The organism is Leclercia sp. M-A074-M, from assembly GCF_965195605.1.
Taxonomy (GTDB): Bacteria; Pseudomonadota; Gammaproteobacteria; order Enterobacterales; family Enterobacteriaceae; genus Enterobacter.
Map to the genome: position 1 here is coordinate 57672 of NZ_CBDAHM010000008.1, position 114190 is coordinate 171861.

The following is a 114190-nucleotide window of genomic DNA, read 5'->3' on the forward strand; positions in this document are numbered from 1 at the left end:
CATCTGCTTCACAAATCCTTTAAACAGCTGATGGGTGTCATTGAGATCTTCGCGGAATTTCTGTCGCCCCTCTTCGGTGTTTTCACCCAACAGGGTCAGCGTGCGCTTGTACTGGCCCGCCGTGTGAAGCTCAACATCGATGTCTTTATTTTTCAGGAAACGATTGAAGTTAGGGATCTGCGCCACCACGCCAATCGAACCAATAATAGAGAAAGGCGCCGCGACAATTTTATCGGCCACGCAAGCCATCATATAACCGCCGCTGGCAGCGACTTTATCCACCGCCACCGTCAGCGGGATATGTTTGTCACGCAGACGTTGTAGCTGTGAAGAGGCCAGCCCGTAACCATGTACCACCCCACCCGGGCTTTCGAGACGCAGCACCACCTGATCTTCAGCTCTTGCCACCGCCAGCACAGCAGTGATCTCCTCGCGCAGGGAGGAGACTTCATGGGCGTCCATGCTGCCTTTAAAGTCCAGCACATAGACCCGTGGCTTTGCCACCTCCGGATGGAGTTCCTGCTTTGCTTTCTGCTTTGCCGCTTTCGCTTCAAGTTTGTGCTTTTTCTTCTGCGCTTTGTGCCACTGTTTTTGCTGATGCGCATCGAGCAGCGCCACTGACATCTCTTCCTTCATCTCAGTGTACTGCTCGCTTAAGCGGGTAATGCGCAACTCGCCGCGCTGACGTTTGCGCTGCGTCAGGTTAACAATCAGAACGGCGATCACCGCAATGGCAATCACCACCGTCGCAATTTTGGCCAGAAATAAACCGTACTCAGAAAGTAATTCCACGCGTCCACCTTGGTTTAACCACTTGTTTTCCCACCCAGTGTACAACAGCCTTCACCAGGCGTCTCTTACCTGACGATACCCTTGCGAGCCCTCTTCAGAAATGTTTATTTATGAATGAAATATTTGCAAATTGTTAATTTTACAGCGAACTCTCCGGTAGACTGATTGTAATCAACCGCGCTTTCGGGCATAAAGCCGAAAAGAGACCGCACAGCATGGGCCGCGCCAACGCGCGCCAGAGGAGTGACCTTGCACTATCAACCGAAAAAAGATCTACTGCAAAAACGTATTATTTTGGTCACGGGGGCCAGCGACGGTATTGGTCGCGAAGCGGCGCTGACTTACGCCCGCCACGGTGCGCGCCTGATTCTGCTGGGACGTAATGAAGATAAATTGCGTGACGTCGCTCAGGCGATCGCCAGTGAAGGTGGCGCGCCGACCCGCGAATATGTTCTCGACCTGTTAACCTGTACCCCCCAGAGCTGCAGGGAACTTGCTGAGCGTATTGCCGCTGAGTATCCCCGTCTGGACGGGGTACTACATAATGCGGGCTTCCTTGGCGAAGTGCGGCCCATGGAAGAGCAAACGCCGGAGATCTGGCAGCAGGTGATGCAGGTCAACGTTAACGGTACCTTCTTCCTTACCCAGGCATTGCTTCCTTTATTACTGAAGTCTGATTCCGGCTCGCTGGTGTTTACCTCATCCAGCGTTGGGCGTCAGGGTCGGGCTAACTGGGGCGCCTATGCCGCCTCGAAATTTGCCACCGAAGGGATGATGCAGGTCCTGGCCGAGGAGTATCAGAACCGCCATCTGCGCGTAAACTGCATCAACCCCGGCGGGACCCGCACCAGCATGCGCGCCAGCGCGTTCCCGAGCGAAGATCCGCTTAAACTGAAAACCCCTGCCGATATCATGCCGCTTTATCTGTGGCTGATGGGCGATGACAGCCGCCGGAAAACCGGCATGACCTTTGATGCCCAACCCGGCCGTAAACCAGGAATATCGCAATGAGTGATGAACGTCATCAGCAGCGCCAGCAGCGCCTGAAAGAGCAGGTCGATGCCCGCGTTGCCGCAGCTCAGGATGAGCGCGGAATTATTATCGTCTTCACCGGCAACGGCAAAGGCAAAACCACTGCCGCTTTTGGGACCGCCACGCGCGCCGTCGGTCATGGACAAAAGGTGGGTGTGATCCAGTTCATCAAAGGCGAGTGGCCTAACGGCGAGCGTAATCTGCTGGAGCCGCAGGGTGTAGAGTTTCAGGTTATGGCGACCGGCTTTACCTGGGACACGCAAAACCGCGACACTGACACCGCGGCCTGCCTGGCGGTCTGGGAGCATGCAAAGCGCATGCTGGCGGATACCACGTTGAATATGGTTCTGCTCGATGAGATCACCTATATGGTGGCCTACGACTATTTACCGTTACAGGAAGTGGTTGATGCGCTGAACAACCGACCGGCGCACCAGACGGTGATTATTACCGGGCGCGGCTGTCATCGGGATCTTATGGAGATGGCGGATACGGTCAGCGAGTTACGCCCGGTGAAACACGCCTTTGATGCAGGCGTTAAAGCGCAAATCGGCATCGACTATTAACAAAAAACCCGGCCAGGCCGGGTTTTTTATTTTTTAGCCGTTGTTGTTACGGCTGCCAGAGCGGCGATTGCCGCTGACCTGGCTATGGCGTTTAACCGCACGACGGATCTGGTTCGCCTTCATGCGGCGACGATCTTTTTCTACCGCCACTTTCGAGGAGGTTTCCGGCGCCAGCTGCACCAGCTCACGCAGATAGTTGGTCTGGGTTAAATCCAGCTCGGTATAGCCGCCACGTGGCAGCCCCTTCGGCAGAAGAATGTCACCGTAGCGAACGCGGATCAGGCGGCTAACCTGCACGCCAACGGCTTCCCACAGGCGACGCACCTCGCGGTTACGGCCTTCGGTCAGGGTGACGTTGTACCACTGGTTAATACCTTCACCACCGGTAAACTTGATGGTTTTAAACGCAGCCGGGCCATCTTCAAGCTGCACGCCGCGGGAGAGCTCACGGATCTTATTGTCGTCAACTTCACCGAACACGCGGACCGCATATTCACGCTCCACTTCACGGCTTGGGTGCATCAGACGGTTTGCCAGTTCACCATCGGTAGTGAAGAGCAGCAGGCCACAGGTGTTAACATCCAGACGACCTACAGCGATCCAGCGCGCGCCGCGCAGTTTTGGCAGGCGGTCGAATACGGTTGGGCGACCTTCCGGATCGTTGCGGGTGCAGAGCTCGCCTTCCGGCTTATAGTAAGCCAGTACGCGGCAGATTTGCTCGGCGGACTCTTTCACCGAGATCAGGTGGCCATCGATACGGATTTTCAGGCCTGGTACGATTTCCACACGGTCGCCCAGCGTGGCGATTTTACCGTCCACACTGACACGACCTGCTTCGATAATGGTTTCGATTTCACGGCGTGAACCGTGGCCGGCGCGGGCCAGCACTTTCTGTAATTTCTCGCTCATTGAGCTTCCTTCAGGTGTCGCCTTCACAGGCGTCTGGTATACATTCGAAAACAAGGAGTTAAGCGCGATTCAACCTTAACTCAATGATCTGTAACTTTTTCACAGCACACATAATGGCAGACAATACGTCTCGCCCAGTGATTCATGGCCGCACATACTACATGAATTTTAGACTAAATGATTCAACAAGTTTTGCGCCGCGGCGAGCGGGTGCTGGTAACCTGAAGCAAACCCAACGATTTGGGCAGGCAGATTTCTCAGGCCGTAGGCCGCTCATTCCAGGCATCGGTGAACTGAATGTTGCCATCCACGATACGCCAGGTGATTTTTTCATACTGAATACTGACGCTTTCTACATGATTCATTTTATCGTTGCCCGATAATTTTACGTTAGGTACAGCGCAGTTAACGCCAGTGATCTTCACGTTTTCCATCAACACCGTGTAATAGCAGACTTGCTGTCCTGCGTCGTTAATGTGATAAAACCTGATCTCGGCACTTTTCAACGTCTGGCCTGTCGCGGCTGCTTTATAGAGGTAGGGCGTGGAGCTATCGACTTCCTTTTCAATCATCATGGATGAGTGTTGGCGTGTACCGGTAATTTTACCGTTGGCACTGTCAACAGGCAGGTTGATGCCATGACTCAGACCGATAATTTCGACGCTGCCTTCACGGTCCTGCACGTCTACAGAACCTTTAATATCGGCGCCACCATCGTCTTTGAGCCACATATACGGAGGAATTGGCATTTTATTTGCTCCTTAATTTTTTGATTAACTTCATTGTTATAAAATATATTGGCATTGCTATTGATATCATTATAGATAGATCTATATCGGTATAAGCGTCATACATGGATTCCGCGTCTTCACCCCCATAGAAAAACAACGCCCATTTTGTTGCAAAATCCTCATCAATATATAATTCGGCATATGGGAAAGTGTGACCAACACAATATAACAATAAAATAAAATAAATAAATTTAATGATTTTATGCGCAATTTTTTTTAGTATTGCCGCCATCAACCACCTCCACCCATCCCCGCATTGCGGATCATCGAAAAATCTGAATTATTGGCGATAGTTATACAACCTTTGGAAACTGTACCGGGATGCAACCGGAAGTTGCCGCGCTTGACATTTTCTATCCAGGTATCATCGTCGATATTCCAGTCATCGCGCCATAACGCAAACCAGTCCGACTTGCCAAAGGCACGTCGGCCAAAAAATCTATTAGCCTCATCGTGTATTTCCGTTAGCTTCTGAGAAAAGTAGTTGCCTTCTTTGCGATCTACAATCCAATATTTTCCGGGTGGGATAGGCCCTAATTTTGCAACAGCAGCACAGTTAATATTGTTCCGGTATGCCCCTAACCCCGAATGCGCCATAAATACACCCACGCCGTACAGATTAAAAGGCGCATAGTCTGCCCCGTTGAGGATTAACTTCCCTTGCAACGCCATAGATATCCTTTTTTCAATAAGCATATGTTCGCTTATCGTACATCAACATATTCAGGCAGGGGCGAGATTATTCCAGCAACGAACTATTTTCAGAAAATCACAAGATATTTACTACAGGAAGGAATAAGAAGACAGGCGGAGTGATAATATCAGGGTCATTATAGCGAGAATATCATGCTAAACAGATGACCCTGTACCCTATGAAATTACAGGAAAGGCTTCACGTCCCCCACCCCTTCACGCAGCACAACCGGGGCATCTTCCGTTAAATCGATCACCGTGGTCGGCTGTTGGCCGAGATAGCCGCCGTGAATCACCAGCTCAACCTGTTTCTCCAGACGGTCTTTGATCTCATCGGGATCGGATTCCGTAAAGTCGCTGCCCGGTAACATCAGCGAGGTGGAGAGCATCGGCTCGCCCAGCGTCTCGAGAAGCGCCTGAGCAATCGGGTTTGACGGCACGCGCATCCCGATGGTTTTGCGTTTTTCCTGCAGCAGGCGGCGCGGCACCTCTTTCGTCCCCTTGAGGATAAAGGTGTAATTACCCGGCGTGTTATTTTTGATCAACCGAAACGCCACGTTATCCACGTAGGAGTAGGTCGATAACTCAGAGAGATCGCGGCACATCAGGGTAAAGTTATGCCCGTTAGGCAGGTTGCGGATCCGGCAGATACGCTCCATCGCGTTTTTGTCTTCGATCTTACAGCCCAGCGCATAGCCTGAGTCAGTTGGATAGACAATAACGCCACCCTTACGCACGATCTCCACGGCCTGATTAATCAAACGCGGCTGCGGATTGTCAGGATGGATATAAAAAAATTGGCTCATACTACCCTCTCTTCAATTGGCGTTGGCTGCTCCCAGAGGTGCCACACCGGCTCGACACCGGCGGGTAACCAGAGCTTGCGTCCCAGCTCTATCCAGGGACAAGGCTGATGAAAATCAGAGCCCTGGGAGGCAAAGAGTCCATACTGGCGGGCATATTCAGCCAGCTGACTGCGCTCGTTGGGTGCCTGCTGACACTGAGCGACTTCCATCGCCTCTCCGCCGTGTTCGGCAAAGTATGCCAGCAGACGTTTCAGCCATTTGGCGGAAAGGTTATACCGCCCCGGATGGGCCAGTACCGCCTTACCACCAGAATGATGAATGACATCAATAGCTTGTTCTATTGTACACCACTGGGGAGGAACGTATCCGGTTTTCCCGCGGGCGAGATATTTTTTAAACACATCCGCAATGTTATTTGCTTTCCCGGCTTCAATCAGAAAACGGGCAAAGTGGGCGCGGGTCACCGCCCCGCCATTCGCCAGACGCAGGGCCCCTTCCCACGCGCCGGGAATATGCGCTTTCTCCAGACGTTCGGCGATCATCTCTGCCCGCTGTACGCGCCGCATCTTTTGTTCATCCAGGAACGCACAGAGGGTCGGGTTCTCAATATCGATGTTTAACCCGACGATATGGATCTCGTGATTTTCCCAGACGGTGGAAATCTCCACGCCGCTGATTAAGGTCAGGGGCAATCCGCTGCGGGCAATTTCCGCCCGCGCGGCCGCAATGGCCTCGGTGGTGTCGTGATCGGTAATGGCCAGCGTACCCACGCGCATCTCATGGGCACGATGGACAAGCTCTTCAGGCGTAAGCAGGCCATCGGAGGCCTGGGTATGGCTGTGTAAATCATAAATCACTGCGTAATTCGTGTCGCTCAAAGCGGCTCCCGTCACTGCTCGTCAATATCTGCGCCGCCATCATAACGGCATGTGGTGAAATTCTGAAATCGGGGGTTGACAATAAGCCATCGAACTAGTTAACTAGTACGCAAGTTCACTCAACGAGGTATCTGGAAATGACCGCACATTTTTCTCTGCATAGCTGGTGGCGCACCTCCTGAATTGTCGGGCAGTGTCGTACGTCTGCGTCATGCATACAGATACCTGGCCCGCCACTGAGCGGGCTTTTTTATGAACAGAATAAAGAGAACAACATAATGCAAACAGCCAAACCGAACCTTGAACTGCTGACCCGTGAGGCGGCCTATCGCCACAATCCCACAGCTCTGTTCCATCAGGTGTGTGGCGCCCGTCCTGCCACGCTGCTGCTGGAGTCGGCGGATATCGACAGTAAAGACGATCTGAAAAGCCTGCTGCTGGTCGACAGCGCCCTGCGCATCACCGCCCTGGGCAACACCGTCACCCTGAAGGCGCTTTCTGAAAACGGTGCGGCCCTGCTGTCGCTGCTGGACGATGTCCTGCCCGCGGGCATTGAGAACGAACATCGCCCGGACCAGCGGATCCTGCACTTCCCGCCGGTGAGCCAGCTGCTGGATGAAGATGCCCGCCTCTGTTCTCTGTCGGTGTTTGATGCCTTCCGCCTGCTGCAAAATCTGGTAAACGTCCCGGAAAGCGAGCGCGAAGCGATGTTCTTTGGCGGACTGTTTGCCTACGATCTGGTGGCCGGTTTTGAAGATCTCCCCGAGCTGGAGCAGGGAAACCGCTGTCCGGACTACTGCTTCTATCTGGCGGAAACCTTACTGGTGATCGACCATCAGAAAAAGTACACCCGCATTCAGGCCAGCCTGTTTACTCCGTTACTGGCGGAGAAGCAGCGCCTGGAGCAACGCATTGCCCAACTGCAGGCGCAAATGGACGAAGCCCCGCCGGCACTGCCGGTGCAGCGCGTGGAGCAGATGCGTTGCGACGTCAGCCAGACGGACGACGAATATGGCGTGGTGGTGCGCCAGATGCAGAAAGCCATTCGCGCAGGCGAGATCTTCCAGGTGGTGCCGTCCCGTCGTTTCTCCCTGCCCTGCCCGTCTCCTCTGGCGGCCTACGACGTGCTGAAGAAAAGCAACCCCAGCCCCTACATGTTCTTTATGCAGGATAACGATTTTACGCTGTTCGGCGCCTCGCCGGAGAGCTCCCTGAAGTACGACGCCACCAGCCGCCAGATTGAAATCTATCCCATTGCCGGAACCCGCCCGCGCGGTCGTCGCGCCGACGGCTCACTGGACCGCGATCTGGACAGCCGCATTGAGCTGGAGATGCGCACAGACCAGAAAGAGATGTCCGAACACCTGATGCTGGTGGACCTGGCCCGTAACGACCTGGCGCGCATCTGCACCCCGGGCAGCCGTTATGTCGCCGACTTAACCAAAGTGGACCGTTACTCCTTCGTGATGCATCTGGTCTCCCGCGTGGTGGGCGAGCTGCGTCAGGATCTGGACGTGCTACACGCCTACCGCGCCTGCATGAACATGGGCACCCTGAGCGGCGCGCCAAAAGTCCGTGCCATGCAGCTGATTGCCCAGGCCGAAGGCCGTCGTCGCGGCAGCTACGGCGGCGCGGTGGGTTACTTCACCGCCCACGGCGATCTGGATACCTGCATCGTGATCCGCTCCGCCTACGTTGAAGAAGGCATTGCCACCGTCCAGGCGGGTGCCGGCATCGTTCTCGACTCCGTTCCGCAGTCTGAAGCTGACGAAACCCGTAACAAGGCCCGCGCGGTACTGCGCGCCATTGCGACTGCCCATCACGCACAGGAGATTTTCTGATGGCTGACATTCTGCTGCTCGATAATATCGACTCCTTTACCTATAACCTGGCGGATCAGCTGCGTGCTAACGGTCACAACGTGGTGATTTACCGTAACCATGTCCCGGCTCAGACCTTAATCGACCGTCTGGCCACCATGCAAAACCCGGTGCTGATGCTCTCCCCGGGGCCTGGCGCGCCGAGCGAAGCAGGCTGTATGCCGGAGCTGCTGACCCGCCTGCGCGGCAAGCTGCCAATCATCGGCATCTGCCTGGGCCATCAGGCGATTGTTGAGGCTTACGGCGGCTACGTCGGCCAGGCCGGTGAGATCCTGCACGGGAAAGCCTCCAGCATTGAACACGACGGCCAGGCGATGTTTGCCGGGCTGATGAATCCCCTGCCGGTGGCGCGTTACCACTCGCTGGTGGGCAGCAACATCCCGGCGGGCCTGACGATCAACGCCCATTACAACGGGATGGTAATGGCGGTACGTCACGACGCGGACCGGGTTTGCGGGATGCAGTTCCACCCGGAATCCATTCTGACCTCCCAGGGCGCGCGCCTGCTGGAGCAGACCCTGAACTGGGCGCTGCAGAAACTGGAGCAGACCAACACTCTGCAGCCGATTCTGGAAAAACTCTACCAGGCGCAGACCCTGAGCCAGCAGGAGAGCCACCAGCTCTTCTCCGCCGTGGTACGCGGTGAGCTGAAGCCTGAGCAGCTGGCTGCCGCGCTGGTGAGCATGAAAGTGCGCGGTGAACAGCCGCAGGAGATTGCCGGTGCCGCCACCGCATTGCTGGAAAACGCCGCCCCGTTCCCGCGCCCGGACTACCTCTTCGCGGATATCGTCGGTACCGGCGGTGACGGCAGTAACAGCATCAACATCTCCACCGCCAGCGCCTTTGTCGCTGCCGCCTGTGGGCTGAAGGTGGCGAAGCACGGCAACCGCAGCGTCTCCAGCCGTTCCGGCTCGTCGGATCTGCTGGCCGCCTTCGGGATTAATCTGGACATGAATGCGGAGAAATCCCGCGATGCGCTGGACGAACTGGGCGTCTGCTTCCTGTTCGCGCCGAAGTATCACACTGGCTTCCGCCATGCCATGCCGGTGCGTCAGCAGCTGAAGACCCGCACCCTGTTTAATGTGCTTGGGCCGCTGATCAACCCGGCGCACCCGCCGCTGGCGCTGATTGGTGTCTACAGCCCTGAACTGGTGCTGCCGATCGCCGAAACCCTGCGGGTGCTCGGTTATCAGCGAGCGGCGGTGGTTCACAGCGGCGGAATGGACGAAGTCTCGCTCCATGCGCCGACGCTGGTGGCCGAACTGCACAACGGTGAAATCAAAAACTATCAGCTTGACGCAGCAGACTTTGGTTTAACCCCGTATCACCAGGAACAACTTGCGGGCGGCACCCCGGAAGAAAACCGTGACATTCTGACCCGCCTGTTACAAGGTAAAGGTGAACCAGCGCATGAGGCCGCTGTCGCCGCTAACGTCGCCATGCTGATGCGTCTGCACGGCGAAGAGGATTTACAGGTCAACGCGCAAAAAGTGATTGATGTGCTGCGCTCCGGCGCAGCCTACGACCGAGTGACCGCACTTGCGGCAAGAGGGTAAACAATGCAGACCGTATTAGCGAAAATCGTTGCCGATAAGGCCATCTGGGTTGAAGCGCGGAAACAGCAGCAGCCGCTCGCCAGTTTCCAGAATGACGTGGTACCGAGCAGCCGTCGTTTTTATGATGCCCTGCGGGGCGCGCGCACCGCATTTATCCTGGAGTGCAAAAAGGCCTCCCCGTCGAAAGGGGTGATCCGCGACGATTTCGACCCGGCGAAGATCGCCGCCATCTATAAGCACCACGCTTCGGCTATTTCGGTGCTGACCGATGAGAAATATTTTCAGGGAAGTTTTGATTTTCTGCCCATCGTCAGCGGCATCGCGCCGCAGCCGATTTTGTGCAAAGACTTTATCATCGACCCGTATCAAATCTGGCTGGCGCGTTTTTATCAGGCCGACGCCTGCCTGCTGATGCTCTCGGTCCTGGACGATGAACAGTACCGCCAGCTTGCTGCGGTCGCGCACAGCCTGAACATGGGTGTGCTGACAGAAGTGAGCAACGAAGAGGAGCTGGAGCGCGCTATCGCCCTCGAGGCCAAAGTGGTCGGGATCAATAACCGCGACCTGCGCGATCTCTCCATCGACCTGAACCGCACCCGCCAGCTGGCGCCGCGTCTGGGCGCAGGCGTAACGGTGATTAGCGAGTCCGGGATCAACAGTTATGCCCAGGTTCGCGAGCTGAGCCACTTCGCCAACGGCTTCCTGATTGGGTCGGCGATGATGGAGCAGGACGATCTCAGCGCCGCGGTACGTCGCGTGCTGCTGGGGGAGAACAAGGTCTGCGGCCTGACGCGTCCACAGGATGCCGCCGCGGCTTATGAAGCGGGCGCCATTTACGGCGGGCTGATCTTCGTTGATGCCTCCCCGCGCAACGTGACCGAGGCGCAGGCGCACGAGGTGATCGCCGCCGCCCCGTTACAGTATGTGGGCGTCTTCCGTAATGGTGCCATCGAACAGGTGGCTGCCACGGCAGAGTCGCTTTCCCTGACCGCCGTCCAGCTGCACGGCAGCGAAGATCAGGCGTATATCGATGCCCTGCGTGAAAGGCTAAAACCGCAGGTGCAAATCTGGAAAGCGCTGAGCGTGGCCGACACCCTGCCGCCGCGCACGCTGCAGCATGTTGATAAGTATGTGCTGGATAATGGCCAGGGCGGAACCGGGCAGCGTTTTGACTGGTCGCTGCTCCAGGGCGAGAAGCTGGATAACGTCCTGCTCGCCGGGGGCTTAAGCCCCGATAACTGCGTTGAGGCCGCCAAAGCGGGCTGCGCAGGTCTCGATTTTAATTCAGGCGTTGAGTCGCAGCCGGGCATAAAAGATGCCAGCAAACTGGCTTCGGTGTTCAAAACGCTGCGTGCATATTAAGGAAGAGAAGATGACCACATTATTAAATCCCTATTTTGGTGAGTTTGGCGGCATGTATGTGCCGCAAATCCTGATGCCCGCCCTGCGCCAGCTTGAAGAGGCGTTCGTGAGTGCGCAAAAAGATCCGCTCTTCCAGGCTGAGTTCACCGACCTGCTGAAAAACTACGCCGGACGCCCTACGGCCCTGACCAAATGCCGCAACCTGACAGAGGGGACGAATACCACCCTGTATCTGAAGCGTGAAGATCTGCTCCACGGCGGCGCACATAAAACCAACCAGGTGCTGGGGCAGGCGCTGCTGGCAAAACGGATGGGTAAAACCGAAATCATTGCCGAAACCGGGGCCGGTCAGCACGGCGTGGCGTCGGCGCTGGCCAGCGCCCTGCTCGGCCTGAAATGCCGTATCTACATGGGGGCAAAAGACGTTGAGCGTCAGTCGCCGAACGTCTTCCGTATGCGTCTGATGGGCGCGGAAGTGATCCCGGTGCACAGTGGCTCGGCCACCCTGAAAGATGCCTGTAACGAGGCGCTGCGCGACTGGTCCGGTAACTATGAAAACGCCCACTATATGCTCGGTACCGCCGCGGGCCCGCACCCGTTCCCGACCATCGTGCGTGAATTCCAGCGCATGATCGGCGAAGAGACCAAAGCGCAGATCCTCGAAAAAGAGGGGCGCCTGCCGGATGCGGTGATCGCCTGCGTGGGCGGCGGCTCTAACGCCATCGGCATGTTTGCTGACTTCATCGACGATACCCGTGTGGGGCTGATCGGCGTTGAACCTGCTGGTCACGGAATTGAAACCGGCGAGCACGGTGCGCCACTGAAGCATGGCCGCGTGGGCATCTACTTCGGCATGAAAGCGCCGATGATGCAGACCGACGAGGGCCAGATTGAAGAGTCGTACTCCATCTCTGCCGGGCTGGACTTCCCGTCCGTGGGGCCGCAGCACGCGCACCTGAACAGCATCGGTCGCGCCGAGTACGTCTCAATTACCGATGACGAAGCGCTGGAAGCGTTCAAGACCCTGTGCCGTAAGGAGGGGATTATCCCGGCGCTGGAATCTTCCCACGCCCTGGCCCATGCCCTGAAAATGATCAAAGAGAACCCGGAAAAAGAGCAACTGCTGGTGGTGAACCTGTCCGGTCGCGGTGATAAAGATATCTTCACCGTTCACGATATTCTGAAAGCACGAGGGGAAATCTGATGGAACGTTACGATAACGTGTTTGCTGAACTTAAGGCCCGCAAGGAAGGCGCGTTTGTTCCCTTCGTCACGCTGGGCGATCCCTCTCCGGAGCAGTCGCTGAAAATCATCGACGCCCTGGTTGAAGCGGGCGCCGACGCGCTGGAGCTGGGCATCCCCTTCTCCGATCCGTTGGCCGATGGCCCGACCATTCAGAGTGCCACCCTGCGCGCCTTTGCCGCAGGCGTGACCCCGACCCAGTGCTTCGAGATGCTGGCAACCATCCGTCAGAAATACCCGGCGATGCCCATCGGCCTGCTGATGTACGCTAACCTGGTCTTTAACCGCGGCATTGACGAGTTCTACGCCGAGTGCGCGCGCGTGGGCGTGGATTCGGTGCTGGTCGCCGATGTCCCGGTCGAGGAGTCTGCCCCGTTCCGCCAGGCGGCGATGCGTCACAACGTTGCGCCGATCTTTATCTGCCCACCGAATGCCGATGATAGCCTGCTGCGCCAGATCGCCTCCCACGGTCGCGGCTATACCTACCTGCTGTCCCGCGCCGGCGTTACCGGTGCGGAGAACAAAGCCGCCCTGCCGCTGCACCATCTGGTGGAAAAACTGACGGAGTACAATGCCGCACCGCCGCTGCAGGGCTTTGGTATTTCAGCGCCTGAGCAGGTGACCGCGGCGCTGGGCGCCGGGGCGGCCGGGGCGATTTCCGGCTCGGCGATCGTCAAAATTATCGAGAACAATGTCGATAAGCCTGAACAGATGTTGAGCGAACTGAAGGCCTTTGTCAGCGCCATGAAAGCCGCAACCCGTCCGCAGTAAAAGAGTCGCCGTCTGGTTTTTTACCAGGCGGCTTTACGCATAAATTGATCCCTTCGATCTTTAACGCAGTTAATCCTTTTCAAACGCGATTCCCGGCGTATCATCCTCACGTTTTATAACACTTCCTCCTTAAACCTTCTGAGTTCAGAGGCTTAACTATGTCATGGCAATACTTTAAGCAGACTTATTTAATTAAGTTCTGGTCACCTGTTCCTGCCGTTATCGCTGCCGGGATCCTCTCCACCTACTATTTTGGTATCACCGGCACCTTCTGGGCGGTTACGGGTGAATTTACCCGTTGGGGCGGGCAGTTGCTGCAACTGGCGGGCGTTCACACCGAAGCGTGGGGTTACTTCAAACTCATTCACCTTGATGGCTCCCCACTCACACGCATCGACGGCATGATGATCATCGGTATGTTCGGCGGCTGTTTTGCTGCCGCACTCTGGGCAAACAACGTCAAGCTGCGCATGCCGCACAGCCGGATCCGCATCGCCCAGGCGGTGGTTGGCGGTATCATCGCCGGGTTTGGTGCGCGCCTGGCGATGGGCTGTAACCTTGCGGCTTTCTTCACCGGGATCCCGCAGTTCTCCCTCCACGCCTGGTTTTTTGCTCTCGCCACCGCCGTCGGCTCGTACTTTGGCGCGCGCTTTACCCTGCTGCCCCTGTTCCGTATTCCGGTCAAAATGCAAAAAGTGAGCGCCGCCTCGCCGTTAACGCAGAAGCCGGATCAGGCCCGTCGTCGCTTTCGTCTCGGTATGCTGGTCTTCTTCGGCATGCTGGCCTGGGCGCTCTGTACCGCGCTGAACCAGCCGAAGCTCGGGCTGGCGATGCTGTTCGGTGTCGGATTTGGTCTGCTGATTGAACGGGCGCAGATCTGCTTTACCTCCGCGTTTCGCGATATGTGGATCACCGGACGCACCATGATGGCGAAGGCGATTATCGCCGGGATGGCGGTGAGCGCCATCGGGATCTTCAGCTACGTCCAGCTGGGTGTCGCGCCTAAAATCATGTGGGCCGGGCCAAACGCCGTGATCGGCGGGCTACTGTTTGGCTTTGGAATTGTGCTGGCGGGCGGCTGCGAGACCGGGTGGATGTACCGCGCGGTGGAAGGCCAGGTGCACTACTGGTGGGTTGGTCTGGGTAATGTGATTGGCTCGACCCTGCTGGCTTACTGGTGGGATGATTTATCCCCCGCGCTGGCGACCAACTGGGACAAGGTTAATCTTCTCAACACCTTTGGCCCGCTGGGTGGATTACTGGTGACCTACATTTTGCTGCTGGTCGCATTTTTGCTGGTGCTGGCGCAGGAGAAACGCTTCTTCCGCCGCGCTGCCATGAAAACTGACATTCGTGAGGAAGCCGCATGAAAGCGATCGTTCCCGACTACCGCCTCGATATGCTGGGTGAACCTTGCCCATACCCGGCGGTTGCCACGCTTGAGGCGATGCCGCAACTGAAAAAGGGCGAGATCCTGGAGGTGGTGAGCGACTGCCCTCAATCCATCAACAATATTCCCCTGGACGCCAGAAACCACGGCTATACGGTACTGGATATTCAACAGGATGGGCCGACCATCCGCTATCTCATCCAGAAATAATAAGAGGGTGGCGCCAGGCCACCCTTTCTTAAGTATTAATCCCATTTTCTCCAGGATATCCCTGTTGAGTCTATGCTTAACATTGACTACAAAAGGAGAACGTTATGTCAGACCAAAATCTTGATAATGATGCACAATATGCAGGTGAAAAAGCGAAGAACAAACTGGATGAATTCGCCGGCGCTGCGCAGCAGCAGTTTGGCGAGGCCGTTGATTCGCCAAAACATCAGCTGAAGGGTGCCGGGCGCAAATATGCTGCACAGGCAAGCGACGTTGTTACTGATGTTACCGACGCAGTAAAAAATAACCCTCTTACCGGCCTGATCGCCGCGGGTGCGGTGGGTATTGTTCTTGGCCTGCTGTTAGGGCGTAAATAAAAAAAGGCCCCTCGGGGCCTTCTTATTTTCAGAAGCGGTATCCCGCCGAGAACATAAACACCCACGGATCCAGACGGGTATTGATATTTTGCTGCTGATCCCCCGCCTTAAAGCGCACCTCGGTGTCGATATCCATGTACCAGACCGACATATTAATCAGCCAGTCGCGGTTGATGAGGTAATCCAGCCCCACCTGCCCCGCCATACCCCATGAATCTTTCAGGCTCAGATCGGAAAGGCCAGCCGCTTTACCGGTGTCGTTAAACTTCTCATCAAAGAAGGTGGTGTAGTTAACCCCGGCGCCAACGTAGGGGCGAACCTTGCTGCCTGCATCACCGAAATACCACTGGGCCATCAGGGTCGGCGGCAGATGGTGAACCGTGGCGATATCCCCGGTTGGGCCCGTACCGACTTTATGGCGAAACGGCGTGGCCGCCAGCAGTTCAACGCCGACGTTGTCGGTCGCCATCCAGGTAAAGGTCATCCCCGCCTGGGTATTGTTACTGACGTTAAAACCGCCCAGACCCAGAACATTGTCCGAGCCTTCCGTTGGACGTACCGTCGCCGTCCCGAGACGGAAAAAGAACTCACCTGCTTCGTGGGCCATTGCGCCGCCGGAAAGCGTACTCAGAATCAGTGCTGCCACTGCTGCTTTTTTCATATCCATCCCCTCGTTATGGTTTTATTCAGGAACGGAATATACCCACAAATGATTAATAAGTGATCTTGCATTGATCACACTAAATTCAGTGATTTAACATTCATTGATCTAAATTAATTTTTTTCACAACTGGCAAAAATTGGTAGGCAGGGTCTGGATCAATTTTGCCATTTCGGACACAAAACGCCCCGCTTGCCCACAACCGCGCAAAATGGCAGCGACGCATTACGGGCGCTTTACAAAGATATGCTTTTCCATACAAGGCTTGATACTGCCACCGTACACTTATCCAGGGTACAATTGCCCGCTAATTAACACCTGCAATACTCAAGGAGAGTGCATGTCTATCACGGCGAAGTCTGTCTACCGTGACACGGGGAATTTTTTCCGCAATCAGTTCGTTACCTTTTTACTGATCGCCTTGTTGTGCGCATTTATCACGGTGGTACTTGGTCATGCTTTTTCGCCGAGTGAGGAGCAAATTGCCAGCCTGAGCGAAGGCGATCAAATCGCCAGCAGCGTTGGTCTGTTTGAGATGGTGCAGAACATGACTCCGGAACAGCAGCAGATCCTGTTGCGGGCTTCTGCGGCCTCGACCTTTTCCGGTCTTATCGGCAATGCCATTCTGGCAGGCGGCGTGCTGCTGATGATCCAGCTGGTCTCTGCCGGGCAGCGCGTCAGCGCGCTGCGGGCGATAGGTGCCAGCGCGCCGCTGCTGCCCAGGCTGTTCATTCTGATCTTTTTAACCACCATGCTGGTGCAATTAGGGATTATGCTGGTTGTGGTGCCGGGCGTGCTGTTGGCGATTGTGCTCGCCTTCGCCCCCGTGATGCTGGTACAGGACCGCATGGGCATTTTTGTCGCCATGCGTAGCAGTATCCGGCTGGCATGGTCTAATATGCGTCTGGTCGCGCCAGCGGTAATGAGCTGGCTGCTGGCGAAAACCCTGCTGCTGCTGTTTGCACCCAATCTTGCCGTTCTGACGCCTAACGTTGGTGCTGTTGTGGCGAATACCCTGAGCAACCTCATCTCCGCTGTCTTGCTCGTTTATTTGTTCCGCCTGTACACGTTAATTCGCCAGTAATTTTTCTGATGGCCTGTTCAGAACGTACAGGCCGTCGCTGATAGATGGAATCGAAGAATGAAGCAGTTTCTTGATTTTTTACCCCTGGTTGTCTTTTTTGCTTTCTATAAGCTGTATGACATTTACGCCGCGACCACTGCCCTGATTGTCGCCACCGCAGTCGTGCTGATTTACAGCTGGGTGCGCTACCGCAAGGTTGAAAAAATGGCCCTGATCACCTTTGTGCTGGTGGCCGTCTTTGGCGGGCTGACCGTCTTTTTCCACAACGATGAGTTCATCAAGTGGAAAGTGACCGTCATTTATGTGCTGTTTGCCGGCGCCCTGCTGTTCAGCCAGTGGGTGATGAAAAAGCCGCTTATCCAGCGCATGCTGGGTAAAGAGCTGGCGCTGCCGCAGGCGGTCTGGTCGCGCCTGAATATCGCCTGGGCGGTATTCTTTATTCTCTGTGGTCTGGCGAATATCTATATCGCTTTCTGGCTGCCGCAGAATATCTGGGTCAACTTTAAAGTCTTTGGTCTGACCGCCCTAACGCTGATTTTCACCCTCCTGAGCGGCATCTACATCTATCGCCACATGCCACAGGATGACAAGCAGTAATCCTTCCGCCAGGCTTGATAAGCCTGGCGTTTTTCTTCTGTTCTCTCCGGCAGCAAATCATAGTAGCATCCCGCCTGAAGTCCTCCGTAATAAGTAGAGTTCATAATGACAACAACGAACGCCCCGCAGGGCGAACTGGTTTTACGCACACTTGCAATGCCCGCCGACACCAATGCGAACGGCGATATTTTTGGCGGCTGGTTAATGTCGCAGATGGATATGGGCGGGGCGATCCTCGCTAAAGAGATTGCCCATGGCCGCGTGGTGACGGTCCGGGTTGATGGTATGACCTTTCTGCGGCCTGTCGCGGTGGGTGATGTGGTCTGCTGTTACGCCCGTTGCGTGAAGCGGGGAAATACCTCGGTGTCGATCAATATTGAAGTATGGGTGAAGAAGGTCTCTTCGGAACCGATCGGCCAGCGCTATAAGGCCACCGAAGCGCTCTTTATTTACGTGGCGGTGGATAGCGAAGGTAAACCGCGTGCATTACCGCAGGCATAAAAAAAGCCTCCCGATTGGGAGGCTTTTTTCATTATTCCATCTGAGCCCCGCCGTTGAGGCGGAAAACAATATTGACGATGAGTCCACTGCCTGGCTTACCGGCTTCGTAGCGCCATTTACGCATCGCGTTTTTCACATCACGCTCGAACATGTTTGACGGCTGCGCGGAGAGGATCTGGACATTATCCACACGTCCGTCGGCGGTGACGTCAAATTTCACCCGCACACGCCCTTCAATACGCAGAGCCTGCGCGCGCGACGGATATTGCGGCTGGTTACGGCTCAACGCACGTGGACCCGGCGGCGCCGCCGGAACCGGCTTAGCGGTAACTGGCGCGGAGTTCATGACCGGGCGAGCCGGGGCTGCGCGCTCAACGGGCTGCGTGGTACGTGGCTCAACCGGGCGCTCTTGACGCTTCGGACGCTCTTCCACCTTTTTCACCGGCTTCGGTTTCGGCTTCGGTTTTGGCTTGGGCTCCGGTTTGTGGATCACCACAGGCGCTTCTTTTGGCGGCTCAGGAACAACTTCAGGTTCTGGTTCCGGCTCGGGTTCGGGCTCTGCAACAGGCTCCGGTGGAGGCGCGACCTGTACGGGCTCCAGCTCCGCAGGCGTTACCATGGTCACCGAAATCGGCTGCGCGGGCGCTGGCATTTCAATAACCTGATGTACCGATGTGTAAAGCAGACCCGCCACCACGGCTCCGTGAATTCCGACGGACAACAGCGTCGGCCAGGGAAAGCGGCGAGGTAAATCGAGGGTCATTGTATTTGAGCTATTCGGCGAGGTAGCATAAGCCATAGTTTTTCAAGGTTCTTTGCTAATTGATAATCATTTACGTCGAGTCTATCACTATGCGTCAAGTAATTACATACCTTCGTTTCAGCAGTAAGCCACAAGAACGTGGTGACTCAATACGCCGCCAGAAAGGTCTGTTTGAGAGATGGCTGAAAGATAACCCTGATGCAAAAGTTGTCGATGAATTCTCAGATGAAGGTGCATCGGCATATCACGGTCACCATCTGAAAGGCGATTTTGGACGAATGCTTCAAAACATACAGGATGGTAAGTACCTGTCAGGGCAAACTGTCTTACTTGTCGAATCAGAAACCCGTCTTAACCGACAGAAAGCACGTAATACCGAAAACCTTGTAGACCTCATTACGGGTAAAGGTGTTGATGTGATTTGTCTCGAATCAGGCAAAATCTACACCAGCACCAATATTGATGACCTTGATACATCTATTCAGTTGAAGATAGCCGCACACATCGCACATCAGCAATCAAAAGAGAAATCAATCAAGGTAAGTGCTGCATGGGAGCATAGAGCACAGCTTGCATTAGAAGGCAAACAGCAACTGACTAAAAATGTCCCAGGCTGGATAGACCCTGATACTCGTAAACTTAACGAGCACTCATCAACCGTTGTGACAATTTTCGATTTGCTCCTTTCTGGTGAATCTCTTCACAACATTGCTCGTTACCTTCAGGCAAACAACATTAAGTCATTCTCTCGACGTGAAAAAGCGAATGGCTTTAGTGTTCACTCTGTCCGTACTATCTTACGCTCTGAGTCAACCGTTGGAACACTGGCAGCATCCAAGCGTAATGACCGCCCCGCTATCCCCAACTACTATGAACCAGCGATTGATGTTGCCACCTTTAATAAGGCTCAGGAGATTCTGTCAAAAAATCGTGTTGGCAGAGCGCCAGCCAGTGACAATCCAATTACTATCAACCTATTTAAGGGAATCATTCGCTGTCAATGCGGTGCCTCAGTACATCCCACAGGTGTCAAGGCAACCTATCAAGGTGTTTACCGTTGTAACAATGTCCCTGATGGACGTTGCAATGTTCCTACCATTAAACGTAAACCCTTTGATAAATGGATGCTTGATAACATCGTTGGCTTCCTTGAGAGGGATGATGGTAACAACACTGACAAACGAAAAGCTGAGATTGAGTATCAAATTTCGTTGGTAACCAGCAAGTTAAAAAAGGCAACCACCCTGCTTCTCGAACTGGATGATGTTACAGAGCTTAAAGAACAGGTCAAAGAACTGAACATTCAACGCAGTAACTTGCAAAGTGAATTAGACGAACTCAATCAGCGTGAAACATTGAGTGATAAGCCGTTGCATCACCTGTCGGAGATTGACTTGACGACCAAAGCAGGAAGAGTAGAAGCACAACTCATACTGTCAAAATTCGTACAATCCATCGAGCTGCAACGTGAAATGATAATAATCACGCTTCGAAACGGTACTGTAATTGGAAAATCAAGAGACTTATCTCCTGTGTTATCACAGGATTTAATGAAGCAAGTTGTATCATCCCCGTCACCTACAGACATCGACATGTTCAGCGTCATTACATCTGATGAAGAGTTCAGGAAGTCTGGTAAGCAGGTTACAAAACGTTCTTAGCAAGAGATTTTACGCTATGACCTGACGGCTTTACGTTTTCATTTTTGAAATGTGCATAAATAAACGCCAAAACCCTGACAATACTGCGAAAAATGCATAAGCAATCACTTTATTAACAGGGTTTATCAGTGTATCAAGACATCTGAATTTTCACCATCAGCCCAGTGATACCAACGGTTGAGGGCGTTTTACTGTTTCACCACGGGGTACAGAGGGAATCAGACTATCTAACCCCTGATAAATAGCAGCTCATATGATGCATCATTGAACGTTGCTGAAAGCATGGCTAAAATCAAGAAAATTCTTATAAGTGGAATGGGGTTAATGGTTAAGAAAATCACATTACTGGGCTTGTCTGCTCTTTTTGTTTCACACGTTGCTTTTGCTGATAATTCGAGCAACTGGATTTCCGTTGCATCTAATGACACCACTGAATATTCAGCTAAAAAAGGTACTTTCAAAAACATCAAAGGCGAGTCATCTATCCTTATGATGTTCGATAACAAAAGCGATAAGACAATCAAATACTACAAAGTCAGCATCAAAAATGCGGATTGTGACAATGGCTTCGGAAAGCTGAGTTTCTTCGGTATGGATGGGAGATTAGATTTTCAGGGCGACTACGTAGCCGATGGAAACAGTGTTGGCGCTGGTATGGGTGATTTTATTTGTGCTGTGAGGGTTGCAGCAGCTAACGCACAAAAAGGCTAACTCATCGGGGGCGTTGATTTTCATCGCCTCTCTGTTAACCCCTTCTCTGACTTCCCATCATGGTCTGGTTCACTTTAGGTATACCTCAAGAGGCACTGATTTACTGAACCAGTTCACCCCAAAAATGATTTATTGAACCATGCAAAACAGACTGATATAATTGAACCATCTTAAACAGACTGCTACGGTTCACTATCATGACTTCACGTGTCTATGCTTACCTCAGAGCTTCCACCACTCAGCAAGACGCAACACGCGCCAAAGGTCAGTTGGATGAGTTCGCTACAGCCAACGGTATGACCATTTCAAGCTACTTCACAGAGAATGAATCAGGTGCATCGCTACAGCGTCCTGAGTTGTTCAGACTGCTTGAGATTGCGCAGAAGGGAGATGTTCTCTTAGTGGAGCAGGTAGACCGCCTGTCACGTTTGAGCGGCGAAGACTGGAACAAGTTACGGTCACTGATTAATGAGAAAGGTGTGAGAGTGGTTGCCTTAGACCTGCCAACAAGCCACCAGCTTATTCAGTCAGGTGATGAGTTCACCAGCAGAATGCTTGAGGCGCTAAACGGGATGATGCTGGACATGTTAGCGGCCATTGCCAGAAAAGATTACACAGACCGTAAGAGAAGACAGGCTCAGGGCATTGTAAAGGCCAAATCAGACGGTAAGTACAAAGGCCGTCCAGAGGACACACAGCGTAATGAGAGAATAGCCAAGCTGTTACAGGCTGGTATGTCCTACACTGACGTAATGGAAACGGTGAATTGCTCAAGGGCAACGGTGGCAAAGGTCAGTAAGAGTCTCAAAGAGATGGCTTAATTTGACTTGTGAATAGTCACGCCCTGCTTATGCGGGGCTTTCTGATTGATTTCATTGCAGATATGTTGAGGAATTGCTTGTTAAACGCTACTTTCTCAGGTTCGCCCTCTAAGCAGGTATTCATCTGCTCATCAAATCTTCCAGACCTTCACTGATATGTTCCAGTAATCAATGAAGGCCGAAAATAACGAGTGATGCCCTGATTTTACGGAAAAATTTTCATCAGTAATTTTCTGGCCTCATCCCTTAAATCATCGTTAACACGATTAGACGCAATAATTAGCCTTAGTGCTTCTTCACTTGCCCCTGCGGAAATGATTGCTCTCGCTTTACTGGTGCGGCTCCCACAGCTTTTTTCTGTGTATCCTTCCTGAGTATGCAGCAGTTCAATGAGGTCAGCACGTGAAATGGTGGTGTTGGCAAACTTGCTGTAATACGTCACAAAGCACCCCATACCAATAGCTTTAAGGTAGGTGTGTAATTTTTCGTCATCCATTGAGAGGCCCTTAAGAGAATATCTGAGGGAATTGTAACCCCCTGAAAGTCATCTTAACCAGTGGGTAAACTGAGATGAAAGGTTTGATGTCTGGATCCGGCTTATGCTTACCGTTATCCCTGTACCATTGTTTCTGGCATTCAACACAAGCCATGCAGCTTGAGTAATGTTCACTAGCACCATGTCTCTTGCAGATGTGAACAAAGAAACGCTGACCGCGTGCTCTGGCAATCTTTGCAGCAGCAGTTTTTCGGATGGTGAAGTCTTCGTTTCCGGTAAGAAACAAAAATCGGTTTGATGTCTGTACAGTAGGTTTCATTCTTCCAGTCTCCGGTGTGGAAAATCATTCAGCCCACCAGCGATTAACGCTTGATGGGAAGGAACCCTTTTCACCGTGATGGATTGTCTATGGCTTAACAGATGGGAAGGTCTGAAAAGTTGCAATTCACAATATTGCTGTAGGTGAGGTGACTCAACAATTTGGGGGTGTTTAGTCTTCGCTCTTATTGTGAATGTCTGCCATTTGATAAATCTCTTTAGATATGGCCGGACTAGTTGAACTCTCAAGCTACCCCGACTCAACGGGGGCTTAAGCAACGACACCAGATATTCCCACAACTCAAAGAGAACTCATCTCTAACAGGTTGATTATTATATCAAACGCAATGGTTTGATGCAATTGTAACCTGAGCTATTTTAGCGCTTTCTGAGGGCTTATGATGGGCCTTGAGGGAAGAATGTAGGTTGATATTAGGAACGCTTCAGAATGGCATACAGGGGTTCTGATAGGCTATCTGAATAGATTACAAGGCGAAAGCAAGAGCATGACAACGCGAAGCCATGCGAATGTTGAAAGGATAATTCCTTGATTGGTGATTCCACATCTTAACAGTAATCTTTAAAGGTATTGATTAAGTATCTTTGAAGAGATAATAAGATTTTAATGGCTTTTGGCGTAAGCCATTTTCTTATTGTAGTATTCAATTAGTAATAATCAGAAAACTTTAAAGATAATCTGTAAAGGTCTTAATGCATTATATCAATCGTAAAAAATCCGTCAATAGCAAAAAGTGCTAAATATGCTTTTCCGCCATACCACCCACCCCACCAATAATAACCATCCATCAATTTCAGTAATAACAAAATGCCACTGGACAAAAACACAGTTACGTATAATAATAATACAGTAATCCTCATTTATCAAAATCGGTCAACAGGGTCTTAGATAGATGAGAATAGCTAGAAGGTCACTTTCTCAGGTTTTATTATGGGGGGTGACCTTTCCTGTTTCAGGAGTATTAACATGAATGAAGAAAAGAAAGAAATACTTTACTATCGTAGCGGAAAAGACACGTCAATTCTACATGCAGTATAAGAGCCTTTCCGAATTAACAGGGATTACACCTCCCTCTGGTTATACCCCACCCCGTATGATGACAAAAACCAGAAGATACGAAGTTATCAAGGCTATCTGTCAGAAACTGAAACCCTTTGACAGAATTTAACAACATGTTAACATTTGTATATTGGATTGATTTCCTGACAAATTAATGGCTTTCCTGTGGCATCCCTTCCTCGGGACAGGTCAGCCAACCCCCTTACACATTCCAGATGACACTACACGGGTTACGTAAAAGACGGCCTGTGTGGTGTATTTTTGCATCTGAATTTCACGAGAGCGTTAATAATGAATAGTCCTACACAGAAACGAATTGAAATCGAATCACATTTCATCCCCAAAATTAAAGCTGCACTGGAAAATATCGAAGATGCAAAGGATATTTACAACGCAGACAGCCTGAATAAAGATACTCTTATTGCTATCAAGACTAAGCAACTAATGTCTCAGCCAGTCGAAGATTATGGATTCAGAATCCGACAGGTTACACACCCAGCGATGGTACAGACCATTATTCAGAACATGATGAATGAGAATTATATTGTGTATGAAATGGGCGCTGGATTTATCAAGTTTGTACTATTACAGCAGTCACCAAAACATAACCCGCTTGCTGAGATTGAAAAGGCATGTAAGAAAGCCGCTGAGAAATTTGTTGATGCAGGAATCACTGAGAAAGCGAATAAGGTAAATAATGCCATCCATGCTCACAATGTATTGGTGAAACAGGCTGAAGAGGCGTTATCGGGAATTAAACCGCTTGAATCGTATCTATCTGTGATTGTCGCTGGTGAGGTGGGTAATGACTAACAAAGTCACTGAAGCCGCTTACAAGGCTCAGATTGCCACTTTACAGGCTCAGTTAATGCAACGTCATACAGTGACTGCCATCGACGCTGTACAGCCTTTCTGTGAAGCTATAGGTATCAATCCCGCTGATTACGTTAAGGCCACCAGCGCCATGAGCAACCAGCATAAAGCGTTCTGTGACGGGATTCTGAAAGCAGCTTCTTCAAAGGTCACCCGCTTGCAGCGTGATGCAACTGTACGAATTCTCGAAGCACAGACAAAACGAAACAAAGCCATAACAGCAGCCTCAGAAGCGGCTGAAGTTGCTCAGTCGATGGGAGGGCTGTAAATGAATCAACTCTTTAATGAATATGGTCAGAAAGTAAGTTGTAATCTTTTGATGACGCTGCATCCATCGCTTATCACAAAGCTGGAAAAGCTTTCTGAACAGATTGGTCAAGGTGTGGTATCAGAAGACCAACGTTTAACACTGGCAATCGGGGAGATGCTCAGGAGGTTTGAATGACGCTTTATCCGTGTAATCCTCTGAAGTCTCAAGGGGATGCAATTCCGTTAACTCAAAATCTCGCCCTGAATATTCCTGTCCCAATGCTACAGAAGCTGGACAGAGTAGGTTATGAACTTGCGGGACGTTACAAATTGGGCGGATTATCAGAGCAGCGCGTGAGATTGCTGGCATTGGCTCACCTGATAGAGCGGGCTTAGTGCTTGTAATGTGAATGAAAACCAGATACTTTCAAAACCCGAATAGCCTATATTCAAGGGTCATTGAAGTCATAATCGTTTCAGTTAAAAAGCCAGGCCCTGATTTTAAATGCAAATAGCAATCATATTCAATAAGCCAGTTAAACTTCGCCCGATTTTACCGTCCAGCTGGCGAAAAAAAGGCACATCAGGCGCAAGGTTTTAACAATGTTGCCATCTTTACATTGCAGTCACCTGCACTTTCACATAACGTAATTCCCACTTTTATCGGTTAAGGAGCTCCGCTGTGCTTTACGTGATTTTTGCTGCAGATGTCGCTGATTCTCTGGAAAAACGTCTCTCCGTACGCCCTGCCCACCTTGCGCGCTTACAGCTGCTGCATGACGAAGGCAGATTATTGACCGCAGGCCCGATGCCTGCCGTCGACAGCAACGATCCGGGCGCGGCTGGCTTTACCGGCTCGACGGTGATTGCCGAATTTGAATCGCTCGAAGCGGCACAGGCCTGGGCGCAGGACGACCCGTATGTGGCGGCAGGCGTGTATGATAACGTCGTGGTGAAGCCGTTTAAAAAAGTTTTCTAGGATAAAAAAAGGCTCCGTACCAGGAGCCTTTTCTTATTAGTTCAGCGATGCCAGCCGCGCCGCAAAGCCAACAAACAGTAATCCAATTAAACCATTTCCCAGCTTCGCCAGTTTCTTTTTGGTTTTCAGGTAGCGCGTAACAAACGCGCCGGAGAAGATCAGGAAGCTCATATAGATAAAACTGATGATTTCCAGCGTGACCGCGAGGATCATAAAAGCGACGCCGGTGTGCTTCGCGCGAACGTCAATAAACTGCACAAAGAATGAGACATAAAACAAAATCGCCTTCGGGTTGGTCATACTCAGCACCAGCGAGCGTTTCATTATGGTTTTAGCCGGTTCGAGACCGCCAGCATCGCCCTGCTGTGTATGCCTTATTACCGACCAGAGCATTTTGCCGCCCAGCCATAACAGATAGAACGCCCCGAGATAGCGCACAATATTAAACAGCATTGGCGTGGTCTGGATCAGCGCCGCGACCCCCGCCCATGCCAGAAACATCAGTACCGCATCGCCAATAAATACGCCACTGGCGGCAAGATAGCCCTTTTTCACACCGTGACCAATACCGGTCTTTAAAACGAATAAGGTATTAGGCCCAGGCACCAGAACAATAAAAATAGCCCCGACAACATAGGTCCAGAAATTCAGTACACCCAAATCCGCAAACACCTCATCCTCCTTTTTGACGTAGCGAATAAAAAACATCGGGCACCTCTGTGGGTGCCCTTGTGTCATTCAGTAATCCTGAACGGCGAACAGCAACGCATTGCGATGACGGTTCATACTGCATTTTCTGATGGCGTGGATACGCATATTACGGCGGGATTGTGCTTCCAGCCAACGCGCTTTGCGACGACTTGTCTGTCGCAACATGCGCCAGCGCCCTACTTCTGTTCTACTGCGCTTCATGTTACCAACTCTTCACAAAACAGAGCGTTCATTATAGTCCCTTGCCTGCGGCAGACCAGCGCTTTTATCTGGCGTTTTTATTTGCCAGAAAAATCCTGACGCGTAAACTCTTAACAATACGCTTTCAAAAGGATTTTTTATTATGACAACCTTCTACACCGTGGTGAGTTGGCTGCTCATTCTGGGATACTGGCTGTTAATCGCAGGGGTGACATTACGCATCCTGATGAAGCGCCGAGCCGTTCCCTCTGCCATGGCATGGCTGTTGATTATTTATATCCTGCCGCTGGTCGGCATCATTGCGTATTTATCCTTTGGCGAGCTTCACCTCGGTAAACGCCGGGCCGAGCGTGCCCGGGCGATGTGGCCCTCCACGGCGAAATGGCTGAACGATCTGAAATCCTGCAAACATATTTTTGCCGAAGAGAACAGTGACGTCGCCGCGTCGTTATTTAAGCTCTGTGAGCGCCGCCAGGGGATTGCCGGGGTGAAAGGCAATCAGCTGCAATTGATGACCACCTCTGATGACGTGATGAACGCCCTGATCCGCGATATTCAGCTGGCGCGGCATAATATCGAGATGGTGTTTTATATCTGGCAGCCCGGTGGCATGGCCGATCAGGTAGCTGAATCCCTGATGGCCGCGGCACGCCGGGGGATCCACTGCCGTCTGATGCTCGACTCCGCCGGTAGCGTGAATTTTTTCCGCAGCAACTGGGCATCCATGATGCGCAATGCCGGTGTGGAAGTGGTCGAAGCGTTAAAGGTTAACCTGATGCGTGTGTTTCTGCGCAGGATGGATCTGCGCCAGCACCGCAAAATGGTGCTCATCGACAACTACATCGCCTATACCGGCAGCATGAACATGGTCGACCCGCGCTTCTTTAAACAGGATGCCGGTGTGGGTCAGTGGATCGATCTGATGGCGCGCATGGAGGGCCCGGTCGCCACCGCGATGGGGATCGTCTACTCCTGTGACTGGGAGATTGAAACTGGCAAACGCATTCTGCCCCCACCGCCGGATGCCAATATCATGCCGTTTGAACAGGCCAGTGGGCACACTATTCACACTATCGCCTCCGGACCGGGCTTCCCGGAAGATCTGATCCATCAGGCGTTATTGACCGCCGCCTATTCCGCCCGCGAATACCTGATCATGACCACCCCCTATTTCGTGCCGAGTGACGATCTGCTCCACGCTATCTGCACCGCCGCCCAGCGCGGGGTCGACGTCAGTATCATCCTGCCGCGCAAGAACGATTCGGTGCTGGTGGGCTGGGCCAGCCGGGCCTTTTTCAGCGAACTGCTGGCAGCCGGGGTGAAGATTTACCAGTTTGAAGGTGGGCTGTTGCATACCAAGAGCGTGCTGGTGGACGGTGAGCTCAGCCTGGTGGGAACAGTGAACCTCGATATGCGTAGTCTGTGGCTCAATTTTGAGATCACGCTGGTGATCGACGATACCGGTTTTGGGGGCGATCTGGCGGCCGTGCAGGATGATTATATCTCGCGCTCCCGCCTGCTGGATGCCCGTCTGTGGATGAAAAGGCCGCTATGGCAGCGAATTGCCGAACGACTGTTTTACTTCTTTAGTCCGTTGCTGTAAAACGTGCCCAACGATGTTAAACAGGTAGTCATCATGGAAATGGATCTGAACAATCGCCTGACCGAAGACGAAACGCTCGAGCAGGCCTACGATATCTTTCTGGAACTGGCCGTCGATAATCTCGACCCGGCTGACGTGATTCTCTTTAATTTACAGTTTGAAGAGCGTGGCGGCGCCGAGCTGTTCGATCCGTCTGAAGACTGGGCTGAACATGTCGATTACGACCTGAACCCGGACTTCTTCGCCGAGGTGGTAATTGGCCTGGCGGAGACCGACGGGGGCGAGATCAATGATATTTTTGCCCGCGTTCTGCTGTGTCGTGAGAAAGACCACAAGCTCTGCCACATACTCTGGCGCGAATAAAAAAAGGCTGCGATTGCAGCCTTTTTTATTGCCTTTTACCCGGTCAGAGCGGGTCAACCTTCAGGCAGGAGACCGCATGGCGGAAGCTGCCCTCCAGTACCGGACGCGTTTTCGCGCACTCCGGCCCGGCAATCGGGCAGCGGGTACGGAACACGCAGCCAGACGGCGGGTTGATGGGCGACGGCAGTTCCCCTTCCAGCAGCTGAATGGTCTTATTCTGCTCCAGGTCAGGATCCGGCACCGGCACGGCAGACATCAGCGCTCTGGTGTAAGGGTGTAACGGATTATGATACACCTCATCATAGGTGCCCAGCTCCACCGCATGGCCCAGATACATCACCAGTACGCGATCGGAGATGTGCTTCACCACCGCCAGGTCGTGGGCGATAAAGATTAGTGACAGCCCCATCTCACGCTGCAGTTTTTGCAGCAGGTTAACTACCTGCGCCTGAATCGACACGTCCAGCGCGGAGACCGGTTCGTCACAGATAATCAGCTTCGGCTCAAGGATCAGCGCGCGGGCAATGCCGATACGCTGGCACTGGCCGCCCGAGAACTCGTGCGGATAGCGGTTGATAAGGTTCGGCAGCAGACCGACCTTCATCATCATCGCCTTGACGCGGTCGCGCACTTCGGTACGCGGCATCTTCGGATGGTAGGTGCGCAGCGGCTCAGCGATGATCTCGCCAATGGTCATACGCGGGTTCAGTGACGCCAGCGGGTCCTGGAAAATCATCTGAATGTCGCTTCGGACCTCGCGCCACTCTTCCGGCTTCATCCCCAGCAGATCTTTACCCAGCCAGGCGACCTTGCCGCCAGTGGCTTTGACCAGGCCGATGATCGCGCGGGCAAAGGTGGATTTGCCGCAGCCCGACTCCCCCACCACGCCAAGGGTCTCCCCCTCGTAGAGACGCAGGGTGACGCCGTCAACCGCTTTCAGGGTTTTCGCCGGCTGCCAGAACCACTGCTTGCCGTCTTTGATGTCGAAGTGCACTTTCAGATCGGCGATTTCAAGCAGAACATTTCTTTTTTCGTCAATGGCTGTCATACCAGCTCCTCGTACGGCTTAAAGCAGGCACGCAGACGGCCTGGTGCAAACTCTTCCAGCGGCGGCGCGCTGTTGCAGATTTCCATCGCGTGCGGACAGCGCGGCTGGAACGGGCAGCCTTTCGGCAGACGCAGCAGGTTGGGCGGGTTGCCAGGAATGGTCAGCAGCGACTCCCCTTCCGCATCAAGACGCGGTACCGCATTCAGCAGGCCAATGGAGTACGGGTGCGCCGGATGATAGAAGACATCTCGCGCTTTACCGTACTCCATGGTACGCCCGGCATACATCACCAGCACTTTATCGCAGATCCCGGCCACGACGCCCAGATCGTGGGTAATCATGATGATCGCAGTATTAAACTCGCGCTTCAGCTCGTTCAGCAGGGTCATGATCTGCGCCTGAACGGTCACGTCCAGGGCGGTGGTCGGTTCATCGGCAATGAGCAGTTTTGGCCGGCACAGCAGCGCCATCGCGATCATCACGCGCTGGCGCATCCCGCCGGAGAACTCGTGCGGGAACATGCGCATACGCTTACGCGCTTCCGGCATTTTTACCGCATCCAGCATCTTAACCGACTCTTCAAACGCTTCGGCTTTGCCCATCCCCTTGTGCAGCATCAGCACTTCCATCAGCTGCTCGCCCACACGCATGTACGGGTTCAGGGAGGTCATCGGATCCTGGAAAATCATGGATATTTGCTCGGCACGCAGCTTGTTAAGCTCGTTCTCCGGCAGGTTAAGGATCTGCTTACCGTTAAAGGTGGCAGAGCCGCCGATAACGCCATTCTGTGCCAGCAGCCCCATCAGCGCGAACGCCGTCTGGGATTTACCGGAACCGGATTCACCCACGATACCCAGCGTTTCGCCAGCACGCAGGCTGAAGTTAAGATCGTTTACCGCAGTCACATCGCCATCAGGCGTTTTAAAGGTGACGCGCAGATCTTTCACATCCAGCAGAAGGTTACCCTGCTGATGCGCTTGTGGGGCAGATGCCGTTTCAATAATAGTCATGGCGGCACTCCTTAACGGTCTTTCGGATCGAGGGCATCACGCAGGCCATCGCCGATAAAGTTGAAACAAAACAGTGTTACCACCAGGAAACCCGCCGGGAACAGCAGCAGCCACGGTGAAACTTCCATAGAGTTGGCGCCATCGCTCAGCAGCGCACCCCAGCTGCTCAGTGGCTCCTGGGTACCCAGGCCGAGGAAGCTCAGGAAAGATTCAAACAGGATCATGCTAGGTACCAGCAGCGAGGCATACACCACCACCACACCCAGCACGTTTGGCACGATATGACGGACCACGATATTACCGGTCGAAACCCCGCCCACCTGCGCCGCTTCGATAAACTCTTTGCGCTTCAGGCTCAGGGTCTGGCCGCGCACGATACGCGCCATATCGAGCCAGGAGACCATGCCGATAGCCACAAAGATCAGCAAAATGTTCTGGCCAAAGAAGGTCACCAGCAGAATGACGAAGAACATAAACGGGAAGGAGTTGAGGATCTCCAGAATACGCATCATCACCGAATCGACCTTGCCGCCGAGATAGCCGGAGAGCGATCCGTATAACGTACCCAGAATCACCGCAACAAAAGCTGCTGCGATCCCTACCATCAACGAAATGCGTCCACCGATGGCCACACGGACCAGCAGGTCACGTCCGGACGAGTCGGTACCAAAGTAGTGGCCCGATTCGGTATCCGGCGCGCTGGACATCATGCCCCAGTCGGTATCGAAGTAGGTGAACTGCGACAGCATCGGCGCGAGCGTCACAAACAGGGCGATAAGGACCAGGACAATCAGGCTGGCAACCGCAGCACGGTTATGCATGAAGCGACGGCGTGCATCCTGCCAGAGGCTACGCCCCTCCACTTCCAGTTTTTCACTGAAGTTTTCCAGCGCCTCGCTGTTTTTCTTACTTAACATCATGGCGAGCTCCAGTGTCAGTAGCGGATTTTCGGATCGATAACGGCATAGAGCACGTCGACGATCGCGTTAAAGAAGATGGTGAGCGCGCCAACGAGAATGGTCAGACTCAGTACCAGTGAATAGTCGCGGTTAAGGGCGCCGTTAACGAACAGCTGACCAATACCCGGCAGACCATAGATGGTTTCGATAACCATTGACCCGGTGATAATCCCGACGAACGCAGGGCCCAGATAAGAGAGCACCGGCAGCAGCGCAGGTTTTAACGCATGACGGAAGATGATGCGGCGCATCGGCAGCCCTTTGGCCCGGGCAGTACGGATGAAGTTCGAGTGCAGCACTTCAATCATTGAACCACGGGTGATACGCGAAATACTGGCGATATAGGCGAGAGACAACGCGACCATCGGCAGGATCATAAATTTCAGCGCCCCGCCATTCCAGCCGCCGCCGGGCAGCCATTTCAGGGTGATGGCAAATATCATGACCAGCAAAGGGGCCACGACAAAACTCGGTATGACGACACCGGTCATTGCCACCCCCATAACGGTGTAATCCCATTTCGTGTTCTGGTTAAGCGCGGCAATAACGCCCGCCGTGACGCCAAGAATAACGGCCAGTAAAAACGCCGCGGCGCCTAATTTCGCCGAAACGGGGAAGCTGGACGCCACCAGATCGTTTACGGAATAATCTTTATATTTAAACGACGGACCAAAATCACCGTGGGCCAGCTGTTTCAGATAGTTGAAATACTGGGTGGAGATAGGATCGTTTAAATGATATTTCGCTTCGATATTCGCCATAACTTCTGGCGGCAGCGTACGTTCACCGGTGAATGGACTTCCCGGCGCGAGACGCATCATAAAGAAGGAGATCGTGATAAGAATGAATAGCGTTGGGATCGCTTCAAGACAGCGACGTAGGATAAATTTCAACATTGCCCGTACCTTCTGGCGTGTGCCTATATAATATTACGATGAGTAGACACCGTGGGGCAGACAGCGCCCGCCCCACTCATTGCCATTAATGCTTGATAATATACAAGTTTTTAACGTAGATATTATCCATCGGGTCTTTCCCGGTATATCCACCTACCCACGGTTTCACCAGACGGGCGTTCACGTAGTAGTAAACCGGTACGATCGCAGAATCTTTGTCGAGCTGCTGTTCCGCTTTCGCGTAGAGCTCGGCGCGCTGCGCTTCGTCAGTCACTTTCAGGGTATCGCCGATCAGCTTATCGAACTCTGCGCTCTTATAGTGCGCGGTGTTGTTCGAGCTGTCGCTCAGCATGGTGTTCAGGAAAGAGGTCGGCTCGTTGTAGTCCGCACACCAGCCGGCACGCGCCACATCAAAGGTGCCCTGATGGCGGCTATCCAGGAAGGTTTTCCACTCCTGGTTTTCCAGCTTCACGTTCACACCCAGGTTTTTCTTCCAGATGGAAGAGACTGCGATAGCCAGTTTCTTATGCAGATCGGAGGTGTTATACAGCAGGCTGAAGGTCAGCGGCTTGTCTGCGGTATAACCCGCTTCGGCCAGCAGTTTCTTCGCTTCTGCATTACGCTGTTCCTGGGTCATTTTGAACCATTCTGGCTCGGTCAGCTTCGCACCATCGGTGTACGGTGGCGTGTAGCTGTACGCTGGCAGGTCGCCCTGGTTTTTCACTTTGTTGACGATGATATCGCGATCCAGCGCCAGCTTCAGGGCGGTACGAACGCGAACGTCAGTGAATGGCGCTTTCTGGTTGTTGATTTCGTAATAATAGGTGCAGAGGTACGGGTCAACGTGTACTTCAGCAGGGATCTCTTTCTTCAGCTTCTGGAACAGTTCAATCGGCATGTTGTTATAGGTCATGTCGATTTCGCCGCTGCGGTAGCGGTTAACGTCAGTCACTTCAGAAGAGATTGGCAGATAGGTGACCTGATTAATGACAGTTTTCGCGTTATCCCAGTAGTTGGTATTACGCTCCAGGTCGATACGTTCGTTAACGACCCAGGCTTTCAGCTTGTAGGCGCCGTTAGTCACGATATTGGCGGGCTGAGTCCACTTATCGCCAAATTTTTCAACCGCGGCTTTTGGAACCGGGGAGACGGACGGGTGAACCAGCAGCTTATAGAAATAAGGGACCGGCTCGCTCAGGGTAACTTCGAACGTATTGTCATCGATCGCTTTTACGCCGAGATCGGTAATCGGTTTTTTACCGGTGATGATGTCATCAATATTGGCGATGTGGCCATACTGCAGATAGCTCGCATACGGTGAGGCAGTATTAGGATCTGCCAGACGCTGCCAGCTATAAACGAAATCGTGGGCGGTAACCGGGGAACCATCGGACCATTTCGCGTCTTTACGCAGGTGGAAGGTCCAGACTTTAAAGTCTTTGTTTTCCCATTTTTCAGCTACACCCGCAACCGGGTGGCCGTTTACGTCAGTGACCAGCAGACCTTCGAACAGATCGCGGTTAACGTTAGACTCCGGTACACCTTCAATCTTGTGCGGATCCAGAGACTGAACCTCAGCACCGTTGTTACGCACCAGCGTTTGCTTCTCCGCCAGTTGAACTCCAGCAGGGACGTCAGCAGCCATTGCAACGTTGCCTGCGATTAGCGCAGTTAAAATCCCCGCAGCTACCAGACTTTTTTTTGTGATGATGGACATTGTGTTGATACTCCACTCTTTATAATTACTGGTTTTTACCAGCCTGTTTAATTCCCCTTTTTAGGGGTTCCCTGACAACGTAGGAGTTTATGCTGCCGTCAGGCGTTTTTTACTTCTCGCTATCACCGACTTTACTATTACTGGCGGCTCGTCTGGCCGCCTTGCGTCGATTTGTGACATGCCTCCCCTGCCGAGGCATGTATTAATTCTTATAGGTCAAAATCGTTAATGAAAAAGATTCTCAACTAGAAGAATTACGCTGAAATGGAATGGCCGGAAAGTACCAAATGAGTTACTTAGGTGCCAATACATTTTGCAAATTTGTTAACCAATTCTCTTTTACGGAAGGGACCGTCATGCCGTGGCCTGCTATGTCCCGCACCGAAAAAGAAAAAAGTGACCAATATTCAATGAGATGAAGAAAATGTTATGGATGAGCGCACCGCGATGCCAGAAGCGTTCTCTTTTTTGTACAAAAAATTAACAACTGTCTATTATTTAGCACATTCATCTAAATCATTCAGCAAATTACTAATATCATCTCAGTAATCTTGCAGCAAGCCCCAGAGTATTGTGTGAGTAAAATAACAGACGTATTGCGCAGTTTATGAGCAGGTGAGCGGCATGGGAACAGGCAAGTGATTGAAAATCAACAAAACAAAATTATTAATAAAATTAATTATAGTTAAAGCGATTTTCAACTTTCATTATATGATTTGCTGATAATGACAAAAAAAGCGGAGCCCAGGGCTCCGCTTTTTCATTTGAAGGATTAACCTAATAACCCCGGAAAGATTGATTTCAGACCGGTTACAATAAATTCAATCCCTAGCGCCATCAGCAGCAGACCCATTATACGGGTGATAACGTTAATACCCGTCTGTCCCAACAGGCGTACCAGCCATGGCGCAATACGGAATACCCCCCAGCAACAGAAGGCAAACAGAGCAATGGCGATCGAAAAGCCAATCAGATGCATCAGGTTATGGTAACGCGTTCCCCATACGATGGTAGAACTGATAGCCCCTGGCCCTGCCATCAAGGGCAACGCCAGCGGCACCACGCCAATGCTCTCGCGGATGGCGGTTTCTGATTTCTCCTGCTTGTTCTGTTTGTCCTCACCCAGCTTGCCGCTGATCATTGACATGGCAATGGTGACGACGAGGATCCCACCGGCAATTCTGAACGAATCGATTGAGATGCCAAAAATCTGCAATATTGAGTCCCCAAGATAGAGCGACGTCAGCAGGATGATGGCCACAGACAAATTTGCCGTCAGGTTGGTTTTATTCCTGGCAAGGGCGGTTTGATAGCTGGTCATACTGATGAAGACGGGAATAATACCCACCGGGTTCACCAGCGCGAACAGACCGATAAAAAACTTAAAATAGGTTGGGAAATCAAAGAGCGATAGGCTCACTGTTAGCTCCGCTGATTAGCAAGTCTCAATATAAAATGTGGCATCCACAGTAACCGCGCAGACGATACGCCTTTTATGCCGCCAGTTCACCACAATAATGCTAAATATGGTGATGTAACGCTGTAAAATATTTGTGTACTTTATACGTTGTTATGGTTCAATTAGTTTTGCAATTATTTAACAACTGACGAAATGCCCTAAAATACCCCTGCTGAAAGGTATCAGCTTATGGATAAATTGATACAGATCATGTTTTCGGTACTCAGAAGTGAGTAATCTTGATTACGCCACCAGGGAGACTCAGAGTCTGAACGTAGGCTACTGATGGGAGGCTCTTTTAGTAAATCAGGGGAACGATAAAAACATTAACACCTTGTTTTTACGTAAGTTAAGCAAGTGGCAATGACGCTGACTATACTGTTTTCGTGTCGAGCAGCTGATTTACTAAAAGAGTTTAACATTATCAGGAGAGCATTATGGCTGTTACTAATGTCGCTGAACTTAACGCACTTGTAGAGCGCGTAAAAAAAGCCCAGCGTGAATATGCCAATTTCACCCAAGAACAGGTTGATAAAATCTTCCGCGCCGCCGCTCTGGCTGCTGCAGATGCTCGAATCCCTCTCGCTAAAATGGCCGTTGCCGAATCTGGTATGGGTATCGTCGAAGATAAAGTGATCAAAAACCACTTTGCTTCCGAGTATATCTACAACGCCTATAAAGACGAGAAGACTTGTGGCGTTCTGTCTGAAGATAACACGTTCGGTACCATCACCATTGCTGAGCCAATCGGCATCATCTGCGGTATCGTTCCAACCACCAACCCAACGTCTACTGCTATCTTCAAATCGCTCATCAGCCTGAAGACGCGTAACGCGATCATTTTCTCTCCACACCCACGTGCTAAAGATGCCACCAACAAAGCTGCAGATATCGTTCTGCAAGCGGCGATCGCTGCGGGTGCACCAAAAGACCTGATCGGCTGGATCGATCAGCCTTCCGTGGAGCTGTCTAACGCTCTGATGCACCACCCAGACATTAACCTGATTCTGGCAACTGGTGGCCCAGGCATGGTTAAAGCGGCCTATAGCTCCGGTAAACCGGCTATCGGCGTAGGTGCGGGTAATACCCCTGTTGTTATCGACGAAACCGCCGATATCAAACGTGCTGTTGCCTCTGTACTGATGTCTAAAACCTTCGATAACGGCGTAATCTGTGCTTCCGAGCAGTCCGTTGTGGTTGTTGACTCCGTATACGATGCCGTTCGCGAACGTTTCGCCAGCCACGGCGGCTACCTGCTGCAGGGTAAAGAGCTGAAAGCGGTTCAGGACATCATCCTGAAAAATGGTGCACTGAACGCCGCCATCGTAGGTCAGCCAGCGTATAAAATTGCTGAACTGGCAGGTTTCACCGTTCCAGCCAGCACGAAGATCCTGATTGGCGAAGTGAATATCGTTGACGAAAGCGAGCCGTTTGCGCACGAAAAACTCTCTCCGACGCTGGCAATGTACCGCGCGAAAGATTTTGAAGAAGCGGTTGTTAAAGCGGAGAAACTGGTAGCTATGGGCGGTATCGGTCATACCTCCTGCCTGTATACCGACCAGGACAACCAGCCAGATCGTGTTGCTCACTTCGGTCAGATGATGAAAACAGCACGTATTCTGATTAACACCCCTGCTTCTCAGGGTGGTATCGGTGACCTGTATAACTTCAAACTCGCGCCTTCCCTGACTCTGGGTTGTGGTTCATGGGGTGGTAACTCCATCTCTGAGAACGTTGGTCCTAAGCACTTGATCAACAAGAAAACCGTTGCTAAGCGAGCTGAAAACATGTTGTGGCATAAACTTCCGAAATCTATCTACTTCCGCCGTGGCTCCCTGCCAATCGCGCTGGATGAAGTGATTACTGATGGCCACAAACGTGCGCTCATCGTGACTGACCGTTTCCTGTTCAACAACGGCTACGCAGACCAGATCACCTCTGTTCTGAAAGCGGCTGGCGTGGAAACTGAAGTCTTCTTCGAAGTTGAAGCTGACCCAACCCTGTCCGTTGTTCGCAAAGGCGCAGAGCTGGCAAACTCCTTCAAACCAGACGTGATCATCGCGCTGGGTGGCGGCTCCCCAATGGACGCAGCCAAAATTATGTGGGTAATGTACGAGCACCCAGAAACGCACTTCGAAGAGCTGGCGCTGCGCTTTATGGATATCCGTAAACGTATCTACAAGTTCCCGAAAATGGGCGTGAAAGCGAAAATGATCGCCGTCACCACCACTTCCGGTACCGGTTCTGAAGTGACGCCATTTGCTGTTGTTACCGACGATGCAACAGGTCAGAAATACCCACTGGCAGACTACGCTCTGACCCCGGACATGGCGATTGTTGACGCCAACCTGGTCATGGACATGCCGAAATCACTCTGTGCATTCGGTGGTCTGGATGCGGTAACTCACGCCCTGGAAGCTTATGTTTCTGTACTGGCGTCTGAGTTCTCTGACGGTCAGGCTCTGCAGGCACTGAAACTGCTGAAAGAGAACCTGCCAGCCTCTTATAACGAAGGCTCTAAAAACCCGGTTGCCCGTGAGCGTGTGCACAGTGCTGCCACCATCGCCGGTATCGCGTTTGCTAACGCCTTCCTGGGTGTGTGTCACTCCATGGCGCACAAGCTGGGCTCTCAGTTCCACATTCCTCACGGTCTGGCGAACGCCCTGCTGATTTCTAACGTTATCCGTTACAACGCTAACGATAACCCGACCAAGCAGACGGCATTCAGCCAGTACGACCGTCCGCAGGCTCGTCGTCGCTACGCAGAAATTGCTGACCACCTGGGCCTGAGCGCTCCTGGCGATCGTACTGCTGCGAAGATCGAGAAACTGCTGGCATGGCTGGAAAGCCTGAAAGCGGAACTGGGTATTCCTAAGTCTATCCGTGAAGCTGGCGTTCAGGAAGCTGACTTCCTGGCACACGTAGACAAGCTGTCTGAAGATGCCTTTGATGACCAGTGTACCGGTGCGAACCCGCGCTACCCACTGATCGCAGAGCTGAAACAGATCCTGCTGGATACCTTCTATGGCCGCGAATACACTGAAGGTGTGGTTGCTGCACCGGCAGCTGTAGAAACGCTGGTAAAAGCGGATAAGAAAGCGAAGAAAAGCGCTTAATTAATCGCTCAATAAAAAACCCGCTCCGGCGGGTTTTTTTATGTCTCTTTTCCAGCGCAAATAGCGACAGACGAACTGGACCGTTAACGACGACTGGCTTCCTGAATCGCCGTCAGAGAGCCTGTTACCAGCGCCTCTTTATAATGCTTACGACATACGGATACATAGCGCTCATTACCGCCAATCACCACCTGTTCGCCTTCCGCATAGGGTTTTCCTGCCTGATCAAGACGCAGCACCATACTCGCTTTACGCCCGCAGAAGCAGATGGTTTTTAATTCCACCAGCTTATCTGACCATGCCAGCAAATACTGGCTGCCGACAAACAGTTCGCCGCGAAAATCCGTTCGCAGCCCATAGCAAAGTACTGGAATATCCAGTTCATCAACGACTTCAGAAAGCTCATGAACCTGCTGACGCGTTAAAAACTGGCTCTCATCCACCAGCACGCAATGGACTGCCTGGTCAGCCGCCTGTGCACGAATTTCGTCCAGCAGATTAGTTTGTGGGTTAAATAACCTGGCTGGAGAAGAGAGGCCAATTCGCGAACTCACTTTTCCGGCACCAAAACGGTCATCGATTTCGGCGGTGTAAACCACCGTACGCATCCCACGCTCCTGGTAATTGTAGGAGGATTGCAGTAACGCGGTCGACTTACCTGCGTTCATTGCTGAATAGTAGAAATACAGTTGTGCCATTGGCCGTTAAACCCTAATCAATGTGTATTATTACCGATAGGCGATTGTACCATATTTTGTCGGGTCTTCCGTGCTGCAGCGCGGAAGACCCGCGTTACGAGAGATTTTATCCACCACCGGGATATAGGACACATCATGAAGGAGCATACGAAAAGAACATAAAAACCCATGGTTTTATAAACGCTAAGTTCCGGAAAAACCTGTTATTTTAATGTCGCCACCAGGCTGAAAATGATTCAGGCGTAATTAACGGTTTCATCGGGTAACCGTGTTTTCAGTACTAATACGAAAGGTTGATATTTATCCGGAGAAACAATAATCCCCATGAAAATTGCCTGTAAAAAAAGAGTTCACCGTCAGGTTTACAACGCATCTTTTGATAACGTCGCCCCCCTTTCTCCCCGCCAAATTTAAGTTCCGGTAATTAATAATAGTGCCGAATATTAGGTATTTTTGAATTCCTTACATTCTGGCCTATTGCACATATCAATTTATGCCTCTATTATTACCTCAACAAACCCCCACATTATAAGTTTGAGATTACTACAATGAGCGAAGCACTTAAAATTCTGAACAACATCCGCACTCTCCGTGCCCAGGCGAGAGAATGTACTCTGGAAACGCTTGAAGAAATGCTGGAGAAATTAGAAGTCGTTGTTAATGAGCGTCGTGAAGAAGAAAACGCCGCTGCTGCTGAAATCGAAGAACGTACACGTAAACTGCAGCAATATCGTGAAATGCTGATCGCTGATGGTATTGATCCTAACGAATTGCTGAACAGCATGGCTGCCGCTAAAACCGGTACTAAAGCTAAACGTGCTGCGCGTCCGGCTAAATATAGCTACATCGATGAGAACGGCGAATCTAAAACCTGGACCGGCCAGGGCCGTACTCCAGCTGTTATCAAAAAAGCAATGGATGAGCAAGGTAAACAACTGGACGACTTCCTGATCCAGGAATAAGCCAGTAAATATCCGAAAAATCCCGCTTAATGCGGGATTTTTTATGCCTTTATTTTATCTCGTGTGACATTCTGTTACACGTGCACATATAACGATTACATCACACTATTACCCTGCCCTACATGAGCGACACCCTAAAAAGGTTATAAAAAAACCGGCGTAGCATAGCTATCACCGGTTTTGCTTAGGGCGTTAACGCCGTATTAGTTTTTAATGTCCAGCGTCTCTTTCAGCCAGCCCTTAAATTCTTCGCCCAGGGACTGGTGACGAACACCATATTCAACGAAGGCCTGCATGTAACCGAGTTTATTACCGCAGTCATGGCTCTTACCTTTCATATGGTAAGCCTCGACGGTCTCTTTTTCGATCAGCATGTCGATGGCATCGGTCAGCTGGATCTCATCGCCGGCGCCTGGAGGCGTTTTCGCCAGCAGCGGCCAAATCTCTGCGCTCAGTACATAACGCCCTACTACAGCGAGGTTAGATGGCGCTACGTCGGCTTTTGGCTTCTCAACCACGCCAACCATTGGCACGCTGTCGCCTGGCTTCATATCGACGCCTTTGCAGTCCACAACGCCATAAGCGGTAACGTCTTCAACTGGCTCAACCATGATCTGGCTGCTGCCCGTTTCGTCGAAGCGTTTAATCATTTCAGCCAGGTTATCCTGGGAAAGATCGGATTCAAACTCGTCCAGAATAACGTCGGGTAAAATAACCGCTACCGGCTCGTTACCGACTACCGGGTGGGCACACAACACGGCGTGACCCAGACCTTTTGCCAGCCCCTGACGGACCTGCATAATAGTGACATGCGGCGGGCAAATAGACTGCACTTCCTGAAGAAGCTGACGCTTCACGCGTTTTTCCAGCATGGCTTCAAGTTCAAAACTGGTATCGAAATGGTTTTCGATAGAGTTTTTGGATGAATGTGTTACCAGCACAATTTCAGTGATGCCTGCAGCAATACATTCGTTGACCACATACTGGATTAATGGCTTATCAACGAGTGGCAGCATCTCTTTTGGAATTGCCTTCGTTGCTGGCAGCATCCTGGTTCCCAACCCGGCAACCGGGATAACGGCCTTTCTCACTTTCGAATTTACGGCAGCCATTGAAACTCTCCTGAACTGTTCATGTTTTGAACTTTAGTCTGCATTAATAACGCGTTCAGTATATCAGCCTGTGGATGGTGTCCGGGTCTGAAAAGGACGCGCTACCGCTTAATTAGGATAAATACGAATAAAAACAGGCACCGATAGTAGCATTGCCCGTAAAACGACGGTAAAGCTATCTACCGTTTAAATTCCAACTGACTATTCTGTGGACAACATTAAGCGCAACCGCCCCCCCGTCCCCCAAATTTGGCATTGCCATGAGGTACAGCGGTGGCTTATTTGATTCAGGTAAGTATTTCCTAAGGTTCCTAACGGGACGCCGTTACTGACCTGAATATGATGCTCCCCGGTATTTAGCGTGGCATTAAGTCCGGCAGAGACCAAAATCAAATTTTTCAGGCCGCTATGGTAATAACCGACCAGTAATGGGAATTGTCCTGGTAAACTGGCCTGGCGCAACAGCTGGTTGACCTGTTTCAACAGGCTGCCTAACTCAGGCAGACGCTGACCCTGATGAGAAAGTTGTTCCTGAAGCAATCCATTAAATAATGCCCGCAATAATAATGCCGCCAGCACACCATTATCGCCCGCCCGGGTAACATCCAGACAATAAAACGCCAGATCGTTTTCAGATAATGGTGCGATATCCAGCACCAGACCCGGTTGATCGGCAGCCATCAGCTGGCGGTAATTAACTTTGCACCCGGAAAATGTCTGCTGAACCGGCGGCTGAAGCTCCTGTAACAGTTTTGCCGCCGCAGAGGGGTTATTCACCAGCGCATCCCAGTCCTGAAAAAGCCGCTCTTCCTCTTCAACACGCGAATTAAACATATTGGGATAGAGGCAGGCGAGAACGGTTTCACGCAAGCGATTCAGATCTTTAACTGGCTTAAGCAATACGTCCTGGACACCCAGGCGTAACGCTTTTGCGATATCGGCCATATTTTCGGTCGCAGAGATGACCAGAATGGGGATCTGGTCGCCGGCATTACGTAAATGCTCCACCAGCTTCAGGCCATTCATCCGCGGCATGGCGATGTCGCAAATCATCAAATCGGGCTTAATGCCCACCATTTTTTCCAGGGCGTCGATCCCATCACCTGCAAGTGCAGTCGTCGCCCCCAGCGATGATAGCCATGAATCCAGTAAGGAGCGGAAAACAGGCTCGTCTTCAACTATCAGAATTTGTTTCCCGGCTAATGGCTGTGTCATGGTCTCTCCCGGCGCTGACAATAGATAAATAGTGGCATGCTATCGGCACTATCGCCTGTCAGATTTTGCTGAAGTAATCAAAAAAAGGGTGCTCAGGCTGTTGCCCGCACTAAAGGTAATAATTCGTCCATTTTCTTTTCGACTGCCTGCGCGCCTGCGGTAATGGCCGCTTCAGCACGATGGAAATCGAGCGTTGAAATTTGTGGACAAAAAGGTTGAATCAATATATCCGGCGGATCACCCGCCATTCGGTTGCGCTTCAGGCGATTTTCCAGCACCTGAATCGATGTCGTCATGATTTCCATGGCGGTTGGCGCAGCAACCAGTTTACGGGTGGTTCGCGTGAAGCGTCCTCGCAGGCGTTTATGCCATGCGAGATCGTCCAGAGCGGACTCATCCGACTGGGTGTTAACCGGCATCAGATCCTGTTGCATCAGGTGAGCATCGTGCTGGAGATCGACGGCAATTACGATATCAGCCCCCATCGCACGGGTCAGTGAAATAGGGACAGGATTAACAACGCCACCGTCAACCAGCCAGTAACCATTGTGCGGAACCGGTGCCATCAGGCCCGGCATACTGCAGGAGGCGCGGACGGCAAGATGAATATCGCCTTCGGTAAACCAGATCTCCCTGCCGGTGCTGAGGTTGGTCGCAACCGCACCGAAAGGCATCTGACAGCTGGAGAATTCGGTCAGGGGCATCACCTGGCGAAAACGGTTAAAGACGCGCTCTCCGCGTAATAACCCGCCACGTTGCCAGGAGAGATCCATCAGGCGCAGGACGTCCCAGTAGCTAAACGATCGTACCCAGGTTTCCAGCTCGGGAAGCTTGCCACACGAATAGGCGGCCCCCACCAGTGAACCTATTGAACAGCCTGCAACAATATCAATTTCGATACCCAAACGTTGTAAGGCGTTGATCACACCAATATGCGACCAGCCCCGGGCTGCACCTGAGCCCAATGCCAGTCCAATTTTTACTTTTCTCATTAGCCCTGTTTAGCGTCCCCTGGATTCCTGCATAGCGTCATTGCAACCGCTCAGTTAACATAGTGCCACCCTGGCGTTATACGTCATTCATTTTTTAATTTCAGGAAGAGAATCGTGTCTCAACTCTGTCCCTGCGGTAGCGCACTCGAGTATAGCCTATGTTGCCAACGATATCTTACCGGTGAGCAGGTTGCACCGGACCCGGCATCACTTATGCGCTCCCGATATGCCGCTTTTGTGACGCGGGACGCAGACTACCTGATTAAGACCTGGCATCCATCCTGCCATGCTACTGATTTTCGTCAGGAGATCGAGGCCGGATTTGCAAATACGCAGTGGCTCGGCCTCACTCAGTACGAAACGGCAGCAGGCCGGGATGAAAACGAGGGGTTCGTCAGTTTTGTTGCGCGCTTTACCGAGCAAGGAAGAGCGGGCGCGATCATCGAACGCTCGCGTTTCTTAAAGGAGGGCGGAGAGTGGTACTATATTGACGGCACGCGTCCACAGTTTGGTCGTAATGACCCCTGCCCTTGTGGTTCAGGCAAAAAATTTAAAAAGTGTTGCGGGCAATAAGGCCTGACAACACGGTTCAAGCAAACACGTAAGGATTTTCCGGCAATGCAATCAACACAACGTAAAGTGCTGCGCACCATTTGTCCCGACCAGAAAGGGCTGATCGCCCGTATCACCAATATTTGCTACAAACATGAACTGAATATCGTGCAGAACAACGAGTTTGTTGATCACCGTACCGGCCGCTTCTTTATGCGTACCGAGCTGGAAGGGATCTTCAATGACGCGACGTTGCTGGCCGATCTGGACGGCGCGCTCCCGGAAGGTTCCGTGCGTGAACTGAACCCCGCCGGTCGCCGCCGGGTGGTGATCCTGGTTACCAAAGAGGCACACTGCCTTGGCGACCTGCTGATGAAAGCCAACTATGGCGGGTTGGATGTTGAGATCGCCGCGGTCATTGGTAACCACGAGACGCTGCGTACGCTGGTTGAGCGTTTTGATATTCCGTTTGAGCTGGTCAGCCATGAAGGCCATACCCGCGAAGAGCATGACAATTTAATGGCGCAGGCCATCGAAGCGCATAACCCGGATTACGTGGTGCTGGCGAAATATATGCGCGTCCTGACGCCGTCATTCGTTGCCCGCTTCCCGAATAAAATTATCAACATTCACCACTCGTTCCTGCCGGCCTTTATCGGCGCGCGTCCTTATCACCAGGCGTACGAACGCGGCGTGAAAATCATCGGCGCAACGGCACACTACGTGAATGACAATCTGGATGAAGGTCCAATCATCATGCAGGACGTGATTCATGTCGATCACACCTACACGGCGGAAGATATGATGCGTGCCGGCCGCGACGTTGAAAAAAATGTCTTAAGCCGCGCGCTCTATCAGGTGCTGGCGCAGCGCGTCTTTGTCTACGGTAACCGAACGATTATTCTTTAATCCTTTATAAAATGAATTGATTAGCTTTGCGTCTTTATGCGTAAAAATCAGGCAAACGATTCATTTATGCAAAGGAAGTCTTTACAGGGGCGCGTCATTTGATATGATGCGCCCCGCTTCCCACAAGGAAGCAGGCCAGTAAAAGCATTACCCCGTGGTGGGGTTCCCGAGCGGCCAAAGGGAGCAGACTGTAAATCTGCCGTCATCGACTTCGAAGGTTCGAATCCTTCCCCCACCACCATTATTCACCACAGCGATGTGGTAATACCGATGAGATATAGCGATGTTTGCACTTGTCGGGAAGGGTGAGAACCTTCGATAAAGGTTCGAGTCGAGCGAAAGCGAGACAACGTTGCCAAAGGCAACGGCCCGAAGGGTGAGGAGCGAAGCGACGAATAATCCTTCCCCCACCACCATCTTCAAGTTTCACCTCAAAATCTGAATTACCCCTGGTGGGGTTCCCGAGCGGCCAAAGGGAGCAGACTGTAAATCTGCCGTCACAGACTTCGAAGGTTCGAATCCTTCCCCCACCACCATCACTTCTAAATCGCTTTAAACTTCTCAGTTAAAAAATAAATAGTCTTGCTGTTCCGCGCACCTTTTCCCCGGTGGCGCTGCGCTTACCGGGGCTACAAAACCGTACCATACCCGTAGGCCGGGTAAGGCGCAGCCGCCACCCGGCAAGATACCCGCACTACACCCGTAGGCCGGGTAAGGCGCAGCGCCACCCGGCGAAATCCCTTACAACGGGGGCAACCGACGGGTCACCGGTGAACTTTTCACAATCGAGGTGTTGCACTGCGCATGTTCTGCCAGTCCATCCAGCAACGTATCCAGTTGTTCAATGGAGCGCACCACCAGCCGGATAACGAAACAGTCCTCGCCGGTCACTTTGTCGCTTTCAATACACTCCGGCATCTGCTGGATGTATTTATCCACTTTATGCAATAACCCCGGTAACGGTCGCACGCGCACCAGCGCCTGCAGCGTGTAACCCAGCGCGGCCAGGTTTACCCGCGCGCCATACCCCTGAATGATGCCCCGCTCTTCCAGCCTTTTTAAACGCTCTGCCGTACTGGGTGATGTGAGCCCAACCCGGGCGCTTAACACCTTCAGCGATATACGTGCATCCTCTACCAGACAACGCAGAATATGGCGGTCGATCTCATCGATAAGGTAATCCATAACATTCACCTAATTTATAAAAGCAAACCTCTCCTTTTACCTTAATTCAGCGCTGTTAAATCGGACACCGTTTTTTAACAATAGAGGCAATAATCAGGAGGTGTACGATGCGCGACATTCAACAAGGCGTCTGGCAGATGAGCCTGGCGATGCTGATATCCGGCTCTATCGGGGCTTTTGTGCTGCTTTCCGGCTTGCCGGTCACTGACGTAGTGTTCTGGCGCTGTCTGATCGGCGCCATGGCGCTGTTTCTTTTTATTCGTTTCAGTAAACGCCCTTTTAGCCCGTTAACCAAAGTAACCCTGGGTCTGGCCATTCTTGGCGGCATTGCGCTGGTCGTTAACTGGCTGCTGCTGTTTGCCGCGTTCGAACGTATCTCCATCGGACTTTCGACGGTGGTCTATAACACCCAGCCCTTTATGCTGGTGTTAATGGGTATGCTGATGGGCGAGCGGGTGAGTCTGGTGAAATGGGGCTGGCTGTTCCTCGCCTTTGGCGGGGTGGTGATTTTGCTCTCCAGCGAGCTGACCGGCGGACACAGCGCACAATGGCTTTCGGGGATCGGCCTCGCGCTGGGTGCCGCTTTCTTTTACGCCCTCACTGCCATTATCACGCGCAAATTACAGACCATTACACCGCAGCACATCGCCTTTATCCAGGTGTTAACCGGTGTGGTGATGCTGCTGCCGCTGGCGCATATGCCGACCTTCTCCAGCGATTTCCCGTGGGCGATTCTGCTGACGCTGGGCATCGTGCACACGGGGGTGATGTATCAACTGTTATACAGCGCCATTCAGAAGCTCCCTACTCCCATCATCGGCTCGCTGTCATTTATCTATCCGGTCGTCGCGCTCGTTGTCGATAACCTGCTGTTTGGGCATGCGCTCAGCCTCACCCAACTGGCTGGCGGAGCGCTGATCCTGTTTGCCGCTGCGGGTAACAACCTCGGCTGGGGCGAAAAAAAACCCCGCCAGAGCGGGGTTGAGATGAAAACGGCGGATTAGCGACGGGCGCGCACAATCTGGTATTTGCGCGTCATGTACTCCACCGGCGCGCTCCAGATATGCACCAGACGGGAGAACGGGAACAGCAGGAACAGCGTCATGCCCAGCACCAGGTGCACGCGGAAGATAAACGCCACGCCGTCCAGATGCTCAGACGCACCGCCATGGAAGGTCACCACCGACTGTGCCCAACCCACCAGCTTCAGCATTTCGCTGCCGTCCATGTGCTGAGCCGAGAACGGAATGGTCAGCAGACCCAGCGCGCACTGCACCATCAGCAAGGTGAGGATCAGGATATCCGCCCCGGTGGTGGTGGCGCGAACGCGCGGGCTGAACAGACGACGCTTCAGCAGCATCAGGCCGCCCACCAGGGTCATCAGGCCGCAGGCGCCGCCGGCAATCATCGCCATCTTCTGCTTCACGTCCATCGGCAGGAAGGATTCATACATCCAGTGCGGGGTGAGCATTCCGAGGAAGTGACCGGCAAAAATCCCCAGAATCCCGAAGTGGAACAGGTTGGATGCCATGTTCATCCCTTTGCGATCCAGCATCTGGCTGGAGGCGGCGCGCCAGGTGTACTGGCCGTAGTCGTAACGCAGCCAGCTACCAATCAGAAATACCGAACCCGCAATGTACGGATAGATATCGAAGAAGAACATATTCAGGAAGTGCATTATTGCTGTCCTCCGTTAGAGATATTCAAATATTGCGGGGCAACGGCACCGGCAAAACGACGCTGGTGAGCAGAGATTTCCGATTCACCGCAGCTCTGGTCAGCAAAGAACTTCACCTGCTCCTCTTCCCAGACCGCATCCAGCGCCTGTGGGGTGTCGTCGCGGGCTTCATCGGCGATTTTCTCCGCCACTTTTTCACTGTCGACCGAGGCGTTAGCCAGCTTCACCAGCAGTTCGAACAGCACCGCATAGCGGCTTTCACGCTGTTGCAGACGCGCGCTCAGTAACGCCAGGATCGGGGCGATATCCTGCAGGCCGCCCAGCGCCTCTTCTTTTGGCAGCTGTGCCAGATACTCCAGGTAGAGCGGCAGATGATCCGGCAGCTCGCGGCTGTCGAGATGCAGGCCGTGCTGCTCATACTGGGCCATTAAATCCACCATCGCCTGACCGCGATCGCGGGACTCGCCGTGAACATGTTCAAACAGGAGCAGCGAGGTGGCGCGGCCCCGGTCGAACAGCTGGCTGTAGTCAGACTGCGCATCCAGCAGATCGCGCGCTAACAGATCGCGGAGGAAAACGCCCAGTTTCTGGGCATCCTCTTTATCCAGGTTTTCCGATGACGCGAGTGCATCGAAGAGTTCCTGTTGATGCTGCGCCAGCGCAGCATCCGGGTACTCGAGCAGACGCGAAACAATGACGAGTTCAATCATTGGTGCGGCTCCGTTTTGCTGGTCACATCCATCGCGTCGATGCGGCGGCTGTTGAACAGGTTGAATTTGTTGTCTGAACCGTGGCAACCGTCGCCGAAGGTAAAGCCACACCCGCTTTTCTCCGGGAAGGCTTCACGGGCCAGCTCACGGTGGCTGCTCGGCACCACGAAACGGTCTTCGTAGTTGGCAATCGCCAGGTAGCGGTACATCTCCTGGGCCTGGGCTTCGCTTAAGCCCACCTCTTCCAGGGCGCGGGTATCGATGACGCCGTCAACGGTTTCCGCGCGTTTGAAGTGGCGCATCGCCAGCATACGTTTCAGGGCCAGCAGCACCGGCTGGGTATCCCCTGCGGTGAGCAGGTTCGCCAGGTACTGAACCGGGATACGCAGGCTTTCGACGTCCGGCAGGATTCCGTTGCTGCCGAGCTCACCGGCATCCGCCGCAGACTGGATTGGCGACAGAGGCGGCACGTACCAGACCATCGGCAATGTGCGGTATTCCGGATGCAGCGGCAGGGCCAGCTTCCAGTCCATCGCCATTTTGTAGACCGGCGACTGCTGCGCGGCGTCGATCACGCTCTGCGGAATACCGTCCTTCAGCGCCTGGGCGATCACCTTCGGATCGTTCGGATCGAGGAACACATCCAGCTGACGCTGATAGAGATCTTTCTCGTTCTCGGTGCTCGCCGCGTTCTCAATCGCGTCAGCGTCATAGAGCAGTACGCCGAGGTAGCGAATACGGCCTACACAGCTCTCGGAGCAGACGGTTGGCATCCCGGCTTCGATACGCGGGTAGCAGAAGATGCACTTCTCAGACTTACCGCTCTTCCAGTTAAAGTAGATCTTTTTGTACGGGCAGCCGGTGATGCACATACGCCAGCCGCGGCACTTGTCCTGGTCGATCAGCACGATGCCATCTTCTTCACGCTTGTAGATGGCGCCGCTCGGACAGGTGGCGACACACGCCGGGTTGAGGCAGTGTTCGCACAGGCGCGGCAGGTACATCATGAAGGTGTTTTCGAACTGGCCGTACATCGCCTTCTGCATGTTCTCGAAGTTCTGGTCTTTGGCGCGTTTTTCGAACTCGCCGCCCAGAATCTCTTCCCAGTTTGGCCCGCTGGTGATCTTGTCCATTCGCTGACCGGTGATCAGCGAGCGTGGACGGGCGATCGGCTGGTGTTTACTCTCCGGCGCGTTGTGCAGGTTCTGGTAGTCAAAATCAAACGGCTCGTAGTAATCATCGATGCCCGGCAGATGCGGGTTAGCAAAGATTTTACCCAGCAGCAGCGCGCGGTTACCCATGCGCGGCTGCAGCTTGCCGTTGATTTTACGGATCCAGCCGCCCTTCCACTTATCCTGGTTTTCCCAGTCGGTCGGGAAGCCGGTGCCCGGCTTGCTTTCCACGTTGTTGAACCAGGCGTACTCCATCCCTTCCCGGCTGGTCCAGACATTTTTACAGGTGACTGAGCAGGTGTGACAGCCGATGCATTTATCCAGATTCAGCACCATGCCGACTTGTGAACGAATTTTCATTTTACGCTCTCCTGTACCTGGTCATTACCTTCGCCGTCTAACCAGTTAATGTTCTTCATCTTACGTACCACCACGAACTCATCGCGGTTCGATCCTACGGTGCCGTAGTAGTTAAAGCCGTAGGCCAGCTGGGCATAACCGCCGATCATATGGGTTGGTTTCGGCGTAATACGGGTCACAGAGTTGTGGATCCCGCCGCGCTGCTCGGTGATCTCTGAACCCGGCAGGTTCACGATGCGTTCCTGCGCGTGGTACATCATGGTCATCCCGGCCGGTACGCGCTGGCTCACCACCGCACGCGCCGTCAGGGCGCCGTTACTGTTGAAGACTTCGATCCAGTCGTTATCTTCGATCCCCAGATCTTTGGCGTCCGCTTCACTCATCCAGACAATCGGACCACCACGGGACAGGGTCAGCATCAGCAGGTTGTCGCTGTAGGTGGAGTGGATACCCCACTTCTGGTGCGGCGTCAGGAAGTTCAGTGCCTTCTCCGGGTTGCCGTTCGATTTCGCGCCCATCACCGCTTTCACCGAGCGGGTGTCGATTGGCGGACGGTACACCAGCAGGCTTTCACCGAAGTCACGCATCCACTGGTGATCCTGATACAGGGACTGACGCCCGGAGAGGGTACGCCATGGGATCAGCTCGTGAACGTTGGTGTAACCCGCGTTGTAAGAGACATGTTCATCTTCCAGGCCAGACCAGGTCGGGCTGGAGATAATTTTGCGCGGCTGGGCCTGAATATCACGGAAGCGGATCTTCTCGTCTTCTTTGTTCAGCGCCAGATGGGTATGGTCGCGACCGGTAAACTCGCTCAGCGCCGCCCAGGCTTTCACCGACACCTGACCGTTGGTTTCCGGTGCCAGGGTGAGGATCATCTCTGCCGCATCAATCGCCGTATTCAGCATTGGCTGGCCTTTCGCCGGGCCGTCTGCCTTGGTGTAATTGAGCTTACGCAGCAGATCCATCTCGCTCTGGGTATTCCAGGCGATCCCCTTCCCGCCGTTACCGATTTTCTCCATCAGCGGGCCGATAGAGGTAAAGCGTTCGTAAGTGGCCGGGTAGTCACGTTCAACCGGAATAATGTGCGGTGCAGTTACGCCCGGGATCAGGTCGCATTCGCCTTTTTTCCAGTCCTTCACGTCCAGCGGCTGCGCCAGTTCGGCGGCGGAGTCGTGCTGGATGGGCAGCGTCACCACGTCAGTCTCTTTGCCAAGGTGCCCTACGCAGACTTCAGAGAATTTCTTCGCGATCTCTTTGTAGATATCCCAGTCGCTTTTTGATTCCCACGCCGGGTCAACGGCCGCAGAGAGCGGATGAATAAACGGATGCATATCCGAGGTATTCATGTCGTCTTTTTCGTACCAGGTAGCGGTTGGCAGCACGATATCGGAGTAGAGACAGGTACTGGAGAGACGGAAGTCGAGGGTCACCACCAGATCCAGCTTGCCGTCGAGACCGTTGTCTTTCCACTCCACCTCTTCCGGCTTCACGCCGCCCTGCTTGCCGAGATCTTTGCCCTGGATGCCGTTTTCGGTACCGAGCAGGTATTTCAGCATGTACTCGTGCCCTTTACCGGACGAGCCCAGCAGGTTGGAGCGCCAGATGAACAGGTTACGCGGATGGTTTTTACCGTTTTCCGGCTGTTCTGCCGCGAAACGGATGGAGCCCTCTTTCAGGGATTTGACGGTGTAATCCACCGGGGTCATGCCCGCTTTCTTCGCCGCTTCCGCAATGCGCAGCGGGTTGGTGCCCAGCTGTGGCGCAGAGGGCAGCCAGCCCATGCGTTCAGCGCGGACGTTGAAGTCGATAAGGTGACCGCTGTAGCGGGATTTATCCGCCATCGGCGACAGCAGCTCCTGCGCGGTAACCGTCTCGTAGCGCCACTGGCTGGAGTGGTTATAGAAATAAGAGGTGCTGTTCATGTGACGCGCCGGACGCTGCCAGTCAAGGGCAAACGCCAGCGGCTGCCAGCCGGTCTGCGGACGCAGTTTTTCCTGGCCCACGTAGTGTGCCCAGCCGCCGCCGCTCTGACCCACGCAGCCGCAGAAGATCAGCATGTTGATCAAACCGCGATAGTTCATATCGAGGTGATACCAGTGGTTCAGACCGGCACCGACGATGATCATTGAACGACCGTGGGTCTTATCGGCGTTATCGGCAAACTCACGTGCGGTACGGATAATCTGCGCCCGTGGAACGCCGGTGATCTGCTCCGCCCAGGCCGGGGTGTACGCTTTTACGTCGTCATAGCTGGTGGCGCAGTTTTCATCACCGAGACCGCGCTCCAGGCCGTAGTTGGCCAGCGTCAGGTCGTAAACGGTGGTCACCAGTGCGGTTGAGCCGTCGGCGAGCTGCAGGCGTTTCACCGGCAGTTTGTGCATCAGGACGTTCTGCAGCTCCACCTTGTTGAAGTGCTCGGAGCCTTCGCCGCCGAAATACGGGAAGCCAACATCGGCGATCTCGTCCTGGCTGCCCAGCATGCTGAGTCGCAGTTCGGTCTCTTCACCCGTCGTGCCGTTACGCTGCTCAAGGTTCCATTTACCTTTCTCGCCCCAGCGGAAACCAATTGAACCGTTCGGTGCAACCAGCTCGCCATTGCTGTTACAGGCAACGGTTTTCCACTCCGGATTGTTTTCCTGGCCCAGCGCATCCACCAGATCGGCGGCACGCAGCATGCGGCCTGCGGCGTAGTAGCCGTCACGCTCTTCGAGCATGACCAGCATAGGCATGTCGGTGTAACGACGCACGTAGTCGGTGAAGTACTGGCTTGGCTTGTCGAGGTGGAACTCACGCAGCATGACGTGGCCCATCGCCAGCGCCATGGCCGCATCGGTACCCTGCTTCGGTGCCAGCCACAGGTCGCACAGCTTGGCGATTTCGGCGTAGTCCGGGGTCACGGCTACGGTTTTGGTGCCTTTGTAACGCACTTCGGTAAAGAAGTGGGCATCCGGGGTACGTGTCTGCGGAACGTTAGAACCCCAGGCGATGATGTAGCTGGAGTTGTACCAGTCGGCGGATTCCGGAACGTCGGTCTGCTCACCCCAGGTCTGCGGAGAGGCAGGCGGCAGGTCGCAGTACCAGTCGTAGAAGCTCAGGCAGGTGCCGCCGATCAGCGACAGATAACGCGCGCCAGAGGCATAGGAGACCATCGACATCGCCGGGATTGGCGAGAAGCCTGCCACGCGGTCCGGGCCGTAGGTTTTCACGGTATAGACGTTGGAAGCGGCAATCAGCTCATTCACTTCCTGCCAGGAGGAGCGTACAAAGCCGCCGCGACCGCGAGCCTGTTTGAAGCTCTTCGCTTTGTCGGCATCTTCGATAATAGAGGCCCAGGCCAGAACCGGATCGCTGTGCTGCGCTTTCGCTTCACGCCACATTTTCATCAGGCGTTTACGCATCAGCGGGTATTTCAGGCGGTTAGCGCTGTAGAGATACCAGGAGTAGCTGGCACCACGCGGACAGCCGCGCGGTTCGTGGTTTGGCATATCCGGGCGGGTGCGCGGGTAGTCGGTCTGCTGCATTTCCCAGGTCACCAGACCATTTTTGACGAAAATCTTCCAGCTACAGGAGCCGGTGCAGTTTACGCCGTGGGTCGAACGTACGACTTTGTCATGTTGCCAGCGCTGACGGTAACCGTCTTCCCAGTCCCGGTTAGTCTCCAGAACCTGGCCGTGCCCATCGGCAAATGTTTCGCCCTTCTGTTTGAAGTAGCGAAACCGGTCCAAAAATTTGCTCATCGGGTATCTCCTGTATGGAGCCTGTGGCTCTCTAAATCGACATTGCTGATTTGCAGCGAAGGTAACGCTCTGAAAGAGGAGGAGAATTGATAACGATCAAGGGGAGTTGGGGATGTTCAGAAGGGTAAATTTTCGACTACCACCAAAGCGGTACAGAATACAATAATGTAACTTACTGTTTTATATGGTCATTATTTATTTATCCTACAAAAGCGCGCGTAACATTTAACCCCAGCGGTATTAAGGGGTAGGTAAGCCTGTTTAGCGATGGCGATCACAGTGGCCGCATGCTAACGGCGGCTCACCCTTCAAGTATGTTGTAACTAATTGCAGGCTAAAAAAAGCGCGGCACTAGGCCGCGCAAACGGATAATCAAACTTACTTTTTATTAGAATTCCGTCCGTATACCAGCCAGGTGACAAACACGCAGACGATATAGAAAATCAGGAACACCTTCATCGCACCCGCCGGCGAGCCGGTCAGATCCAGCGAGATACCAAAAGCTTTCGGAATAAAGAACCCGCCAATCGCGCCGATCGCTGAGATAAAGCCCAGTGCGGCTGCGGTGTCAGTAGCCGCCTCACGCATCGCCTGCTGCTCAGTGCCGCCCTGCGCTTTAACGCGATCCATCGTCAGTTTACGGAAGATCACCGAAATCATCTGGAAGGTGGAAGCACTCCCCAGCCCGGCGGTCAGGAACAGCACCATAAAGACCGCGAAGAAGGCGCCGAAGTTGCCGCCCACGCCGTTTACCGGCAGGGTCATAAACAGCAGGGCACAGAAGATAGCCATCACCACAAAGTTCACCAGCGTGACGCGGGTGCCGCCCAGACGGTCAGAGATCATCCCGCCGGTAGAGCGTGCCAGGGCACCAATAAACGGCCCGAAGAAGGCGTAGTGCAGGATCTGCACATCCGGGAACTGGGTTTTGGACAGCATCGCAAACCCGGCAGAGAAGCCGATAAAGGAGCCGAACGTTGCCAGATAGAGCAGCGCCATGATCCACAGGTGGGCGCGCTTCAGCACCGGCAGCTGTTCGCTGAGCGACGCTTTCGATGCCGCCAGGTCGTTCATGCCAAACCATGCGGCCAGGGTAAAGACCACCAGGAACGGTACCCAGATCCACGCCGCATTCTGCAGGAACAGGTACGAGCCATCAGCCTGCTCCACGCCTGCGCCACCAAAGGCCGCAAAGATAGAGACCGAGATCGCCAGCGGCGCAATCAGCTGCATTACGCTGACGCCCATGTTGCCCAGGCCGCCGTTGATCCCCAGCGCCCCGCCCTGCTTCTGTTTCGGGAAGAAGAAGCTGATGTTCGCCATGCTGGAGGCAAAGTTTGCCCCTGCAAAGCCGCACAGCAGAGAGATGATCACGAAGGTGCTAAACGGTGTAGAGGTATCCTGTACCGCAAAGCCGAGCCAGACGCACGGAATGATCATGATGCCGGTACTGAACGCGGTCCAGCGGCGTCCGCCGAACACCGGTACCATAAAGGCATAAGGGACACGCAGCAGTGCGCCGGAGAGCGCAGGCAGCGCGGTTAACATAAACAGCTGATCGGTGGTAAACGTGAAGCCCACTTTCGGCAGGTTAACGGCGACGGCGCTGAACAGCATCCAGACGCAGAACGCCAGCAGCAGACAGGGAACGGAAATCCACAGATTACGACTTGCTACACGTTTGCCGCGCTGTTGCCAGAACGCCGGATCTTCCGGACGCCACTCGGTAATGACTGCGCCAGAATCCCTTTCGGGGGTAGTAGAGTGACTCATAGACACCTCTGATTCTTAAAAGTTGCCACAAAGATCAGGGTTTTAAGCCGACAGGAAGTTGATATAAATCAATGGGAAGGTGGGCAATTTTATGGCCTGAAAATCGCTATCCTCCAAAGTGAGTAGCGCTTTTCAGTGAAAAAGGTGTGGTTTTTCACGGTACTGCTCCCCCCGCTTACCCCTCTCCTCCCATTCACCCCTCCAATGGCAATTAGTAGGTAATCCTTTTGGGGTATGGGTATACTCCAGGGGTTGCCTGAGAATAGAGTTCTTGCCGAGTCCAGGCATTGTCAGGAGCCAGACTGCCCTATGTTTAAACGCTGTTTTTCACCACTCACGCTGGTTAACCAACTGGTGCTGATTGTCATGCTGTCTACCGGGATCGGGGTGACAGGGATGGCGATCTCCGGCTGGCTGGTTCAGGGCGTTCAGGGCAGCGCGCACGCCATTAATAAGGCCGGTTCACTGCGCATGCAGAGTTATCGCCTGCTGGCGGCCATCCCACTGGAAGCCAAAGACCAGGCGTTACTCGACGAAATGGAAGCAACGGCGTTCAGCCCCGAACTGGAAATCGCCGCCCGCCGCGATCGTCAGCAGGCGCAGTTGAAGGCCCTGCAGACTTACTGGCATACCCAGTTAATGCCCGGGCTGCGACAGGCGCGTAATCCGGATGCGGTAGCCCAGGATGTCTCCGGCTTTGTCAGCCGTCTGGATACTCTGGTTTCGGCGTTCGATCACAGCACCGAGCTGCGTATCGGCCGGGTAGTATTGTTGCAGCAACTGATAGCGGTCTTCATGGGGTTGCTGCTGGTCTTCACCATCCTCTGGCTGCGCGCCCGGCTGTTGCACCCCTGGCGCCAGCTGCTGGCGATGGCCCGCGCCGTGACCCAGCGTGATTTTACCCAGCGCGCCCACATCAACGGACGCAATGAGATGGCGATGCTCGGCGAGGCGCTGAACACCATGTCCGGCGAGCTGGCCGAGAGTTATGCGGTGCTGGAGCAGCGCGTGCGTGAAAAAACCGCCGGGCTGGAGCAGAAAAACGAGATCCTCTCCTTCCTCTGGCAGGCCAACCGCCGCCTGCACTCCCAGGTGCCGCTGTGCGAGCGCCTCTCGCCGGTGCTTAACGGCCTGCAGAATCTGACCCAGCTGCACGACATCGAACTGCGCGTATACGACCTGGAAGATGAAGAGAATCATCAGGAATTTACCTGTCAGTCGGATGCCAGCTGCGATGAAATTGGCTGCCACCTCTGCCCGCGCGGCCTGCCGCCGCTGACCACCAGCGGGATAACCCTGAAGTGGCGCCTGGCAGATAACCTGACGCAATATGGCATCTTACTGGCAACGCTGCCCGCCGGACGTCATCTCAGCCACGATCAGCAGCAGCTGGTCGATACGCTGGTGGAGCAGCTGACCGCGACGTTAGCCCTCGACCGTCATCAGGAAAAACAGCAGCAGTTGATTGTGATGGAAGAGCGCGCCACCATTGCCCGCGAACTGCATGACTCTATCGCCCAGTCCCTCTCCTGCATGAAGATGCAGGTCAGCTGTCTACAGATGCAGGACACGGATCTGCCGGAGAGCAGCAAGCAGCTTCTGAGCCAGATCCGCAACGAGCTGAACACCTCCTGGATACAATTGCGTGAACTGCTGACCACCTTCCGCCTGCAATTGACGGAGCCCGGCCTGCGGCCTGCCCTGGAGGCCAGCTGTCAGGAGTTTAGCGCCCGGCTCGGCTTCACCGTCTCGCTGGACTATCAGCTACCACCCCGTTTCGTGCCCTCTCATCAGGCTATTCATCTGCTGCAGATCGCCCGGGAGGCGTTAAGCAACGCCCTGAAACACGCCGGGGCGACGGCGGTCTCGCTCACCGTGAGCCAGCACGAAAACCAGGTCAGGCTGGTGGTGCGTGACAACGGCTGCGGGATCCCGGAAAACGCCGAACGCAGTAACCACTATGGTCTGATTATTATGCGAGACCGCGCGCAAAGCCTGCGCGGAGATTGTCAGGTCCGCCGGAGCGAATCGGGCGGAACGGACGTTATCGTCACCTTTATTCCCGAAAAGCCTCTTTTCACTGCTCAAGGAGAACATCATGTCTAATCAGGAGCCCGCTACAATCCTGTTGATCGACGACCATCCGATGCTGCGCACCGGTGTTAAACAACTTATCAGCATGGCGTCGGATATCACCGTCGTGGGCGAAGCCAGCAACGGGGAACAGGGCATTGAACTGGCCGAGGCCCTCGATCCTGACTTGATCCTGCTCGACCTGAATATGCCCGGCATGAACGGCCTCGAAACCCTGGATAAGCTGCGCGAAAAATCGCTCTCCGGGCGCGTGGTGGTCTTCAGCGTCTCCAACCATGAAGAGGATGTGGTCACCGCCCTGAAACGTGGCGCCGACGGCTACCTGCTGAAAGACATGGAACCGGAAGATCTGCTGAAATCGCTGCAACAGGCGGCGGCTGGCGACATGGTGCTGAGCGAAGCGTTGACCCCGGTACTGGCGGCCAGCCTGCGCGCCAACCGTGCCACCTCCGATCGCGACGTCAGCCAGTTGACCCCGCGCGAGCGCGATATCCTCAAGCTCATTGCCCAGGGATTGCCAAACAAGATGATCGCCCGCCGTCTGGACATCACCGAAAGCACGGTCAAAGTCCATGTGAAGCATATGCTGAAGAAGATGAAGCTGAAGTCACGGGTGGAAGCGGCGGTCTGGGTACACCAGGAGCGCATTTTCTGAGTTTACTCCTCCGGCAGCAGCGTCCAGCGCGGATCCTCCTCTGGCAGCGCCAGTAGCGGCTCCGTCAGGGCAAGCGTGATCTCATTGGAAGAGACACGCTGCCCCGCTTCATCTTGCACCACCACCGACAGCCGCCAGCGGTTGCTCGCCCCCTCACTGCTGTCCCACGCCGGCAGGATAATACTCCAGCCTTCGCTGTCACTGGCCTTCGCCGGTGAGGTCAGGCTCAGCGCCTGCGTATCGCCCTGCCAGTGCAGGGAACGCACCCCGTGTCGGCTGCGAATATCCAGCTTCAGCATGACCGTTTCGCCAGGCTTAAGATCCCACGGCGGCGTCGCCAGCCACACCGAGAGCGTTTTACGCTGGCGGAACTCCAGCACCGGCAGGTTCTGACGCTCAGGCGGATCGTAGCGGCTACCCCGCAGGGAGCGGCTTTCAGCCACTTCGCTGGCGGAGAGTTGTTTTTTCAGCGGCACCCCGAAGCGGTAGTTGAGCTTCAGGCCAAGGTTGTTCTGGCTCACCCCACTCTCCCCCTGCTTATGCCCGGCGGAAAGGGTCACCAGCGGCACCGGGGTGTAGTTCAACCCGAGGTTGACCGCCAGCGGATTGTGATACCCGTTGCCGGTGTGAAACAGATCCACGCTGTCGCCAAAATATTGTTCAAAGCTGATGCTGGTGTTGAGGTGATGATAAAAGGGCAGCCTGGCGTTGGCGCTGATATCGTACCCGCGCGCCATGCGCTGCTCCTGCACCTCCGAGCTGTCACGCCAGCTGGCAAACGGCTGATAGTAGTTGGCCGACAGGCGCAGGTATTCGCCCCAGGCTTCGGCGCCGAGCCCGGCGCGCTGGAGGTTTTCATCGAGCAGATTGTCATAAAAGGTGTTGTAACCCAGCAGCCATTTGCCCGCCACCCAGCGCTGGCCGATGCCTGCATTGCTCACCAGGCCGTCCTCCTGCTGGGTCAGGCCGAGCTGACTCCAGGTGAGGTAGTGGTTGTTATCCTGCCAGGGTATAAACCAGCTCCCCTTGCTGCCGGTGAAGCGCCCCTCGTCATTGACCAGCAGATCGACGCTGGCATTGCCCCACGGCGAAAGCCAGGACTCAATGTGCTGGTTCACCTCCTGGCTGACGGCGTCCCGCACCTGGCCCAGGGCAAACTGCCGGGCCTGCTCCTCGGTGGTCAGGCCGTTGTCGGTCATGCTGGCTTCGCCGAACGCTTTCGCCATCTCCGCCAGATGCTTTTCGCTTTCCCCCGTCGGGGTCGCCATGCCTAAGTCCGGCAGGCTGTCGCCATTATTATCGAACGGATTTTGCGCCTGATGGATAAACGAATTCGGGGCAGCGTGAACGGCTCCGGCATAACAGAGGAGAAGAAACAGCGAACGAATACGGGGGGAAACAACCATCACCGTCGTGTAAGGGTGCCTGTGTTGAGAGAAAACGGAGTTAACACCTTAGCGTGCCTGAGAAAAAATTTCAGCCCTAAGGGAAATTTCAGGAATATCCTGAAGCCTGATTGCCGGGTGGCGCTGCGCTTACCCGGCCTACGCATCCTTTGGGCCTGATAAGCGCAGCGCCACCCGGCGTTTACACCCTCACAGAAAGCATCGCTTTCAGCTCCGGCACACAGGAGCCGCAGTTGGTGCCGCAGCGCAATTTTGCCCCCAGCGCCGCCGCAGAGTCGCATCCCCCCGCAATGGCCTCGCGGATAGCGTTTTCGCCAACGCTAAAGCAGCTACAGATGATGCGCCCCGGATCGCTGCGCTCGCCAGGATCCTGCCCGTCAAGCAGGGCGTGACGCTCCGCCAGCGCGACCGGCGCGACGTGAAACGCGGCTTCGATAAAAGTATGCGCCAGCCCTGGCAAAGCGGTGTCTTGCCAGAAGCCGAGCATTAATGCTCCCTGATGCCAGGCCAGCAGGCTGCTGCGCTCGCCCGTCTGCGCGATTTGCAGCTGCCAGCCCTGGCCGGCGCAGTGTGCCAGCAGCCACTCCAACAGCGGCTTGTCCCCCGCCAGGGTCAGGCGCGACACCCCCTTTGCCGCCTTGCGCCACCAGTGGACGTGTGTCGGCAGGGTCAGTTCCTCCCGGCTGTAAAGCTCCCCCTGCCAGGCAGGCTGCCACGGCATGAGTCGCACCGCAGTCTGTTTGCTCTCCGGCTGGCCGGAGTGGGGATCGCAGCGCCCTTCTACCAGGGCATTCACTTTGCCCTGGCGTGAAAAACAGCTGTTCCAGTGCATCGGGACAAACAGCTCCCCGGGGCGCTGCCCGTCATTGATCCGCGCCCGGACCACCATCAGCCCGCGCTGGGCGCTGATGCGTGCCAGTTGTCCATCCTGCATCCCCAGCCGGGCGGCATCCTGCGGCGAGATCTCCACGGTCGGTTCATCGCGGTGCTGCATCAGGCGCGGCACGTAGCCGGTGCGGGTCATGGTGTGCCACTGATCGCGCATGCGTCCGCTGTTGAGGGTAAAGGGATAGAGCAGATTCGGCGTAGCGCCATGCGTCTGCGGGTTGACCGGCACCCGGTGCGCACGGGTGAATACTTCCCGGTTGACGGGCCACTGCCAGGGCGTCAGCCCATCCCACTGCGCGCGGGTCAACTGCGTCAAGGCCGCGAGGTTAAGCTGCCGTTCGCCATGGTTCTCAAAGGCGGTCAGGGCGGCGTGTTCGGTAAAGATGGCGTGAGGATGATCCCAGGAGAAGGCCGCGCCATGGCCCAGCCTCTGCGCGATACGGGCGATGATCCACCAGTCGGGTTTCGCCTCGCCGGGCGCGGGCAAAAAGGCGCGCTGACGGGAGATGCGCCGTTCGGAGTTGGTCACCGTCCCCTCTTTCTCTCCCCAGCCGAGCGCCGGAAAACGGATGTGGGCGAAGCGGCTGGTATCGGTGTCGCGCATCACTTCGGAGACCATCACCAGCGGACAGGCCGCCAGCGCCTGGCAGACTGCATGGCTGTCCGGAAGGGATACTGCCGGGTTAGTACCCATGATCCACACCGCCTTCACTTCACCGCGGGCGATGGCCTCAAACAGCTCCACCGCCATCAGTCCCGGCGTCTGCGCCAGCCGCTCCGTCCCCCAGAAGCGGGCCACGCGGCTTAAATCGTCCGGCGTGAAATTCATGTGCGCCGCCAGCTGATTCGCCAGCCCGCCCACCTCGCGCCCGCCCATCGCATTGGGCTGACCGGTCAGCGAAAAGGGTCCGCAGCCTTCGCGCCCAATTTTTCCGCTCGCCAGATGGACGTTGATTATGGCATTGCACTTGTCGCTGCCGCTGGTGGACTGGTTGATCCCCATGGTATAGAGCGTCACTGCGCGCGGTGCGGCGGTAAACCAGGCGTAAAAGGCGGCGACATCGTCGGGCGGCAGGCCGCAAAATTCGGCCACCCGCTCAGCCGGCCAGTCGCTGGCCTGGCCGGGGTCGACCGCGTTGAGCAGCCCCACGAACAGCCCGGCGTCGCTGCCAGGCGTCAGGGCCAGATGCAGATCGGCAATGTCACAGGTCGCGGTGCGCCGCGGGTCGATCACCACCACCTTCAGCGCCGGATTGTCGATTTTCGCCTGCGCCAGGCGCTGATAGAGCACCGGATGGGTCCAGGCGGCGTTCGAGCCCACCAGCACCACCAGATCGGTCTTTTCAATATCCTCGTAGCTGCACGGCACCACATCTTCGCCAAAGGCGCGCTTGTAGCCCACCACCGCCGAGGACATGCAGAGCCGGGAGTTGGTGTCGATATTGGCCGCGCCGATAAAGCCCTTCATCAGCTTGTTGGCGGCGTAGTAATCCTCCGTCAGCAGCTGGCCGGAGGCATAAAAGGCCACCGCCTGCGGCCCATGTTTTTCAATAATCTCCCGCAGCCGCGTACCCGCGATATCCAGCGCCTGTGCCCAGCTCACCGGCTGGTCGTCCACCTCCGGGTGCAGCAGGCGGCCCGCTAAGCCGGTGGTCTCCCCCAACGCCGAGCCTTTAACGCACAGCCGTCCGAAGTTGGCCGGATGGCTGTCGTCCCCGCGCACGCTGACCTCGCCGTTTTCGACGCGGGCGATCACCCCACAGCCCACGCCGCAGTAAGGACAGGTCGTTTGGGTTTCCGTCATGAGGCCTCCGCGCGCATCACCAGCTCTTCACTGCCCACCTGCACCCGGTCGCCATCGACTCTGACCGGCCAGGCGCGCACCGCCACTTCGCCGGTTTCAACATGGCGCCCGTCGCGCAGGCGGATCCGCGTTTTATACAGGGGCGAGATCACCACCGGCTCGCCCCCGGCATCGCCGAGAATGCCGCGCGACAATACGCTGGCGCTGCCGCCCGGCTCGCGATCCTCCAGGGCATAAATCGCCTTACCAAAGCGGAACAGTGCAATGGGCTGTGTACCCAGACGCGCGCCAATGCCCGCCTGTTCCGGGATCTCGTCCAGGGTACAGATATCCTGCCAGCGTTTTGCGGATGCTGGCGCGACGTCGAGAGTGCGGAACTGCGCCAGACGGCCCGGGTCCTGCAAAGTGGTCTGCCATTCGCACTGATAGGTATCCACCACCCGCTGCATCTCCTGCTCCAGCTCGGCGGCAATGCCGAGGCTGTCGTCGATGATCACCTCGCGCAGGTACGCCAGCCCGCCCTCGAGGTTATCCCGCCAGGTGCTGGTGCGCTGCAGGCGGTCGGCGGTGCGAATATAGAACATCAGGAAGCGGTCGACGTAGCGCAGGAGCGTGGCGTCGTCGAGATCGCTGGCGAACAGATCCGCATGGCGGGGCTTCATCCCGCCGTTGCCGCAGAGATAGAGGTTCCACCCCTTGTCAGTAGCGATCACCCCCACGTCCTTGCTCTGGGCTTCGGCACACTCGCGGGTGCAGCCGGAAACGGCCATCTTGATCTTGTGCGGGGCGCGCAGCCCCTTGTAACGGTTCTCCAGCGTCACCGCCAGCCCGGTGGAGTCCTGCACCCCATAGCGGCACCAGGTGGAGCCAACGCAGGATTTTACCGTGCGCAGGGATTTGCCGTAGGCGTGGCCGGTTTCAAACCCGGCGTCGATCAGCTGCTGCCAGATCTCCGGGAGCTGCTCCAGCCGGGCGCCAAACAGGTCGATACGCTGCCCGCCGGTAATTTTGCTGTAGAGCTGATAGCGTTTGGCGATCTGGCCGATGGCGATCAGCCCGTCGGCGGTGACCTCCCCGGCGGCCATGCGCGGCACAATGGAGTAGGTGCCATCTTTCTGGATATTGGCAAAGTAGCGGTCGTTGGTGTCCTGCAGGGGCAGATGGGCCGGTTTCAGCAGATATTCGTTCCAGCAGGAGGCCAGCACCGATCCCACCAGCGGCTTACAGATCTCGCACCCGTGCCCCTGGCCGTAGCGGCTGATAAGCTGATCAAAGGTGTGGATGCGGTTGACGCGCACCAGGTGGTAGATCTCCTGACGCGAGTACGCGAAGTGCTCGCAGATGTCCTTTTTCACCTCCACGCCCTGGGCCGCCAGCTGGAACTCCATCACCTGTTTCACCAGGGCGCTGCACCCGCCGCAGCCGGTGGCCGCTTTGGTGCACTGTTTCACCGCCCCGATGTCGGTGGCACCGCTGCTCACCGCCTGGCAGATGTCGCCTTTGCTGACGTTGTGGCAGGAGCAGATCTGCGCGCTCTCCGGCAGAGCCGCCACGCCCAGCGCTTTCGGGGCGCTGCCCGCCACCGCAGGCAGGATCAGGGTTTCCGGATCGTTGGGCAGGCGGATGTCGTTAAGCATCATCTGCACCAGGGTGGCATATTCGCTGGCATCCCCCACCAGCACGCCGCCAAGCAGAGTTTTATTGTCGGCACTGACCACGATCTTCTTGTAGATCTGCTGCGGGCCGTGAGTCCACTGGTAGCTCTGCGCCCCTGCGGTGCGGCCATGGGCATCGCCGAACGACGCGACATCTACGCCTAACAGTTTCAGCTTGGTGCTCATGTCCGCACCCATAAACGCGTTCTCTTCTCCCGCCAGCGCGGCGGAGGCCACCCGCGCCATCTGGTAGCCGGGCGCCACCAGACCGTAGATTTTTCCCTCCCAGAGGGCGCATTCGCCGATAGCAAAAACATCGCTATCCGAGGTGCGGCACTGGTTGTCGATGGCAATCCCCCCGCGTTCGCCCAACGTCAGGCCGCAACTCCGGGCCAGCGCATCCTGCGGGCGGATCCCGGCGGAGAAGACCACCATGTCGGTCGCCAGCTCGCTGCCGTCGGCGAAGCGCAGTACCATCCCGCTGTCGGTTTCTGCGATTTCGGTGGTGGCCTTACTGGTATGTACCCCCACGCCGAGGGCTTCAATTTTACGGCGCAGCATCGCGGCGCCGTCGTTATCAAGCTGCACCGCCATCAGGTTCGGGGCAAACTCCACCACGTGCGTATCCAGCCCAAGCTGTTTCAGGGCGTTGGCCGCCTCCAGCCCCAGCAGGCCGCCGCCAATCACCACCCCGGTGCGCGAATTTTTTGCATGGGCGGCGATGTTATCCAGGTCGTCGAGAGTACGGTAGACAAAACAGCCCGGCAGATCCCGGCCCGGCACCGGCGGTACAAAGGGGTACGAACCGGTCGCCAGCACCAGCTTGTCCCAGTGGGTTTCATGCCCTGATCCCGTGCGAATCACCCGGGCGTCGCGATCGATGGCGACCACCGGCTGGGAGAGGCGCAGCTCAATGCCGTTATCGGCAAAGAAATCTCCGGCCACCATCGACAGCGAGTCGGCGCTGCGTCCGGCAAAATATTCCGACAGATGGACGCGATCGTAGGCGGCATAGCGCTCTTCGCCGAAGACCACAATCTGATACTGCTGATGCAAACCGCGATTGACGCAGTCTTCAAGAAAATGGTGGCCGACCATACCGTGCCCAACCACAACCAGAGTAGGTTTTGTCATAGCGTTCTGTCCTGCAACCTGCGGCTGCGTAGTGAATCGATCGAACAGCCAGTCCGCCTGAGCGGGTTCTGACGTTGCCAGTAAATCGGTGAGGGTGGCCGCGCTGCGACACTCCCCCATCAGCAGCACGCCTGCCAGCGTGCCGTTGCGAACCAGTAGACGGCGGTAGTGGCGGGTCAGCGGGTCCCAGCTGGTCCACACCGCATCTTTTTCCTGCGCGATAACCTCGCCAGCGCTGAACAGCTCAATACCGGTCACCTTCAGGCGCATGCCGTTTTGGGTGGGGGTAAAGGGTGCGACGCACTCCCCGGCGAGACGGGCGGCGAGGATCTCCGCCTGGGCGAGGCACGGCGCCACCAGCCCCCAGGTCTCGCCGTTTAATTCACAGCACTCGCCGATGGCGCTGATGCCCTCCATTGCGGTGCGCATCTGGTTATCCACCAGGATCCCCCGGCCGCACGGCACGCGGCTTGCCTGCGCCAGGGCGATGTTGGGCAACACGCCCGTCGCCAGTACCACCCGGGTGGCGGCCAGGGTGCGTCCGTCGCTGAGGGTGACGCTGTCAGGGGCGATCTGCGACAACCCGGCGTTCAGCTCACAGCCGATACCTCGCTCGCCGAGCGCCTGCTCCAGCAGCAGACCCGCCTGCTGGTCGAGCTGCTGCTCCATCAGCCACGGACCGCGATGGACTAACGTGACATTGTCACCTTGCTGTCTTAATGCTGCGGCGGCTTCCACGCCGAGTACACCGCCCCCCAGCACCACCGCCGGGCCGGGCGTCGCCAGAATGGCGTTCACATCCTCCAGGGTGCGAAAGGTGAAGACGTGGGGCAGATGGCTGCCGGGAATGGGCGGAACAAACGGCCGGGAACCGGTGGCAAAGACCAGTTCATCCCATACGAACTGTCGGCTGTAAGTACGCAGCGTTTGGGCGCTGATATCCACTGCCCGCACCCGCTCGCCGCACACCACGGTGATGCCGCGCGTCCGATACCAGCTCTCATCATGAAGCTGTGTCGCCGCCGCCTCTTTCTCGCCCCCCAGCACCGGCGAAAGCTGTATGCGGTTGTAGGCGTGTACGCGCTCCTCGCCGATGAGGGTGATCTCAAAGCGGCCTGGCGCGCGCTCGGTCAATGACTCCACCAGCCGCGTTGCCGCCAGTCCGTTTCCAATGATGACCAGGCGCATGGTTATGCTCCTCAGGCCGCTTTCGGCTGTTTTTCATAGAGGAAGTGCAGGATCTGCTGGCGCATATGGTGATAGCGGCTCTCCTCCGCCAGCTGCACCCGGTTGCGCGGGCGCGGCAGGTCAACGCGAAGGATCTCGCCTACCGTTGCCGCCGGGCCGTTGGTCATCATCAGCACCCGATCCGAGAGCAGCACCGCTTCGTCCACGTCATGGGTGATCAGCACGATGGTGGTGTTCAGCTCCTGCTGAATGTGCATCACCGAATCCTGCAGATGGGCGCGGGTCAGGGCATCGAGGGCGCCGAACGGCTCATCCATCAGCAGCACTTTTGGCTTCATCGCCAGGGCGCGGGCAATCCCCACCCGCTGCTTCATGCCGCCGGAAATTTCCCCCGGCCGCTTGTGGATGGCGTGCCCCATCTGCACCCGCTCGAGGTTGTGTTCGATCCACTCCCGCCGCTCGGCTTTGCTCATGCTGCGGCGGAACACCTGATCCACCGCCAGCGCTACGTTGTCGAAGCAGGTGAGCCACGGCAGCAGGGAGTGGTTCTGGAACACCACCGCCCGCTCCGGCCCCGGTCCGGCGATCTCGCGGTTATCGCAGAGAAGCCCACCTTCCGTCGGCAGGGTGATGCCGGCGATCAGGTTCAGCAGCGTCGATTTGCCGCAGCCGGAGTGGCCGATCAGGCTGATGGTCTCCCCTTCGTGAATATCAAAAGAGACGTTCTGCAACGCCAGAAACTCGCCGCTGGCGGTGGAAAAACGCTGGCTGACGGCCTGGACCTGAATGAGAGGTTTCATCATGTGCTCCTTATTTTTCCTGCCAGCTGAAACGGCGGGCGATCAGCATCAGCCCCTGCTCCAGCAGCAAACCCACCACGCCGATAATGACGATGGCGATGAGAATGTTTTCGACGTTGAGATTGTTCCACTCGTTCCAGATCCAGAAGCCGATCCCCAGCCCCCCGGTGAGCATCTCGGCGGCGACGATCACCAGCCAGGCGATACCGATGGAGAGCCGCACCCCGGTCAGCACCGCAGGCAGCACGGCCGGGAAGAGAATGCGGCGCATCACCGTCCACTCGGAGAGCTGCAACACCCGCGCCACGTTGAGGTAATCTTCCGGGATACGGCGCACCCCTTCGGCGGTGTTGATGACCATCGGCCAGATCGAGCAGATAAAAATGGTCCAGCTGGAGGCAGGCTCCGCCTTCTGGAACAGCAGCAGGCCGATGGGCAGCCAGGCCAGCGGGCTGACCGGGCGCAGCAGCGCAATCAGCGGGGTGAACATGCGGGACATAAAGGTAAACCGGCCAATCATAAAGCCCAGCGGGATGCCGACGATCGCTGCCAGGCCAAAGCCGATAGCGACACGCTGCAACGAGGCCAGCACGTTCCAGCCCACTCCCATGTCATTGGGGCCATCGCGGTAGAACGGATCGGCAAACAGCGTGATGGCCGAGTCCAGGGTGCTGAGCGGCGTCGGGAACCCTTTGCTGTTGATAGCCGCCAGTTGCCAGGCGATCACCAGTAATCCCAGGCCAAGCAGCGCCGGAATGATGCGCTGGAGCAGATCGTTGGTCCGGCGGGCAAACCCCGGAGTACGGCGGCGGACCTGCACCGGCGGCAGGGCGATCACTTCCCCGCTGGCCGGCTCGGCGGGTATGGCGGGTGCGGCTTTAATGTTGACGTTTTTCATATCAGGCCCCTGTACGGTGAATGGCGAAACGGTTGGCGTAACCCTTCGGATCGGTGCCGTCCCAGACGGTGCCGTCCATTAAGGTGCTGGTGCGCAGCGGCGATGAAGGTGCGCGAATGCCGCCCACGGCAGTGGCGGCCTCCTGCCAGATGTCGGTGCGGTTGATGCGCTGGGCGATAGCGGCGTAATCCGGGTCGGTTTTCAGCAGTCCCCAGCGGCGGAACTGGGTCAGGAACCACATTCCGTCGGAGTGCCACGGGTAGCTCACCGCCCCCTCCTCAAAGAAGCGGATCGGGTTAGCATCCTGCCAGCGGTTGCCGGTTCCGCTGTCGTATTCGCCCAGCATCCGGCCAGTGAGGTACTGCTCTTTGGTGTTGAGCCAGGCGCGCCGGGCCAGCAGCTGCGCGGTCTCCTCTTTGTTCTGCGGTGAGGCGTCGATCCAGCGCTGGGCCTCCAGCAGGGCGCTGACCAGCGCCCGGGCCGTGTTCGGATATTGCTCTACCCACTCGTGGCGGGTGCCGAGCACTTTTTCCGGATGTTCCGGCCAGATGGACTGGGAGGTGGCGGCGGTAAAGCCGATGCGATCGTTAATAGCGCGGGCGTTCCACGGCTCGCCGACGCAGAAGCCAACCATATTGCCGATGCGCATGTTCATCACCATCTGCGGCGGCGGCACCACCACGGTGCGCACGTCGTCGAAGGGGTTGATGCCTGCGCCAGCCAGCCAGTAGTAGAGCCACATGGCATGGGTGCCGGTGGGAAAGGTGTGGGCGAAGGTGTAGGTGCCCGGTGCCTCCCGGGCGATGAGCTTCTTCAGCCCCTCGACGTCGCGCACGCCCTGCTGAGCCAGATCGCTCGACAGGGTGATCGCCTGCCCGTTCCGGTTGAGGGTCATCAGGTTGGCCATCGGTTTAGGTTTACCGGCGATCCCCAACTCCAGGCCATACAGCAGGCCATAGAGAATGTGCGCTGCGTCCAGCTCCCCGGCCACCAGCTTGTCGCGCACCGCCGCCCAGCTCGCCTCTTTGCTCGGCACCAGGGTGAAGCCATATTTCTTATCGAACCCTTTCCAGGCCGCGATCGCCAGCGGCGCGCAGTCGGTCAGCGGGATAAAGCCGACGCGCACCGTCTCCAGCTCCGGTTTATCGGAGCCCGCGGCCCATGCGCTCTGCATCAATCCCGGCACCATCAGCGTCCCGCCCGCCAGCGCACTGGCCTGTAAAAAACGCCGTCTTGTCCATTCCACCATGCTCACTCCTGAAAAAATGGCAAAAAAAAGCGCCCGGCAGTGCCGAAGCACCGCAGGACGCCTTTATCCTCAAAAACGACACACCGCCGTTGGCGCGTCGTCAGAATTGTGATGTTGATTAATGCAAGGGTGATGCCAGGTTTTAAAGGCTTAAATAACGGGGTTTTTCTGCCTGCCGACAGCGAGAACGCACCTCAACCATGCAGGCGTTGCCCATCCTGGGTGCATTTACTGCTGCCACAGAGCTTTGACCGTCAGCAACGCGCGGGCGATATCCACCATCCGTTGATTTTTATCCATCGCCATCTTGCGCAGCTGGCACCAGGCCTGCTCCTCACTCATCTGCTGATGGGTCATCAACACGCTTTTGGCCTTGTCGATCACCTTGCGCTCCTCCAGCGTGTCGCGCATCGAGGCCAGCTGGCGGGAGAGCTGCTCGATCTCCTGCGCCTGCTGGCGCACCAGCGGCAGCAGCGGTTTTTGCGGATAGAGGGCCAGCGGCTCCGCCGTCTGCGGCTCTGCGGGCGGCTCGTCGTCAGCCTGGCTAATCAGCGACTCCACCGCCAGCATCAGATCGGCGATCTGCATCTCCTCCAGGGTGCGCAGATGTTCGAGGCGTTCGGTTTGCAGCGAGAACCAGTGCAGCGCCAGCACCCCCTGATCCGCGGCGGGTTGCCGGGTACAGGCCAGCCGCCGCAGCTGTTCGACCTCCGCCCCCGGTACGCTGAGGTTGAAAGGATCGTGCAGGCTGGGAGGGGTCAGGGAGAGGAAGACCTCGAAACAGGTTTGCTGGCCGTCGATTCTGTCTACCAGTGTCTGGCGCATCTCATCGCTGAAAAAGCCCTGGGTAAAGCCAATCGCTCCCAGCGCCCGCTCCTGCCCCACCAGCTCTTTGCCCTGCATCAGGCTATAGAGCGCGACAAATCTGCCCGCGATTTGCGGGTTATCAATGCTGTCATTGAGTTGCGGCACAATACTGAGCAGGTTTCGCAGCATACGGCTATAACGCTCCATCGCCGCCGTAGCGGGCAGCGCGCAAGCCGTAATGGCCTCACGCAGCGCGGGAAGCTGCTCCAGACTTTGCAGGGCGTTGGCCACCCGCTCGCACAGGGCACCGCTGGCCATCACCGGCGAGCCGAGCGCCTGATGCAGCGCCTGCACATGCTCGTCTACCAGCGCGCGGCTGGCTTTACACTCCAGGGCATAGAGCGCCCCTTCGGAACAGAGCCAGATGTTGGAGGCGCCCCGCTCGCACTGTAGCATGTGCGCAAGATGGCTGATCCGGCTCACCAGCGTGCCCAGTTGTGCCAGCTTGCACAGCTGCTGTTTACGCAGCAGCCTGGCCTGCTGGAACCATTCCGTGGCGCCGGGTGGACGGCCTCTGTTTATCGTCATGCTTACTCTCCCGGGTCAGTGTCTGCCGAAGAGAGAAGCAATTTTCATGCCTTTTCATTATTCAGGAGTCAACATGCAGAAGATTGTGATTGTCGCTAACGGTGCGGCCTATGGCAGCGAATCGCTGTTCAACAGCCTGCGACTGGCGATTGCCTTACGCGAGCAGGAGAGCGACCTGGATCTGCGCCTGTTTTTGATGTCCGACGCGGTCACAGCCGGACTGCGGGGGCAAAAACCGGCGGAGGGCTACAATATCCAGCAGATGCTGGAGATCCTGACGGCGCAGAACGTGCCGGTGAAGCTGTGCAAAACCTGCGCCGATGGCCGCGGTATCAGCGCCCTGCCGCTGATCGACGGGGTGGAGATTGGCACCCTGGTGGAGCTGGCGCAGTGGACGCTATCCGCGGATAAACTATTAACTTTCTAATAATGCATTAACAAAAATATTTTTTTCTTATGAGCGCGGTTCCAGCTTCAAGTTTGCCTGCCCGATGCCGATAGGCTTTTTACAACAACACAGCAGGTATTTCATTATGTTCAGGTCAATTCGCGCTCGTATTATTGCGGCGACGGTCGGATGTCTGATCGCCGCGCTTTTACTGAATACCGTGATTAATTTCCAGGTCACGCGTCAGGATAATCAACAGTCCCAACGTTCGATACTGGCCAGCACCAGCGCCAGCCACAGCATGGCGATTGCCGACTGGGTCAGCAGCAAGACGCTGATGATCAACTCCCTGCAGAACGTCGTCCTGACCGACGATCCGGTACCGATGTTTAAACAGCTGGCGCAGGCGGGCGGGTTTATCAACGTCTATGCCGGCTACGCCAGCAAAACCGCGAAGTTTTCCAATCCTGAAGGGGTACCTGCCGACTACGATCCAACGGTGCGTCCGTGGTATCAGCAGGCGGTGAGAGAGGATCGCGCCATCGTCACCGTCCCGTATGTGGATACCGGCACCAAAAAGCTGGTGGTCACTTTCGCCGTGCCGGTGAAAGAGAACGGCGAGCTGAAAGCGGTGCTGGCGGGCGATGTGGCGATGGACAGCGTGATCGCCAACGTGCGCGGCATCCATCCGACGCCAGCCAGCAGCGGGCTGCTGGTTGACAGCGAGGGTTCGGTCATTGCCGCCAGCGATCCCGAGCTGACCTTAAAGCCCTTTAAAGCGGTCATCAGCGGCGTCGATCTGGCTGCGCTAAAGAATGGCAACAGCGCCGAGGGGGAGTACAACGGCGTGGCGAAAACCTTCTCCGCAACCCCGATTGCCGGTACCCAGTGGCAGCTGATTGTCGCGCTTGACAGCGATGATGCGACGACAGGTATGCGTACCCTGTTGAAAGCCTCCTCCCTGTCGCTGGTTGTGCTGGTGCTGCTCAGCGCGGTGGTTGTGCATTTCGTGATTGCCCGCCTGCTGAAGCGCCTGTCAGATATTCGCGATGCGATGCACGCCATTGCCAACGGCACCAACGATCTCTCCCAGCGTCTGCCGGAGAAAGGTGACGATGAGGTGGCGCAGATCGCCCATGCCTTTAACGCCTTCAGCGATAAACTCGCGGTGGTGATGGTGCAGTTGCGCGACGCCAGCGCCTCGGTGAAGAACGCCGCCCAGGAGATTGCCGCCGGGAACCAGGATCTCTCTGGCCGCACCGAGCGGGCCGCCTCCAGCCTGCGTGAAACCGCCAGCGCCGTAGAGCAGATCACCGCCTCCGTGGCGCAGTCCACCGAATCTGCCGCCGTGGCGAACGAGCAGGCGGGCAAAGCTGCCGAGGCCGCGACGCGGGGCGGCAACGTGGTGTCGCAGGCGATCACCACCATGCAGTCCATCGAAGCCGCTTCAACCAAAATTGGCGATATCACCAGCGTGATTGACGGCATTGCTTTCCAGACCAACATTCTGGCGCTGAACGCCTCGGTTGAAGCGGCACGTGCCGGTGAGCAAGGGCGCGGCTTTGCCGTGGTGGCGGGCGAAGTGCGCAATCTCGCCAGCCGCAGCGCCCAGGCGGCAAAAGAGATCAAAAGCCTGATCGACTCTACCACCGACAGCGTGGCGACCGGTTCGCGCTATGTGCATCTTGCCGGGCAGAGCATGAATGAGATCGTCACCAGCATTGGCAGCATGTCGGGGATCATGCGGGAGATCACCGTGGCGACCAGCGAGCAGATGAAAGGCATTCAGGAGATTAACCGCGCGGTGCTCAATCTGGACAGTATGGTGCAGCAAAACGCCGAACTGGTGGTGCAGTCGGCTGCCGCCGCCAGCGCCCTTCAGGGTCAGGCAGGCGACCTCGCTGAAACCGCCGGTCATTTCCGCATTTAATGTTAATCCGCTGCCTGAAAGCCGCGTAAAGCGATGTTCGCTGCGCGCTTTCAGGCATTTTGTCATTTTTGTTTAAGGCTTACGCCATTTTTTGATCAAAATCAGCACCCCGGCCCTTCCCCTTTGGTGTTATGCCATGAGTGAATTGTGAACAACATCACGCTCAGGATTAGCCGCAAGGAGAGCGTTGTTTCGGATACGGGGTAAAAAAATGGCACTGGTAAAAGCAAGTCTAAAGTTGTTTGGCGGGGATACGGTCGTGGTGCGCTGCTCAGAGCGTTGTCATATTCATCTGATGAGTAATAAAGCACCACGCAAAACGCAGGCAGATATTTTAAGCGTACAGGACAAAGACAACGCCTGGCTGACGGTGCCTTATACCGGAACCTGGGAGGTGCTCATCGACAGCCACAGCCAGTCGCTTGAGCACTCCATCAGCTACGTCGCAGCCTGATCATTCTTCGCCCGGTGGCGCACTGTCACCGGGCTTTTTTTCAGGCAAAGCCGGGGCGCAGCTGGCTTTCCGGCGATTCGTTATCCAGCAATGCCCGCACCCGCGACACCAGCTCGTTCAGACAATCATCCTGCATGCCGAGACGCGTCAGCTCCTTATCGAGCGAGAAGAGATATTGTGCGTTGGTGCCAAGCGGGCCACTGGCGGCGGCAATCAGCGGGGCGATGACCTGCGCGCGCGTGTCGGCCTCAAACAGCGGATGGCGCGGATCCATAATAAAGACCAGGGCGTTAACGGTGCGTCCATCATCCAGCTCCAGCCGACACCAGCTCGGCATATAGCAGCCAGTGATCATCTCACGCTTCCACAGCAGCGCCAGCTCCTCTTCCAGGGTCGCATCCGGCAGACGGTAGGCCACGCCGGTGGTGCGTCCGCCCTCTTTCAGTGCAAGCATACGGCCTGGCTGGCAGGCGCTGCCGCGTCCGGCGGTCAGGCGCAAACAGAAGGCTCGATGCCAGCCCGGAAGCGTCCCGGTTGCCGATTCAACATACTCCAGCGCCGGGTTCCACATCAGGGAACCGTAGCCGAAGAGCCATACCGGACCGTTGTCCGGACGGCAGGCCAGGGTCGCAGCCAGCGACGCTGCGCGCTGCTCGGCTGACCACAGAAGCGACTCTTCGATCGCACCAAAGGCCGTTCTGCAGTCGGCCTTCATAAGAAAATCACGCGTTAACATATTGCACCTCCGCCACTGCCTGCATCCCTGCCCTCACTTTATGAACCTTCCGGGTCCTTTTACTGCTCAATTAGAAAGCAGTAGGGTGACGATATGCAATAATCTCGCCGGGTGCAACAGAGCGCGAGGCCGACCGCCTTAAAAGTCAAAGCCGACGGTGCAAACTATTAAGCACAGCCAACTAAGCAATGACTATTTCTTCTTGTGCCACTTATCATCGTCTCCCTTTTCGTAATCCTGCTTCACCGCCGCCCAGGCCACCTTGTGTGCGGTCTCCTCACGACTGTCATCGCCCCGGCGGTCCTCTTTATCTTTGTACTGATCCCAGGCGCTGTTAAAGGCTTCTTTGTAGATATCCTGCGCGTGGGCAGGCAGTACGTTCTTAACGTTATCCGGTAAATCAGTTTTCGATTTGTATGGCATAGCAACCCCCTCTTTTTATTCACTTAATAAGTGTGGTCGACAATGCCGAAGGCTTCCAGTCGAATCGATAATCCTGGATTTCAGTTTCTTAATCTACTGTTATTAAGACCCTATTTAACAAAAATATATTATTATGACGCTCTCGTTAAATAATTCCCCTGTACCGTAAAATTAAGTAAAAGATACTCAGAGATTAACGGCGATCTGTTAATTTAAGCTCCTCACTTTCTGTCTATAATTACAAGCACCTGCCAAAACGGAGAATTACATGACAACCGCACACGAGACGGTGAAAACCCGTCATAAGGAGACGTCTCTCATTTTCCCGGTGCTGGCCCTGGCCGTGCTGTTCTTCTGGGGAAGCGCGCAGTCACTGCCAGTGGTCATCGGGATTAATATTCTGGCCCTTGTGGGTATTCTGAGCAGTGCTTTTAGCGTTGTACGCCATGCCGACGTGCTGGCCCACCGCCTGGGCGAACCCTACGGTTCCCTGATTCTAAGTCTTTCCGTCGTTATTCTCGAAGTGAGCCTTATTTCCGCTCTGATGGCGACCGGTGACGCCGCACCTACCCTGATGCGCGATACGCTCTACTCCATCATTATGATTGTCACCGGCGGGCTGGTCGGCTTCTCGCTGCTGCTGGGCGGGCGCAAATTCGCAACGCAATATCTGAACCTGTTTGGTATTAAGCAGTATCTGATCGCCCTCTTCCCGCTGGCGATTATCGTGCTGGTATTCCCGATGGCGCTGCCGGGGGCCAATTTCACTACCGGTCAGGCCCTGCTCGTGGCGCTGATTTCTGCGGCGATGTACGGCGTGTTTCTGCTGATCCAGACCAAAACGCACCAGAGTCTCTTCGTCTATGAGCATGAAGATGAGAGCGACGACGATGACCCGCACCACGGCAAGCCGTCCGCGCACAGCAGCCTGTGGCATACGGTCTGGCTGGTGGTGCATCTGATTGCGGTCATTGCAGTCACCAAGATGAATGCCGCACCGCTGGAGACACTGTTGACGGCGATGAACGCGCCGGTGGCCTTTACCGGCTTCCTGGTGGCGCTGCTGATCCTCTCCCCGGAAGGGCTGGGGGCATTACGTGCCGTGCTGAATAACCAGGTGCAGCGTGCCATGAACCTCTTCTTTGGCTCGGTGCTGGCGACCATCTCCCTGACCGTGCCGGTGGTGACGCTGATTGCCCTTCTTACCGGTAACGAGTTGATGTTTAGCCTTGGTGCACCGGAGATGATTGTGATGTTGGCGTCGCTACTGCTGTGCCAGATTTCATTTTCCACCGGGCGCACCAACGTGCTCAACGGTGCGGCGCACCTGGCATTGTTTGCGGCCTATCTGATGACGATATTTGCCTAGTCCTTTGCCCAGCGGCGCTTCGCTTGCAGGGCCTACGGGTTTTGTAGGCCGGGTAAGCGCAGCGCCACCCGGCAATAAGCGCATAAAAAAACCCGCCGAAGCGGGTTTTTTTATTAGTTGCTGGTATCCAGCTCTTCAAAGCTCTTGACCAGATCGTCAATCGCCTTAATCTGCTTCAGGAACGGCTCCAGCTTGTCCAGCGGCAGCGCGGATGGGCCGTCGCACTTGGCGTTGGCAGGATCCGGATGCGCTTCGATAAACAGACCCGCCAGACCGGTCGCCATACCGGCGCGCGCCAGTTCGGTAACCTGAGCACGACGGCCGCCTGAGGCTGCGCCAAACGGGTCGCGGCACTGCAGAGCGTGGGTCACGTCGAAGATGACCGGCGACTGGTTAGAGACATTTTTCATCACGCTGAAGCCCAGCATGTCCACCACCAGGTTGTCATAACCGAAGTTGGAACCACGGTCGCAGAGGATCACCTGGTCGTTACCGCCTTCGATAAACTTATCGACGATGTTCCCCATCTGGCCTGGGCTGACGAACTGTGGTTTTTTCACGTTGATGACGGCGCCGGTTTTCGCCATCGCTTCGACCAGATCGGTCTGACGGGCGAGGAACGCGGGCAGCTGGATCACGTCAACCACGTCTGCCACAGGCTGCGCCTGGCTTGCTTCATGGACGTCGGTGATCACTTTTACGCCAAAGGTCTGCTTCAGCTCCTGGAAAATTTTCATCCCCTCTTCGAGGCCCGGGCCACGGTAAGAGCGAATAGAGGAGCGGTTGGCTTTGTCAAAAGAGGCCTTAAACACATACGGGATACCCAGCTTCTGGGTCACGGTGACGTAGTGTTCGCAGATACGCATCGCGAGGTCGCGGGATTCCAGTACGTTCATGCCGCCGAACAGCACGAACGGCAGGTCGTTCGCCACGTTGATATCGCCAATGCTAACCACTTTTTGTTTCATAGGATCGCCTTATTCAGGTGTGAATCGGAATTAAGATTAATGCAGTGTAATCTGTTTGTGCGCGATGGAATTAATCTGCGCGCGGATCATTTCGCTGATCGGATCTTCCGGACACTGCTCAACAAAATAGCTCAAATCATTCAGCGCAACGTGGTCACACTCAAGCTGCACGTAGATCAGGCCGCGATCGCGGATCTCGTAAGGATCTTCCGGGTTAAACTGCAGCAACACCTCACTGGCACGCAAGGCCAGCTCCATCTGCCGCTCTTCCATCAACGCTGACTTCAGGGTGTCCAGCAGCTTGCGAACCACCTCGGCGTTATCCGCTTCGTCCAGATCTTCGTTGTAGAGCTCCGCCATCGGGCTGATGTTGCCCTTCAGCCAGACATCCAGCGTGTGATCGTCGAGCGTGTCGCCATTAAAGGGATTGATTAACCACATCTCGCCGTCCAGCCACTCGGCGCGCAGCAGCATCTGCGTCGGGAAGATGACCGGCACCAGCGGAATATCAAGACGGTGCGCCACCCATAATAAAATCGCCCCCAGGGAGACAGCGCTGCCCTGACGGTTTTTCAGTACCTGATCGAGCCACAGCGCGTCGGAGAGCCGATACACGCCACGCGTATCGCAAAAGCCCCACTCGCCATAAAAAAGCTCAATCAGTTTCTCCAGTTGCCAGTCCTGAGGGCGCGCCTGATTAATCTCTTCACGCGCCAGACTCACCAGTTTCTCCAGTTCATCGTAGACGTATTGTGAAATGAAATCATCGCGGATCATCTCTGATACCTTAATCATTCCATCGCACAGCGGCACTTTGTTAAATTCGAAATCGGCCAAGGACTCCATGACTTACCCCAGTATCGGTATTCTTGTGGTGGCGAGTTTAATGATGATGTACAGCACCACCAGCCCCAGCAGAAAGGCAACAAACCCGGCCTGCTGGCTGCGCGGACGATGACGCCCCAGCGCAATAAAACCCAAAACGATATAGATGATAACGCCAAACAGCTTTTCAGTCAGCCATGACCCTTCATCTGTAAACGGCAGATAACCGGTCACCCACATCAACCCTGCGCCGGAAAGAAACAGCACGGTGTCGATGCAGTGCGGCAGAACCCGCACCCAGCGCGCGTTGATAAGGGCGTTATTGCTGTAACGCCACCAGTAACGCAGCGCAAAAAACGTGACGGTCAGGACGACTGCCGTCAGGTGCAGGGCGATCAGTACAGAGAAGCTATTCATGCCACTTGCCCACGGTCAGGCGCTCGTTGCCGCCATAGTCGCGACAGGTTTCAACCTGGGCAAAACCGGCCTGCAGGAAGAGATTGCGCACCGCTTCGCCCTGCGTCCAGCCATGCTCGAGCAGCAGCCAGCCATTGCTGACCAGGTGTTGGCGAGACTGGATAATAATATGGCTGAGATCTGCCAGTCCGTGATCCGCCGCAACCAGCGCGCTGCGCGGTTCAAAGCGCACATCCCCTTCGCCGAGATGCGGATCGCATTCATCGATATAGGGCGGGTTACTGACGATCATCTCAAACTGCTGGTCAGCAAGAGCGGTAAACCAGCTGCTCTGCTGCACCGTCACATTCTTTAACGCCAGGCGCTCAAGGTTACGCTGTGCCAGCGCCACCGCATCGGGCATGAGATCTACTGCCGTCACCTGACAGTCCGGACGCTCGCTGGCCAGCGCCAGGGCGATGGCCCCGGTGCCGGTGCCGAGATCCAGAATGCGCGCGGGGGTGGCGGGCAATCTCGCCAGCGCCTGCTCCACCAGGCATTCGGTATCGGGACGGGGAATTAGCGTTGCAGCAGAGACATAGAGCGGCAGCGACCAGAACTCACGTTCGCCCACCAGGTGCGCCACCGGCTCGCCGGTTTTGCGCCGGGCGAGGAGTGCATCAAGCTCTCTTTGCTGATCGGCGGTAAGCGCTGTTTCGCCAAAGGCGAGAATCCAGGTGCGTGCTTTGCCCGTCACATGCTCCAGCAGGATCTCCGCATCGCGACGGGGGCTTTCGCTCCCCGCCAGCGTGCTTATCGCCTGCTGTAGCCAGTGCTGAAAATCCATTAATCCTGCTCTGCCAGCGCTGCCAGCTGGTCGGCCTGGTACTCCTGCACGATAGGTTCGATCAGCAGATCCAGTTTGCCTTCCATCGTCTCATCCAGACGATAGAGGGTCAGGTTGATGCGGTGATCGGTCACGCGACCCTGCGGGAAGTTATAGGTGCGGTTGCGATCGCTGCGATCGCCGCTGCCCAGCAGGTTGCGACGGGTTGAGGCTTCCGCCTGCTGGCGTTTCGCCATCTCTGCGGCATGGATACGGGCACCCAGCACCGAGAGCGCTTTGGCTTTGTTTTTATGCTGGGAACGTTCGTCCTGACACTCCACCACGATGCCGGTTGGCAGGTGGGTAATACGGATCGCGGAGTCGGTGGTGTTAACGTGCTGACCGCCCGCGCCGGAGGAGCGGAAAGTATCGATACGCAAATCCGCCGGGTTAATGTCCGGCAGCTCAGCTTCCGGCAGCTCGGGCATCACCGCCACGGTGCAGGCGGAGGTGTGGATACGCCCCTGGGATTCGGTGGCCGGGACGCGCTGGACGCGATGGCCGCCGGACTCAAACTTCAGGCGACCATATACGCCCTCGCCGCTGATTTTGGCGATCACTTCTTTATAGCCACCATGTTCGCCTTCGTTGGCGCTCATGATCTCCACACGCCAGCGACGCGACTCGGCGTAGCGGCTGTACATGCGGAACAGATCCCCGGCAAACAGGGCCGCTTCATCCCCGCCGGTTCCGGCGCGGACTTCGACAAAGGCGTTGCGTTCATCGTCCGGATCTTTTGGCAGCAGAAGCACCTGAAGCTGCTGTTCCATCTCTTCGGAGCGGACTTTCGCCTCCTGCAACTCTTCCTGCGCCATCTCGCGCATTTCCGGGTCGTCGAGCATCATCTGCGCGGTTTCAATATCTTCCTGAACCTGCTGCCAGTCGGTAAAGCAGCGCGCAACGTCACTTAATTGCGCATATTCGCGCGACAGGGCGCGAAAACGTTCCTGGTCGGCAATGGTCGCGGCATCGCCGAGCAGCGCCTGAACTTCTTCATGGCGCTCGTGCAGCGCTTCCAGTTTGGCGACAATAGAGGGCTTCATAGGCGTAAGTGCACCTTTTAATTATAAAATGGGTATGGCGCGCTATTCCAGCCCGAGGCTGTCGCGCAGAATATTCAGGCGTTCGTCGTCCCCGTCACGGGCAGCCTGTTGAAGTGATTTGGTTGGGGCATGGATCAAACGGTTGGTCAGTTTCCATGCCAGTTCCTGCATGATGACCTGCGGATCGCCGCCCTGCTCCAGGGCCGCCATCGCTTTGGCAGTCAGTTCATTACGTACCTGTTCCGCCTGACCGCGGTATTCGCGAATCGTCTCGCTGACGCTTTGCGCGCGCAGCCAGGCCATAAATTCGCTGGTTTCTTGCTCGACAATCGTTTCGGCCTGCACCGCCGCCGCTTTACGCTGGGCGAGATTGTGGGAAATGATGCTTTGCAGATCGTCCACGCTGTAGAGATAGGCGTTCGCCAGCTTGCCCACTTCCGGTTCAACATCACGCGGAACGGCGATGTCCACCAGCAGCATCGGCTGATTCCGGCGGGACTTAAGGGCGCGCTCGACCATACCTTTGCCGATAATCGGCAGCGGGCTGGCGGTGGAGCTGATGATGATATCCGCCTCGTTGAGACGGGCGTCGATGTCGCTGAGGGCAATCACTTCCGCGCCTACCTCATCCGCCAGCGCCTGGGCGCGTTCGCGGGTGCGGTTGGCGATAATCATCTTCTTCACTTTGTGTTCGCGCAGATGACGCGCGACCAGCTCGATGGTTTCGCCTGCGCCAACCAGCAGCACAGAGACCGTCGAGAGGGATTCAAAGATCTGGCGCGCCAGCGTACAGGCGGCAAACGCAACGGAAACGGCACTGGCGCCAATGTCGGTTTCGGTTCGCACTCGCTTAGCGACAGAGAAGGATTTCTGGAACATGCGCTCCAGCTCGCTGGCCTTAAGGTGGCCTTTTTGCGAGTCGGCAAACGCTTTTTTAACCTGTCCGAGGATCTGCGGCTCGCCGAGCACCAGCGAATCAAGGCCGCTGGCCACGCGCATCAGATGGCTGACCGCATCGTTATCCTGATGCCAGTAGAGGCTGTTACGCAGCTCTTCTTCGTTCAGGTTGTGGTATTCGCATAACCAGCGGATCAACGCTTCGTGCAGGTTGTCCTGCTCTTCCACGCTGAGATAGAGCTCAGTACGGTTGCACGTCGACAGCACCACGCCCCCCTGCACCATCGGCTGGGCAAGCAGACTTTCCAGCGCCTGGTCGAGCGTATCCGGCGAAAACGTGACGCGTTCTCGCAGTGAAACCGGGGCCGTTTTGTGGTTAATACCGAGTGCTAAAAGGGTCATATGAGCGGGAGTAGTACCAGCGTTAATAGGGTTAGCAGGGCGCATCATACAGGATGCGCGAGATCAATAAAAGAGACTGCCCCCTTTCGGAGTAATAGGTTATTAGTTGTTATTAACCGCTAATTTGATGATTTAGGACAACTTGAGCGTAGACGCTCCCGCTACCGGGCGCTAGCATTAAGGGTTATAACCGCCACGTATCTCAAGGATTTGTCATTATTATGACCAGACTGATTCGCCTCCTGCCTCTCGCCGCGCTGGTACTTACCGCATGTTCCATTACGCCGCCCAAAGGGCCAGGCAAAAGCCCTGACTCACCGCAGTGGCGTCAGCACCAGCAGGAGGTGCGTGGTTTAAGCCAGTACCAGACCCGCGGTGCCTTTGCATATCTGTCGGATCAGCAGAAAGTGTATGCCCGCTTCTTCTGGCAGCAGACCGGCCAGGATCGCTATCGCCTGCTGTTGCTCAACCCGGTGGGGAGCACCGAAATGGAGCTGATTGCCCAGCCAGGCAGCGCGCAAATCACCGATAATAAAGGGCAGAAATATACCGGTACCGATGCCGAAGAGATGATCGGCAAGCTGACCGGGATGCCGATTCCGATTACCAGCCTGCGCCAGTGGATCCTCGGCCTGCCGGGCGACGCCACCGATTACAAACTCGACGACCAGTATCGTCTGAGTGAAGTGAACTACAGCCAGAACGGTAAAAACTGGCACGTGGTCTATGGCGGCTACGACAGCAATACCAAACCGGCCCTGCCAACCAGCCTGGAACTGACCGAAGGCGGCCAGCGCATCAAGCTGAAGATGGATAACTGGATTGTCAAATGATGACCCACTGGCCTTCACCCGCAAAACTTAACCTGTTTTTATACATCACCGGCCAGCGTGCGGACGGCTATCACACCCTGCAGACGCTGTTTCAGTTTATCGACTACGGCGACACCATTTCGATTGAACCGCGTCAGGATGGGCAGCTTCGTCTGCTCACCCCGGTGGAGGGCGTGGCCGATGAAGATAACCTGATCGTCCGTGCTGCCCGGATGCTGATGGCGGCGGCGCAGCAAAGCGGACGCCTGCCGGCGGGCAGCGGCGCGGATATCCGCGTGGAGAAAAGGTTGCCGATGGGCGGCGGGCTCGGCGGGGGCTCGTCAAATGCCGCTACCGTACTGGTGGTGCTCAATCACCTCTGGGGCTGCGATCTCTCGGTGGATGAACTGGCCGCGCTCGGGTTAACCCTCGGGGCCGACGTGCCGGTGTTTGTCCGGGGGCATGCGGCCTTTGCCGAAGGGGTGGGCGAGATCCTCTCCCCGGCCGAACCCGCGGAAAAATGGTACCTGGTCGCCCACCCGGGCGTCAGCATCCCTACCCCGGTTATCTTTAAAGATCCGGACCTTCCACGCGATACCCCCGTCCGGTCAATAGAAACGTTATTAAAATGTGAATTCAGCAACGATTGCGAGGATATCGCAAGAAAACGTTTTCGCGAGGTTGATGAAGCGCTTTCCTGGCTGTTAGAATACGCGCCGTCGCGCCTGACTGGCACAGGAGCCTGTGTCTTTGCTGAATTTGATACGGAATCCGCTGCACGTCAGGTGCTCGAGCTGGCTCCAGAGTGGCTGCATGGTTTCGTGGCGCGCGGTATGAATATCTCCCCGCTACAGCAGGCCATTCTGGCGCAATCTGAGTTTCGGTGACAACGTCACCCTGTTCCAGACGTTGCATCGCGCTCTTTAATACACCGCCTGGATAGCGTTCGCCTGGCCCGCACAGTTTACGGCGAACTATCCACCACTGGACGCATGCCTGAGGTTCTTCTCGTGCCTGATATGAAGCTTTTTGCTGGTAACGCCACCCCGGAACTAGCACAACGTATTGCCAACCGCCTGTACACTTCTCTTGGCGACGCCGCCGTAGGTCGCTTTAGCGATGGCGAAGTCAGCGTACAAATTAACGAAAATGTACGCGGTGGTGATATTTTCATCATCCAGTCCACCTGTGCTCCAACTAACGACAACCTGATGGAACTGGTTGTTATGGTCGATGCCCTGCGCCGTGCTTCCGCTGGCCGTATCACTGCTGTTATTCCTTACTTTGGCTATGCCCGTCAGGACCGTCGCGTCCGTTCCGCACGTGTGCCAATTACCGCAAAAGTTGTTGCTGACTTCCTCTCAAGTGTGGGTGTTGACCGCGTTCTGACGGTTGACCTGCATGCCGAGCAGATCCAGGGCTTCTTTGATGTTCCGGTTGATAACGTATTCGGCAGCCCAATCCTGCTGGAAGATATGCTGCAGCTGAACCTGGACAACCCGATTGTGGTTTCTCCGGACATCGGCGGCGTGGTTCGCGCTCGCGCTATCGCCAAACTGCTGAATGACACCGACATGGCGATCATCGATAAACGTCGTCCGCGCGCTAACGTTTCTCAGGTGATGCATATCATCGGTGACGTTGCTGGCCGTGACTGCGTGCTGGTTGACGACATGATCGACACCGGCGGCACTCTGTGCAAAGCCGCCGAAGCGCTGAAAGAGCGTGGTGCTAAACGCGTGTTCGCCTACGCGACTCACCCGATCTTCTCCGGCAATGCCGTGAACAACCTGCGCAACTCCGTTATTGATGAAGTTGTGGTGTGCGACACCATCCCACTGAGCGACGAGATCAAAGCGCTGCCAAACGTGCGTACTTTGACCCTCTCCGGGATGCTGGCAGAAGCGATTCGTCGTATCAGCAACGAAGAGTCTATCTCTGCCATGTTCGAACACTAATCGGACGCAGTCAGAAAACCCGCTACGGCGGGTTTTTTTGTCTGCAAGATGTATTTGTATGATTAATGCCTCCTTCACCTGCCATTGATATGACAGATGATGCGCACACGGATGATGATTGTGAAAAACGCTTCCTCTCATGTTCTTCCCTTCCGCGCCCTCATCGACGCCTGCTGGAAAGAGAAATATACCCTGTCGCGGTTTACCCGCGATCTTATCGCCGGCATTACGGTCGGCATTATTGCCATTCCATTGGCGATGGCGCTGGCCATTGGCAGCGGCGTGGCGCCGCAGTATGGCCTCTACACCGCCGCCGTTGCCGGGATTGTGATTGCCCTGACCGGTGGGTCGCGCTTTAGCGTCTCCGGGCCCACCGCAGCCTTTGTGGTGATCCTCTATCCGGTTTCTCAGCAGTTTGGTCTGGGCGGATTGCTGGTGGCGACCCTGATGTCCGGGGTATTTTTGATTCTGTTCGGTCTGGCGCGCTTTGGCCGGCTGATTGAGTATATTCCCCTCTCCGTCACGCTGGGCTTCACCTCCGGGATCGGCATCACCATCGGCACCATGCAGATTAAGGACTTCCTGGGCTTACAGATGGCCCACGTGCCGGAGCATTACCTGCAAAAAGTGGGGGCGCTGGCGATGGCGCTGCCGACAACAAACCTGGGCGATGCGGCGATTGGCGTGGTGACCCTGGGCACGCTGATCCTCTGGCCACGGCTGGGCATCCGCCTGCCAGGACACCTGCCCGCCCTGCTGCTGGGCTGCGCGGTAATGGGGATAGTCAATCTGCTGGGCGGCCATGTCGCCACTATCGGCTCGCAGTTCCACTACGTGCTGGCGGATGGCTCCCAGGGTAACGGTATTCCGCAGCTTCTGCCCCAGCTGGTGCTGCCGTGGGATCTGCCCGGCTCCAGCTTTACCTTAAGCTGGGACTCCCTGCGCGCCCTGCTGCCAGCCGCTTTTTCGATGGCGATGTTAGGGGCGATTGAGTCGCTGCTCTGCGCCGTGGTGCTGGACGGCATGACCGGCACCAAACATAAAGCCAACAGCGAGCTGGTCGGCCAGGGGCTGGGCAACATTATCGCCCCGTTCTTCGGCGGCATTACTGCCACAGCGGCCATCGCCCGTTCCGCGGCCAACGTGCGCGCGGGCGCCACGTCGCCGGTCTCGGCGGTGGTCCATTCGGTGCTGGTGATCCTCGCCCTGCTGGTGCTGGCGCCCTTGCTCTCCTGGTTGCCGCTCTCGGCCATGGCCGCCCTGCTGCTGATGGTGGCATGGAACATGAGCGAGGCGCATAAAGTCATCAACCTGCTGCGCCGCGCCCCCAAAGACGACATCATCGTAATGCTGATCTGCATGTCGCTGACGGTACTGTTTGACATGGTCATTGCGATAAGCGTCGGGATTGTGCTGGCATCATTACTGTTTATGCGTCGCATTGCCCGTATGACCCGTCTGGCCAGCGTCAATGTCGCCACGCCGGAAGACGTGCTGGTGCTGCGAGTCATCGGCCCGCTGTTTTTTGCCGCCGCGGAAGGATTGTTCAGCGAACTGGAGTCGCGCATTGCGGGGAAACGTGTCGTGGTGCTGAAATGGGATGCGGTCCCGGTGCTGGATGCCGGCGGGCTGGACGCCTTACAGCGTTTTGTCCAACGTCTGCCGGAAGGCTGTGAACTGCGGGTGACCAATCTCGAATTCCAGCCCCTGCGCACGATGGCGCGCGCAGGGGTTCAGCCCATTGCGGGCCGTCTGGCGTTCTATCCTGACCGTGAGGCCGCGTTAGCGGATCTGTGACATCCGGCGCTGCATCATGATGCCTATCGCCTGCTGAAGCCACTCGAGCACAGCAGGCGTCATCCAGGTCCCTTTCATCAGATGCGGCTCCTGCTGCATCGCCTCGCGGAATTTTTGCTGAGTTGCAGGATTATCCCCTGCGTAAGACTGGAACAGCGCCAGCCAGTTTTCCGCCAGCCGCTGTGCTTCCGGACTCTCTGCCTGCACCCCTTCCCGGCTTGCCTGATGAAGTTTTGCCACCAGTGCCGGCCACTCCATCATGCGATCAAAATAGTGCGCACGGGTAAACGCCATCTCCTCGGGCGTCAGGTAGCGCTGCCAGATAGCCAGCTTGCTCTCGGCGAAGGCCCGGGTGATGAAATCGAGGATATCAGCGTCGATCCCCGTCTGCTCACGCATTTGCGGCTCCACGCTGTGCATCTCATTCAGGCGGGTCAGGAAGTCGGGGTTGCCTGCGGTATCCTGCTCAAGCTGCGTCATCCAACGCGTAGCCAGCCCGGTAGCGCGTGGGTCGGCAACGTCCACCTTTTCCGCCAGCATGCGGCGGGCTTCGGCCACCAGCCCGGCCCAGATCTCTGCCAGGGCGTCACTCTGCTGCGCAAACGGTAATACCTGTAACTCTTCTTTACTGAACCAGCGATCGTACATCGTCATTAACTCCAGCGTCTGTAACCAGGATTCCAGATCGGGCTCGGTGCCTGCGGCCAGCGTGCTATGCAAACTCACGAGCTGCTCGCGCAGCATCTGAATGCTGCGCATCTGTTTATCCAGCAGAGCGATTTGCGCGCCCAGGAGATCCACCATGGAGCGCGGATCCCGATCGAGAACCTCTTTAATTTCGGCAAGCTCCAGCCCCGCTCTGGCTAACACCTGGATACGGTGTAGCCGCTGTACATCCGCGAGGGTATAAAGACGGTAACCTGCCGCACTTCTGGCAGAGGGCAGCAGCAAGCCGGTTTGCTCATAATGGTGTAATGTCCGAACGGTGATCCCCGCTCTCTTCGCCAACAGGCCAACCTGAATTAACATCGCTGCTCCTTTTATCTCGCCATCACGGTCACTCTGGTGCCTTACGTTACGTGAGGGTCAAGAAAAAAGGCAAAAAAAAACGGCTTCCGAAGAAACCGCTTTTCGCGCTGTCACAGGTTAGCTGTGCTTATGCTGTTCGCGACGGCAGCGTTTATCATAATGGCGCACCCACCAGTAGCGGTCGCAGACCTGTTCGTGGCCGCTGACGCGCGCCCCGGCCAGCCAGAGCACCGCTCCCAGGAAGATGCTCAACACTGCGCCATGGGCGAAGTATTGTGGCAGGTCAAGTTGCGGAAGCTGGTTTAAAATGGAATAACCGACGCCGACAACCATGACGACTAATCCCAACCCCATCAACACGTTACCGAGTAGCGAAGCGTTTTTGCGTTTCATATAGCACCTCCGGAACTTTGGGTTGTAAGGGAATAATCTCCCTATTCCTTGTGTGTAAAGTATAGACACCACCCGTTTTGCGGATTGCGTCAACGATCACAAATATCTACTTCGGTGCAACAAAACTTTACAAATAAGCCTTTGAGTAGCATGAAATTCTAATGGTTCAACGCCGGGATTATTCAGTTTCTACGTGTCGCTTAGCAGAATTTTGTCAACCGACGCGGCAGACAGTACACTACGCGCCAGACTTAGCACTTTCAGGAATAAAAACGTGACGATTAAACTGATTGTCGGCCTGGCTAACCCCGGCGCGGAATATGCTGCCACCCGCCATAATGCTGGCGCCTGGTATGTTGATCTGCTGGCCGAGCGGTTACGCGCCCCTCTGCGTGAAGAACCTAAATTCTACGGGTTTACCTCTCGCGTTAACCTGGCTGGCGCCGATGTGCGTCTGCTGGTGCCCACGACGTTTATGAATTTAAGCGGTAAAGCGGTGGCCGCGATGGCGACCTTTTATCGCATCAATCCGGATGAGATCCTGGTGGCGCACGACGAACTGGATCTGCCGCCGGGCGTGGCAAAATTCAAACTTGGTGGCGGCCACGGCGGGCACAACGGCTTAAAAGACATCATCAGCAAACTGGGCAATAACCCTAACTTCCATCGCTTACGCGTGGGGATTGGTCATCCGGGCGATAAAAACAAAGTTGTTGGTTTTGTCCTGGGTAAGCCACCGGTTTCCGAGCAGAAACTGATCGACGAGGCGGTAGACGAAGCGGCGCGTTGCACCGAAATCTGGCTCCAGGATGGTTTAACCAAAGCCACCAACCGTCTTCACGCTTTCAAAGCGCAATAACCGGCGCGAAACGGCTTTTTTGCCCCGCAGGCTGCCGGTTACGTGTATAATAGGCGTAGTTATTTACTTTTCTTCGACTCGTTAATGTTAACGTGTTGAATATCAAGATATTAAGGTGATTCAGAAATGGGATTCAAATGCGGTATCGTTGGTCTGCCTAACGTTGGCAAATCCACCCTGTTTAACGCGCTGACTAAGGCGGGCATCGAAGCGGCTAACTTCCCGTTCTGTACCATTGAGCCAAACACCGGTGTTGTACCTATGCCCGATCCGCGTCTGGATCAGCTTGCGGAGATCGTAAAACCGCAGCGCATTCTGCCCACCACCATGGAGTTCGTGGACATCGCGGGCCTGGTAAAAGGCGCCTCGAAAGGTGAAGGCCTGGGTAACCAGTTCCTGACCAACATCCGTGAAACCGAAGCGATCGGCCACGTTGTGCGTTGCTTTGAGAACGACAACATCATCCACGTGAACAACAAAGTGGACCCGGCTGACGATATCGAGGTGATCAACACCGAGCTGGCACTGGCGGACCTGGATACCTGCGAGCGCGCCCTGCAGCGCGTGCAGAAGAAAGCCAAAGGCGGCGACAAAGACGCGAAAGCGGAACAGGCTGCGCTGGAAAAATGTCTGCCACAGCTCGAAAACGCGGGCATGCTGCGCGCGCTGAAAAACCTGACTGACGAAGACAAAGCGGCGATCAAATACCTGAGCTTCCTGACCCTGAAGCCGACCATGTACATTGCCAACGTCAATGAAGACGGTTTTGAAAACAACCCATACCTGGACAAAGTGCGTGAAATCGCAGCAGCGGAAGGTTCTGTGGTCGTGGCCGTGTGTGCGGCTGTTGAGTCTGATATCGCCGAGCTGGACGATGCCGACCGTGAAGAGTTCATGGCTGAGCTGGGTCTGGAAGAGCCAGGTCTGAACCGCGTGATCCGCGCCGGTTACCAACTGCTGAACCTGCAGACCTACTTCACCGCTGGCGTGAAAGAAGTGCGCGCCTGGACTATCCCTGTCGGCGCGACGGCACCACAGGCGGCGGGTAAAATCCACACCGACTTTGAAAAAGGCTTTATCCGTGCCCAGACCATCGCCTTTGAAGACTTTATTACCTACAAGGGTGAGCAAGGTGCGAAAGAAGCCGGCAAGATGCGTGCAGAAGGGAAAGACTACATCGTTAAAGATGGCGATGTGATGAACTTCCTGTTTAACGTTTAAGGGTCATGCATCTGCGGATGCGTTAACTGACCTGAAAAAATCCACGCCATGGCGTGGATTTTTTTATCAAAGGCACGTTGTCTCGCCTGGAGAATCATTAAACAACCTTGCCCATTATTGCTCTGCTGAAGTGTAAAACCCCTTCCTGTATGCCGCAGGCGTCGTCGACAGCTGATTTTTGAAGTGATGACGCATCGTCGCCACGCTGCCAAACCCCACCTCCTCCGCGATACGCTCAATCGACAACTGGCTATTCTCCAGCAAATCCTGGCTGCGGCTCAGGCGGGCGTGGAGCAACCACTGGGCGGGCGTCTTGCCGGTGGTGGCGGTGAAACGGCGCAAAAAGGTACGCGGGCTCATCCCGACAAATTTTGCCAGCGACTCAACGGTATGCGGCTCGGCAAGTCTGGCGTACAGGTAGTCGAAGAGTGCCCCAAGGCGATGGCCTTCATAGGCGACAGGCACCGCCTGCTGAATAAACTGAGCCTGGCCGCCGTCGCGATGGGGCGACACCACCAGCCGACGCGCGACGCGGTTGGCCGCCACGCTGCCATAATCCCGGCGCACCAGGTGCAGACAAAGATCGATACCCGCCGCGCTGCCTGCGGAGGTCAATACATCACCGTTATCAATATACAGCACGTCAGGTGTGACCTTGATGGCGGGATAACGCTGTTGCAGCAGGTCGGTATAACGCCAGTGGGTGGTCGCCTGCCGGTTGTCGAGTAACCCTGCGGCGGCCAGCACAAAGACTCCGGAACAGATAGAGAGGATCCTCGCCCCACGTTGATGTGCCGCGACAAGCTGCTCGCACAGCGCGGCGGGCACCGGAACTTCGGCCCCCCGCCAGCCGGGCACGATGATCGTTCCGGCCTCACTCAGCAGCTCCAGCCCGCCATCCACCACCAACCTGAAGCCGCCCGTTGCGCGTAACTCACCCGGATCAACGCCCGCCACCGCAAAGCGATACCACTCCTCGCCCATCTCGGGGCGGGGCAGCGCGAAAATTTCGACGGCAATACCGAATTCAAAGGTACAGAGGCCGTCATAGGCCAGTACAACCACCAGAGGATTATTCATCACCACACTCAATGGGTTTTGTCATGATCTTGATATTATCTGGCATTTCTGCCAGCTGTCAAAGCCGCGTCTCCGCCGTAGAGTAAAGGCTCATTCCTGGAGGTGTTTATGAGCTATGTAACTGATTATCCTGCTGCGTCGCCAGATGTCGCAGCAAACCATTTTTTACAGCGACTGAGCGTGGAAACAGACTGTGACGATGTGCATACCGCGTTTAAAGAGGGTAATGTCGATTTTGTGTTGCTGCATGTGGTCGGTAGCCCGGAGGCATTCGCCCGCCGTCATATTCCTGGGGCGCTGCACCTGCGACATCGCGATATGACCGAGCAAAGAATGGCGGAGTGGCCCTCCGATACAGTGTTTGTGGTCTATTGCGCCGGGCCGCACTGCAACGGTGCGGATCGCGCCGCGCTGAAGCTGGCGCAGATGGGCCGCCCGGTGAAAATTATGATTGGCGGAATGACCGGCTGGGCCGACGAAGGTTTTGCTTTTAACCCCCAGTAAAAGAGCCGCGATCCCGTCTGACCTGCGGGATCGCTGACACCTCTTTCACCTGCCCGACGCCGGATAGATCGTCTCTGTCGGCAGCACCCGACGATCAAAACGCCGCAAGCTATAATAGAGCGCTGCGGTACAGAACCAGCCAATCACCCACGAGACATCGTTGTCGGCAAACAGCCAGGTCAGCGAGCCGTGGTAGAGCGGGTTTTCAATAAACGGCAGCTGGATCAACACGCCAACAACATAGACGCTGATGGCAAACATGTTCCAGTGCCCGTAGCGACCACGGGAATCGAACAGCGCCGGAATATCTACCGCTTTACGGGAGATAATAAAGTAATCGGTCAGGCTGATGGCGCTCCACGGTACGAAAAAGGCCAACAGGAACAGCAGGAAATGGGTGAAGTGCTTCAGGAACGCCGGTTCGCTCAGCAGCGCAATCACGCACGAAAGGGCCACCATCAGTACCACAAAGGTCACACGGCTTTTCTGGTTCAGCGTCGTCTGCCGGCGAAAGCCCGAGACAATGGTGGTCAGGGACATAAAACTGCCGTAGGCGTTGAGGGTGGTAAAGGTGATTTTGCCAAAGCAGATCGCAAAGTAGATCACCATCGCCATCGCCTCGCTTTTACCCAGTCCGACGATGTAACTCACCTCATGTCCCTTGAAGGCGCTGCCGGCGATTGCCGCGGTGATCACCCCGAGCGTCATGGACGCCTGGGTGCCCAGCACCGTACCGCTGAAGACGGAGAGGAAGGTCTTCACCCCTGAGACGTCGCGCGGCAGATAGCGGGAATAGTCGGAGACGTAGGGACAAAAGGCGATCTGCCATGAGGAGGAGAGCGATACCGCCAGCAGGAACATCGGCATCGAGAAGTGGTTATTCTGCATCACAGCGCCCACATCGCTGGCGATCAGCAGAGCGATAAACAGATAGACAAACGCCAGCACCCCCACCACGCTCGCTACCTTGCCGAGCTTGTGGATCACCTTATATCCCAGCACCGCAATCACGATAATGATCGCGCTGAACAGGATCATACCGGCCACGTTCGAGATCGACAGCAGCCTGGCCATCGCCTGTCCGGCCAGTACCGTCCCGCTGGCGGAGAAGCCGACATACATCACGCAGACCAGCGCCAGCGGGATCATCGCACCCAGCACACCAAACTGGGCGCGACTGATGATCATCTGCGGCAGACCGAGGCGCGGTCCCTGCAGGGCATGAAATGACATTACCACCGCGCCCAGCACCTGCCCCACCAGCAGGCCAATGATGGACCACACCACATCCCCGCCCAGCACCACTGCCAGCGCCCCGGTCACAATGGCGGTGATCTGCAGATTGCCGCCAAACCACAGCGTAAACTGACTGAAGGGGTGGCCGTGCCGTTCATTATCCGGGATGTAATCGATGGATCGTGTTTCCGATATTCGCGTCCCGCCGCGCTTTGACTGCGCTTCTGAAGATGAAAAAGACGACATAGTTTCCTCTCTGAGTGGATGATTAATGCCCGTCAGAAACCCTGCTATACCTATGCAACGCCATATGACAGAACATGTATATACAACCATTGACATCCACCCACACGCATCTGATGGTGGATTTGTGAACTGAACTGTGAATAATTTGTAATTAACATGAAAACTATATGTGATTGAGATGGGTTTCGATCGACAGTCAAATCAGGCATCGCCATCACATATACCCGCTTAAGACAGGAGTGCAGATGAGCAATAACAGACGAGCGGTACCCGGCATTCGCCATTACGCCGGCCCTGCGGGGGGCTGGGGAGCCTTAAAAGCCACGGCGATTGCCGTGCGTACGCAGATGGACACCTTTGACGCTCCCGCCACGCTGCTGCGCACCAACCAGCCCGACGGCTTCGACTGCCCGGGCTGCGCCTGGCCCGACAAAGAACACAAATCCACCTTTCAGTTTTGCGAGAACGGCGCCAAGGCGGTGACCTGGGAAGCGACCACAAAGCGTGTCACCCCTGAATTTTTCGCTGAGCACACCGTCAGTACCCTGTGGTCAAAAAGTGATTTTGAGCTGGAAGGCTATGGGCGCCTGACCCATCCCATGAAATACGATCCGCAGAGCGACACCTTTCGCCCGGTGGCGTGGGACGAAGCCTTTGCCCGTATCGGCGAAGTGCTGCGCGGGCTGGCCCCGGATGAGGTGGAGTTTTACACCTCCGGGCGCGCGTCAAACGAAGCCGCCTTCCTGTATCAGCTGTTTGCCCGCCAGCTGGGCACCAATAATTTCCCCGACTGCTCTAATATGTGCCACCAGGCCACCAGCGTCGGCCTGCCCCGCTCCATCGGGATTGGCAAAGGCACCGTCTCGCTGGAGGATTTCGACCATACTGAGCTGGTGATCTCCATCGGCCATAACCCGGGCACCAACCATCCACGGATGATGGGCACCCTGCACGAGCTCTCCCGCCGGGGCGTGCCGATTATCGTTTTTAACCCGCTGCGCGAAACGGCGCTGGAGCGCTTCGCCGATCCGCAAAATGTCAGAGAGATGGCGACATACAGCGCCACCGATATCGCCTCGACGTACTATCAGGTTAAAGCCGGGGGCGACGCCGCGGCGTTAAAAGGTATCGCAAAACATCTGCTGGTGCTGGATGCGCTGGATCATGACTTTATCGCCAGCCACACCCAGGGGTTTGCCGACTTTGCCGCCGATATCGCCGCCACGAGCTGGGAGGCCATCGAGCGCGAGTCTGGCCTGAAGCGCGCCGATCTGGAGAACGTGGCGCGCCTCTACGCTAAGTCCAGCGCCACCATCATCACCTACGGCATGGGGATCACCCAGCACAACAAGGGTACCGCCAATGTGCGTTTGATCGCCGATCTCCTGCTGCTGCGCGGCAATTTTGGCAAACCCGGCGCGGGCATCTGTCCGTTACGCGGCCACTCCAACGTGCAGGGCAACCGCACCGTGGGGATCACCGAAAAACCGACCGCGGCCTTTCTGGACCGGCTGGGCACGGTGTTCGGTTTTACCCCACCTGCCACCCACGGCCACGACGCGGTACAGGCGGCGCAGGCGATGATTAACGGCGAGGCCAAAGCGCTCCTCTGCCTCGGGGGGAATTTTGCGGTAGCGATGCCCGATCACGACAGGACGTTTGCGGCGCTGAAACGTCTCGATCTCAGCATACATGTCGCCACCAAGCTGAACCGCACCCACCTGCTGGTCGGGAAAGAGACATATCTTCTCCCCTGCCTGGGGCGCACTGAACTGGATATGCAGCAGAGCGGCCAGCAGTCAATCACCGTGGAAGACTCGATGTCGATGGTGCATGCCTCCCGCGGCAAGCTCAAACCGGCCTCTCCCTGGCTACGCTCGGAACCCGCCATTGTCGCCGGGATCGCCCACGCCACCCTGCTCCACAGCAAAACCGACTGGCTGGGCCTGGTGGAGGATTACGACCGTATTCGCGACGCTATCGAGCAGACGCTGCCGGGCTTTGAAAATTTCAACGCCCGCATCCGGGGGCCGGGCGGATTTCGTATGCCGCTGCCGCCCACGGAGCGCGTCTGGCCCACCGCCAGCGGCAAGGCGATGTTTTCGCTGTTTGAGGGTGTGAGCGAGAACAGTCCGGGCGAAGGTGAGCGCGTGCTGCGTCTGGTTACACTGCGTAGTCACGACCAGTACAACACCACCATCTATGCCCTGGATGACCGCTATCGCGGCGTGTTCGGCCGGCGCGACGTGCTATTTATGAACGAAGAGGATATGCAGCAGTTGGGGCTGGAGCATGGCGATCGGGTAGATATTCATACCGCCCTCCCCGGCTCACAGCAGCGTCTGGACGACATCACCGTGGTGGCCTACAGCATTGCCCCTGGCACGGTTGCTGGCTACTACCCGGAAGCGAACGTGCTGGTACCGCTGGATTATCTCGATAAAGAGAGCGGTACGCCGTCGTACAAATCAGTGCCCGTCCGCCTGAGTCTGCGCTCAAAGGAGATCCGCGCCCTCTAATCTCTTCTCACGCCGTCACCGATCCGGTGTGTTGCCCGGATCGGTGATGCTCTCTCTGTTCAGTTTGACGCCGGTCAGCAAATAAAAAGGTCAGGTGGGTTCAGCATCTAACACTGACGTTCCGTAGGAATTGTCGATGGTGCACAGCCAGCGGTCATTTTCCAGACGGAATACATAGGTTGCACGCCGGGTGATCTCTGTTGTAGCGCCCTGTTCATCCGGGTAAAAAAGCTGGGATTCCATGATCACCAGCGCATCTCCTCCACCTTCAATGATCTGGATATCGCCCTGCTTCACGACGAGCTGATCCTGGAAATAATCAGAAATGGAAATAAAGGCGCTGCGGATATTGTCTTTACCTTTAACGATCATACCGGGCTTAACCACCAGCGCGGCGTCGTCGGCGTAGTGCTCCATCAGCGAATCAAAATCTTTGGCTGAGATCGCCCTGTCACACGCCTTAATGATATTGCGAAGCGGGTGTTCGTACATGTGCATACTCCCTGTTCAGTGATTGCCTCTATTCACTGTATCACCCGTCGGCGCAAAGTGTAGGCCGGGCAAGCGAAAGTACCCGGCTAGCCTTTCTGGAAGAGGTCTCGCAAAGCTCACTGTTTATAGAATATTACGCCAAAAAATACCCCGCCGCGCAAAACGCTACCACTCCCGCGATCACCGTGGCAAAGAGTCCGCGGGTAAGAATGCCCACCAGAGTGGCAAACGCCGCCGCCAGCAGCGAGATGCTGATCCCCGAATCTGTCATTGCAGGTTTACTCATCAGTTCGGCGGCAACCAGGGCGGCCATGATGGCGGTGGGGATAAAGCTCAGCCACTGCAGCAACACCTCCGGCAGCCGAAAGCGGGATAACAGCAAAACCGGCACGGTACGCATCAGGGCAGTGACCAGCGCCGAGGCGAGGATCGCCAGCAGAATATTTCTTTCCATCTTATTTTCCTTTCCGGGCGCGTAACAGCAGCGTCGCCAGCGTGGCGGCAAGGGATGCGGCCAGAATGACCACCAGACTGAGCGAGCTACTCCCGGCAGTCAGCAGTGTGATCGCCACCGCGACGACAATATTGATGGTTTCGAGGATCTTCCTGCGGCTGGCAAACCACATCATCAGGATCAGGCCGATAAACATCGACACCAGGCTGAAGCCCAGCCCCTCCATCAGCGAGGCGGGCAGCGTGGTTGCCAGCCATGCTCCGGCCACACAGGCGATGATCCAGTTCAGCCAGGCGGTAATATTCAGCCCCAGCATCCAGGGGTAGCTGATTTTGCCCTGCGGGCTGGCGCGCTGCACCGCCACGCCAAAGGTTTCGTCGGTCAGCAACAGCCCGCTGACCACTTTCTGCAATGTGGTGTAGTCACGAAAAAAAACGCTCATGGAGGAGCTCATCAGCAGGTAGCGCAGGTTGACCAGCAGCACGCTCAGCACCACGGAGGCCATTTCCGCCCCTGCGGCCCAGAGTGAGTAAAACAGGAACTGCGCCGAACCGGCGTAGAGGGCGCTCGCCAACAGCGCGATTTGCCCGGTGGTAAACCCGGAGAGCGTGCCTATCGCCCCCGCCGCAAAGCCAATGCTCCAGTAGCCTGCAATGGTGGGGAGACAGGCAGCAATACCGGCCCGAAATTCGTCCGTGACGGACGCGGGATGTCCGGTATTTATCTTCATCAACATCGTTTCTTCCCTTATATTACTTAGCTCAATAACTATCTTAAGAATCAACAGCAAACGCTATAGTAAAATCCCGCTTAGCCGTGAAATTTCTTCAGGTTGTGGGAGCCAGAGAATTCAGACGCTTAGTTTTAGCGAGCGAAATACCACCATAACAATGCCAATGAAAATAATGGCGATCAGTATGCTGGCACAGCGCATAACGGCCTGGATCGGCTCGGCCAGCCATAACGTATCCTGTATAAAAACGATGATCCAGGCCACAGTAAACTGACGTCCGAAATAACTGATGGAAGATTTTCCCTGTTGCAGATGACACCCCAGCCATAATCCCGCGACCAGTATTGCTATATACACCGGGGGATAATGATGCATGAGAGGTAAAAGGATAAAACTCAGCAATGTAGCGGCAATGCACCCGTATAAACGTTGCTGCATTCGCTGGCCGATCTGCTGTTGTAGGGGCTGAGTCGAGGCAGGAAGAATAAAGACCGCCAGCACTGAAACCATCGCCTGCCAGAATCCCGTCAGCTGGAAAACGAGCAATATCGGCGTCACCAGTAATAGTGTAATCCCGGCCTGCAGGGGCAATAGCGGTCGATGAGCTGGCTCAGGGTGACTCTCCTGATGCGGCGGTGCAACCTGTCTGCGCCGGTTTAACGGATAAAAGAGCAAAGTAATCGCAATGCAAACTACGCAGCCCAACACCACCTCTTCGATACGGTTAAACGTAAAACGTAACAGATGACGAAGCTCACTGTTCTTCTGCGCTTCAGCCATCACCATCATGGATGTGACCGCCCCCAGCACCCAGGAATAGGACCAGCGGGAGATGTCCGCTTGCCATACCGCCACGCCCCCGACAACTGCGCAGAACAGGACCAGAAACGCCGAGTCCTGGACGAGATACGTGGTAAGCAAGAGTGCCAGCACACCGCCCAGCACGGTTCCTGTCACCCGGTTAAACGCCCGAACCGTGGAGGCCTTCACTGAATTATTCATCACCGCATAGCTACTCAGTGCTGCCCAGCCAGAGTAATCAAAACCCGCCAGATCGGACAACAGCACCGACACCAACACGGCTGAGATGACCTGAATTGCGAATAATTCTTTCAGCGTTGCTGCAGCCAGACGACTTAGCCAATTTTTGAGTTGAGCGGTCGGTGAATGAAAGCTGATGTTCACGATCTTCTCCCTCTATTTATGTGGCTAAAAGGGAGTGTAGTTATCCGCGCAGGGCAAGCAAATCACCCGGTATGACCTTTCTGGAAGCCGCCTCGCAAAGTCTCAAGTAACCTTATGTAATTCGGGGTTAACTCTTTTTATCAGGGGATCGGCGTCGTAGAGTGACTGCGTTGCGGCACATCCGCAATCGGGCGTAGGAACCCGTACTTTCACGACACGACAATATTTTTTGTCGCGACAGCGCTCATCCCGTTAAAATCACGGTGGCGCTGGCGGAGCAGCCGCGAGGCTGGCCGTTTTTGTCGTGTACGGCATTCCTACCTCCGTCAGCGCTACCACTCATGAGCGTAGGAACTCATGGGATGGTGAGGAGATTTTTAAAAAGGAACACGACATGACAACTCTCTCTAATCTGTATTATACCCCATCTGACGAAAGCGTTATTCATCAACTTACCGCCCTGCCCTTTCCGGCTGATGCGGATCTCTTCGAGACCGCCGAACATTGCGCCGCACTGGTGAGCGTGCTGGTTGAAACTGACGACGCAGCTATATTCAGTGCGCTTTGTGAGCGTTTACTGCATGGCCTTCGCCAGCTGCGAGAACTCTGCGATGCCGATCTGCCGCCGTACCTGGTCGCACAGCTTATCGTGGGGGAGAAAGTCGCCTCCTGCGTACCGGATTGCTGGCAGGAAACCGCGTTACAGGTGGATTATGCGCTGGCGTTAACAGAGGCGCTGCTGGCAGGCACTCTGCCGCCTGGCGTAACGAAGGAATTAACAGATTTGCTGCATGATATGGTGTGGTTGTTGGCGGAGTTTGTGAAGGAGCGGTATATTACGGCGCACTAAGCGCTGCTGAACGTCTGGGCACATAACCCGGTCAGTAAGACCGGGTTTGTGCTGGTTATAGGTGTCTTTCTTTCATCCTGGCGACAGTGAAAATCAATAGTGTATTGATGATTACTGACGCAGTGAGAACGGATAACATGAATAAATCATTCCACGCCTGCTCGGTAATAAATCCAAACCGATCGCTGAAGCGCTTGAACAAATATACTTCAGGCAGGAGCAGGTAAAATGCTGAAAAAATCACGAGAAATGACAAGAATTGAATAAGCCATAAACCTGCGTGTTTCGCTGGCGTCATCGTTAATACACCTGAATAGTGCCGTAAGCGTTAAGTGATGCGGATACCATCACTGTAGGGGTTCTTAGGAGTGCTTCCCGTAGTACTGCAAAATGACAACGAGAAGGAAGCGTAATGCAGCCGTTACTGATCCCTTTATATCCTGCAGGATGAAGTCTGAAGTTCCCTCTTTCCACTTGTTCAATAAATGTGTGATCATCGATATTCCCATCTACGCGATACAGAGCGAACCATATTGAGTGATCAGGGCCCGTCTCTTGCGTTGCAAAAACATCTTTTACGCGTGTACTTAAGCTACGGGGCCGGTCAACAATATAATATTTACCCGGCGGCAGTGGACCAATATCCTTTATGGCAACTGAATCAGGATTATTCCGGTGCTGTCCTGTATTACCCGAATACGCAGGGAAAAAACCAATACCCGTACAGCTCAGATTAGACAAAGCATTGCCGTTAAGCCGAAAGGTACAATGAATCATCGGTCGTTCCACGCATCAGTAAAAATGATATTTCCGTCGCAGTGCTTCCATGTAATCTTTTCATAGCGGAGCGAAACAGATTCAAGATGATTATGTTTTTCGGTGCTGGCATTTTTGAGTTATGCATCAGAGGACAGACCGAGACGACTTTGACACCTTCCAGCAGCATATTGAAGTATTCAACTTCCTGCCCGGCATCGTTGATGTGATACCACTTAAATTCGGCACTTTTTAGCGTCTGGCCTTTCGCTACTGCCTTGTACAAGTAGGGACTTGATGAATCGAATTCCTTTTCGAAGGTTAATGCACTATGCACTCGAGTTCCTGTAATTTTACCCGTCATGTTATCTGTGGGTAGATGTAGACCATGCGCGAAACTATGAATCTCAATGCTGCCCTCTCGAGCCCTTACATCTACAGAACCTTTAATATCTGCCCCACCGTCATCTTTAAGCCATAAGTAAGCTGGAATAGCCATGATCTTTAATCTCCATTTGACCTTAGAAACCATAATTATAATATGGTTATTTTCGACGGTATATAGATTAATTAACTGTGTAGATTGTCAAATGTCAAAAACCTAAAACCTCGACAAAGTAATTGGCTAGCTTATGAGTATTATTTAAATAATATATTTTATAAATGTTAATATCTATTCATTATGTTTTGCTTAGCACCAAAACCAGTATCTTCAAGCTTACTGTGCGCAGTACCACCAATAGTAAAGTGTAAGTGTTACAACACATCCATATGCAGACACAATACATCGTACTACACCGAGACAATTAACATGTTATAACAACACTCATCATGTTAAAACTACGTTCCCGCAGGCTGAACATCAGCTGCCTAAAGCTAACCGTTTTGTCTTGTTAATCACTCATGCCTCTGGCAGCGTTTCTGTGATGAGCGTCATAAGTTAGATGGCACTGGATTAATTTTGAGCAAGGACAATACCTGTTATGGTTACACTTTATTGATATAATGCAGACTGCAATTCACCAAACTGAGGTTTGAAAGTGTCTATGGGAGCAGTTACTAGTACGGTGTTGACCTCAACGGCTAATGAGGTCGCAAAAAAACAATAGCGTCCGTTTTCGATTTTTTAGCTAAAAAGTATGAACTTTTAGACATACTGAGATTCAAAGATCACTATTTAGAATATTGCGAAAGGAATTTAGAAATAAAAACCTTGATCTCTCAAGATAAATCTTTTCATGTTGATGACGTTTATATTCCGATTGATATAATGCAATCAGGTACACAGAGCAGATTAGAGGTCAACGATTCCACAGTTTTAGATAATGATAGATCTATATTAATAAAAGGATTAGCAGGCCAAGGAAAATCCATACTATTACGAAAATTATTATTTAATAACGCAAAAAATATAGTCGACTCCCTGTTTTCTATGAGCTAAAAAATATACTGGTGGAACTCTCGAACTCGCGATATCAAAATCGCTAAGCCATTATGGAGTTAACATATCAGAGTATGCGCTGAAAAAATTATTTGCAGACAGTAATGTTAAGTTATATCTTGATGCGTTTGATGAGGTTAAGCCAGAGTTTAGAATAGATCTGCTTGATGAAATCAGACGCTTCATTAATTCTTTCAACTGTCATGTGATCTGTACAAGCAGACCCGATACTGAAATCGACTCTCTGTCAGAATTAAGAACATTTTCAGTGTGCGAATTAACTGAACAACAAATTTTTGGGATTATAAAAAAACTGCCATTGATGAAGAAAAATGTGATGAGCTATGTGGTGCATTAAAACGTAGTCCTTTACATACAAAGAAATATTCCATATTAAAGTCGCCAATTTTAGTGGTTTTATTTTGTATAAGTTATAACGTAGGTGAAGATATCCAAAATACATTATCACAATTTTATTCAAATATTTTCAATACTGTTTTTCATAGACACGATAATATAAAAGGAAAAGTCTACAGAGAACGCCACTGGAATGATAATAGACGCATCTATAGAGAACTTTTTGATTGTTTGTGTTTTATTTCCTTGAGGGAGGGTTTAAATGGATTCAGTCATGAAAAGCTAGTAATCTTTGCCTCAATTGCACTTAAGCATATCAACGAGGACAAATCTATAGCTGAGAAAACATTAAGAGAGTTATCTTCTATTACTAACTTGATTATTGAGGATGGCTTTAATGAGTATCGCTTTATTCATAAGTCAATTCAAGAATTCTTCGCCGCATCTTTTATCATTTCATTGCAACATGATAAAAAAATAGCATTCTATAAAAAATGTTTTAACGATTATTCTTTTTATACCACATTTCATAACACCTTATTCTTCTTGGAAGAATTAGACTATTACAACTTCCATGAGCATGGATTTATACCAGCAATAACTAATTTCTTATCTTTATCCTCTCAGTATATCAAAAATGACAACTATGTAATACCGCCCTCTGTTAAAGAGATTTTCTTGAATGATATCTTTATCCGCGTCAAATTTACTACTTTCAAGGCTGGTCATAAAGAAAGCTATGAAATAGAGAAAAAAAATTTCACTTTCGATAAATCCGATTTCTACCCAAGTTTATTTTCAAACTTATTTATATTCTCCCTTGACTTTATGAAAATAGAGTTAACTGATAAAGAATTAATAAGTCTTATCAGAGAGAATGGTAATAGTTTAGAGGGTGATTGGTGTAAGTTAAGCATTCGTAAAATTCTTGATTTTAAAAGACTTCCAGAATCAATTGCCTTAGAAGCACTAAGACTAAGCATTGATGTGCTCATTAGACGACGATACAATAAAGCAGTAGATAAAATTAATAACAGAAAAGACTCATTAAACTCTACGGATTATTTTAATTTTTAGTGAGCGAAGTGATAGATATTATACTTAAAAGGGTTCAGTAAGTTTTTTAATGCTCAGCATAATAAAGGCTGTTATCTTTTGTTGAGTGGTCAAATAAAACGGGCCCGCTCACCGCGGACCCGGCCCTATCAACCTCTCAGCACTCACTCCTTAACCCGCGCTCGCTTCCCTCTCTCCTCTTCCCCGCTCTCCGCCGCTTCCACCAGCGTAAAGTTAAAGTTCACTTCCGTATGCTCCCCCCCGAGATCACGTGCCCGCGCTACCGCCGGGTCCGTAATCTTCACCGGATCCGCAATCAGCTCCGCCCTCGTCGCAAATGCAAAGTCATCCCACAGGTATTCATCCCCGTTGAGGTTGATCTGGGTGGTCAGGTGCTTGTACCCCGGTGCCGACACAAAAAAGTGTACGTGCGCCGGACGATTACCATGACGCCCCAACGCGGTCAGCAGCTTCTGGGTCGGCCCATCCGGTGGGCAGCCGTAGCCGCACGGCACGATGCTGCGCACGGCGTAGCGGCCATCTTCCCCGGTGCGCACGCGGCGGCGCAGGTTGTATTCGCTCTGGGACGGGTCGAAGAACGAGTAGCCGCCGAGGGTGTTGGCGTGCCAGATATCCACGATCGCGCCCGCCACCGGCTTACCGTTCAGATTGGTCACCTGGCCCTGTAGCCATAGGGTTTCGCCCTGCTCTTTCCCGTCGTCCATGCGGGCAAAGCCTTCGCTCAGCGGGGCGTAGGCGACGTACAGCGGCCCCTCGATGGTGCGCGGGGTGCCCACGTCGTTGCCGGAGGCTGCCTCTTTCTCGTCGGCGCGCATATCGAGATAGTGCTCCAGACCCAGGCCCGCCGCCAGCAGCGCCGCCTCCTGACGTCCGCCCAGCGCGTTAAGGTAGTTCACCGCAATCCAGAACTCTTCATCCGTCACGTCGAACTGCTTGATGGTCTTGCACAGATCGCTCAGCAGCTGGTGCATGATGTTTTTGAGACGATCGTTACCGCCGGTGGAATTTAAGCCGCTGCTGATCGCGAGTAAGGTATCCAGTTCGGTTTGATGTACGGGATTCACAGACATTGCATATTCCTCTTTGTAGGGTACGTTTGTTGTTATTGCGAGTGATGAATGGATGAGGGATGCGTACACAGAGGTTGCACGCTGATCTCCATCCACGGGTAGAGCGGCAGCGCGGTCAGGATGTCGTGCAGCTCCTGGTTGTCCGCCACGTCAAAAATGCTGACGTTGGCGTACTGCCCGACCACGCGCCAGATGTGCGGCCACTTGCCTTCACGCTGTAAGCGCTGGGAGTAGGCTTTCTCTTTCGCCTTGATCGCTTCCACCTCTGCCGCCGGCAGCGACGACGGGATGTTGACGGTCATTTCCACTTTAAAAAGCATCGCGTTTTCCTTTTATTGACGTGCGTAATGACGCAGCTTGTCTTCGTCGATCTCAATGCCTAACCCCGGCCCCTGCGGTAACGTCACCTCTCCCTGGCTGAAATCCAGCGGACGGACCACGATGTCATCCTTCAGCAGCAGCGGGCCGAACATCTCGGTGCCCCACTGCATCCTCACCGTGGACCAGGCGTGCAGCGAGGCGACGGTGCCGAGTGTCCCTTCCAGCATGGTGCCGCCGTACAGCGCCACGCCCGCCGCCTGTGCCACGTGCGCCAGCTTCAGGGCCTGCGCCGGGCCGCCCGCTTTGGCGATCTTCAGGGCATACGCCCCGGTAAAGCCGCCGCTCGCGAGGGCGTAGCCATCATGGCTGGTGGCCACCGCTTCGTCGGCGAGGATCGGTACCGCAAAACGCTGGCTGAGGGTAATAAGCCCTTGCCGATCCCACAGCGGGATCGGCTGCTCCACCAGGTCGATCCCGCCCGCCTGTAGCTGCGTCATCCCTTTAATAGCGGTGGTCAGATCCCAGGCCTGGTTGACGTCCACCCGCACGCTCACCTCGTCGCCCAGCGCGGCCTTGATCGCGAGGGCGTGGCGGACATCCACCTCCAGCCCGCGGGCGCCGATTTTCAGCTTGAAGGTGTTGTGTCGCCCCTCTGCCAGCAGGCGTTTACCCTCTTCGATATCTTTCCGGGTGTCGCCACTCGCCAGGGTCCAGAGCACCGGCAGACGCGTGGTGAGCGCCCCGCCCAGGAGTGAACTCACCGGCAGCCCCAGCGCTTTGCCCTGGGCATCGAGGAAGGCGGTTTCGAGGGCGGATTTGGCAAAAGTGTTACCCTTTACGTGGGCGTTCATCCTGTCGGCGAGCTGCGCCACGCCGCTGAACGACTGGCCGCACAGCAGCGGGGCGAGATAGGTTTCAATGGCGGATTTGATCGCCTCCGGGCTTTCCGGGCCGTAGCTCATGCCGCCGATGGTGGTGGCTTCGCCCCAGCCGGTAACGCCGTTCGCGCATTGCATCCGGACGATGGTGAGCGTCTGGCAACCCATGGTGGCCATCGACAGCTTGTGCGGGCGGATGGTGGGAATGTCCACCAGCCAGCAGGCCAGGGATTCTATAGTGAGGGTCATGTCATGCTCCTGCGGGTTAAAAAGGTCAGCACCTGCTGATTAAATGCGTCCGGGCAGGCGACGTTCGACAGGTGCGAGGCGGGTAACGCCACATATTCTGTCTGCTTCGCCTGAGCCGCGATCCACTGGGCGTCCTGCACCGTGGTGACCGGATCTTCATCCCCTGCGATAGCCAGCATTGGGCGCAGCATGGCCGCCACCTCATCACGGAGATCCGCCGTTGCCAGCGCTTCGCAGCAGGCGGCGTAACCTTCGGCTGGGGTGTCGGCCAGACCGTCAACCAGCAGCTTCACCATCCCGGGATTGCTTTGGCGATATGCCGGGGTGAACCAGCGCGCCGCCGCGGTGCTGGCGACCGGGGCCATCCCCTGCTGGCGCACCGTTGCGGCGCGCTGCTGCCAGCCTTTCGCTTCACCGATTTTTGCCGCGGTGTTCGCCACCACGATGCGATCAAAACGCGACGGGGCGTGCCGGTTAAGCCACATCCCGGTCATGCCGCCCAGCGAGATACCGCAAAAACAGGCCCGCTCAACGTCGAGACGATCCAGCAGGGCAATCACGTCCTGCCCCAGCGAGTCGAGAGTGATGCCCCCAGCCGAAACCGGAGAGCGACCATGCCCGCGGGTGTTGTAGCGCAGCACGCGAAAATGGCGGGTAAAATCGGCCATCTGCCCCTGCCACATCTCCCAGGTGGTGCCGAGCGAGTTGGAGAGCACCAGCAGCGGGGCCGCTTCCAGGCCGTCGAGGCGATATTCAAGCTCCATTCACGCCTCCTCGGTTTCGCTGTTCAGGGCAAAGGTGAGCGCCACCGGGGTGACGGACTGGAGGTATTCCGCCGTCACGTCGCCAAACAGTTCCCGTACCACAATGCCCCGATCGGTGATATCCATCACCGCCATGTCGGTGTAGATCCGGTCGATGCAGGCCATGCCGGTCAGCGGATAGGTGCAGGTTTTGACAATCTTGCAGTCGCCCTGACGGGTCAGATGTTCGGTCATCACATAGACGCGCTTCGCGCCAATCGCCAGGTCCATCGCCCCGCCGACGGCGGGAATCGAAGAGGGCTCGCCGGTGCTCCAGTTCGCCAGATCCCCGCGTTCGGAGACCTGATAGGCCCCCAGCACGCAGATATCCAGGTGGCCGCCGCGCATCATGGTGAAGGAGTCGCCATGATGGAAATAGCAGCCGCCCGCAAGCAGCGTCACCGGCTGTTTCCCGGCGTTAATCAGCTCCGGATCTTCACAGCCCGGTTCCGGCGCAGGCCCCATACCGAGAATGCCGTTTTCGCTGTGCAGGAAGATCTCGCGGTCCGCAGGCAGATAGTTGGCAATCCGCGTCGGCAGGCCGATGCCGAGGTTGACGTAGGCCCCTTCCGGGATGTCGCGGGCAATGCGTTCGGCCAGCTGTTGATGGGTCAGTTTATTCACGGGCTCTCCTTATGCCGTCTGCCGCAGGCATTGCGGCGTGACCGTCACCACGCGCTGGACAAAAATCCCCGGCGTCACCACCGCCTCCGGGTCGAGCTCGCCGAGGGCGACAATCTCGCTCACCTGGGCAATGGTGCAGCGGGCAGCGGCGGCCATGATCGGCCCGAAGTTGCGCCCGGTTTTGTCGTAGACCAGGTTGCCCCAGCGGTCGGCCTTCAGGGCTTTGATCAGGGCGAAATCGGCTTTTAACGGGTACTCGAGGACATAATCTTTGCCATCGATATGGCGGGTCTCTTTGCCCGCCGCCAGTTCGGTGCCAAACCCGGTGGGGGTGAAGATCGCCCCCAGCCCGCTGCCGCCCGCCTGAATGCGCGCCGCGAGGTTGCCCTGCGGGACCAGCTCCAGCTCGACTTCGCCACGACGGTAGAGGTCGTCAAAGACCCAGGAGTCGGTCTGGCGTGGGAAAGAGCAGATCACTTTTTTCACGCAGCCAGCCTTCAGCAGCGCCGCCAGACCGTAGTCACCGTTCCCGGCATTGTTGCTGATCAGGGTGAGGTCCCGCGGCTTACGGCGGATCAGAGCATCCAGCAGTTCGGCGGGCTGTCCGGCGGCGCCAAATCCGCCCACCATTACCACCGCGCCGTCGAAAATGTCCGCCACGGCACCCTCGGTGGCGGCAATCCGTTTATCAATCATTTCGTTACCTCGTTTTTATTGGCGGACGGCAGGCTACGCAGGGCGATCCACGCCAGCAGGGCATAGGCCATCAGTAACAGGGAAACCGGCCAGGAGGCGTCGAAATGCATCAGCAAGGCCACCGCCAGCATCGGCCCCAGGCCGCCGGAGAAGATCGAGCCCACCTCATGCCCCAGCGCCAGACCGGAGTAGCGCACGCGCACCGGGAACAGGTCGCTCATGATGCAGGGCTGGGTGCCGATCATCGCCCCGTGGCAGAACGGCAGGCCGAGCAGCATCGCCAGCATGATCCAGCCGTAGTCGCCGGTGGAGAGCAGCCAGAAGAACGGGAACGCCATCACCAGCAGGCCGATGACCCCGATGTAGTAGACCGGCTTCAGGCCGATGCGATCCGAGAGCGCCCCCCAGAACAGGATCGAGAAGAACTCCACCAGCATCGCCAGGGTTACGGCGCTGATGATCTCCCCGGTACCGATGCCGATGTGTTTGGCGTAGACCACCGAGAAGGTGAAGAAGATATAGGAGGCGCCGTTCTCCGGCAGGCGCAGGGCGATGGCCTGCATCAGCGCCTTCGGGTGCTCGCGCACCAGCACCATCAGCGGGATCTTCTCGTGTTTTTCTTCCGGTCTGGCCTGAGTAAAGGCCTTGCTCTCGCGGATGTTTTTGCGGATATAGACCCCGACCAGGAAGATGACGATGCTCAGCAGGAAGGGCACGCGCCAGCCCCAGCTCATCAGCTCCGCTTCCGGCAGCTTCTGCACCAGGTAAAAGGCGAAGGCGGAGAGGACAAACCCGCCGGAGACCCCCATCTGGCTCCAGGCGGTAAAGTAGCCGCGACGGGACGCGGGCGCGTTCTCGCTCAGCATCAGCACCCCGCCGCCCCACTCGCCGCCCGATGCCACGCCTTGTAAAAAGCGCAGCGTGATCAGGGAGAGCGGCGCCCAGATGCCAATCTGCGCGTAGGTCGGCAGCAGGCCGATGACAAAGGTGGTGGCCCCCATCAGGGTCAGGGTCATGATCAGCGTCATCTTGCGACTGTAGCGATCCCCAAGATGACCGAAGACAATCCCGCCCAGCGGACGGGCGAGAAAGCCCACCGCAAAGCCGGAGAAGGCCAGCAGCGTGCCCTGCATCGGGTCGCCGACCACCGGGAAGAAGAGCGGGCCAAACACCAGCGCCGCGGCGGTGCCGTAGAGGAAGAAGTCATACCATTCCAGGGCATTACCCAGTACCGAGGCGAACACCAGCTTGCGCATCTGCCCGGCATCGTGTGGAACGGCGGCCGCAGCGTTGCGGTTTTCAGTCACGACATTGCTCATCAGCGTTACCCTTATGGTTGGTTTTACGCTTCCACATCATGCCCGATGGCATGGTAGCGACGGTTAAAGTAGACCAGCCCGCGCGGCGCTTCGCTGATGCGTATCGCCTGCACCTGGCAATAGAAAACGGAGTGGCTGCCCACTTCATGACAGGTGTCGATCAGGCAGTCGAAGCTGGCGACCGACGAGCTGAGCACCGGCGCGCCGCTGGCCATCACCTGCCAGGCGTCATACGCAAAACGCTGCTCGGATCGCAGGCTGGCGTTGGCGAAGACCCCACAGAGATCCTGATGGTCGCTGGAGAGGACGTTGACGCACAGCGCTCCGTTCTGCTTGAAGTGCGCGTTGGCATAGGAGTTGCGGTTCATACAGACCAGCAGCGTCGGCGGCGAGTCCGTGACGCTGCAGACGGCGGAAGCGGTAAAACCAAATTTACCCGCCGGGCCGTCGGTGGTGATCACCGAGACCGCACTCCCCAGCTGTGCCATCGCGTTACGAAATTCGGTTTGCAGTGTCATAAGGGTTTCCTCACAGATCGATGACTAAACGGGCGCTTTTGGCCCGGGAGCAGCACAACAACATCTGATCGCCGTCAGCTTTCTCTTCGTCGGTCAGGTAGCTGTCGCGATGGTCCGGCTCTCCCTCCAGCACGTCGGTCAGGCAGCTGCCGCAGATCCCCTGTTTGCAGGAGACGCAGACCTTCAGCCCGGCCTGGGCCAGCGCCTCGACGATGGTCTGGTTCTCCAGCACCTGGACGGTAATGCCGCTTGCGGCCGCGACCACCTCAAAGGCCGCACCACCGGTGACGACTTCGGCGCTGAAGCACTCCTGATGCACCTGCTCCGGGCGATAACCGAGGCGGCTTGCCTCGTCGGTGACCGCATCCATCAGCCGGGTCGGACCGCAGGTGTAGACGTGGGTATTGGCCGGGACGTCGCTCAGCACCGCCTTCAGATTGAGGCGTTGCGTGTCGCTGAAGTGCAGATGCACGCGGTCGGCCCAGGCCGCCTGCTCCAGCTGGGCAATAAACGCCGCCCCGGCCCGGGTACGGGCGCAGTAGTGCAGGCTGAAGGAGCGGCCGCTGGCGTGCAGTTCGGCGGCCATCGCCAGCATCGGGGTGATACCGATCCCGCCGCCAATCAGCAGGCAATGGCTGGCCGTCTCCTCCAGTGCAAAGAGGTTGCGCGGATCGCTGACCTGGATCCGATCCCCAACGTTGAGCGCATGCGCGGCAAGGGAGCCGCCCTGAGACTTTTTGTCTTTCAGAATGCCGAGCTGGTAGTGACGGCGATCCTGCGGGTCGCCGCAGAGGGAGTACGGACGCACCAGGCCGTCTGCAAGATGGAGATCGATATGCGCCCCCGCGCTGAAGGCCGGAAGATCGTTCCCGTCAGCATGCGCCAGCGTCAGCAGGAGCACCTCGCCCTGCAACTCCCGCCTGATAACCTGTAATGTCAGCATGTTGGCTCCTTAACGCATAAACAGACCGCCGTTGATGTCCCAGGTCGCCCCGGTGACAAACGACGCCTGCTCTGATGCCAGCAAAGCCACCGCCTGGGCAACAAACCCGGCTTCCCCTAACTGGCCGACCGGGATCATCCCCAGCAGACCGGCCATCTTCTCTTCCGGCACCAGGGCGTGAACCATCGGCAGATCCAGCGGGCCCGGGGCGATGGCGTTCACCGTCACGCCGGATTTGCCGAGCTCCCGGGCAAAGATTTTGGTCAGGGTCAGAATGCCGCCCTTCGAGGCGGCGTAGTGGGCGCCGGAGGCGGTGCCGCCGTTCTGCCCCGCTAACGAGGCGAGGTTGATGATGCGGCCGTAGCCTGTACTTGCGAAGTAACGCCCCAGGGTCTGGCAGCCGACAAAGGTGCCGCGCAGGTTGGTGGCGATCACCCGGTCGAACTCCTCCACCGTAATCTCCATCACCGGGGTGGCGAGGGTCAGGGCAGCGTTGTTGACCAGCACCTCCAGGCTGCCGAAGCGTTTAATGGTCGCGTCGAGCGCCTGCGCAAAATCCTGCGGCTGGCAGATATCTAACCCCAGCGCCAGCACTCTGCCCTGGCCGTCATCAAGACGATCCGCAGCTTCCCGGGCGCGGGCCACATCAACGTCGGTCAGCACCACCTGATCCCCCTGCGCCAGCAGGTGAGCGGCAATCACGTTGCCCAGACCGGCGGCCGCGCCGGTCACTAATACGGTTTGCGTCATGGGGAGTTCCTCAGAGGATGTAGCCGATGCTGTGCAGCACATCGTCGCTGTTGACCAGGCGGATCACCTTCCGGGTAATCAGCAACCTGCCCTCCTGCGGTGTCAGGTGCCAGGTGATATCCGCGGCATAGTGGCGGCTGTGGCCTTTGCGGTGCTCCCACAGGGACTGCGCCCCGCGCACCACGATCAGATCCTCGCGGGACTCCAGCAGGCGGAAGCGCGACAGGGTGCGCAGGGTTCTGGCGCGGGGCGTGGTGGAGATGGACTCTCCGCTGTAGAGGCGCTTCACCCGCTTCTCGCGCATGTGGTGATCGTCGCAGGCGTAGTTAAGGGTGTTTTTAAAATCGGTTTCGTTCGGGTCGATGGGCACCACGTAAAGGCCGTCGCGCTGCCAGAGATCCAGCCAGGCGTTGAACTCGCCCTGGTCCAGCAGATCGCCTTCGAGGTTGATTACGGACATCGCCGCAAACAGCACAGAATCTGGCGTCATCATTTTTCGCTCTCCGTCATCAATTTTTTCCACTGCTGGTAGGCCGCGCGCATCCCGGTTTCGGCGCTGACGTCGCTGCGCAGGCCGTCATCGGTGCGGTACTCCCCCGCCAGGCCGCGGTTGAGCATGATCCACAGGTCATCCCCCGCGGTGGCTCCGCGCTGCACGCGCTCCCAGGCCTCGGAGTCGTCCGGGGTGCCAAAGCCCATCGGCCCCTGGAAGTGCTCGTGCAGACGCAGCCGCGCCTGGTTCGCGATCTCCGGCCCGCCGTCCATGGTGATCACCGCGTGATGAATTTCGGTTTCCATCACTGAGATGGGTTGCAGGACGCGGAAGAAAGCCATTGAACAGGCGATGTTCGGGAACAGGTTGAGGTTGAAGCCGGAGCCGCCCACCGCGCGCACGATGCGTCTGACCTGCGCTTCGTCGTGATCTTTTCGCAGTTCGTCCGCCAGCCCGATAAAGCGCTCCGGGATGGGCGCATCGAGGTTGGCCTCCAGATCCACCAGTTCCGGGATCATCACCATCACGCTGTGGCCGTTGCCGAGATCTTCGACATAGCCGCTGCCGTCCACGAAGTTGAGCATCTCTTCGGTCTGCTTATCGACGGAGCTCAGGAAAGAACGGTGCACCACCGGGAAGTGATAGCCGTCGGTGGTGTTCTCCAGCTGAATTTTCCAGTTGCCCGGGAAGCGGAAGCGGTGTGCCGGCCCGGTTTTGATCGGGTAGCCCGCCCCCTGCTTCATAAAGAGATCCATCCACTTCTTCGCCGCGCCGAGGAAATCCTCCAGCGGTTCGATCTGCTCGTTAAAGGTGGCGAAAACCATGCCCGCATACTGCTCGGTACGCAGCGACACCAGCCCCAGCTCGTTCTTCTCAAGCCTGTCGGCATAGCTTTCCGGGTGCGGCACGCCGCGCAGGCTGCCGTCCAGGGCGTAGCCCCAGCCGTGGTAGGGGCAGACGAAGCTGTTGGTTTTGCCGCTGCGGTGTTCGCAGACGGTGGCCGCGCGATGGCGGCAGCGGTTTAGCAGGGTGTGGAGGGTGCCTTTGCGGTCGCGCACCACGATCACCGGCTGGGTGCCGATCTCGGTGGTTTTGAAGCTGCCGGTCTCCGGGATCTCGCTGACGTGCGCCACCCAGACCCAGGTTTTGCTGAAAATGCGCTCCAGCTCCAGCTGGAACAGCTCGTCAGAGGTGTAGAGCGACGTGTGGACACGATCCGCCTTTACCAGAGCCGCAATCGCTTCCCGGCTCGGGGCCCTCGGCGTCGTGGTATCGATATTTTTGACATTGATGATCTGGTCACACTGCATAATCTTTCTCCTGCTCGTGGTCGGCGTTTTAGTTTTTGTCCGGTACAGGTAGCGCATCCGCCGCATGCCAGTGGCTTACCGGCCTGCTGAACAGGTTGCGGGTGGTGAAATGGTGCATGGTCATCTCCCCGGCTTCGCGACGGAAAATAATCTGCAGCTCGGCAGCATTCAGGTGCGCGCCACCGGCGGTAAAGGCGGAGGTTTGCAGCATCTGCCAGCGGCCATGCAGCTCGCCGTCGGCCTCGTGCCAGAGCGCCTCGGAGCATAAAAAGTGGCCATTCAGGGCGAAGTGCGCGGGCGTGCGGACGTAGCCCGCCATCATCGCTACAATCGCCTCGCGCCCCTGATGTCTGCCCAGCCGGGTGGCGTAGGGTTCACCCAGCCCTTCCCAGCAGGCGTCTGCGCTGAACAGCGCGCCGATGGCCTGTACCGTCTCCATGCTGTCGAGGCGATCGCACAGCCGCATGTAGGTGCTGATACAGACCCGGGCGGCCTGCTGATCCTCAAGCTGCTGTAAACGCAGCGCATCCTGTGGGCTCATGGTGTGCTCCGTTACTGAATGATCAGCTCACGCCCGACGCGGGCTTCGATCTTGCAGTACTTCCACAGCTTGTACTCGCCGTCGCCCACCGGAGTGGTGCGGAACAGGTTGCAGGCGGCCACCACGCTGTCGAGGGTGTCGGCATCGGCCAGCACGTAGGTGGTCCAGGGCGAGGTGGTGGACGGGCCGACCATCAGGCGGTCATCGTCCATGTTGCCGATGACGCGGATGCCCTGGGTTTCGTCGATGCCTTTCATCATCACGCCGAACGCGGCCCACACCTGTCTGGCTTCTGCCGGGGTGGCATCAAAAAAGTTTTGGTTCACGCCGATGCAAAACAGCACGCGTAAGGTTGTTATCTGGCTCATCTGTTGCTCCTGTGGTGAAAATTACAAATAACCCGGCAGAGGCTGGCCACCGAAATAGACCGTACCGGCGTTGAGATAAGAGAGGTCGCCCATAAAGGCGTGCTGGGTGATCACCATGGTGTCGCGGACGTAGCGTTGCAGCGGGCTTTTCATAGTGATGCCGCCCATGCCGTTCAGTGCCAGCGCCTGGCGGGTAACTTCAGCGGCCACGCGGGTGGCGTGGGTGGAGGAGAGCCG

At 55.7% G+C, this 114190-nt stretch carries 112 protein-coding genes, 2 tRNA genes, 1 other RNA gene, 2 pseudogenes and 1 other annotated feature (2 of these 118 only partly in view); of the genes and pseudogenes, 48 read left to right on the plus strand and 69 right to left on the minus strand.

Annotated features, from left to right (window positions below):
- Positions 1-792, minus strand: partial view of a protease SohB gene (gene sohB / locus ACOKCT_RS16540; RefSeq protein ID WP_103179890.1) — the 5' portion only. The gene continues 255 nt to the left of window position 1, outside the view; the window shows 792 of its 1047 coding nt (coding positions 1-792); it begins with the start codon at positions 790-792; the stop codon falls past the left edge of the window.
- A 249-nt stretch (positions 793-1041) separates the two neighbouring features.
- Between sohB and ACOKCT_RS16545 the strand changes: the two genes are divergently transcribed.
- A complete protein-coding gene (locus ACOKCT_RS16545) occupies positions 1042-1803 on the plus strand; it encodes a YciK family oxidoreductase (protein WP_159339438.1) in 762 nt (253 codons plus the stop codon).
- A complete protein-coding gene (cobO, locus tag ACOKCT_RS16550; protein ID WP_103179892.1) occupies positions 1800-2390 on the plus strand; it encodes a cob(I)yrinic acid a,c-diamide adenosyltransferase in 591 nt (196 codons plus the stop codon). Before ACOKCT_RS16545 ends, cobO begins: the two co-directional genes overlap by 4 nt.
- A 33-nt stretch (positions 2391-2423) precedes the next feature.
- On the opposite strand, the gene rluB is transcribed toward cobO, so the two are convergent.
- The 6 genes from rluB to rnm all read right to left on the minus strand — a co-directional run bounded on the left by rluB (position 2424) and on the right by rnm (position 6467).
- The gene (gene rluB / locus ACOKCT_RS16555; protein ID WP_103179893.1) at positions 2424-3299 is read right to left on the minus strand and encodes a 23S rRNA pseudouridine(2605) synthase RluB; all 876 of its coding nucleotides are present in this window, start codon (positions 3297-3299) and stop codon (positions 2424-2426) included.
- 257 nt (positions 3300-3556) lie between these two features.
- Positions 3557-4048, minus strand: coding sequence for an Hcp family type VI secretion system effector (locus ACOKCT_RS16560; RefSeq protein ID WP_420193680.1), 492 nt, complete (start codon positions 4046-4048; stop codon positions 3557-3559).
- 1 nt (position 4049) lies between these two features.
- Positions 4050-4322, minus strand: coding sequence for a hypothetical protein (locus tag ACOKCT_RS16565; protein WP_103179895.1), 273 nt, complete (start codon positions 4320-4322; stop codon positions 4050-4052).
- Positions 4322-4762, minus strand: a complete 441-nt coding sequence (locus ACOKCT_RS16570; RefSeq protein WP_420193735.1) for a DUF2778 domain-containing protein — start codon at positions 4760-4762, stop codon at positions 4322-4324. Before ACOKCT_RS16570 ends, ACOKCT_RS16565 begins: the two co-directional genes overlap by 1 nt.
- Positions 4763-4968: 206 nt before the next feature.
- Positions 4969-5589 carry an L-threonylcarbamoyladenylate synthase gene (locus tag ACOKCT_RS16575; RefSeq protein ID WP_103179897.1) on the minus strand — a complete coding sequence of 207 codons (621 nt, stop codon included), beginning with the start codon at positions 5587-5589 and terminating at the stop codon, positions 4969-4971.
- A complete protein-coding gene (rnm, locus tag ACOKCT_RS16580; protein ID WP_159339440.1) occupies positions 5586-6467 on the minus strand; it encodes an RNase RNM in 882 nt (293 codons plus the stop codon). The genes ACOKCT_RS16575 and rnm overlap by 4 nt, the downstream gene beginning before the upstream one ends.
- A gap of 158 nt (positions 6468-6625) precedes the next feature.
- Positions 6626-6721: a sequence feature (Trp leader region), on the plus strand.
- Positions 6722-6745: 24 nt separating this feature from the next.
- Here rnm and ACOKCT_RS16585 point away from each other — a divergent pair.
- From ACOKCT_RS16585 to ACOKCT_RS16620, 8 genes are all read left to right on the plus strand, one after another.
- Positions 6746-8308, plus strand: coding sequence for an anthranilate synthase component 1 (locus ACOKCT_RS16585; protein WP_214422094.1), 1563 nt, complete (start codon positions 6746-6748; stop codon positions 8306-8308).
- Complete coding sequence (gene trpD / locus ACOKCT_RS16590; RefSeq protein ID WP_103179900.1) at positions 8308-9903, plus strand: bifunctional anthranilate synthase glutamate amidotransferase component TrpG/anthranilate phosphoribosyltransferase TrpD; 1596 nt, start codon at positions 8308-8310, stop codon at positions 9901-9903. The genes ACOKCT_RS16585 and trpD overlap by 1 nt, the downstream gene beginning before the upstream one ends.
- Positions 9904-9906: 3 nt before the next feature.
- Entirely contained in the window at positions 9907-11265 is a 1359-nt protein-coding gene (trpCF, locus tag ACOKCT_RS16595) for a bifunctional indole-3-glycerol-phosphate synthase TrpC/phosphoribosylanthranilate isomerase TrpF (RefSeq protein WP_103179901.1), read from the plus strand.
- A gap of 10 nt (positions 11266-11275) precedes the next feature.
- Positions 11276-12469 (plus strand): tryptophan synthase subunit beta, encoded by a 1194-nt coding sequence (gene trpB, locus ACOKCT_RS16600; protein ID WP_103179902.1) that lies wholly within the window; start codon positions 11276-11278, stop codon positions 12467-12469.
- A complete protein-coding gene (gene trpA / locus ACOKCT_RS16605; protein ID WP_156654659.1) occupies positions 12469-13278 on the plus strand; it encodes a tryptophan synthase subunit alpha in 810 nt (269 codons plus the stop codon). The genes trpB and trpA overlap by 1 nt, the downstream gene beginning before the upstream one ends.
- Positions 13279-13436: 158 nt before the next feature.
- Positions 13437-14648: a selenium metabolism membrane protein YedE/FdhT gene (gene yedE, locus ACOKCT_RS16610; RefSeq protein ID WP_103179904.1), complete on the plus strand. Its 1212-nt coding sequence runs from the start codon at positions 13437-13439 to the stop codon at positions 14646-14648.
- Entirely contained in the window at positions 14645-14878 is a 234-nt protein-coding gene (gene yedF, locus ACOKCT_RS16615) for a sulfurtransferase-like selenium metabolism protein YedF (protein ID WP_103179905.1), read from the plus strand. Before yedE ends, yedF begins: the two co-directional genes overlap by 4 nt.
- Positions 14879-14982: 104 nt before the next feature.
- On the plus strand, positions 14983-15255 hold the full coding sequence (locus ACOKCT_RS16620; RefSeq protein ID WP_103179906.1) for a DUF883 family protein: 273 nt from the start codon (positions 14983-14985) through the stop codon (positions 15253-15255).
- Positions 15256-15283: 28 nt separating this feature from the next.
- Here ACOKCT_RS16620 and ompW read toward each other — a convergent pair whose 3' ends face one another.
- Positions 15284-15916: an outer membrane protein OmpW gene (gene ompW / locus ACOKCT_RS16625; protein WP_103179907.1), complete on the minus strand. Its 633-nt coding sequence runs from the start codon at positions 15914-15916 to the stop codon at positions 15284-15286.
- 225 nt (positions 15917-16141) lie between these two features.
- Here ompW and ACOKCT_RS16630 point away from each other — a divergent pair.
- From ACOKCT_RS16630 to yciA, 4 genes and pseudogenes are all read left to right on the plus strand, one after another.
- Positions 16142-16231 (plus strand): annotated as a pseudogene (locus ACOKCT_RS16630) (YkgJ family cysteine cluster protein); the annotation flags it as partial.
- A 25-nt stretch (positions 16232-16256) separates the two neighbouring features.
- Entirely contained in the window at positions 16257-17000 is a 744-nt protein-coding gene (locus ACOKCT_RS16635; RefSeq protein WP_103179908.1) for a YciC family protein, read from the plus strand.
- Positions 17001-17057: 57 nt separating this feature from the next.
- Positions 17058-17597, plus strand: a complete 540-nt coding sequence (locus tag ACOKCT_RS16640) for a septation protein A (RefSeq protein ID WP_103179909.1) — start codon at positions 17058-17060, stop codon at positions 17595-17597.
- Between the two features lie 105 nt (positions 17598-17702).
- Positions 17703-18098, plus strand: a complete 396-nt coding sequence (gene yciA / locus ACOKCT_RS16645) for an acyl-CoA thioester hydrolase YciA (RefSeq protein WP_103179910.1) — start codon at positions 17703-17705, stop codon at positions 18096-18098.
- 31 nt (positions 18099-18129) lie between these two features.
- Here the strand turns inward: yciA and tonB are convergent, their stop codons facing one another.
- A complete protein-coding gene (gene tonB, locus ACOKCT_RS16650; RefSeq protein ID WP_103181096.1) occupies positions 18130-18861 on the minus strand; it encodes a TonB system transport protein TonB in 732 nt (243 codons plus the stop codon).
- A gap of 89 nt (positions 18862-18950) precedes the next feature.
- On the opposite strand from tonB, the gene ACOKCT_RS16655 reads away from it, so the two are divergent.
- From ACOKCT_RS16655 to ACOKCT_RS16665, 3 genes are all read left to right on the plus strand, one after another.
- Positions 18951-20522 (plus strand): recombinase family protein, encoded by a 1572-nt coding sequence (locus ACOKCT_RS16655; protein WP_033128584.1) that lies wholly within the window; start codon positions 18951-18953, stop codon positions 20520-20522.
- 282 nt (positions 20523-20804) lie between these two features.
- Positions 20805-21233: a hypothetical protein gene (locus ACOKCT_RS16660; RefSeq protein ID WP_225373792.1), complete on the plus strand. Its 429-nt coding sequence runs from the start codon at positions 20805-20807 to the stop codon at positions 21231-21233.
- Between the two features lie 197 nt (positions 21234-21430).
- Positions 21431-22054, plus strand: coding sequence for a recombinase family protein (locus ACOKCT_RS16665; RefSeq protein ID WP_032453057.1), 624 nt, complete (start codon positions 21431-21433; stop codon positions 22052-22054).
- 205 nt (positions 22055-22259) lie between these two features.
- Here the strand turns inward: ACOKCT_RS16665 and ACOKCT_RS16670 are convergent, their stop codons facing one another.
- Entirely contained in the window at positions 22260-22550 is a 291-nt protein-coding gene (locus tag ACOKCT_RS16670) for a hypothetical protein (RefSeq protein ID WP_032453058.1), read from the minus strand.
- A gap of 1687 nt (positions 22551-24237) precedes the next feature.
- On the opposite strand from ACOKCT_RS16670, the gene ACOKCT_RS16675 reads away from it, so the two are divergent.
- The 5 genes from ACOKCT_RS16675 to ACOKCT_RS16695 all read left to right on the plus strand — a co-directional run bounded on the left by ACOKCT_RS16675 (position 24238) and on the right by ACOKCT_RS16695 (position 26047).
- Positions 24238-24759, plus strand: coding sequence for a hypothetical protein (locus tag ACOKCT_RS16675; protein ID WP_255046277.1), 522 nt, complete (start codon positions 24238-24240; stop codon positions 24757-24759).
- Positions 24752-25087, plus strand: coding sequence for a hypothetical protein (locus ACOKCT_RS16680; RefSeq protein WP_041165403.1), 336 nt, complete (start codon positions 24752-24754; stop codon positions 25085-25087). Before ACOKCT_RS16675 ends, ACOKCT_RS16680 begins: the two co-directional genes overlap by 8 nt.
- On the plus strand, positions 25088-25264 hold the full coding sequence (locus tag ACOKCT_RS16685; protein ID WP_008804422.1) for a hypothetical protein: 177 nt from the start codon (positions 25088-25090) through the stop codon (positions 25262-25264).
- Positions 25261-25464, plus strand: a complete 204-nt coding sequence (locus tag ACOKCT_RS16690; protein WP_008804421.1) for a hypothetical protein — start codon at positions 25261-25263, stop codon at positions 25462-25464. The genes ACOKCT_RS16685 and ACOKCT_RS16690 overlap by 4 nt, the downstream gene beginning before the upstream one ends.
- 286 nt (positions 25465-25750) lie before the next feature.
- Positions 25751-26047, plus strand: coding sequence for a YciI family protein (locus ACOKCT_RS16695; protein ID WP_032611245.1), 297 nt, complete (start codon positions 25751-25753; stop codon positions 26045-26047).
- Between the two features lie 36 nt (positions 26048-26083).
- Here the strand turns inward: ACOKCT_RS16695 and leuE are convergent, their stop codons facing one another.
- Complete coding sequence (gene leuE / locus ACOKCT_RS16700; protein ID WP_420193736.1) at positions 26084-26719, minus strand: leucine efflux protein LeuE; 636 nt, start codon at positions 26717-26719, stop codon at positions 26084-26086.
- 66 nt (positions 26720-26785) lie between these two features.
- Positions 26786-26959, minus strand: coding sequence for a YciY family protein (locus ACOKCT_RS16705; RefSeq protein ID WP_139156347.1), 174 nt, complete (start codon positions 26957-26959; stop codon positions 26786-26788).
- Positions 26960-27101: 142 nt separating this feature from the next.
- Here ACOKCT_RS16705 and cls point away from each other — a divergent pair, with 142 nt between their 5' ends.
- A complete protein-coding gene (gene cls / locus ACOKCT_RS16710) occupies positions 27102-28562 on the plus strand; it encodes a cardiolipin synthase (RefSeq protein WP_103179911.1) in 1461 nt (486 codons plus the stop codon).
- Between the two features lie 33 nt (positions 28563-28595).
- Entirely contained in the window at positions 28596-28925 is a 330-nt protein-coding gene (locus ACOKCT_RS16715) for an HI1450 family dsDNA-mimic protein (protein WP_103179912.1), read from the plus strand.
- A gap of 43 nt (positions 28926-28968) precedes the next feature.
- Here ACOKCT_RS16715 and oppF read toward each other — a convergent pair whose 3' ends face one another.
- From oppF to ACOKCT_RS16745, 6 genes are all read right to left on the minus strand, one after another.
- Complete coding sequence (oppF, locus tag ACOKCT_RS16720; RefSeq protein WP_103179913.1) at positions 28969-29973, minus strand: murein tripeptide/oligopeptide ABC transporter ATP-binding protein OppF; 1005 nt, start codon at positions 29971-29973, stop codon at positions 28969-28971.
- Complete coding sequence (locus ACOKCT_RS16725) at positions 29970-30983, minus strand: ABC transporter ATP-binding protein (protein ID WP_103179914.1); 1014 nt, start codon at positions 30981-30983, stop codon at positions 29970-29972. The genes oppF and ACOKCT_RS16725 overlap by 4 nt, the downstream gene beginning before the upstream one ends.
- An 11-nt stretch (positions 30984-30994) precedes the next feature.
- On the minus strand, positions 30995-31903 hold the full coding sequence (oppC, locus tag ACOKCT_RS16730) for an oligopeptide ABC transporter permease OppC (protein ID WP_103179915.1): 909 nt from the start codon (positions 31901-31903) through the stop codon (positions 30995-30997).
- A 14-nt stretch (positions 31904-31917) separates the two neighbouring features.
- Positions 31918-32838 carry an oligopeptide ABC transporter permease OppB gene (oppB, locus tag ACOKCT_RS16735; RefSeq protein ID WP_103179916.1) on the minus strand — a complete coding sequence of 307 codons (921 nt, stop codon included), beginning with the start codon at positions 32836-32838 and terminating at the stop codon, positions 31918-31920.
- Positions 32839-32923: 85 nt separating this feature from the next.
- Positions 32924-34555 carry an oligopeptide ABC transporter substrate-binding protein OppA gene (gene oppA / locus ACOKCT_RS16740; protein WP_103179917.1) on the minus strand — a complete coding sequence of 544 codons (1632 nt, stop codon included), beginning with the start codon at positions 34553-34555 and terminating at the stop codon, positions 32924-32926.
- Between the two features lie 772 nt (positions 34556-35327).
- The gene (locus ACOKCT_RS16745; RefSeq protein ID WP_103179918.1) at positions 35328-35975 is read right to left on the minus strand and encodes a YchE family NAAT transporter; all 648 of its coding nucleotides are present in this window, start codon (positions 35973-35975) and stop codon (positions 35328-35330) included.
- 476 nt (positions 35976-36451) lie between these two features.
- On the opposite strand from ACOKCT_RS16745, the gene adhE reads away from it, so the two are divergent.
- Entirely contained in the window at positions 36452-39130 is a 2679-nt protein-coding gene (adhE, locus tag ACOKCT_RS16750; RefSeq protein ID WP_420193681.1) for a bifunctional acetaldehyde-CoA/alcohol dehydrogenase, read from the plus strand.
- An 83-nt stretch (positions 39131-39213) separates the two neighbouring features.
- On the opposite strand, the gene tdk is transcribed toward adhE, so the two are convergent.
- Positions 39214-39828: a thymidine kinase gene (tdk, locus tag ACOKCT_RS16755; protein ID WP_103179920.1), complete on the minus strand. Its 615-nt coding sequence runs from the start codon at positions 39826-39828 to the stop codon at positions 39214-39216.
- A 548-nt stretch (positions 39829-40376) separates the two neighbouring features.
- Here tdk and hns point away from each other — a divergent pair.
- Positions 40377-40790 (plus strand): histone-like nucleoid-structuring protein H-NS, encoded by a 414-nt coding sequence (gene hns, locus ACOKCT_RS16760; protein WP_039030686.1) that lies wholly within the window; start codon positions 40377-40379, stop codon positions 40788-40790.
- Between the two features lie 203 nt (positions 40791-40993).
- Here hns and galU read toward each other — a convergent pair whose 3' ends face one another.
- The 3 genes from galU to rssA all read right to left on the minus strand — a co-directional run bounded on the left by galU (position 40994) and on the right by rssA (position 44109).
- Positions 40994-41902 carry a UTP--glucose-1-phosphate uridylyltransferase GalU gene (galU, locus tag ACOKCT_RS16765; RefSeq protein WP_103179921.1) on the minus strand — a complete coding sequence of 303 codons (909 nt, stop codon included), beginning with the start codon at positions 41900-41902 and terminating at the stop codon, positions 40994-40996.
- Positions 41903-42103: 201 nt separating this feature from the next.
- Entirely contained in the window at positions 42104-43117 is a 1014-nt protein-coding gene (rssB, locus tag ACOKCT_RS16770; RefSeq protein WP_156654662.1) for a two-component system response regulator RssB, read from the minus strand.
- A 92-nt stretch (positions 43118-43209) separates the two neighbouring features.
- Positions 43210-44109: a patatin-like phospholipase RssA gene (gene rssA / locus ACOKCT_RS16775; RefSeq protein WP_103179923.1), complete on the minus strand. Its 900-nt coding sequence runs from the start codon at positions 44107-44109 to the stop codon at positions 43210-43212.
- A gap of 114 nt (positions 44110-44223) precedes the next feature.
- Between rssA and ACOKCT_RS16780 the strand changes: the two genes are divergently transcribed.
- The 5 genes from ACOKCT_RS16780 (at position 44224) to ACOKCT_RS16800 (ending at position 46106) form a co-directional block, all read left to right on the plus strand.
- Positions 44224-44682 carry a YchJ family protein gene (locus ACOKCT_RS16780; protein ID WP_156654663.1) on the plus strand — a complete coding sequence of 153 codons (459 nt, stop codon included), beginning with the start codon at positions 44224-44226 and terminating at the stop codon, positions 44680-44682.
- A 45-nt stretch (positions 44683-44727) separates the two neighbouring features.
- A complete protein-coding gene (gene purU / locus ACOKCT_RS16785) occupies positions 44728-45570 on the plus strand; it encodes a formyltetrahydrofolate deformylase (RefSeq protein ID WP_103179925.1) in 843 nt (280 codons plus the stop codon).
- A 156-nt stretch (positions 45571-45726) separates the two neighbouring features.
- Positions 45727-45811 (plus strand) — tRNA-Tyr (locus ACOKCT_RS16790).
- 43 nt (positions 45812-45854) lie between these two features.
- Positions 45855-45986, plus strand: a non-coding RNA gene (locus tag ACOKCT_RS16795) — RtT sRNA.
- 35 nt (positions 45987-46021) lie between these two features.
- Positions 46022-46106: transfer RNA gene (locus ACOKCT_RS16800), tRNA-Tyr, on the plus strand.
- A 205-nt stretch (positions 46107-46311) separates the two neighbouring features.
- On the opposite strand, the gene ACOKCT_RS16805 is transcribed toward ACOKCT_RS16800, so the two are convergent.
- Positions 46312-46755, minus strand: coding sequence for an Lrp/AsnC family transcriptional regulator (locus ACOKCT_RS16805; protein WP_420193682.1), 444 nt, complete (start codon positions 46753-46755; stop codon positions 46312-46314).
- Between the two features lie 107 nt (positions 46756-46862).
- Between ACOKCT_RS16805 and ACOKCT_RS16810 the strand changes: the two genes are divergently transcribed.
- Complete coding sequence (locus tag ACOKCT_RS16810; protein ID WP_420193683.1) at positions 46863-47759, plus strand: DMT family transporter; 897 nt, start codon at positions 46863-46865, stop codon at positions 47757-47759.
- Here the strand turns inward: ACOKCT_RS16810 and narI are convergent.
- The 5 genes from narI to ACOKCT_RS16835 all read right to left on the minus strand — a co-directional run bounded on the left by narI (position 47756) and on the right by ACOKCT_RS16835 (position 56188).
- Positions 47756-48433, minus strand: a complete 678-nt coding sequence (narI, locus tag ACOKCT_RS16815; RefSeq protein ID WP_103179928.1) for a respiratory nitrate reductase subunit gamma — start codon at positions 48431-48433, stop codon at positions 47756-47758. The genes ACOKCT_RS16810 and narI overlap by 4 nt on opposite strands.
- Positions 48433-49143 carry a nitrate reductase molybdenum cofactor assembly chaperone gene (gene narJ / locus ACOKCT_RS16820; RefSeq protein WP_103179929.1) on the minus strand — a complete coding sequence of 237 codons (711 nt, stop codon included), beginning with the start codon at positions 49141-49143 and terminating at the stop codon, positions 48433-48435. The genes narI and narJ overlap by 1 nt, the downstream gene beginning before the upstream one ends.
- Entirely contained in the window at positions 49140-50675 is a 1536-nt protein-coding gene (gene narH, locus ACOKCT_RS16825) for a nitrate reductase subunit beta (protein ID WP_420193684.1), read from the minus strand. The genes narJ and narH overlap by 4 nt, the downstream gene beginning before the upstream one ends.
- Complete coding sequence (locus tag ACOKCT_RS16830; RefSeq protein ID WP_420193685.1) at positions 50672-54415, minus strand: nitrate reductase subunit alpha; 3744 nt, start codon at positions 54413-54415, stop codon at positions 50672-50674. Before ACOKCT_RS16830 ends, narH begins: the two co-directional genes overlap by 4 nt.
- 378 nt (positions 54416-54793) lie before the next feature.
- On the minus strand, positions 54794-56188 hold the full coding sequence (locus ACOKCT_RS16835; protein ID WP_103179932.1) for a NarK family nitrate/nitrite MFS transporter: 1395 nt from the start codon (positions 56186-56188) through the stop codon (positions 54794-54796).
- Positions 56189-56497: 309 nt separating this feature from the next.
- Here ACOKCT_RS16835 and narX point away from each other — a divergent pair, with 309 nt between their 5' ends.
- Together narX and narL are read left to right on the plus strand one after the other, a co-directional pair.
- On the plus strand, positions 56498-58294 hold the full coding sequence (gene narX, locus ACOKCT_RS16840; protein WP_159339473.1) for a nitrate/nitrite two-component system sensor histidine kinase NarX: 1797 nt from the start codon (positions 56498-56500) through the stop codon (positions 58292-58294).
- Entirely contained in the window at positions 58287-58937 is a 651-nt protein-coding gene (gene narL, locus ACOKCT_RS16845; protein ID WP_032611305.1) for a two-component system response regulator NarL, read from the plus strand. Before narX ends, narL begins: the two co-directional genes overlap by 8 nt.
- A gap of 2 nt (positions 58938-58939) precedes the next feature.
- Here narL and ACOKCT_RS16850 read toward each other — a convergent pair whose 3' ends face one another.
- From ACOKCT_RS16850 to nasR, 7 genes are all read right to left on the minus strand, one after another.
- On the minus strand, positions 58940-60343 hold the full coding sequence (locus ACOKCT_RS16850; RefSeq protein ID WP_420193686.1) for a YchO/YchP family invasin: 1404 nt from the start codon (positions 60341-60343) through the stop codon (positions 58940-58942).
- A 181-nt stretch (positions 60344-60524) separates the two neighbouring features.
- On the minus strand, positions 60525-63035 hold the full coding sequence (locus tag ACOKCT_RS16855; protein WP_420193687.1) for a molybdopterin-dependent oxidoreductase: 2511 nt from the start codon (positions 63033-63035) through the stop codon (positions 60525-60527).
- Positions 63032-67012: a nitrite reductase large subunit NirB gene (gene nirB, locus ACOKCT_RS16860; protein ID WP_420193688.1), complete on the minus strand. Its 3981-nt coding sequence runs from the start codon at positions 67010-67012 to the stop codon at positions 63032-63034. Before nirB ends, ACOKCT_RS16855 begins: the two co-directional genes overlap by 4 nt.
- 11 nt (positions 67013-67023) lie before the next feature.
- Positions 67024-67812: an ABC transporter ATP-binding protein gene (locus tag ACOKCT_RS16865; RefSeq protein WP_103179937.1), complete on the minus strand. Its 789-nt coding sequence runs from the start codon at positions 67810-67812 to the stop codon at positions 67024-67026.
- A gap of 10 nt (positions 67813-67822) precedes the next feature.
- Positions 67823-68710, minus strand: coding sequence for a nitrate ABC transporter permease (gene ntrB / locus ACOKCT_RS16870; protein ID WP_159339476.1), 888 nt, complete (start codon positions 68708-68710; stop codon positions 67823-67825).
- A gap of 1 nt (position 68711) precedes the next feature.
- A complete protein-coding gene (locus ACOKCT_RS16875) occupies positions 68712-69959 on the minus strand; it encodes a CmpA/NrtA family ABC transporter substrate-binding protein (protein WP_159339477.1) in 1248 nt (415 codons plus the stop codon).
- A 228-nt stretch (positions 69960-70187) separates the two neighbouring features.
- Positions 70188-71354 carry a nitrate regulatory protein NasR gene (nasR, locus tag ACOKCT_RS16880; RefSeq protein WP_103179940.1) on the minus strand — a complete coding sequence of 389 codons (1167 nt, stop codon included), beginning with the start codon at positions 71352-71354 and terminating at the stop codon, positions 70188-70190.
- 73 nt (positions 71355-71427) lie between these two features.
- Here nasR and ychN point away from each other — a divergent pair, with 73 nt between their 5' ends.
- From ychN to ACOKCT_RS16895, 3 genes are all read left to right on the plus strand, one after another.
- Positions 71428-71781, plus strand: a complete 354-nt coding sequence (gene ychN / locus ACOKCT_RS16885; RefSeq protein ID WP_103179941.1) for a DsrE/F sulfur relay family protein YchN — start codon at positions 71428-71430, stop codon at positions 71779-71781.
- Between the two features lie 106 nt (positions 71782-71887).
- Entirely contained in the window at positions 71888-73672 is a 1785-nt protein-coding gene (locus tag ACOKCT_RS16890) for a methyl-accepting chemotaxis protein (protein WP_103179942.1), read from the plus strand.
- A gap of 211 nt (positions 73673-73883) precedes the next feature.
- Entirely contained in the window at positions 73884-74126 is a 243-nt protein-coding gene (locus tag ACOKCT_RS16895; RefSeq protein ID WP_103179943.1) for a DUF1883 domain-containing protein, read from the plus strand.
- 40 nt (positions 74127-74166) lie between these two features.
- On the opposite strand, the gene ACOKCT_RS16900 is transcribed toward ACOKCT_RS16895, so the two are convergent.
- Both ACOKCT_RS16900 and chaB read right to left on the minus strand, forming a co-directional pair.
- Positions 74167-74862, minus strand: a complete 696-nt coding sequence (locus ACOKCT_RS16900) for a gamma-glutamylcyclotransferase (protein ID WP_214422104.1) — start codon at positions 74860-74862, stop codon at positions 74167-74169.
- Positions 74863-75054: 192 nt separating this feature from the next.
- On the minus strand, positions 75055-75285 hold the full coding sequence (chaB, locus tag ACOKCT_RS16905) for a putative cation transport regulator ChaB (protein ID WP_103179945.1): 231 nt from the start codon (positions 75283-75285) through the stop codon (positions 75055-75057).
- Positions 75286-75553: 268 nt separating this feature from the next.
- Here chaB and chaA point away from each other — a divergent pair, with 268 nt between their 5' ends.
- Complete coding sequence (gene chaA / locus ACOKCT_RS16910; RefSeq protein ID WP_103179946.1) at positions 75554-76654, plus strand: sodium-potassium/proton antiporter ChaA; 1101 nt, start codon at positions 75554-75556, stop codon at positions 76652-76654.
- A 113-nt stretch (positions 76655-76767) separates the two neighbouring features.
- On the opposite strand, the gene kdsA is transcribed toward chaA, so the two are convergent.
- From kdsA to hemA, 6 genes are read right to left on the minus strand one after another with little or no spacing between them, the layout of a single operon-like run.
- Positions 76768-77622 carry a 3-deoxy-8-phosphooctulonate synthase gene (kdsA, locus tag ACOKCT_RS16915; protein WP_103179947.1) on the minus strand — a complete coding sequence of 285 codons (855 nt, stop codon included), beginning with the start codon at positions 77620-77622 and terminating at the stop codon, positions 76768-76770.
- 36 nt (positions 77623-77658) lie between these two features.
- Complete coding sequence (gene sirB1, locus ACOKCT_RS16920) at positions 77659-78468, minus strand: invasion regulator SirB1 (protein WP_103179948.1); 810 nt, start codon at positions 78466-78468, stop codon at positions 77659-77661.
- Between the two features lie 3 nt (positions 78469-78471).
- Positions 78472-78864, minus strand: a complete 393-nt coding sequence (gene sirB2, locus ACOKCT_RS16925) for an invasion regulator SirB2 (RefSeq protein ID WP_103179949.1) — start codon at positions 78862-78864, stop codon at positions 78472-78474.
- Entirely contained in the window at positions 78857-79690 is an 834-nt protein-coding gene (gene prmC, locus ACOKCT_RS16930) for a peptide chain release factor N(5)-glutamine methyltransferase (protein WP_103179950.1), read from the minus strand. The genes sirB2 and prmC overlap by 8 nt, the downstream gene beginning before the upstream one ends.
- Positions 79690-80772 carry a peptide chain release factor 1 gene (gene prfA, locus ACOKCT_RS16935; protein WP_103179951.1) on the minus strand — a complete coding sequence of 361 codons (1083 nt, stop codon included), beginning with the start codon at positions 80770-80772 and terminating at the stop codon, positions 79690-79692. Before prfA ends, prmC begins: the two co-directional genes overlap by 1 nt.
- A 42-nt stretch (positions 80773-80814) precedes the next feature.
- On the minus strand, positions 80815-82071 hold the full coding sequence (hemA, locus tag ACOKCT_RS16940) for a glutamyl-tRNA reductase (RefSeq protein ID WP_039030718.1): 1257 nt from the start codon (positions 82069-82071) through the stop codon (positions 80815-80817).
- Positions 82072-82292: 221 nt separating this feature from the next.
- Here hemA and lolB point away from each other — a divergent pair, with 221 nt between their 5' ends.
- The 4 genes from lolB (at position 82293) to dauA (ending at position 86638) form a co-directional block, all read left to right on the plus strand.
- Complete coding sequence (lolB, locus tag ACOKCT_RS16945) at positions 82293-82904, plus strand: lipoprotein insertase outer membrane protein LolB (RefSeq protein WP_103179953.1); 612 nt, start codon at positions 82293-82295, stop codon at positions 82902-82904.
- Complete coding sequence (ispE, locus tag ACOKCT_RS16950; protein ID WP_103179954.1) at positions 82901-83770, plus strand: 4-(cytidine 5'-diphospho)-2-C-methyl-D-erythritol kinase; 870 nt, start codon at positions 82901-82903, stop codon at positions 83768-83770. Before lolB ends, ispE begins: the two co-directional genes overlap by 4 nt.
- A 123-nt stretch (positions 83771-83893) precedes the next feature.
- Positions 83894-84841 carry a ribose-phosphate diphosphokinase gene (prs, locus tag ACOKCT_RS16955; protein WP_003856663.1) on the plus strand — a complete coding sequence of 316 codons (948 nt, stop codon included), beginning with the start codon at positions 83894-83896 and terminating at the stop codon, positions 84839-84841.
- Positions 84842-84961: 120 nt separating this feature from the next.
- Entirely contained in the window at positions 84962-86638 is a 1677-nt protein-coding gene (dauA, locus tag ACOKCT_RS16960) for a C4-dicarboxylic acid transporter DauA (RefSeq protein WP_420193689.1), read from the plus strand.
- On the opposite strand, the gene ACOKCT_RS16965 is transcribed toward dauA, so the two are convergent.
- Positions 86624-87667 (minus strand): MerR family transcriptional regulator, encoded by a 1044-nt coding sequence (locus tag ACOKCT_RS16965; protein WP_420193690.1) that lies wholly within the window; start codon positions 87665-87667, stop codon positions 86624-86626. The genes dauA and ACOKCT_RS16965 overlap by 15 nt on opposite strands.
- 117 nt (positions 87668-87784) lie before the next feature.
- The gene (ychH, locus tag ACOKCT_RS16970; RefSeq protein WP_103179956.1) at positions 87785-88060 is read right to left on the minus strand and encodes a stress-induced protein YchH; all 276 of its coding nucleotides are present in this window, start codon (positions 88058-88060) and stop codon (positions 87785-87787) included.
- 274 nt (positions 88061-88334) lie between these two features.
- Here ychH and pth point away from each other — a divergent pair, with 274 nt between their 5' ends.
- Both pth and ychF read left to right on the plus strand, forming a co-directional pair.
- Positions 88335-88919: an aminoacyl-tRNA hydrolase gene (gene pth / locus ACOKCT_RS16975; protein ID WP_103179957.1), complete on the plus strand. Its 585-nt coding sequence runs from the start codon at positions 88335-88337 to the stop codon at positions 88917-88919.
- A gap of 126 nt (positions 88920-89045) precedes the next feature.
- Positions 89046-90140 (plus strand): redox-regulated ATPase YchF, encoded by a 1095-nt coding sequence (ychF, locus tag ACOKCT_RS16980; RefSeq protein ID WP_103179958.1) that lies wholly within the window; start codon positions 89046-89048, stop codon positions 90138-90140.
- A gap of 114 nt (positions 90141-90254) precedes the next feature.
- Here the strand turns inward: ychF and ftrA are convergent, their stop codons facing one another.
- The gene (ftrA, locus tag ACOKCT_RS16985) at positions 90255-91220 is read right to left on the minus strand and encodes a transcriptional regulator FtrA (protein ID WP_156654673.1); all 966 of its coding nucleotides are present in this window, start codon (positions 91218-91220) and stop codon (positions 90255-90257) included.
- 108 nt (positions 91221-91328) lie between these two features.
- Between ftrA and ACOKCT_RS16990 the strand changes: the two genes are divergently transcribed.
- The gene (locus ACOKCT_RS16990; protein ID WP_103179960.1) at positions 91329-91724 is read left to right on the plus strand and encodes a rhodanese-like domain-containing protein; all 396 of its coding nucleotides are present in this window, start codon (positions 91329-91331) and stop codon (positions 91722-91724) included.
- Between the two features lie 45 nt (positions 91725-91769).
- On the opposite strand, the gene ACOKCT_RS16995 is transcribed toward ACOKCT_RS16990, so the two are convergent.
- Entirely contained in the window at positions 91770-93155 is a 1386-nt protein-coding gene (locus ACOKCT_RS16995; protein ID WP_201304737.1) for a purine-cytosine permease family protein, read from the minus strand.
- A 296-nt stretch (positions 93156-93451) separates the two neighbouring features.
- Between ACOKCT_RS16995 and ACOKCT_RS17000 the strand changes: the two genes are divergently transcribed.
- The gene (locus ACOKCT_RS17000; RefSeq protein ID WP_420193691.1) at positions 93452-95725 is read left to right on the plus strand and encodes an FdhF/YdeP family oxidoreductase; all 2274 of its coding nucleotides are present in this window, start codon (positions 93452-93454) and stop codon (positions 95723-95725) included.
- A 90-nt stretch (positions 95726-95815) separates the two neighbouring features.
- Here ACOKCT_RS17000 and ACOKCT_RS17005 read toward each other — a convergent pair whose 3' ends face one another.
- From ACOKCT_RS17005 to ACOKCT_RS17020, 4 genes are all read right to left on the minus strand, one after another.
- Complete coding sequence (locus ACOKCT_RS17005; RefSeq protein WP_420193692.1) at positions 95816-96217, minus strand: YybH family protein; 402 nt, start codon at positions 96215-96217, stop codon at positions 95816-95818.
- A gap of 133 nt (positions 96218-96350) precedes the next feature.
- Positions 96351-96671 carry an AzlD domain-containing protein gene (locus ACOKCT_RS17010; protein WP_420193693.1) on the minus strand — a complete coding sequence of 107 codons (321 nt, stop codon included), beginning with the start codon at positions 96669-96671 and terminating at the stop codon, positions 96351-96353.
- A 1-nt stretch (position 96672) separates the two neighbouring features.
- On the minus strand, positions 96673-97407 hold the full coding sequence (locus ACOKCT_RS17015; protein ID WP_103179965.1) for an AzlC family ABC transporter permease: 735 nt from the start codon (positions 97405-97407) through the stop codon (positions 96673-96675).
- A gap of 114 nt (positions 97408-97521) precedes the next feature.
- Positions 97522-98589: an FUSC family protein gene (locus tag ACOKCT_RS17020; RefSeq protein WP_159339484.1), complete on the minus strand. Its 1068-nt coding sequence runs from the start codon at positions 98587-98589 to the stop codon at positions 97522-97524.
- Between the two features lie 394 nt (positions 98590-98983).
- Between ACOKCT_RS17020 and ACOKCT_RS17025 the strand changes: the two genes are divergently transcribed.
- Positions 98984-99439: a hypothetical protein gene (locus tag ACOKCT_RS17025; protein WP_159339485.1), complete on the plus strand. Its 456-nt coding sequence runs from the start codon at positions 98984-98986 to the stop codon at positions 99437-99439.
- A gap of 55 nt (positions 99440-99494) precedes the next feature.
- Here ACOKCT_RS17025 and ACOKCT_RS17030 read toward each other — a convergent pair whose 3' ends face one another.
- The 3 genes and pseudogenes from ACOKCT_RS17030 to ACOKCT_RS17040 all read right to left on the minus strand — a co-directional run bounded on the left by ACOKCT_RS17030 (position 99495) and on the right by ACOKCT_RS17040 (position 100694).
- Positions 99495-99737 (minus strand): hypothetical protein, encoded by a 243-nt coding sequence (locus tag ACOKCT_RS17030; protein WP_103179968.1) that lies wholly within the window; start codon positions 99735-99737, stop codon positions 99495-99497.
- Between the two features lie 2 nt (positions 99738-99739).
- Positions 99740-100216 (minus strand): DUF2778 domain-containing protein, encoded by a 477-nt coding sequence (locus ACOKCT_RS17035; protein WP_159339486.1) that lies wholly within the window; start codon positions 100214-100216, stop codon positions 99740-99742.
- Positions 100213-100694: pseudogene (locus ACOKCT_RS17040) on the minus strand (Hcp family type VI secretion system effector). The gene ACOKCT_RS17035 and the pseudogene ACOKCT_RS17040 overlap by 4 nt, the downstream one beginning before the upstream one ends.
- Before the next feature lie 1353 nt (positions 100695-102047).
- Here ACOKCT_RS17040 and ACOKCT_RS17045 point away from each other — a divergent pair.
- Complete coding sequence (locus ACOKCT_RS17045; protein ID WP_420193694.1) at positions 102048-103070, plus strand: NACHT domain-containing protein; 1023 nt, start codon at positions 102048-102050, stop codon at positions 103068-103070.
- 143 nt (positions 103071-103213) lie between these two features.
- Here ACOKCT_RS17045 and catA read toward each other — a convergent pair whose 3' ends face one another.
- The 15 genes from catA to ACOKCT_RS17120 form a co-directional block, all read right to left on the minus strand.
- Positions 103214-104140: a catechol 1,2-dioxygenase gene (gene catA, locus ACOKCT_RS17050; RefSeq protein ID WP_420193695.1), complete on the minus strand. Its 927-nt coding sequence runs from the start codon at positions 104138-104140 to the stop codon at positions 103214-103216.
- Positions 104141-104172: 32 nt separating this feature from the next.
- A complete protein-coding gene (catC, locus tag ACOKCT_RS17055) occupies positions 104173-104460 on the minus strand; it encodes a muconolactone Delta-isomerase (protein WP_103179973.1) in 288 nt (95 codons plus the stop codon).
- A gap of 12 nt (positions 104461-104472) precedes the next feature.
- On the minus strand, positions 104473-105588 hold the full coding sequence (locus ACOKCT_RS17060) for a muconate/chloromuconate family cycloisomerase (protein WP_214422112.1): 1116 nt from the start codon (positions 105586-105588) through the stop codon (positions 104473-104475).
- A complete protein-coding gene (gene pcaD, locus ACOKCT_RS17065; RefSeq protein WP_103179975.1) occupies positions 105585-106352 on the minus strand; it encodes a 3-oxoadipate enol-lactonase in 768 nt (255 codons plus the stop codon). Before pcaD ends, ACOKCT_RS17060 begins: the two co-directional genes overlap by 4 nt.
- Positions 106353-107015, minus strand: coding sequence for a 3-oxoacid CoA-transferase subunit B (locus ACOKCT_RS17070; RefSeq protein WP_103179976.1), 663 nt, complete (start codon positions 107013-107015; stop codon positions 106353-106355).
- A gap of 9 nt (positions 107016-107024) precedes the next feature.
- Entirely contained in the window at positions 107025-107711 is a 687-nt protein-coding gene (locus ACOKCT_RS17075; protein ID WP_420193696.1) for a 3-oxoacid CoA-transferase subunit A, read from the minus strand.
- Entirely contained in the window at positions 107708-108967 is a 1260-nt protein-coding gene (locus ACOKCT_RS17080) for an MFS transporter (RefSeq protein ID WP_168192056.1), read from the minus strand. The genes ACOKCT_RS17075 and ACOKCT_RS17080 overlap by 4 nt, the downstream gene beginning before the upstream one ends.
- A gap of 86 nt (positions 108968-109053) precedes the next feature.
- Positions 109054-109548, minus strand: coding sequence for a flavin reductase (locus ACOKCT_RS17085; RefSeq protein ID WP_420193697.1), 495 nt, complete (start codon positions 109546-109548; stop codon positions 109054-109056).
- 10 nt (positions 109549-109558) lie between these two features.
- On the minus strand, positions 109559-110491 hold the full coding sequence (locus ACOKCT_RS17090; RefSeq protein WP_103179980.1) for a PDR/VanB family oxidoreductase: 933 nt from the start codon (positions 110489-110491) through the stop codon (positions 109559-109561).
- A 9-nt stretch (positions 110492-110500) separates the two neighbouring features.
- Positions 110501-111241: an SDR family NAD(P)-dependent oxidoreductase gene (locus ACOKCT_RS17095; RefSeq protein ID WP_156654686.1), complete on the minus strand. Its 741-nt coding sequence runs from the start codon at positions 111239-111241 to the stop codon at positions 110501-110503.
- 10 nt (positions 111242-111251) lie between these two features.
- A complete protein-coding gene (locus ACOKCT_RS17100; protein WP_156655492.1) occupies positions 111252-111731 on the minus strand; it encodes an aromatic-ring-hydroxylating dioxygenase subunit beta in 480 nt (159 codons plus the stop codon).
- Positions 111731-113044 carry an aromatic ring-hydroxylating oxygenase subunit alpha gene (locus tag ACOKCT_RS17105; RefSeq protein ID WP_156654687.1) on the minus strand — a complete coding sequence of 438 codons (1314 nt, stop codon included), beginning with the start codon at positions 113042-113044 and terminating at the stop codon, positions 111731-111733. Before ACOKCT_RS17105 ends, ACOKCT_RS17100 begins: the two co-directional genes overlap by 1 nt.
- A gap of 28 nt (positions 113045-113072) precedes the next feature.
- Positions 113073-113585, minus strand: a complete 513-nt coding sequence (locus ACOKCT_RS17110) for a nuclear transport factor 2 family protein (protein ID WP_156654688.1) — start codon at positions 113583-113585, stop codon at positions 113073-113075.
- Positions 113586-113596: 11 nt separating this feature from the next.
- Complete coding sequence (locus ACOKCT_RS17115; protein WP_156654689.1) at positions 113597-113953, minus strand: IacB protein; 357 nt, start codon at positions 113951-113953, stop codon at positions 113597-113599.
- Positions 113954-113974: 21 nt separating this feature from the next.
- Positions 113975-114190 carry the 3' end of an acyl-CoA dehydrogenase family protein gene (locus ACOKCT_RS17120; RefSeq protein ID WP_420193698.1) on the minus strand. The gene runs 912 nt beyond the window's last position, so 216 of the gene's 1128 nt are visible here — the last part of the coding sequence; its start codon lies beyond the right edge, outside the window — the gene reads right to left on this strand; it ends in the stop codon at positions 113975-113977.

Bases quoted from the DNA above. Each gene is read 5' to 3' on its own strand.
- kdsA (WP_103179947.1), bottom strand. From the start codon at position 77,622: ATGAAACAAAAAGTGGTTAGCATTGGCGATATCAACGTGGCGAACGAC.
- ACOKCT_RS16835 (WP_103179932.1), bottom strand. From the start codon at position 56,188: ATGAGTCACTCTACTACCCCCGAAAGGGATTCTGGCGCAGTCATTACC.
- ACOKCT_RS16675 (WP_255046277.1), top strand. From the start codon at position 24,238: ATGAATAGTCCTACACAGAAACGAATTGAAATCGAATCACATTTCATC.
- tonB (WP_103181096.1), bottom strand. From the start codon at position 18,861: ATGACCCTCGATTTACCTCGCCGCTTTCCCTGGCCGACGCTGTTGTCC.
- narI (WP_103179928.1), bottom strand. From the start codon at position 48,433: ATGCACTTCCTGAATATGTTCTTCTTCGATATCTATCCGTACATTGCG.
- tdk (WP_103179920.1), bottom strand. From the start codon at position 39,828: ATGGCACAACTGTATTTCTACTATTCAGCAATGAACGCAGGTAAGTCG.
- ychF (WP_103179958.1), top strand. From the start codon at position 89,046: ATGGGATTCAAATGCGGTATCGTTGGTCTGCCTAACGTTGGCAAATCC.
- ACOKCT_RS17105 (WP_156654687.1), bottom strand. From the start codon at position 113,044: ATGCAGTGTGACCAGATCATCAATGTCAAAAATATCGATACCACGACG.
- ACOKCT_RS16830 (WP_420193685.1), bottom strand. From the start codon at position 54,415: ATGAGCAAATTTTTGGACCGGTTTCGCTACTTCAAACAGAAGGGCGAA.
- nasR (WP_103179940.1), bottom strand. From the start codon at position 71,354: ATGACGATAAACAGAGGCCGTCCACCCGGCGCCACGGAATGGTTCCAG.
- rssA (WP_103179923.1), bottom strand. From the start codon at position 44,109: ATGAGAAAAGTAAAAATTGGACTGGCATTGGGCTCAGGTGCAGCCCGG.
- trpCF (WP_103179901.1), top strand. From the start codon at position 9,907: ATGCAGACCGTATTAGCGAAAATCGTTGCCGATAAGGCCATCTGGGTT.
- ACOKCT_RS17025 (WP_159339485.1), top strand. From the start codon at position 98,984: ATGACAACTCTCTCTAATCTGTATTATACCCCATCTGACGAAAGCGTT.
- nirB (WP_420193688.1), bottom strand. From the start codon at position 67,012: ATGCGCCTGGTCATCATTGGAAACGGACTGGCGGCAACGCGGCTGGTG.
- catC (WP_103179973.1), bottom strand. From the start codon at position 104,460: ATGCTTTTTAAAGTGGAAATGACCGTCAACATCCCGTCGTCGCTGCCG.
- lolB (WP_103179953.1), top strand. From the start codon at position 82,293: ATGACCAGACTGATTCGCCTCCTGCCTCTCGCCGCGCTGGTACTTACC.
- ACOKCT_RS16855 (WP_420193687.1), bottom strand. From the start codon at position 63,035: ATGACGGAAACCCAAACGACCTGTCCTTACTGCGGCGTGGGCTGTGGG.
- ACOKCT_RS17010 (WP_420193693.1), bottom strand. From the start codon at position 96,671: ATGGAAAGAAATATTCTGCTGGCGATCCTCGCCTCGGCGCTGGTCACT.
- oppC (WP_103179915.1), bottom strand. From the start codon at position 31,903: ATGATGTTAAGTAAGAAAAACAGCGAGGCGCTGGAAAACTTCAGTGAA.
- ACOKCT_RS16585 (WP_214422094.1), top strand. From the start codon at position 6,746: ATGCAAACAGCCAAACCGAACCTTGAACTGCTGACCCGTGAGGCGGCC.
- ACOKCT_RS17095 (WP_156654686.1), bottom strand. From the start codon at position 111,241: ATGACGCAAACCGTATTAGTGACCGGCGCGGCCGCCGGTCTGGGCAAC.
- prmC (WP_103179950.1), bottom strand. From the start codon at position 79,690: ATGGATTTTCAGCACTGGCTACAGCAGGCGATAAGCACGCTGGCGGGG.
- purU (WP_103179925.1), top strand. From the start codon at position 44,728: ATGCAATCAACACAACGTAAAGTGCTGCGCACCATTTGTCCCGACCAG.
- ftrA (WP_156654673.1), bottom strand. From the start codon at position 91,220: ATGAATAATCCTCTGGTGGTTGTACTGGCCTATGACGGCCTCTGTACC.
- ACOKCT_RS17000 (WP_420193691.1), top strand. From the start codon at position 93,452: ATGAGCAATAACAGACGAGCGGTACCCGGCATTCGCCATTACGCCGGC.
- narH (WP_420193684.1), bottom strand. From the start codon at position 50,675: ATGAAAATTCGTTCACAAGTCGGCATGGTGCTGAATCTGGATAAATGC.
- hemA (WP_039030718.1), bottom strand. From the start codon at position 82,071: ATGACCCTTTTAGCACTCGGTATTAACCACAAAACGGCCCCGGTTTCA.
- narL (WP_032611305.1), top strand. From the start codon at position 58,287: ATGTCTAATCAGGAGCCCGCTACAATCCTGTTGATCGACGACCATCCG.
- ACOKCT_RS16900 (WP_214422104.1), bottom strand. From the start codon at position 74,862: ATGTTAACGCGTGATTTTCTTATGAAGGCCGACTGCAGAACGGCCTTT.
- ACOKCT_RS16690 (WP_008804421.1), top strand. From the start codon at position 25,261: ATGACGCTTTATCCGTGTAATCCTCTGAAGTCTCAAGGGGATGCAATT.
- ACOKCT_RS17015 (WP_103179965.1), bottom strand. From the start codon at position 97,407: ATGTTGATGAAGATAAATACCGGACATCCCGCGTCCGTCACGGACGAA.
- oppF (WP_103179913.1), bottom strand. From the start codon at position 29,973: ATGACAGCCATTGACGAAAAAAGAAATGTTCTGCTTGAAATCGCCGAT.
- pcaD (WP_103179975.1), bottom strand. From the start codon at position 106,352: ATGGAGCTTGAATATCGCCTCGACGGCCTGGAAGCGGCCCCGCTGCTG.
- ACOKCT_RS16990 (WP_103179960.1), top strand. From the start codon at position 91,329: ATGAGCTATGTAACTGATTATCCTGCTGCGTCGCCAGATGTCGCAGCA.
- ACOKCT_RS17080 (WP_168192056.1), bottom strand. From the start codon at position 108,967: ATGCGCAAGCTGGTGTTCGCCTCGGTACTGGGTAATGCCCTGGAATGG.
- ACOKCT_RS16725 (WP_103179914.1), bottom strand. From the start codon at position 30,983: ATGACTATTATTGAAACGGCATCTGCCCCACAAGCGCATCAGCAGGGT.
- ispE (WP_103179954.1), top strand. From the start codon at position 82,901: ATGATGACCCACTGGCCTTCACCCGCAAAACTTAACCTGTTTTTATAC.
- narX (WP_159339473.1), top strand. From the start codon at position 56,498: ATGTTTAAACGCTGTTTTTCACCACTCACGCTGGTTAACCAACTGGTG.
- ACOKCT_RS16570 (WP_420193735.1), bottom strand. From the start codon at position 4,762: ATGGCGTTGCAAGGGAAGTTAATCCTCAACGGGGCAGACTATGCGCCT.
- ACOKCT_RS17085 (WP_420193697.1), bottom strand. From the start codon at position 109,548: ATGACACTGCAAACCGAATTTCGTAACGCGATGGCACAGCTGGGGAGT.
- ACOKCT_RS16680 (WP_041165403.1), top strand. From the start codon at position 24,752: ATGACTAACAAAGTCACTGAAGCCGCTTACAAGGCTCAGATTGCCACT.
- ACOKCT_RS16665 (WP_032453057.1), top strand. From the start codon at position 21,431: ATGACTTCACGTGTCTATGCTTACCTCAGAGCTTCCACCACTCAGCAA.
- ACOKCT_RS17110 (WP_156654688.1), bottom strand. From the start codon at position 113,585: ATGAGCCCACAGGATGCGCTGCGTTTACAGCAGCTTGAGGATCAGCAG.
- ACOKCT_RS16810 (WP_420193683.1), top strand. From the start codon at position 46,863: ATGCGCGACATTCAACAAGGCGTCTGGCAGATGAGCCTGGCGATGCTG.
- trpD (WP_103179900.1), top strand. From the start codon at position 8,308: ATGGCTGACATTCTGCTGCTCGATAATATCGACTCCTTTACCTATAAC.
- ychH (WP_103179956.1), bottom strand. From the start codon at position 88,060: ATGAAACGCAAAAACGCTTCGCTACTCGGTAACGTGTTGATGGGGTTG.
- cls (WP_103179911.1), top strand. From the start codon at position 27,102: ATGACAACCTTCTACACCGTGGTGAGTTGGCTGCTCATTCTGGGATAC.
- yedE (WP_103179904.1), top strand. From the start codon at position 13,437: ATGTCATGGCAATACTTTAAGCAGACTTATTTAATTAAGTTCTGGTCA.
- sirB1 (WP_103179948.1), bottom strand. From the start codon at position 78,468: ATGGAGTCCTTGGCCGATTTCGAATTTAACAAAGTGCCGCTGTGCGAT.
- ACOKCT_RS16560 (WP_420193680.1), bottom strand. From the start codon at position 4,048: ATGCCAATTCCTCCGTATATGTGGCTCAAAGACGATGGTGGCGCCGAT.
- catA (WP_420193695.1), bottom strand. From the start codon at position 104,140: ATGTCTGTGAATCCCGTACATCAAACCGAACTGGATACCTTACTCGCG.
- ACOKCT_RS17060 (WP_214422112.1), bottom strand. From the start codon at position 105,588: ATGACCCTCACTATAGAATCCCTGGCCTGCTGGCTGGTGGACATTCCC.
- ACOKCT_RS17005 (WP_420193692.1), bottom strand. From the start codon at position 96,217: ATGTACGAACACCCGCTTCGCAATATCATTAAGGCGTGTGACAGGGCG.
- sirB2 (WP_103179949.1), bottom strand. From the start codon at position 78,864: ATGAATAGCTTCTCTGTACTGATCGCCCTGCACCTGACGGCAGTCGTC.
- ACOKCT_RS17100 (WP_156655492.1), bottom strand. From the start codon at position 111,731: ATGACGCCAGATTCTGTGCTGTTTGCGGCGATGTCCGTAATCAACCTC.
- oppB (WP_103179916.1), bottom strand. From the start codon at position 32,838: ATGTTGAAATTTATCCTACGTCGCTGTCTTGAAGCGATCCCAACGCTA.
- ACOKCT_RS16875 (WP_159339477.1), bottom strand. From the start codon at position 69,959: ATGGTGGAATGGACAAGACGGCGTTTTTTACAGGCCAGTGCGCTGGCG.
- yciA (WP_103179910.1), top strand. From the start codon at position 17,703: ATGACAACAACGAACGCCCCGCAGGGCGAACTGGTTTTACGCACACTT.
- rluB (WP_103179893.1), bottom strand. From the start codon at position 3,299: ATGAGCGAGAAATTACAGAAAGTGCTGGCCCGCGCCGGCCACGGTTCA.
- chaB (WP_103179945.1), bottom strand. From the start codon at position 75,285: ATGCCATACAAATCGAAAACTGATTTACCGGATAACGTTAAGAACGTA.
- ACOKCT_RS17115 (WP_156654689.1), bottom strand. From the start codon at position 113,953: ATGAGCCAGATAACAACCTTACGCGTGCTGTTTTGCATCGGCGTGAAC.
- ACOKCT_RS17090 (WP_103179980.1), bottom strand. From the start codon at position 110,491: ATGCTGACATTACAGGTTATCAGGCGGGAGTTGCAGGGCGAGGTGCTC.
- ACOKCT_RS16655 (WP_033128584.1), top strand. From the start codon at position 18,951: ATGCGTCAAGTAATTACATACCTTCGTTTCAGCAGTAAGCCACAAGAA.
- ACOKCT_RS16575 (WP_103179897.1), bottom strand. From the start codon at position 5,589: ATGAGCCAATTTTTTTATATCCATCCTGACAATCCGCAGCCGCGTTTG.
- ACOKCT_RS16705 (WP_139156347.1), bottom strand. From the start codon at position 26,959: ATGAAGCGCAGTAGAACAGAAGTAGGGCGCTGGCGCATGTTGCGACAG.
- ACOKCT_RS16890 (WP_103179942.1), top strand. From the start codon at position 71,888: ATGTTCAGGTCAATTCGCGCTCGTATTATTGCGGCGACGGTCGGATGT.
- ACOKCT_RS16715 (WP_103179912.1), top strand. From the start codon at position 28,596: ATGGAAATGGATCTGAACAATCGCCTGACCGAAGACGAAACGCTCGAG.
- ACOKCT_RS16660 (WP_225373792.1), top strand. From the start codon at position 20,805: ATGGCTAAAATCAAGAAAATTCTTATAAGTGGAATGGGGTTAATGGTT.
- ACOKCT_RS16620 (WP_103179906.1), top strand. From the start codon at position 14,983: ATGTCAGACCAAAATCTTGATAATGATGCACAATATGCAGGTGAAAAA.
- rssB (WP_156654662.1), bottom strand. From the start codon at position 43,117: ATGACACAGCCATTAGCCGGGAAACAAATTCTGATAGTTGAAGACGAG.
- ACOKCT_RS16865 (WP_103179937.1), bottom strand. From the start codon at position 67,812: ATGAAACCTCTCATTCAGGTCCAGGCCGTCAGCCAGCGTTTTTCCACC.
- ACOKCT_RS16565 (WP_103179895.1), bottom strand. From the start codon at position 4,322: ATGGCGGCAATACTAAAAAAAATTGCGCATAAAATCATTAAATTTATT.
- ACOKCT_RS16805 (WP_420193682.1), bottom strand. From the start codon at position 46,755: ATGGATTACCTTATCGATGAGATCGACCGCCATATTCTGCGTTGTCTG.
- ychN (WP_103179941.1), top strand. From the start codon at position 71,428: ATGCAGAAGATTGTGATTGTCGCTAACGGTGCGGCCTATGGCAGCGAA.
- ACOKCT_RS16685 (WP_008804422.1), top strand. From the start codon at position 25,088: ATGAATCAACTCTTTAATGAATATGGTCAGAAAGTAAGTTGTAATCTT.
- chaA (WP_103179946.1), top strand. From the start codon at position 75,554: ATGACAACCGCACACGAGACGGTGAAAACCCGTCATAAGGAGACGTCT.
- ntrB (WP_159339476.1), bottom strand. From the start codon at position 68,710: ATGAAAAACGTCAACATTAAAGCCGCACCCGCCATACCCGCCGAGCCG.
- narJ (WP_103179929.1), bottom strand. From the start codon at position 49,143: ATGATTGAACTCGTCATTGTTTCGCGTCTGCTCGAGTACCCGGATGCT.
- ACOKCT_RS16895 (WP_103179943.1), top strand. From the start codon at position 73,884: ATGGCACTGGTAAAAGCAAGTCTAAAGTTGTTTGGCGGGGATACGGTC.
- adhE (WP_420193681.1), top strand. From the start codon at position 36,452: ATGGCTGTTACTAATGTCGCTGAACTTAACGCACTTGTAGAGCGCGTA.
- oppA (WP_103179917.1), bottom strand. From the start codon at position 34,555: ATGTCCATCATCACAAAAAAAAGTCTGGTAGCTGCGGGGATTTTAACT.
- yedF (WP_103179905.1), top strand. From the start codon at position 14,645: ATGAAAGCGATCGTTCCCGACTACCGCCTCGATATGCTGGGTGAACCT.
- hns (WP_039030686.1), top strand. From the start codon at position 40,377: ATGAGCGAAGCACTTAAAATTCTGAACAACATCCGCACTCTCCGTGCC.
- ompW (WP_103179907.1), bottom strand. From the start codon at position 15,916: ATGAAAAAAGCAGCAGTGGCAGCACTGATTCTGAGTACGCTTTCCGGC.
- ACOKCT_RS17075 (WP_420193696.1), bottom strand. From the start codon at position 107,711: ATGATTGATAAACGGATTGCCGCCACCGAGGGTGCCGTGGCGGACATT.
- cobO (WP_103179892.1), top strand. From the start codon at position 1,800: ATGAGTGATGAACGTCATCAGCAGCGCCAGCAGCGCCTGAAAGAGCAG.
- ACOKCT_RS16965 (WP_420193690.1), bottom strand. From the start codon at position 87,667: ATGTTAATTCAGGTTGGCCTGTTGGCGAAGAGAGCGGGGATCACCGTT.
- galU (WP_103179921.1), bottom strand. From the start codon at position 41,902: ATGGCTGCCGTAAATTCGAAAGTGAGAAAGGCCGTTATCCCGGTTGCC.
- ACOKCT_RS17035 (WP_159339486.1), bottom strand. From the start codon at position 100,216: ATGATTCATTGTACCTTTCGGCTTAACGGCAATGCTTTGTCTAATCTG.
- ACOKCT_RS17030 (WP_103179968.1), bottom strand. From the start codon at position 99,737: ATGACGCCAGCGAAACACGCAGGTTTATGGCTTATTCAATTCTTGTCA.
- prfA (WP_103179951.1), bottom strand. From the start codon at position 80,772: ATGAAGCCCTCTATTGTCGCCAAACTGGAAGCGCTGCACGAGCGCCAT.
- trpA (WP_156654659.1), top strand. From the start codon at position 12,469: ATGGAACGTTACGATAACGTGTTTGCTGAACTTAAGGCCCGCAAGGAA.
- ACOKCT_RS16635 (WP_103179908.1), top strand. From the start codon at position 16,257: ATGTCTATCACGGCGAAGTCTGTCTACCGTGACACGGGGAATTTTTTC.
- ACOKCT_RS16850 (WP_420193686.1), bottom strand. From the start codon at position 60,343: ATGGTTGTTTCCCCCCGTATTCGTTCGCTGTTTCTTCTCCTCTGTTAT.
- ACOKCT_RS16670 (WP_032453058.1), bottom strand. From the start codon at position 22,550: ATGGATGACGAAAAATTACACACCTACCTTAAAGCTATTGGTATGGGG.
- ACOKCT_RS16640 (WP_103179909.1), top strand. From the start codon at position 17,058: ATGAAGCAGTTTCTTGATTTTTTACCCCTGGTTGTCTTTTTTGCTTTC.
- trpB (WP_103179902.1), top strand. From the start codon at position 11,276: ATGACCACATTATTAAATCCCTATTTTGGTGAGTTTGGCGGCATGTAT.